The 113,991-nt window shown below is 62.5% G+C and carries 102 protein-coding genes and 2 tRNA genes (2 of these 104 running past the window's edge); 51 read left to right on the top strand and 53 right to left on the bottom strand.

Going from position 1 to position 113,991, the window contains the following annotated elements:
* Window positions 1-708 carry the 5' portion of a tyrosine-type recombinase/integrase gene (locus tag AC1D10_RS23600; RefSeq protein ID WP_477276099.1) on the bottom strand. 375 nt of this gene lie to the left of the window's left edge, so only the first 708 of its 1,083 coding nucleotides appear in the window; its start codon is at window positions 706-708; its stop codon lies beyond the left edge, outside the window.
* A 240-nt stretch (window positions 709-948) separates the two neighbouring features.
* Window positions 949-2,079, bottom strand: a complete 1,131-nt coding sequence (locus AC1D10_RS23595) for a porin (protein WP_477276097.1) — start codon at window positions 2,077-2,079, stop codon at window positions 949-951.
* A 450-nt stretch (window positions 2,080-2,529) separates the two neighbouring features.
* Between AC1D10_RS23595 and AC1D10_RS23590 the strand changes: the two genes are divergently transcribed.
* Together AC1D10_RS23590 and AC1D10_RS23585 are read left to right on the top strand one after the other, a co-directional pair.
* Window positions 2,530-2,620, top strand: a tRNA-Ser gene (locus AC1D10_RS23590).
* Between the two features lie 149 nt (window positions 2,621-2,769).
* Window positions 2,770-3,963 carry a porin gene (locus AC1D10_RS23585; protein ID WP_477276095.1) on the top strand — a complete coding sequence of 398 codons (1,194 nt, stop codon included), beginning with the start codon at window positions 2,770-2,772 and terminating at the stop codon, window positions 3,961-3,963.
* 283 nt (window positions 3,964-4,246) lie between these two features.
* On the opposite strand, the gene AC1D10_RS23580 is transcribed toward AC1D10_RS23585, so the two are convergent.
* Entirely contained in the window at window positions 4,247-5,914 is a 1,668-nt protein-coding gene (locus AC1D10_RS23580) for a tetratricopeptide repeat-containing sulfotransferase family protein (RefSeq protein WP_477276093.1), read from the bottom strand.
* A gap of 293 nt (window positions 5,915-6,207) precedes the next feature.
* Window positions 6,208-7,875, bottom strand: coding sequence for a tetratricopeptide repeat-containing sulfotransferase family protein (locus AC1D10_RS23575; protein ID WP_477276091.1), 1,668 nt, complete (start codon window positions 7,873-7,875; stop codon window positions 6,208-6,210).
* A gap of 118 nt (window positions 7,876-7,993) precedes the next feature.
* Between AC1D10_RS23575 and AC1D10_RS23570 the strand changes: the two genes are divergently transcribed.
* Entirely contained in the window at window positions 7,994-9,106 is a 1,113-nt protein-coding gene (locus AC1D10_RS23570; RefSeq protein ID WP_477276089.1) for a pyridoxal phosphate-dependent aminotransferase, read from the top strand.
* Window positions 9,107-9,235: 129 nt separating this feature from the next.
* Here the strand turns inward: AC1D10_RS23570 and AC1D10_RS23565 are convergent, their stop codons facing one another.
* On the bottom strand, window positions 9,236-10,228 hold the full coding sequence (locus AC1D10_RS23565) for a bifunctional helix-turn-helix transcriptional regulator/GNAT family N-acetyltransferase (RefSeq protein WP_477276087.1): 993 nt from the start codon (window positions 10,226-10,228) through the stop codon (window positions 9,236-9,238).
* Between the two features lie 167 nt (window positions 10,229-10,395).
* Between AC1D10_RS23565 and AC1D10_RS23560 the strand changes: the two genes are divergently transcribed.
* The 9 genes from AC1D10_RS23560 (at window position 10,396) to AC1D10_RS23520 (ending at window position 18,628) form a co-directional block, all read left to right on the top strand.
* Window positions 10,396-10,680, top strand: coding sequence for an acylphosphatase (locus AC1D10_RS23560; RefSeq protein WP_477276085.1), 285 nt, complete (start codon window positions 10,396-10,398; stop codon window positions 10,678-10,680).
* A 66-nt stretch (window positions 10,681-10,746) separates the two neighbouring features.
* Window positions 10,747-11,406 (top strand): TetR/AcrR family transcriptional regulator, encoded by a 660-nt coding sequence (locus AC1D10_RS23555; RefSeq protein ID WP_477276083.1) that lies wholly within the window; start codon window positions 10,747-10,749, stop codon window positions 11,404-11,406.
* A gap of 63 nt (window positions 11,407-11,469) precedes the next feature.
* Window positions 11,470-12,633, top strand: coding sequence for an isovaleryl-CoA dehydrogenase (locus AC1D10_RS23550; protein WP_477276081.1), 1,164 nt, complete (start codon window positions 11,470-11,472; stop codon window positions 12,631-12,633).
* Window positions 12,634-12,637: 4 nt separating this feature from the next.
* Complete coding sequence (locus AC1D10_RS23545; protein WP_477276079.1) at window positions 12,638-13,540, top strand: DUF1444 domain-containing protein; 903 nt, start codon at window positions 12,638-12,640, stop codon at window positions 13,538-13,540.
* Between the two features lie 11 nt (window positions 13,541-13,551).
* On the top strand, window positions 13,552-15,159 hold the full coding sequence (locus AC1D10_RS23540) for a carboxyl transferase domain-containing protein (RefSeq protein ID WP_477276077.1): 1,608 nt from the start codon (window positions 13,552-13,554) through the stop codon (window positions 15,157-15,159).
* A gap of 1 nt (window position 15,160) precedes the next feature.
* Window positions 15,161-15,688, top strand: a complete 528-nt coding sequence (locus AC1D10_RS23535; RefSeq protein ID WP_477276075.1) for an O-acetyl-ADP-ribose deacetylase — start codon at window positions 15,161-15,163, stop codon at window positions 15,686-15,688.
* Window positions 15,689-15,807: 119 nt separating this feature from the next.
* Window positions 15,808-16,179, top strand: coding sequence for a hypothetical protein (locus tag AC1D10_RS23530; protein ID WP_477276073.1), 372 nt, complete (start codon window positions 15,808-15,810; stop codon window positions 16,177-16,179).
* Window positions 16,180-16,224: 45 nt separating this feature from the next.
* Window positions 16,225-16,596, top strand: coding sequence for a hypothetical protein (locus AC1D10_RS23525; RefSeq protein ID WP_477276071.1), 372 nt, complete (start codon window positions 16,225-16,227; stop codon window positions 16,594-16,596).
* A 49-nt stretch (window positions 16,597-16,645) separates the two neighbouring features.
* A complete protein-coding gene (locus AC1D10_RS23520) occupies window positions 16,646-18,628 on the top strand; it encodes an acetyl/propionyl/methylcrotonyl-CoA carboxylase subunit alpha (RefSeq protein ID WP_477276069.1) in 1,983 nt (660 codons plus the stop codon).
* A gap of 88 nt (window positions 18,629-18,716) precedes the next feature.
* On the opposite strand, the gene AC1D10_RS23515 is transcribed toward AC1D10_RS23520, so the two are convergent.
* Window positions 18,717-19,838, bottom strand: coding sequence for an ABC transporter substrate-binding protein (locus AC1D10_RS23515; protein ID WP_477276067.1), 1,122 nt, complete (start codon window positions 19,836-19,838; stop codon window positions 18,717-18,719).
* A gap of 392 nt (window positions 19,839-20,230) precedes the next feature.
* Window positions 20,231-20,497, bottom strand: coding sequence for an SEL1-like repeat protein (locus tag AC1D10_RS23510; protein WP_010915070.1), 267 nt, complete (start codon window positions 20,495-20,497; stop codon window positions 20,231-20,233).
* Between the two features lie 451 nt (window positions 20,498-20,948).
* Between AC1D10_RS23510 and AC1D10_RS23505 the strand changes: the two genes are divergently transcribed.
* From AC1D10_RS23505 to AC1D10_RS23480, 6 genes are all read left to right on the top strand, one after another.
* The gene (locus AC1D10_RS23505; RefSeq protein ID WP_477276065.1) at window positions 20,949-21,290 is read left to right on the top strand and encodes a DUF2147 domain-containing protein; all 342 of its coding nucleotides are present in this window, start codon (window positions 20,949-20,951) and stop codon (window positions 21,288-21,290) included.
* A gap of 225 nt (window positions 21,291-21,515) precedes the next feature.
* Window positions 21,516-21,674 carry a hypothetical protein gene (locus tag AC1D10_RS23500; protein ID WP_292138494.1) on the top strand — a complete coding sequence of 53 codons (159 nt, stop codon included), beginning with the start codon at window positions 21,516-21,518 and terminating at the stop codon, window positions 21,672-21,674.
* Window positions 21,675-21,711: 37 nt separating this feature from the next.
* The gene (locus AC1D10_RS23495; protein ID WP_379106077.1) at window positions 21,712-21,906 is read left to right on the top strand and encodes a hypothetical protein; all 195 of its coding nucleotides are present in this window, start codon (window positions 21,712-21,714) and stop codon (window positions 21,904-21,906) included.
* A 116-nt stretch (window positions 21,907-22,022) separates the two neighbouring features.
* Window positions 22,023-23,486: an AMP nucleosidase gene (locus AC1D10_RS23490; protein WP_477276062.1), complete on the top strand. Its 1,464-nt coding sequence runs from the start codon at window positions 22,023-22,025 to the stop codon at window positions 23,484-23,486.
* A 217-nt stretch (window positions 23,487-23,703) separates the two neighbouring features.
* The gene (locus tag AC1D10_RS23485) at window positions 23,704-24,738 is read left to right on the top strand and encodes an endonuclease/exonuclease/phosphatase family protein (protein WP_477276060.1); all 1,035 of its coding nucleotides are present in this window, start codon (window positions 23,704-23,706) and stop codon (window positions 24,736-24,738) included.
* Between the two features lie 177 nt (window positions 24,739-24,915).
* Window positions 24,916-25,422, top strand: coding sequence for a GNAT family N-acetyltransferase (locus tag AC1D10_RS23480; protein ID WP_477276059.1), 507 nt, complete (start codon window positions 24,916-24,918; stop codon window positions 25,420-25,422).
* A gap of 66 nt (window positions 25,423-25,488) precedes the next feature.
* Here AC1D10_RS23480 and AC1D10_RS23475 read toward each other — a convergent pair whose 3' ends face one another.
* Window positions 25,489-26,088 carry a DUF922 domain-containing protein gene (locus AC1D10_RS23475; protein WP_477276057.1) on the bottom strand — a complete coding sequence of 200 codons (600 nt, stop codon included), beginning with the start codon at window positions 26,086-26,088 and terminating at the stop codon, window positions 25,489-25,491.
* Window positions 26,089-26,149: 61 nt separating this feature from the next.
* Window positions 26,150-27,829: an electron transfer flavoprotein-ubiquinone oxidoreductase gene (locus AC1D10_RS23470; RefSeq protein ID WP_477276056.1), complete on the bottom strand. Its 1,680-nt coding sequence runs from the start codon at window positions 27,827-27,829 to the stop codon at window positions 26,150-26,152.
* Between the two features lie 220 nt (window positions 27,830-28,049).
* Between AC1D10_RS23470 and AC1D10_RS23465 the strand changes: the two genes are divergently transcribed.
* The 3 genes from AC1D10_RS23465 to AC1D10_RS23455 are packed head-to-tail and all read left to right on the top strand — an operon-like array spanning window position 28,050 to window position 30,490.
* Window positions 28,050-28,694 (top strand): hypothetical protein, encoded by a 645-nt coding sequence (locus AC1D10_RS23465; protein ID WP_477276054.1) that lies wholly within the window; start codon window positions 28,050-28,052, stop codon window positions 28,692-28,694.
* A 50-nt stretch (window positions 28,695-28,744) separates the two neighbouring features.
* Window positions 28,745-29,623, top strand: coding sequence for a uracil-DNA glycosylase (locus AC1D10_RS23460; protein WP_477276052.1), 879 nt, complete (start codon window positions 28,745-28,747; stop codon window positions 29,621-29,623).
* A gap of 54 nt (window positions 29,624-29,677) precedes the next feature.
* Window positions 29,678-30,490, top strand: a complete 813-nt coding sequence (locus tag AC1D10_RS23455) for a helix-turn-helix domain-containing protein (protein WP_477276050.1) — start codon at window positions 29,678-29,680, stop codon at window positions 30,488-30,490.
* Here AC1D10_RS23455 and AC1D10_RS23450 read toward each other — a convergent pair whose 3' ends face one another.
* Together AC1D10_RS23450 and AC1D10_RS23445 are read right to left on the bottom strand one after the other, a co-directional pair.
* On the bottom strand, window positions 30,491-31,456 hold the full coding sequence (locus tag AC1D10_RS23450) for a DMT family transporter (RefSeq protein ID WP_477276048.1): 966 nt from the start codon (window positions 31,454-31,456) through the stop codon (window positions 30,491-30,493).
* Window positions 31,453-33,759: a xanthine dehydrogenase family protein molybdopterin-binding subunit gene (locus AC1D10_RS23445; protein ID WP_477276046.1), complete on the bottom strand. Its 2,307-nt coding sequence runs from the start codon at window positions 33,757-33,759 to the stop codon at window positions 31,453-31,455. Before AC1D10_RS23445 ends, AC1D10_RS23450 begins: the two co-directional genes overlap by 4 nt.
* 155 nt (window positions 33,760-33,914) lie before the next feature.
* On the opposite strand from AC1D10_RS23445, the gene pepN reads away from it, so the two are divergent.
* Together pepN and AC1D10_RS23435 are read left to right on the top strand one after the other, a co-directional pair.
* The gene (pepN, locus tag AC1D10_RS23440) at window positions 33,915-36,560 is read left to right on the top strand and encodes an aminopeptidase N (RefSeq protein ID WP_477276044.1); all 2,646 of its coding nucleotides are present in this window, start codon (window positions 33,915-33,917) and stop codon (window positions 36,558-36,560) included.
* 170 nt (window positions 36,561-36,730) lie between these two features.
* Window positions 36,731-39,052, top strand: a complete 2,322-nt coding sequence (locus tag AC1D10_RS23435; protein ID WP_477276042.1) for a PAS domain-containing sensor histidine kinase — start codon at window positions 36,731-36,733, stop codon at window positions 39,050-39,052.
* 45 nt (window positions 39,053-39,097) lie between these two features.
* Here the strand turns inward: AC1D10_RS23435 and AC1D10_RS23430 are convergent, their stop codons facing one another.
* From AC1D10_RS23430 to AC1D10_RS23365, 14 genes are all read right to left on the bottom strand, one after another.
* Window positions 39,098-39,580: an EF-hand domain-containing protein gene (locus AC1D10_RS23430; RefSeq protein ID WP_477276040.1), complete on the bottom strand. Its 483-nt coding sequence runs from the start codon at window positions 39,578-39,580 to the stop codon at window positions 39,098-39,100.
* Window positions 39,581-39,628: 48 nt separating this feature from the next.
* Entirely contained in the window at window positions 39,629-42,685 is a 3,057-nt protein-coding gene (locus AC1D10_RS23425) for a bifunctional [glutamine synthetase] adenylyltransferase/[glutamine synthetase]-adenylyl-L-tyrosine phosphorylase (protein ID WP_477276038.1), read from the bottom strand.
* Complete coding sequence (locus AC1D10_RS23420) at window positions 42,685-44,160, bottom strand: sensor histidine kinase (protein ID WP_477276036.1); 1,476 nt, start codon at window positions 44,158-44,160, stop codon at window positions 42,685-42,687. The genes AC1D10_RS23425 and AC1D10_RS23420 overlap by 1 nt, the downstream gene beginning before the upstream one ends.
* A 7-nt stretch (window positions 44,161-44,167) precedes the next feature.
* Complete coding sequence (locus AC1D10_RS23415; RefSeq protein WP_379106045.1) at window positions 44,168-44,842, bottom strand: response regulator transcription factor; 675 nt, start codon at window positions 44,840-44,842, stop codon at window positions 44,168-44,170.
* A 359-nt stretch (window positions 44,843-45,201) separates the two neighbouring features.
* Entirely contained in the window at window positions 45,202-46,755 is a 1,554-nt protein-coding gene (locus AC1D10_RS23410; RefSeq protein ID WP_477276034.1) for a Do family serine endopeptidase, read from the bottom strand.
* A gap of 130 nt (window positions 46,756-46,885) precedes the next feature.
* Entirely contained in the window at window positions 46,886-47,353 is a 468-nt protein-coding gene (locus AC1D10_RS23405) for a cytochrome c-type biogenesis protein (protein WP_477276032.1), read from the bottom strand.
* Window positions 47,350-49,341 carry a heme lyase CcmF/NrfE family subunit gene (locus tag AC1D10_RS23400; protein ID WP_477276030.1) on the bottom strand — a complete coding sequence of 664 codons (1,992 nt, stop codon included), beginning with the start codon at window positions 49,339-49,341 and terminating at the stop codon, window positions 47,350-47,352. Before AC1D10_RS23400 ends, AC1D10_RS23405 begins: the two co-directional genes overlap by 4 nt.
* 11 nt (window positions 49,342-49,352) lie before the next feature.
* Window positions 49,353-49,796, bottom strand: a complete 444-nt coding sequence (gene ccmE, locus AC1D10_RS23395; RefSeq protein WP_477276028.1) for a cytochrome c maturation protein CcmE — start codon at window positions 49,794-49,796, stop codon at window positions 49,353-49,355.
* Between the two features lie 8 nt (window positions 49,797-49,804).
* Window positions 49,805-50,944 (bottom strand): c-type cytochrome biogenesis protein CcmI, encoded by a 1,140-nt coding sequence (gene ccmI, locus AC1D10_RS23390; protein WP_477276026.1) that lies wholly within the window; start codon window positions 50,942-50,944, stop codon window positions 49,805-49,807.
* A gap of 127 nt (window positions 50,945-51,071) precedes the next feature.
* A complete protein-coding gene (locus AC1D10_RS23385) occupies window positions 51,072-51,509 on the bottom strand; it encodes a hypothetical protein (protein WP_477276024.1) in 438 nt (145 codons plus the stop codon).
* 188 nt (window positions 51,510-51,697) lie between these two features.
* Entirely contained in the window at window positions 51,698-53,074 is a 1,377-nt protein-coding gene (locus AC1D10_RS23380; RefSeq protein WP_477276625.1) for an ATP-binding protein, read from the bottom strand.
* Between the two features lie 40 nt (window positions 53,075-53,114).
* On the bottom strand, window positions 53,115-53,780 hold the full coding sequence (locus AC1D10_RS23375; protein ID WP_023812809.1) for a response regulator transcription factor: 666 nt from the start codon (window positions 53,778-53,780) through the stop codon (window positions 53,115-53,117).
* A gap of 90 nt (window positions 53,781-53,870) precedes the next feature.
* A complete protein-coding gene (locus AC1D10_RS23370; protein WP_477276022.1) occupies window positions 53,871-54,170 on the bottom strand; it encodes a hypothetical protein in 300 nt (99 codons plus the stop codon).
* 168 nt (window positions 54,171-54,338) lie between these two features.
* On the bottom strand, window positions 54,339-54,746 hold the full coding sequence (locus AC1D10_RS23365; RefSeq protein ID WP_477276020.1) for a DUF3168 domain-containing protein: 408 nt from the start codon (window positions 54,744-54,746) through the stop codon (window positions 54,339-54,341).
* Between the two features lie 285 nt (window positions 54,747-55,031).
* Between AC1D10_RS23365 and AC1D10_RS23360 the strand changes: the two genes are divergently transcribed.
* Window positions 55,032-55,820 carry a 2-keto-4-pentenoate hydratase gene (locus AC1D10_RS23360; protein ID WP_477276018.1) on the top strand — a complete coding sequence of 263 codons (789 nt, stop codon included), beginning with the start codon at window positions 55,032-55,034 and terminating at the stop codon, window positions 55,818-55,820.
* A 98-nt stretch (window positions 55,821-55,918) separates the two neighbouring features.
* Here AC1D10_RS23360 and AC1D10_RS23355 read toward each other — a convergent pair whose 3' ends face one another.
* The 5 genes from AC1D10_RS23355 to AC1D10_RS23335 form a co-directional block, all read right to left on the bottom strand.
* Entirely contained in the window at window positions 55,919-56,725 is an 807-nt protein-coding gene (locus AC1D10_RS23355; RefSeq protein ID WP_477276016.1) for an ABC transporter permease, read from the bottom strand.
* Entirely contained in the window at window positions 56,725-57,558 is an 834-nt protein-coding gene (locus tag AC1D10_RS23350) for an ABC transporter permease (protein ID WP_477276014.1), read from the bottom strand. Before AC1D10_RS23350 ends, AC1D10_RS23355 begins: the two co-directional genes overlap by 1 nt.
* A 24-nt stretch (window positions 57,559-57,582) precedes the next feature.
* Entirely contained in the window at window positions 57,583-58,698 is a 1,116-nt protein-coding gene (locus tag AC1D10_RS23345; protein WP_477276012.1) for an ABC transporter substrate-binding protein, read from the bottom strand.
* Between the two features lie 68 nt (window positions 58,699-58,766).
* Window positions 58,767-59,861 carry an ABC transporter ATP-binding protein gene (locus AC1D10_RS23340; RefSeq protein ID WP_477276010.1) on the bottom strand — a complete coding sequence of 365 codons (1,095 nt, stop codon included), beginning with the start codon at window positions 59,859-59,861 and terminating at the stop codon, window positions 58,767-58,769.
* A 90-nt stretch (window positions 59,862-59,951) separates the two neighbouring features.
* A complete protein-coding gene (locus AC1D10_RS23335) occupies window positions 59,952-60,878 on the bottom strand; it encodes a LysR substrate-binding domain-containing protein (RefSeq protein WP_477276008.1) in 927 nt (308 codons plus the stop codon).
* Between the two features lie 84 nt (window positions 60,879-60,962).
* Between AC1D10_RS23335 and AC1D10_RS23330 the strand changes: the two genes are divergently transcribed.
* Together AC1D10_RS23330 and AC1D10_RS23325 are read left to right on the top strand one after the other, a co-directional pair.
* On the top strand, window positions 60,963-62,561 hold the full coding sequence (locus tag AC1D10_RS23330; protein ID WP_477276006.1) for a zinc-binding metallopeptidase family protein: 1,599 nt from the start codon (window positions 60,963-60,965) through the stop codon (window positions 62,559-62,561).
* Window positions 62,562-62,591: 30 nt separating this feature from the next.
* Entirely contained in the window at window positions 62,592-63,524 is a 933-nt protein-coding gene (locus AC1D10_RS23325) for a dimethylarginine dimethylaminohydrolase family protein (protein WP_023760469.1), read from the top strand.
* Between the two features lie 61 nt (window positions 63,525-63,585).
* Here the strand turns inward: AC1D10_RS23325 and AC1D10_RS23320 are convergent, their stop codons facing one another.
* On the bottom strand, window positions 63,586-63,915 hold the full coding sequence (locus AC1D10_RS23320) for a hypothetical protein (RefSeq protein WP_477276004.1): 330 nt from the start codon (window positions 63,913-63,915) through the stop codon (window positions 63,586-63,588).
* 282 nt (window positions 63,916-64,197) lie between these two features.
* Here AC1D10_RS23320 and AC1D10_RS23315 point away from each other — a divergent pair, with 282 nt between their 5' ends.
* The 3 genes from AC1D10_RS23315 (at window position 64,198) to AC1D10_RS23305 (ending at window position 67,600) form a co-directional block, all read left to right on the top strand.
* Window positions 64,198-66,351 (top strand): transglycosylase domain-containing protein, encoded by a 2,154-nt coding sequence (locus AC1D10_RS23315; RefSeq protein WP_477276002.1) that lies wholly within the window; start codon window positions 64,198-64,200, stop codon window positions 66,349-66,351.
* A gap of 102 nt (window positions 66,352-66,453) precedes the next feature.
* On the top strand, window positions 66,454-67,038 hold the full coding sequence (locus tag AC1D10_RS23310) for a DUF1214 domain-containing protein (protein ID WP_477276000.1): 585 nt from the start codon (window positions 66,454-66,456) through the stop codon (window positions 67,036-67,038).
* Complete coding sequence (locus tag AC1D10_RS23305; RefSeq protein ID WP_477275998.1) at window positions 67,031-67,600, top strand: DUF1254 domain-containing protein; 570 nt, start codon at window positions 67,031-67,033, stop codon at window positions 67,598-67,600. Before AC1D10_RS23310 ends, AC1D10_RS23305 begins: the two co-directional genes overlap by 8 nt.
* A gap of 37 nt (window positions 67,601-67,637) precedes the next feature.
* Here AC1D10_RS23305 and AC1D10_RS23300 read toward each other — a convergent pair whose 3' ends face one another.
* Complete coding sequence (locus AC1D10_RS23300; protein ID WP_379106000.1) at window positions 67,638-67,826, bottom strand: hypothetical protein; 189 nt, start codon at window positions 67,824-67,826, stop codon at window positions 67,638-67,640.
* A 209-nt stretch (window positions 67,827-68,035) separates the two neighbouring features.
* On the opposite strand from AC1D10_RS23300, the gene AC1D10_RS23295 reads away from it, so the two are divergent.
* Window positions 68,036-69,073: a hypothetical protein gene (locus tag AC1D10_RS23295; RefSeq protein ID WP_477275996.1), complete on the top strand. Its 1,038-nt coding sequence runs from the start codon at window positions 68,036-68,038 to the stop codon at window positions 69,071-69,073.
* Here AC1D10_RS23295 and AC1D10_RS23290 read toward each other — a convergent pair.
* The 3 genes from AC1D10_RS23290 to AC1D10_RS23280 form a co-directional block, all read right to left on the bottom strand.
* Window positions 69,051-69,398 carry a DUF1491 family protein gene (locus AC1D10_RS23290; RefSeq protein WP_477275995.1) on the bottom strand — a complete coding sequence of 116 codons (348 nt, stop codon included), beginning with the start codon at window positions 69,396-69,398 and terminating at the stop codon, window positions 69,051-69,053. The two genes, AC1D10_RS23295 and AC1D10_RS23290, sit on opposite strands and share 23 nt — an antisense overlap.
* 171 nt (window positions 69,399-69,569) lie before the next feature.
* Entirely contained in the window at window positions 69,570-70,382 is an 813-nt protein-coding gene (locus AC1D10_RS23285; RefSeq protein ID WP_477275993.1) for a peptidoglycan-binding domain-containing protein, read from the bottom strand.
* The gene (locus tag AC1D10_RS23280; RefSeq protein ID WP_477275991.1) at window positions 70,357-72,090 is read right to left on the bottom strand and encodes a PAS domain-containing sensor histidine kinase; all 1,734 of its coding nucleotides are present in this window, start codon (window positions 72,088-72,090) and stop codon (window positions 70,357-70,359) included. Before AC1D10_RS23280 ends, AC1D10_RS23285 begins: the two co-directional genes overlap by 26 nt.
* A gap of 535 nt (window positions 72,091-72,625) precedes the next feature.
* Here AC1D10_RS23280 and AC1D10_RS23275 point away from each other — a divergent pair.
* Together AC1D10_RS23275 and AC1D10_RS23270 are read left to right on the top strand one after the other, a co-directional pair.
* Window positions 72,626-72,979, top strand: coding sequence for a DUF5330 domain-containing protein (locus AC1D10_RS23275; protein WP_477275989.1), 354 nt, complete (start codon window positions 72,626-72,628; stop codon window positions 72,977-72,979).
* 99 nt (window positions 72,980-73,078) lie between these two features.
* Window positions 73,079-73,507, top strand: a complete 429-nt coding sequence (locus tag AC1D10_RS23270; protein ID WP_477275987.1) for a SufE family protein — start codon at window positions 73,079-73,081, stop codon at window positions 73,505-73,507.
* A gap of 88 nt (window positions 73,508-73,595) precedes the next feature.
* Here AC1D10_RS23270 and AC1D10_RS23265 read toward each other — a convergent pair whose 3' ends face one another.
* Entirely contained in the window at window positions 73,596-74,021 is a 426-nt protein-coding gene (locus tag AC1D10_RS23265) for a Ros/MucR family transcriptional regulator (protein WP_379105985.1), read from the bottom strand.
* A 439-nt stretch (window positions 74,022-74,460) separates the two neighbouring features.
* Window positions 74,461-74,832: an SH3 domain-containing protein gene (locus AC1D10_RS23260; protein ID WP_477276623.1), complete on the bottom strand. Its 372-nt coding sequence runs from the start codon at window positions 74,830-74,832 to the stop codon at window positions 74,461-74,463.
* A 181-nt stretch (window positions 74,833-75,013) separates the two neighbouring features.
* Between AC1D10_RS23260 and AC1D10_RS23255 the strand changes: the two genes are divergently transcribed.
* The 3 genes from AC1D10_RS23255 to AC1D10_RS23245 all read left to right on the top strand — a co-directional run bounded on the left by AC1D10_RS23255 (window position 75,014) and on the right by AC1D10_RS23245 (window position 78,354).
* Window positions 75,014-77,137 (top strand): S9 family peptidase, encoded by a 2,124-nt coding sequence (locus tag AC1D10_RS23255; protein WP_477275985.1) that lies wholly within the window; start codon window positions 75,014-75,016, stop codon window positions 77,135-77,137.
* Window positions 77,134-77,760 (top strand): LysE family translocator, encoded by a 627-nt coding sequence (locus AC1D10_RS23250; protein ID WP_477275983.1) that lies wholly within the window; start codon window positions 77,134-77,136, stop codon window positions 77,758-77,760. The genes AC1D10_RS23255 and AC1D10_RS23250 overlap by 4 nt, the downstream gene beginning before the upstream one ends.
* A gap of 192 nt (window positions 77,761-77,952) precedes the next feature.
* Window positions 77,953-78,354, top strand: a complete 402-nt coding sequence (locus AC1D10_RS23245; RefSeq protein ID WP_477275981.1) for an SET domain-containing protein — start codon at window positions 77,953-77,955, stop codon at window positions 78,352-78,354.
* 16 nt (window positions 78,355-78,370) lie between these two features.
* Here AC1D10_RS23245 and AC1D10_RS23240 read toward each other — a convergent pair whose 3' ends face one another.
* The 4 genes from AC1D10_RS23240 to AC1D10_RS23225 form a co-directional block, all read right to left on the bottom strand.
* Window positions 78,371-79,321 (bottom strand): cytochrome c, encoded by a 951-nt coding sequence (locus AC1D10_RS23240; RefSeq protein ID WP_477275979.1) that lies wholly within the window; start codon window positions 79,319-79,321, stop codon window positions 78,371-78,373.
* A 9-nt stretch (window positions 79,322-79,330) separates the two neighbouring features.
* Window positions 79,331-79,768, bottom strand: coding sequence for a c-type cytochrome (locus AC1D10_RS23235; RefSeq protein WP_477275977.1), 438 nt, complete (start codon window positions 79,766-79,768; stop codon window positions 79,331-79,333).
* 307 nt (window positions 79,769-80,075) lie between these two features.
* On the bottom strand, window positions 80,076-80,672 hold the full coding sequence (locus AC1D10_RS23230; protein WP_056563640.1) for a superoxide dismutase: 597 nt from the start codon (window positions 80,670-80,672) through the stop codon (window positions 80,076-80,078).
* Between the two features lie 176 nt (window positions 80,673-80,848).
* Complete coding sequence (locus AC1D10_RS23225; protein ID WP_477276621.1) at window positions 80,849-81,727, bottom strand: branched-chain amino acid aminotransferase; 879 nt, start codon at window positions 81,725-81,727, stop codon at window positions 80,849-80,851.
* Between the two features lie 155 nt (window positions 81,728-81,882).
* On the opposite strand from AC1D10_RS23225, the gene AC1D10_RS23220 reads away from it, so the two are divergent.
* Entirely contained in the window at window positions 81,883-82,545 is a 663-nt protein-coding gene (locus AC1D10_RS23220; RefSeq protein WP_379105973.1) for a haloacid dehalogenase type II, read from the top strand.
* Between the two features lie 171 nt (window positions 82,546-82,716).
* On the top strand, window positions 82,717-83,544 hold the full coding sequence (locus AC1D10_RS23215) for a L,D-transpeptidase (protein ID WP_477275974.1): 828 nt from the start codon (window positions 82,717-82,719) through the stop codon (window positions 83,542-83,544).
* 35 nt (window positions 83,545-83,579) lie between these two features.
* Here the strand turns inward: AC1D10_RS23215 and AC1D10_RS23210 are convergent, their stop codons facing one another.
* Complete coding sequence (locus AC1D10_RS23210; protein WP_477275972.1) at window positions 83,580-85,127, bottom strand: helicase HerA-like C-terminal domain-containing protein; 1,548 nt, start codon at window positions 85,125-85,127, stop codon at window positions 83,580-83,582.
* 334 nt (window positions 85,128-85,461) lie between these two features.
* On the opposite strand from AC1D10_RS23210, the gene AC1D10_RS23205 reads away from it, so the two are divergent.
* The 4 genes from AC1D10_RS23205 to AC1D10_RS23190 all read left to right on the top strand — a co-directional run bounded on the left by AC1D10_RS23205 (window position 85,462) and on the right by AC1D10_RS23190 (window position 89,703).
* Window positions 85,462-86,904 carry a methylmalonyl-CoA mutase subunit beta gene (locus AC1D10_RS23205; RefSeq protein ID WP_477275970.1) on the top strand — a complete coding sequence of 481 codons (1,443 nt, stop codon included), beginning with the start codon at window positions 85,462-85,464 and terminating at the stop codon, window positions 86,902-86,904.
* A complete protein-coding gene (gene scpA, locus AC1D10_RS23200) occupies window positions 86,901-89,021 on the top strand; it encodes a methylmalonyl-CoA mutase (protein ID WP_477275968.1) in 2,121 nt (706 codons plus the stop codon). Before AC1D10_RS23205 ends, scpA begins: the two co-directional genes overlap by 4 nt.
* 74 nt (window positions 89,022-89,095) lie before the next feature.
* On the top strand, window positions 89,096-89,317 hold the full coding sequence (locus AC1D10_RS23195; RefSeq protein WP_477275967.1) for an AbrB/MazE/SpoVT family DNA-binding domain-containing protein: 222 nt from the start codon (window positions 89,096-89,098) through the stop codon (window positions 89,315-89,317).
* Window positions 89,314-89,703: a type II toxin-antitoxin system death-on-curing family toxin gene (locus AC1D10_RS23190; RefSeq protein ID WP_477275966.1), complete on the top strand. Its 390-nt coding sequence runs from the start codon at window positions 89,314-89,316 to the stop codon at window positions 89,701-89,703. Before AC1D10_RS23195 ends, AC1D10_RS23190 begins: the two co-directional genes overlap by 4 nt.
* Here the strand turns inward: AC1D10_RS23190 and greA are convergent.
* Window positions 89,700-90,173 carry a transcription elongation factor GreA gene (greA, locus tag AC1D10_RS23185; protein WP_477275964.1) on the bottom strand — a complete coding sequence of 158 codons (474 nt, stop codon included), beginning with the start codon at window positions 90,171-90,173 and terminating at the stop codon, window positions 89,700-89,702. The genes AC1D10_RS23190 and greA overlap by 4 nt on opposite strands.
* 121 nt (window positions 90,174-90,294) lie before the next feature.
* Here greA and AC1D10_RS23180 point away from each other — a divergent pair, with 121 nt between their 5' ends.
* Window positions 90,295-91,671, top strand: coding sequence for a TIGR03808 family TAT-translocated repetitive protein (locus AC1D10_RS23180; RefSeq protein ID WP_477275962.1), 1,377 nt, complete (start codon window positions 90,295-90,297; stop codon window positions 91,669-91,671).
* Here the strand turns inward: AC1D10_RS23180 and AC1D10_RS23175 are convergent.
* Together AC1D10_RS23175 and AC1D10_RS23170 are read right to left on the bottom strand one after the other, a co-directional pair.
* A complete protein-coding gene (locus AC1D10_RS23175; protein ID WP_477275960.1) occupies window positions 91,664-92,686 on the bottom strand; it encodes an asparaginase in 1,023 nt (340 codons plus the stop codon). The genes AC1D10_RS23180 and AC1D10_RS23175 overlap by 8 nt on opposite strands.
* Before the next feature lie 121 nt (window positions 92,687-92,807).
* Window positions 92,808-93,974 (bottom strand): acetyl-CoA acetyltransferase, encoded by a 1,167-nt coding sequence (locus AC1D10_RS23170; RefSeq protein WP_477275958.1) that lies wholly within the window; start codon window positions 93,972-93,974, stop codon window positions 92,808-92,810.
* Window positions 93,975-94,173: 199 nt separating this feature from the next.
* On the opposite strand from AC1D10_RS23170, the gene betI reads away from it, so the two are divergent.
* The 5 genes from betI to betB all read left to right on the top strand — a co-directional run bounded on the left by betI (window position 94,174) and on the right by betB (window position 100,475).
* The gene (gene betI, locus AC1D10_RS23165; RefSeq protein ID WP_477275956.1) at window positions 94,174-94,764 is read left to right on the top strand and encodes a choline-binding transcriptional repressor BetI; all 591 of its coding nucleotides are present in this window, start codon (window positions 94,174-94,176) and stop codon (window positions 94,762-94,764) included.
* Window positions 94,761-96,290, top strand: coding sequence for a choline-sulfatase (gene betC, locus AC1D10_RS23160; protein WP_477275954.1), 1,530 nt, complete (start codon window positions 94,761-94,763; stop codon window positions 96,288-96,290). The genes betI and betC overlap by 4 nt, the downstream gene beginning before the upstream one ends.
* Window positions 96,287-97,288 (top strand): threonine/serine dehydratase, encoded by a 1,002-nt coding sequence (locus AC1D10_RS23155; protein WP_477275952.1) that lies wholly within the window; start codon window positions 96,287-96,289, stop codon window positions 97,286-97,288. Before betC ends, AC1D10_RS23155 begins: the two co-directional genes overlap by 4 nt.
* Window positions 97,281-98,933, top strand: a complete 1,653-nt coding sequence (betA, locus tag AC1D10_RS23150) for a choline dehydrogenase (RefSeq protein WP_477275950.1) — start codon at window positions 97,281-97,283, stop codon at window positions 98,931-98,933. Before AC1D10_RS23155 ends, betA begins: the two co-directional genes overlap by 8 nt.
* Before the next feature lie 78 nt (window positions 98,934-99,011).
* On the top strand, window positions 99,012-100,475 hold the full coding sequence (betB, locus tag AC1D10_RS23145) for a betaine-aldehyde dehydrogenase (RefSeq protein ID WP_477275948.1): 1,464 nt from the start codon (window positions 99,012-99,014) through the stop codon (window positions 100,473-100,475).
* 8 nt (window positions 100,476-100,483) lie between these two features.
* On the opposite strand, the gene AC1D10_RS23140 is transcribed toward betB, so the two are convergent.
* Both AC1D10_RS23140 and AC1D10_RS23135 read right to left on the bottom strand, forming a co-directional pair.
* A complete protein-coding gene (locus AC1D10_RS23140; RefSeq protein WP_477275946.1) occupies window positions 100,484-102,724 on the bottom strand; it encodes a mannose-1-phosphate guanylyltransferase/mannose-6-phosphate isomerase in 2,241 nt (746 codons plus the stop codon).
* A gap of 48 nt (window positions 102,725-102,772) precedes the next feature.
* On the bottom strand, window positions 102,773-103,672 hold the full coding sequence (locus tag AC1D10_RS23135) for a LysR family transcriptional regulator (protein ID WP_477275944.1): 900 nt from the start codon (window positions 103,670-103,672) through the stop codon (window positions 102,773-102,775).
* Between the two features lie 98 nt (window positions 103,673-103,770).
* Here AC1D10_RS23135 and AC1D10_RS23130 point away from each other — a divergent pair, with 98 nt between their 5' ends.
* Complete coding sequence (locus tag AC1D10_RS23130; protein WP_477275942.1) at window positions 103,771-104,664, top strand: NmrA/HSCARG family protein; 894 nt, start codon at window positions 103,771-103,773, stop codon at window positions 104,662-104,664.
* A gap of 91 nt (window positions 104,665-104,755) precedes the next feature.
* Here the strand turns inward: AC1D10_RS23130 and AC1D10_RS23125 are convergent, their stop codons facing one another.
* Complete coding sequence (locus AC1D10_RS23125) at window positions 104,756-106,276, bottom strand: phosphomannomutase/phosphoglucomutase (protein WP_477275940.1); 1,521 nt, start codon at window positions 106,274-106,276, stop codon at window positions 104,756-104,758.
* Between the two features lie 197 nt (window positions 106,277-106,473).
* On the opposite strand from AC1D10_RS23125, the gene AC1D10_RS23120 reads away from it, so the two are divergent.
* Window positions 106,474-106,550 (top strand) — tRNA-Pro (locus AC1D10_RS23120).
* Window positions 106,551-107,192: 642 nt separating this feature from the next.
* On the opposite strand, the gene AC1D10_RS23115 is transcribed toward AC1D10_RS23120, so the two are convergent.
* Window positions 107,193-107,567 (bottom strand): hypothetical protein, encoded by a 375-nt coding sequence (locus AC1D10_RS23115; protein ID WP_477275938.1) that lies wholly within the window; start codon window positions 107,565-107,567, stop codon window positions 107,193-107,195.
* Here AC1D10_RS23115 and AC1D10_RS23110 point away from each other — a divergent pair.
* Both AC1D10_RS23110 and AC1D10_RS23105 read left to right on the top strand, forming a co-directional pair.
* Window positions 107,551-107,871: a hypothetical protein gene (locus tag AC1D10_RS23110; protein ID WP_477275936.1), complete on the top strand. Its 321-nt coding sequence runs from the start codon at window positions 107,551-107,553 to the stop codon at window positions 107,869-107,871. The two genes, AC1D10_RS23115 and AC1D10_RS23110, sit on opposite strands and share 17 nt — an antisense overlap.
* 355 nt (window positions 107,872-108,226) lie before the next feature.
* Window positions 108,227-108,571 (top strand): hypothetical protein, encoded by a 345-nt coding sequence (locus AC1D10_RS23105; RefSeq protein ID WP_477275934.1) that lies wholly within the window; start codon window positions 108,227-108,229, stop codon window positions 108,569-108,571.
* Between the two features lie 26 nt (window positions 108,572-108,597).
* Here the strand turns inward: AC1D10_RS23105 and AC1D10_RS23100 are convergent, their stop codons facing one another.
* The 4 genes from AC1D10_RS23100 to AC1D10_RS23085 form a co-directional block, all read right to left on the bottom strand.
* Window positions 108,598-110,217: an ABC transporter ATP-binding protein gene (locus AC1D10_RS23100; protein WP_477275932.1), complete on the bottom strand. Its 1,620-nt coding sequence runs from the start codon at window positions 110,215-110,217 to the stop codon at window positions 108,598-108,600.
* A 17-nt stretch (window positions 110,218-110,234) separates the two neighbouring features.
* On the bottom strand, window positions 110,235-111,356 hold the full coding sequence (locus AC1D10_RS23095; RefSeq protein WP_477275930.1) for an ABC transporter permease: 1,122 nt from the start codon (window positions 111,354-111,356) through the stop codon (window positions 110,235-110,237).
* The gene (locus AC1D10_RS23090) at window positions 111,349-112,272 is read right to left on the bottom strand and encodes an ABC transporter permease subunit (RefSeq protein ID WP_056580795.1); all 924 of its coding nucleotides are present in this window, start codon (window positions 112,270-112,272) and stop codon (window positions 111,349-111,351) included. Before AC1D10_RS23090 ends, AC1D10_RS23095 begins: the two co-directional genes overlap by 8 nt.
* A 164-nt stretch (window positions 112,273-112,436) precedes the next feature.
* Window positions 112,437-113,991, bottom strand: partial view of a peptide ABC transporter substrate-binding protein gene (locus AC1D10_RS23085; RefSeq protein WP_477275928.1) — the 3' portion only. Its footprint extends 38 nt past the window's final position; the window shows 1,555 of its 1,593 coding nt (coding positions 39-1,593); the start codon falls outside the window, past its right edge; the stop codon is at window positions 112,437-112,439.

The raw sequence follows: 113,991 nt of genomic DNA, 5'->3' as shown, positions 1-113,991 counted from the left end.
GTATTGTGCCTGGCTGAGCTTGGTGAACGGGCCTTTGGGCCGGCGGCCTTCAGTGGCTGGCAGCTTGATGACCTCCTTGACCCGCTCGGTCATCGGAATGGTGCGGCTGCGGCCGGATTTGGTGATCCAGAAACTGACGCGGTGTTCCTGGATGTCGTTCCAGATCAGCCCAAGCGCCTCACCGAGACGGCATCCGCTATCGACCAGGAAGACTGAAAGCCTGTAGGCATCCTCGCTACGGCTCCTTATGGCAGCAAACAGCCGTGCCTCTTCGTCCCTCTCCAGGAAACGAATCCGCCCCGCCCGCTCCTTCTGGCGGCGGAACTCGGGCAGGCTGTGGATATCTCCCATCTTATGAGCCTTGCGCAGCAGTTTGCTGAGGGCAGCCATCTTTCGATTGATGGTTGCGTTGCTGTTGCCGCGCTGGCGCAAGGTACCAATAAGGTTATCCAGGGTACTCTGGTCGAAGGCGCTGAATCGCTCCCCAAGGAGAAGCTCATCTATCTCGCCGATGAAAGAGCTGACATTGTATTTATGCCGCCCATCATCCCATAGTATGTCCCGGTACGCTAAAAAAAGCTCTCCGACCCGGTACGACTTTACTTCTCTGATCTTGTTGTAACTATATCGTATCTTGGAATTCTGAGAAGAAAACATCGAAAATTGATCGGAGGGCTCACCCTCTTGAATCGCTTCGGTCGTCATCATTTGCCACACCCCCGAGTGGGATAGATCAGCCCTATCCGCTTGGAGGCGTCCTTTCAAGAGATTTTAATCACGCGGTTGTGATTTCACCCGCCCATCAACGGATCCCACGAAATCGTCCCACGGACCTATTCAGCTACCGATTCCCCCTGTTCCTTCTGTTTGCCTTGACCCAGTCACGAAACAAAAACAGCCCGGGCGTTTGTGCGCCCGGGCTGGATTTCACCTCTAAGGAACCAGCCCTTAGAACGAGCGCTGGAAGCGCAGGATACCGCCGATGGCGTCGTCGTTGCCAGCCGGGATACCCGTCCAGTTGGAGTCGCCTTCATTGACGTAGTCGACTTCGGCCGTGACCGTGAGGCCCGGAACGATGTCGTAGGCGATGTTCGCCGCGACGCCGAGGTTCTTGTCCTCGTCATACGACACCTGAGCGTTGAGCGAGGTCTTCTCGTTGACCTTGTAGGTAGCACCGCCCCACACTGCCCAGTTGCCGCCCCACGGCTTGTACATGCCGCGACCGCCAGCCGGGAAATTCAAGCTCGCGTCGGTGAGGTTGTCATCGGTGCCGTAGCCGGCCATGATGAACAGCGAGATAGCGTCAGACGCGTTCACGTCCAAGCGAACCTTGCCCGAGACTTCTTCGTAGTTGCTGTCATAGGCGATGACGCCGGTGACAGCGCCCCAGCCCTGCGTCCACTTCACGCCGCCGACGACGTGCGGAACGTAGCTGTCGATCGTGTATTTTCCATAGCCTTCTTCGAGCGAGACGACGGCGGAGAAGCCGTTGCCAGCATCGAAGTAGTACTGGATGACGTTGGTGTCGAAGCCGCCGTAAGGAACGAGCGTATCCTGGATGACGTTGCCGGCATAACCGATGAACGTATCGTAAGCCGATTCGTCCTTACCGACGCGGAGACCACCGAGCTGGATCCAGGCGAAGTTCAGCGAAACAGCTTCGTTGCCGGCTTCGTTGAGATAGGGGCTCGTATCAGCGCCGTGGTTGCTGAAGTTGAAGCGCGTCTCGGTGAAGGTCTTCAAGGTGCCGAGTTCGGTTTCCTGGCCGGTCCAGGTCTTCAGCGTGAAGCGGGCCCGCTTGCGCCAGGTGTCGTTGCTGTCGAAGTCCATATGATCTGCGCTTCTCGCGCCATCGAACGAGCCGATGTCGCCGCCGCTGATGTCATAACGGATATAGCCGCCGATGCGCAGGCAGGTTTCGGTGCCGGGGATGTAGAAGTAGCCAGCGCCGTAGACGTCGCAGATCTTGACGTATTCAGCGGGTTCCGGCTCGGCGACGACGACGGCGTCGGCGGCGCGCGCACCGGAAACTGCGAGCAGAGCCGCAGCGGAGCCGAGGAGAAGGCTCTTAATGTTCATTTTCTGACCTCCAGTCAAAAGTTAAAAAACGGGTCTGGGTATTCTTTGCTGAAGGACAGCGTTCCCTGCCCCATCCCCACTACCGAAAAAGATGCGCACCGCGCCGCTCCTTCGAAATCGACATTACCCATGAGCCGGCGGCGTTCAACCACGATCGTACCGGCGAAAGGGCTGTTCGGCTGCTATCCCCTGGCGTTGTTGCACAAATGACACGATTTGGCCTCACTCAGAAAGCTCTCGTTAACCTTCGGCCCTTTGCAACCCCTTGTTTGCCGGCGAATCCGGCGATCGGCCGACGGAATCATGGCAAGGCCCCGAGTCGCCCGCCAGGAAACTGCCGCAGAACCGCCATATCGGGGAAAAGCCGCAGCTCGGTGCGTTGTTATTTTTCCATATAATGATGCGGGCTTGTTGATTGTGCCGGCGCTTTTCTTTATCCAGCGGCGCAACGGAGAGGTGGCCGAGTGGTCGAAGGCGCTCCCCTGCTAAGGGAGTAGAGGTCAAAAGCTTCTCGTGGGTTCGAATCCCATCCTCTCCGCCACTTTTGCCGGCTTCGAAGGCGGACTTCCAACAATTACCCCATAAAAACAGATAGATAGCCGGATATCTGGCTGGCGGCGTCGCGCGATTCGGCGCTAAAATGCACTGAGAACACCGATGTTTTGTTCGATTCTGACTGGAGGTCAGAAAATGAACATTAAGAGCCTTCTCCTCGGCTCCGCTGCGGCCCTGATCGCAGTTTCCGGTGCGCGCGCCGCCGACGCCGTCGTCGTCGCCGAGCCGGAACCCGCTGAATACGTCAAGATCTGCGACGTCTACGGCGCTGGCTACTTCTACATCCCCGGCACCGAAACCTGCCTGCGCATCGGCGGCTTTATCCGTGAGGACATCGGTGTGGGCGATGCCGGCTCGTTCGATGGCGTCAATCACGTCCCGGACCACATGAATGCCGGCGACGACCACTCGAGCTACTGGAAGCAGACCCGCTTCACGCTGAAGACCTGGACCGGCCAGGAAACCGAGCTCGGCACCTTGAAAACCTACACCGAGCTTCGCTTCAACTTCGGCAACAACTACGGCGACTTTGGCGATAATTCCGGGCCCGATGGTACGACGAATCCCAACCGCAACGGCAGCGGCTGGCAGGCGGGTAACAAATCCTATGCCTTGGAATTCGCCTATATCCAGCTTGGTGGCCTGCGCGTCGGTGCCGACGAATCGGCCTTCAATACGTTCATCGGCTACGCCGGCAACGTCATCAACGACACGATCGTCCCGTACGGCGGTTTCCAGTCCAACGTCATCCAGTACTACTTCGACGCCGGCAACGGTTTCTCGGCGGTGGCCTCTCTGGAAGAAGGCTCCGGTGAGGTTGGCACCATCGATAGCTATGTTCCGCATGTCGTCGGCGGCGTGAAGTACACGCAGGGCTGGGGTGGCATCTCCGGTGTCGTCGCTTATGACAGCAACTACGAAGAAGTCGCCGGCAAGGTCCGCCTGGACCTCAACGCCACCAGCGACCTGTCGTTCTTTGCCATGGCCGGCTACGGCTCGGATGACAACCTCAACGACCCGAACAACAACATCGATGCACGCGGCCGCGGCTTCTACAAGCAGTGGGGCGGCAACTGGGCGGTGTGGGGCGGTGGCACCTACAAGTTCAACCCGAAGACCTCGTTCAACCTCCAGGCGTCGTATGATGACTGGAAGGACATCGGCGTCGCTGCGAACGTCGCCTATGACATCGTTCCCGGCTTCACGGTCACGGCCGAAGTCGACTGGCAGCGCGTCGGTCAAGGCGCCATCGACAACAACTCGGTGTGGGTTGCCGCGACCAAGAAGGACAACGTTGGCGGTCTCCTCCGCTTCCAGCGCTCGTTCTAACAACGTTCGACTTGTCGAAATCGAAACCCGGCGGGCAACCGCCGGGTTTTTCTATTGAGTTGCCCGGGGAAATGCGTCTCCTGATGCGAGGCTGAGATCTTGGTGCCGGGATGAACAGCCGCACTGCCGCGTAGTTTCGCAAAATTGCAAAACCGCCGACAGAGCCCAGGTTTGTTGCCACAACGAGCCGCTCCCCGGCTGCAGCACCGGGAGCCAGGAATTTGTCAAAGCGGCCGGGGCACTCAACGCAATCTTGCCGGCGTCCAACGCAAGCGTGCCTGGGTCAGTTCCCAGCCAAATCACCCAAGGCATCGACCAGCGGCTGGATTGCGCTGCCATAGCTCTTCCAGCGATTGACGGACGAGGTGTAGATCGGTTGTCGAACCTGCCAGCGGCTGAATGTGTTCACCGAACCGCCCTTGTCAAAGAATCGCAAGCAGGCGTCGTCCCAAGGCAGACCCAAATGGTCTACCAACCGGCGCGATCGCCCTTCCTGGTCGGCGACCATGTCCTCATAGCGGTTCCGCAGGATTTGCCCGGGAAAAACCCTGTCCCAATGACGCATAAGCCGGTCGTACTCGCGATAATACAATCCGAGTGTATGGAGATCGGCGTTATAAACGTTGTCCTCATTGAAATTCAGAAAATAACACGAGAGGCAGTTGTCAACAGCATCGCGGCGACAATGAATGATACGTGCGTTGGGAAACAACACCCTTATGAGGCCAATAAGCTCGAAATTGTGGGGCAGCTTGTCGACGATCCGCCTAGCATCCGGGGATCTTTGCCTGATATGGGTGAGATATTCTTCGGCTAGCGATTTCGACTGATCGACCGTCATTTCCAGGATCGATCTTCGGAGTTCCTCCGGCGAGTGCGTTTTGGGGGCGAGCCTGTTTGTGATCCGACGAAGCTTTGTCAGCTCGCCAGCTCCATGGACATCGGGGTGACTTGCAAGAATTTGCTCGGTCAAAGTGGTACCCGAACGCGGCATGCCAAGCACGAAGACAGGCACTTGCGAAGAGCTTCCATGCCCCGCCTTGGCAGCCAACATCTCCGGGCTGAACAATTCAATCATGAAATCGACGCTGCGGCGGTAGGACTCTATGTCGAAGCGATATGTTGAAAGCTTTTTTGCCTGCTGGAAGTGATCCATCGCTTCGTCATAGCGCCTGACATCATTGAGGACCTTCCCCGCCGCATGATGGAGTTGCTGTATGCTTTTCCTATCGAGTGTGGCATTTTTCAACTCGGTCAGAATGGATTTCAGTTCCGCCGGCTCTTCGGCGAATTTTCGTATGCTAACAAGGCCGTTGTAGGCTGCTGCGATACCCAGGCGATGGCTGATCGCCTCATTCAAATACGTTGTCGCCTCATCCATGCGGCCGAGGCTTACAAGGGCATTGGCCAGCCCCATTCGGACAAGAGGATGGCTGCCATTGATTTTGAGCGCCTTCTCATAAAGCGGCACCGCGAGATCGGCCTTGCCGAATTCTGTGTAGGCGCGGCCAAGGGCACACAGCGCTTCGACCCAGTCCGCCTTCAGATCGCAAGCAAGCTCAAAATGTCTGATTGCATCCGAATGTTCACCGACTTTCAAATAGGTTTTGGCCAACGTCAGCTGATAGTGCGGATTTTGAGGTGCTTCCCTCACCGCCTGCAAAAAATGGCGAATCGCCTTCTCGTCATCCAAATCGAGCGCGAAGGTTCCCAGCAAATACAAAGCAAGGGAATGTCGAGGAGTATCAGCCAATACACGCTGACACAGCGCCTCCGCCTCCGGCAACCGATTCGCTTGCTGAAGTTCGAGTGCCTGCCTGAGCAGCGCGTCATCGGCCTGCGCGCGCGACAGCGGCTTCGCTTTCGACTGGACAATTTTCGGCTGCGGGATTTTCGGTCCAGAGGACGTTTTCAGATGTTTGGACCAGGCGGGAGGCAGTCGATTGTTCATCGTATCTGGCTAGCAAAAAGAGCCGAAGGAATCCAGCGCATCACGGATCCGCCTCGCTGCAACTCGCCTTGACCATGCGGTGCTGCAAGCTGCAGTCCTCTGTCTTGACTTTGATACAGCCTTGGCGCCGAGGTCGCAGACGCGTTGCGCTTTAGAGCGGCTCATCGTTTCACGGAAACCCAGAGCCACTCTTTCTCTTTTTCTTGACGCAATTCCGGATGGAAAACCGCTTCACATTCTTCCCGGAATTGCTCTAGCGCCCGCAAACCGCGTCTCCAAATTGGAGAATGGAATTATTTGTCCGCCAGGTCGCCCAATGCATCGATCAGAGGCTGGATCTCGCCTTCGTAGTTTTTCCAGCGCTTGACGGACGATTTGTAGATCGGTTGACGAACCTGCCAGCGGCTTGGCGTGTTGACCGAACCATCCCTGTCGAAAAAGCGCAGGCAGGCGTCGTCCCAGGGCAGCCCGAGATAATCTATAAGGCGACGGGACTGTGCCTCCTGATCCTCGACCAACGTTTCGTACTGATTTTCGAAGATCCGGCCCGGAAAAATCTCGTTCCAATGCTGCATCAGGCGGTCATATTCGCGATAGTACAGGCCGAGTGCCTTCAGGTCGGTGTTGTAACTGTGGCCCTCGCCGAATTTCAAGACAAAGCAAGAGACGCAATTGTCTATGGCGTCACGGCGGCAATGAATGATGCGCGCGTTGGGAAAGAGAACGGCGATAAGACCGATCAGTTCAAAATTATGAGGCATCTTGTCCACGATCCGAAGCGCGGAAGGTGCCCGCTCCCTCAGATAGGTCAGGTGCTCTTCGGCCAACGTCCTGGACAGGCCTTTTGTGATCGACGCCATAGCCTGGTTCAAACGTCCGGCCGATGACTTTTTGAGTTCGATCGCATTTGCGACTCGTCTAAGTTTGCTCAGTTCCCCTGCGCCATGCACATCGGGATGACTGGCGCAAATCTGTTCGGTGAGCGTCGTTCCCGAGCGAGGCATACCGACCACGAACACAGGAACTTCCGAAGGATTTCCGTAACCCACCCTGCCAGCCAGCATCTCGGGCGTGAAGGTCTCAATCAGCGAGTCTATCCAGCGACGGTATTGGTCGATGTCGAAGTTGCGGCCCGAGGCCTGTTTGGCCTTTTTGAAATGGCCGAACGCATCCTTGTAGCGCTTCAGGTCGTTCAGCACCTTGCCGGCCGCCAGATGGAGCTTCTCCAAGCCGTCCGGATCAAGCTTGGGACTGCCGAGTTCACGAAGGATGGATTGGAGTTCCTTTGGCTCTTCGGTGAACTTTTGCGTCTGTACAAGGTCGTTGTAGGCAGTCGGCACCGCGATGCGACGTTCGATTGCTTCCTTGAGATAGACGGCGGCCTCGTCCATGCGCCCCAGGCTGCTGAGCGCGCTGGCCAGCCCTGTCCGCACCTTGGGATGATCGCGATTGATCTTCAGCGCCTTTTCATACAGCGGCAAGGCCATCTCGGGTTTATCAAACTCGATATAAGCACTCCCCAATGCACAAAGCGCTTCTACGAGGTCCGGCTGCAACTCCAAGGCATACTGCATATGCTCGATTGCTGGTGAATATTCACTGACCTTCACATAGGCCGAGGCCAAGCCAAGGTGGTAGTAGGGGTTTTTTGGCTCCTCGCCCAGCGCTCGCGCGAAATATCGCAAGGCCGCCTCATCGTCGTAGCCTAGGCACACGGTCCCCAAAATATACAGGGCGAGTGGATGGTTGGGCGTGCGCGCCAGAACCTGGAGACATAGGTCCTGAGCTTCATCAAGCCGTTTGGCCTGCTGAAACTGATACGCCTGCTGCAGCAGCGCGTCGTCTGCCTGTGCTCGCGAAAGCGAATTCACCTTCGGCAGATTTGGCTGCGGGAATTTGGGTTTCGGCCCGGTTTGGACCTTCAGGTGCTTGGACCAGGCTGGCGGGAGACGATTGTTCATTGCGCCTCGCTAGCAAAAAGAGACGCAGGAATCCAGCATTACGGTTGCAGGCCGCGGCAACTTGCACCGACCATGCGGGCAGGCTAGCAAGAAGGCCCTTTTCAAATGAGCTTCCGTCATGCACCAACGCCCTCCCCTCACGCCGCTTGTCGCAGCGCTTCCCTCGACCGTGCCGTTTGTTGGCCCCGAAGCGCAGGAGCGCGAGCGCGGCCGCGCTTTTCGTGCGCGCATCGGCGCCAATGAGAGCAGCTTTGGCCCTTCGCCGCGCGTCATCGAGCGCATGGCCGGAATTGCCCGCGACATGTGGATGTATTGCGATCCCGACAATCACGACCTGAAGGTGGCGGCCGCCGCGCACCACGGCGTGAAGGTCGAAAACGTCGTGGTCGGCGAAGGCATAGATGGGTTGCTCGGCCTGGTGGCGCGCATGTATGTGGCGCCCGGCGATGCCGTGGTCACGTCACTCGGCGCCTATCCGACCTTCAACTTCCATATTGCCGGTGTCGGCGGGCGCCTGGTCACGGTTCCTTATGAGAACGACAGGGAAAGCCTGGACGGCCTGCTCACTGCCGTGCGCAAGGAGAAGGCGCCGCTGGTCTATCTGTCCAATCCGGACAACCCGATGGGCAGTTGGTGGGAGGCAAGCGAGCTCATCCGCTTCATCGAGGCGTTGCCGGAAACCACCATGCTGGTACTCGACGAGGCCTATGGCGAACTTGGACCGGCCTCGGCGCTGCCGCCGATCGATATCTCCAGGCCAAACGTCATCCGCATGCGCACCTTCTCGAAGGCTTATGGGCTGGCCGGCATACGCTGCGGCTATGCGGTGGCCGAGGCGCAGGTGATCCGCGATTTCGAGAAGATCCGCAACCATTACGGCGTCAGCCGCATGGCGCAGATCGCCGGCGTCGAGGCGCTTGCCGATCAGGATTATCTGCAAAGCGTGGTGACCAGAGTCGCGGCCGGCCGCCGACGCATCGCCAGCATTGCCGAGGCGAACGGGCTGAAGCCGCTGGCCTCGGCAACCAACTTCGTCACCATCGACTGCGGCGGCGATGGCGCCTTCGCGCTGAAGGTGCTGCAGGGCCTGCTGTCACGCGACATCTTCATCCGCAAGCCGATGGTGCCAGTGCTCGACCGTTGCATCCGCGTCAGCGTCGGCCTCGATCATGAGCTGGACATTTTCGCCGAGGAACTGCCCGGCGCGCTGGCGGCAGCGCGAGGGAATTAGAGCCTGTTCCATCCCGATGGAATCGGGATGGGGCTCCATTTTTTCGTTGAGCATGATGTCGGACAAACGGTTTCCGTTTGTCCGAGATCATCGGTACCCACTTTTCGGGACAATGCTCTCAGGCCCGACCTACAAATCCAGCTCCCAGGTCTGGCCGGTCAATTCCTTGCCGAAACTGCGGTGGTGCTCCTCCGAGACCAGCCTGAAGCCGGCACGCTCGTAGATCGCGCGCGCCGCGACGAGGATGTCGTTGGTCCACAGCACCAGCCTGATGTAGCCGCAGGCGCGGGCCTGGCTCACGCACTCCGCGACCAGGCGCTTGCCAATGCCCAGTCCGCGCGCCGCCGCCTCGACATGCAGCATCCTCAGCTTTGCCACCTTGTCGTCTAGGTGCACCAGGAACACCGCGCCAACCGGCTCGCTGCCGCGTTCGGCGATCCAGCAGAAATCGCGGCCGGGCACGAAATTGCGGATGAAATCGGCACCGATCTCGGCGAGCATGGCTTCGAACTCGATATTCCAGCCATATTCATCGGCGTAGAGCTGGGCCTGCCGCTGCACGACCCAGCCGACGTCGCCGACGCTGTGCGGCCGCAGCGTCACCGCGTCATTCTCGCTGGCGGGATCACCCAGCAATTCCCCAGCCTTGCGCAAGGCGCTGCCCAGTTCGTGCAGCCTGTCGTCGGGGACGCTTTCGATCAGCCGCGCCGTATCCCGATCAGCCGCCGCCTGAAGCCTCGCAAGAGCGGCCTCGCCCCTGGGCGTCAGTGATAAAACCCTTCGGCGCCGATCGGCCGGATCCGTTCGAGCCTCGGTCAGCCCCTCGCCGGCAAACTTGCGCAGGATTCGCGTCAGATAGGCGGCATCGACACGCAATTGTCTGGCGATTTCGGAAGCCGCCGGACCGCCCTCCAGCCGAAAAGCCCCGGCCAGGAAACCGCGTTCGCCGGAGATTTCGACCGAAGCAGGGTTGCTGTGGTGGCCCAGCTCAAACAGCACGCGCGCCTCGGTCAAGGTGAACGCGCTCTGCGTCAGGGTTTCGTCGAGAAGGCCGACGGTGCGGGTGTAGAATCGGTTGAAGTGGCGGATCTGCGCCACCAATGCGTTTCTTTCGTCCAACATCTGCATCCAACTCCCGACAAGGGCTGGTTCCAATTTCCAAAAATTAATGGACTGAGTCAATTAATTTTCAAAACCAGAAGCCCAGCTATTGCGTCGTGCATGCAGTTCTCAGGTTGCATTCCCTGCGCCATGCGCCAGATTCCAAGGAGACGGGCTAGGAGAGATTCATGGCTGGTCATCGCAGGGAAGTGCGGGCGCGCGTCTACGGCAATGTGCAAGGCGTCGGCTTCAGGATCTGGGCTCGGGGCGAGGCCACCAGCCTTGGCCTTGCGGGATGGGTCCGCAATGAAGCGGACGGGTCGGTGACGACCCAGATTGCAGGCCTCGACGAAGCGGTCTCGACAATGATCGGGCGCCTCTGGAAAGGGCCGTCCGAGGCTTCGGTTTCCAGGGTCGACGTCGAGGAGTTGGCACCCGGAAACACTTTTGTTGGCTTCAGGATTGTTGCATGACGATGGATTGGTTTGACTTGAATTAATTGAACGTTCGTTTTATTATCGTCCCGTGAAGGGGCTGACATGGCGCGCACGACCGGATCCGATGGCGAAAAGACCGAAGCAGCCGCCCGCGAGGCGGCCGTCAATCTGATCGCGCGTTTTGGCTACGAGGCGATGTCGATGCGTCAGCTCGCCGCCGAAGTCGGTGTCCAGGCAGCCGCGCTCTATCGCTATTTTCCGACCAAGGAAGAGCTTCTGTTCACGCTTATGCGCGAACACATGGAAGAGCTGACTGAAGCCTGGGAAACCGCCCGCCCTGCCAGCGCGGATCCCGTGCAGCGGCTCTCAGCCTATGTCGAAAACCACATTGCTTTTCATATCGAGCGTCGGCACGCCACGCATGTGTCGAACATGGAATTGCGCAGCCTGTCGCCCGACAGGCTGACACAGATCCTGCGGCTGCGCACAGCCTACGAAAAGGAGCTGCGCGCGATCCTGCGCGACGGCGCCGAGGCAGGCGTCTTCAACATCGACGACACCGGACTGACGGCCATGGCGCTGATCCAGATGATGACCGGCGTCATCGTCTGGTTTCGCCCCGGCGAGCGGCTTTCGATCGCAGAAGTGACGTCGACATATCTTTCGATGACAATGCGCCTGGTTGGAGCAGGAACCGACAGCGAGACGACCCATGGCACCGTGCGCGCCTTCGGACGCGCCAGAGACGCCGCGGCACCTTGATTTCGCGTATGTTCCTTCGAAGATCGAGAGGGATCTTCGAGGTCATGCGCCAGGAGGAAAAGCATGTACACGAACACGCTCAGCTTCGGGCATGACGAGGATATCGAGGCGCTGCGCGACATGGTGCGGCGCTTCGCCCAGGACAGGATCGCGCCGGTCGCCGCCGACATCGATCGCTCGAACGAATTCCCGGCGCATCTGTGGCGCGAACTCGGCGCGCTCGGACTGCTCGGCATCACCGCCGACCCCGATTTCGGTGGCAGCGGCATGGGCTATCTTGCGCATGTCATCGCGGTCGAGGAAATCTCGCGCGCCTCGGCATCGGTCGGCCTCTCCTACGGCGCCCATTCCAACCTCTGCGTCAACCAGATCAACCGCTGGGCGACCACGCCGCAGAAGGAGAAGTTCCTGCCGCCACTCTGTTCCGGCGAGCGCGTCGGCGCACTGGCGATGTCGGAATCCGGCGCCGGCTCGGACGTGGTCTCGCTCAAGCTGCGCGCCGAAAAGCGCAACGACCGCTATGTGCTCAACGGCACCAAGATGTGGATCACCAACGGGCCGGACGCCGAGACATTGGTCGTCTATGCCAAGACCGATCCGGAACGGAAATCGCGCGGCATCACCGCGTTCATCGTCGAGAAGGCGATGGCCGGGTTTTCCGTGGCGCAGAAACTCGACAAGCTCGGTATGCGCGGCTCCAACACCGGCGAACTTGTGTTCGAAAATGTCGAAGTGCCATTCGAAAACGTGCTGCACGAGGAAGGCCGCGGGGTCGAAGTGCTGATGTCGGGCCTCGACTACGAACGCACCGTGCTCGCCGGCGGGCCGATCGGCTTGATGGCAGCGTGTCTGGACGTGGCGATCCCCTATGTGCACGAACGCAAGCAGTTCGGCCAGGCAATCGGCGAGTTCCAGCTGGTGCAAGGCAAGCTTGCCGACATGTACACGACGCTGAACGCCGCGCGCGCCTACGTCTACGCCGTCGCCGCCGCCTGCGATCGCGGCCAGACCACCCGCAAGGATGCCGCCGGCTGCGTGCTGTTTGCCGCAGAAAAGGCAACGCTGATGGCCCTCGACGCCCTCCAGCTGCTGGGTGGCAATGGCTACATCAACGACTATCCGACCGGCCGGCTTTTGCGCGATGCCAAACTCTACGAGATCGGCGCCGGCACCAGCGAGATCCGCCGCTGGCTGATCGGGCGGGAAATCATGGCGGAGGGGGCGTGAGCGAATGCGGGGCCTGGCGAAATACCTTGGAACGCTGGCGCGAACCATGGTCGCGCTGGTTTCGCTGTCAGGATTGGCAGGGACGGCGCATTCCGAGGAGCTCAAATTCGAAGATGTTGCGGCGCTACGCGCTGAAGTCATTTCACGTCTAAAAGCGGACCATCGCATCAGGGAAGCAGTGCCCGATCCGAACGACCCGGCGCGCGTCAACGTGATCAGAGCAATCGCAGCTGAGAACAAGCCGGACATTCTTTTGGATGTCACAAATCTGCTTGGTCGAATACGCGGCCTTTCCGCAGCGGACACCAAGACTGAAATCCAGCGCTTTATCAACGCTCTTGTGTTTGCGAACACGGCAAGCAATTTTGACCCAGCGGACTTAATCGCAAATATTCGGCCGCGCGAATATGTCGACGCGCTCAACCAAATCCAGGGCGAGGACGATTCAGGACCGGTGTATGAAGAGTTCGTAGGCGATCTGGTGATTTTGTATCAAATCAATAGCAAGGATGCGCTTAGTTCTATGTTGTGGTCGAGCGTGGGAGGCCGCACCCTCGAAAAACTTCGTCAGATCGCTCTCGACAATATCAACAGAAAACTCAGTAACATTCGAGAAGACAGGCTATCTGACGGGGTATCTACATTTATCATGGAGGGCGACGAAGCGATTTCCCCGGCATTAATTCTCACTGAAAAATTCTGGTCTCGCGTAAATTTTCACTTTCCCGAAGGAGCATTTGTTGCAATCCCTCGCCGCGACTGCATTTTCGTTTTCGACAAAAGGCAACCAGACGCCACCCAGATCGCCCGCAAGGTAATCGATATGGCGTTCAAAGACGGAGCTGATCTTCTCTCCGAAGACATCTTCGAGCGGCAAAACGGCAAATTGCAAGTCGTGGCCGAGTAACAGGATCGCCAATGGCCACGCTTCAGTCCCAGATCTCCCCGTCCTCCGAGACCTTCCGCGCCAATGCCGAGCGCATGCGGGCCTTGGTCGCCGACATTGCGGACAAGGCGGCAAGCGTCGAGCGCGGCGGCTCGGACGAGGCGCGTGAGCGCCACGTTTCGCGCGGCAAGCTGTTGCCACGCGAACGCCTCGCCCAACTGCTCGACATCGGATCGCCCTTCCTCGAGATCGGCCAGTTCGCGGCATGGTCGATGTATGGCGAGGAGATCTCGTCGGCCGGCATGATCGCCGGCATCGGCCGCATCGAAGGCACCGAGGTGATGGTTGTCGTCAACGACGCCACGGTGAAGGGCGGCACTTATTATCCGCTGACCGTGAAGAAGCATCTGCGGGCGCAGGAGATCGCGCTGCAGAACAATTTGCCTTGCATCTATCTCGTCGACAGCGGCGGCGCCAATCTGCCCAACCAGGACGAAGTGTTTCCCGATCGCGAGCATTTCGGCCGCATCTTCTACAACCAGGCCAACATGTCGGCGGCCGGCATCCCGCAGATCGCCTGCGTCATGGGGTCCTGCACGGCGGGCGGCGCCTATGTACCGGCGATGTCCGACGAGACGATCATGGTGCGCAACCAGGCGACCATTTTCCTCGGCGGACCGCCGTTGGTGAAGGCGGCCACCGGTGAAGACGTCAGCGCCGAGGACCTCGGCGGCGCGGACGTACACACGCGGCTGTCCGGCGTTGCCGACCACTATGCGCTGGACGACGACCATGCCCTCGCCATCTGCCGCCGCATTGTCAAAAACCTGAATCGAAACAAGACCGTAAGCCTGAACTTACAGAGATCGATTCCGCCGCTTCATCCGGCGGATGAGCTTTATGGCATTGTGCCGACCGATCTGCGCCAGCCCTATGACGTGCGCGAGGTGATCGCGCGCATCGTCGACGGCTCGGAATTCGATGAGTTCAAGCAGAACTACGGCACCACGCTGATCACCGGATTCGCCCATCTCCATGGCATGCCAGTCGGCATCATCGCCAACAATGGCGTGCTGTTTTCCGAAAGCGCGTTGAAGGGCGCGCACTTCATCGAATTGTGCTGCCAGCGCAAGATCCCGCTGGTCTTCCTGCAGAACATCACCGGCTTCATGGTCGGCAGAAAATACGAAGCGGGCGGCATCGCCAAGGATGGCGCCAAGCTGGTGATGGCGGTTGCCACCGCCAGGGTGCCGAAGGTGACCGTCATCATCGGCGGCTCGTTCGGCGCCGGCAATTACGGCATGTGCGGCCGCGCCTATTCACCGCGGTTCCTGTGGATGTGGCCGAACGCCCGCATCTCGGTGATGGGCGGCGAACAGGCGGCGACGGTGCTGGCCATGGTCAAGCGCGAAGGCATCGAACGCAAAGGTGGCGAATGGAGCGCCGAGGAGGAGGCAAAATTCAAGAAGCCGATCCTGATGAAATACGAGCATGAGGGCCATCCGCTCTACTCGTCCGCCCGTCTTTGGGACGACGGCATCATCGACCCGGCCAAGACACGCGACGTGCTGGCGCTAAGCCTGTCCGCCGCGCTCAACGCCGAGATCGACGAGACGCGCTTCGGCGTGTTCAGGATGTGACATGAACGACCGTGCGCGGATTGAGGTTCACACCGGCGACATCACCAAACTGGCCGTCGATGCCATCGTCAACGCCGCCAACTCCTCGCTTCTCGGCGGTGGCGGGGTCGATGGCGCGATTCATCGCGCGGCCGGCCGCGAGCTCGAGTTCGAATGCCGCATCCTGAATGGATGCAAGGTCGGCGAAGCCAAGATCACCAAGGGCTATAAACTGCCTGCGCGATACATCATCCATACGGTCGGGCCGGTCTGGCAAGGCGGCAGCAAAGGCGAAGCCGAATTGCTGGCCTCCTGCTATACCAGTTCGCTCGAACTCGCCGCCGCCAATGACTGCCGCACGGTGGCGTTCCCGGCGATCTCGACTGGCGTTTACCGCTACCCGAAAGATGAGGCGACGCAGATCGCCGTCGACACGGTCAGCACGTTCATCGAGAAACGAACAATGCCGGAAACCATCACTTTTTGCTGCTTCGACGACCAAACGGCGGAACTATACCGGCAGGCCGTTGCTGCCCTGCGAAAAGGCTGAACTCATGGACCAACCGATTCATCAGCAAAGGCAAGCTCGAATCTCCGTCACCGAACTGGTGGTGGGGAAAAATATTCGCTACTGCTCATCCTGCTCAGTGCAACGGGGACAGGGTGGAAATGAAACTGAAATATTGCCTCAAGTCGGCCGCGTCGATACTTGCAGGATTTCTAATATTGACGGTAACCAACATCAGTTCGGCGGAATCGCTCGCGGGAAGCAAGGGCCATGTCCGCTTCCCGGTCTATCGAGCGCCGGGTTCGACAGGAGGCTGCGGCAAGAATTACAACGAATATATCGCAGCGCGCGGCCATTCCGCCTACGCAATGACGCCATTCAACTGGTCGACGGAATACACGATCTGCGGTGTCTCCCTGAACGCACCGTCGCAGCAAGCGGCGGAGGCCAAGGCATTGAAATCCTGCCAAGCGGGTCTGAAAAAGTGGAAGGTTTCCACAGCCGGAGCCTGCAGTGTCGCCGCATCAAAATAGGCGAATACCGGTCAGCTTTGGCATTTTCAAAATGGGTGGGACAAAATGAGATCCGCATACATCAAAGGAACAATCCTATCGCTGGTTGCAGGGCTGCTTCTGGGCACGGCACCCGGCGTCGGGGTGGCCGGGTCGCTGGCGGGAAGCAAGGGCGATACCCGCTATCCTGTTTACTTCCCGGCTGGCACAAAGGGGGACTGTGGGAAAGGCTACAATGCCTATGTCGCGGCCGGCGGTCATTCCGCCTACGCTTCCACCCCGATCGCCCGGATGACAGAGTTCTTCATCTGCGGCGTCCACCTGAATGCCAAGACCCAGAAGGCAGCGGAAGACCTGGCGTTGAGATCATGTCAGGGAGGTCTCAAGAAATACAAATTCCAGACCAGCGGCGCCTGCAGCGTCGCTGCTTCCAAATAGGCAGGCGCCCGCCAGACTGGCGCCGCCCGAGGCAAACCCGGGAGGCTCCATGTTCGCCAAGATCCTGATCGCCAATCGCGGCGAGATCGCCTGCCGGGTGATCCGCACGGCACGCAAGCTGGGCGTGCGCACCGTCGCCATCTATTCGGACGCCGATGCGAAATCCCTGCATGTCGAGATGGCCGACGAAGCCGTACACATCGGCGCCTCACCCGTTGGCGAAAGTTATCTGCGCGGCGACAAGATTGTCGCCGCGGCCTTGGCGACGGGGGCGCAAGCCATTCATCCCGGTTACGGCTTCCTGTCGGAGAATCCCGATTTCGTCGACCAGGTGGTGGCGGCAGGGCTCATCTTCATCGGCCCGTCGGCGGCCTCGATCCGTGCCATGGGGCTGAAGGACGCCGCCAAGCGGCTGATGGAAAAGGCCGGCGTGCCGGTGGTGCCGGGCTACCATGGCGAGGCGCAGGAGATCGTGCTGCTGGCCTCCAAGGCGCGCGAGATCGGCTATCCCGTGCTGATCAAGGCGCGCGCCGGCGGCGGCGGCAAGGGTATGCGCCGCGTCGAGCATCCCGACGAGTTTTCCGAAGCGCTGTCCAGCGCCCGGCGCGAGGCGAAAGCCGCTTTCGGCGACGATCGCGTGCTGGTCGAAAAATATGTCGACAAGCCGCGCCACATCGAAGTGCAGGTGTTCGGCGACAATTTCGGCAATGCGGTGCATCTCTATGAGCGCGACTGCTCGGCGCAGCGCCGCCACCAGAAGGTGATCGAGGAGGCCCCCGCCCCCGGCATGACGCCGGCACTGCGCAAGGCGATGACGGATGCGGCGGTGAAAGCCGCCAAGGCGATCAATTATTCCGGCGCCGGCACCATCGAGTTCATCGTCGATGCCTCGCAAGGCCTGAAGGCCGATCGCTTCTGGTTCATGGAAATGAACACCCGCCTGCAGGTCGAGCACCCGGTCACCGAGATGGTGACTGGCACAGACCTGGTCGAGTGGCAGTTGCGTGTCGCCAGCGGCGAAAAGCTGCCCAAGGCACAGAGCGAGATAACGCTTGCCGGCCATGCTTTCGAGGCGCGCATCTATGCCGAGGATGCGGCAAAGGGGTTCCTGCCGGCGACTGGCACCTTGCATCATCTGAAGTTTCCGGACGCAGCCCCTGAAGGCGCCACGATGCGCATCGAGACCGGCGTGCGGGCCGGCGATGCCATCTCGCCATATTACGACCCGATGATCGCCAAGCTGGTCGTCCATGCAAAGGACAGGCAGGCGGCACTAGAAGCGCTCGGCGCGGCGCTTTCGCAAACCGAGATCGCCGGCTCGACCGTCAACACCGCCTTTCTTGCTGCGCTGGCCGCCGATCCGGACTTTGTCGCGGGCGATGTCGACACCAGCCTGATCGCCAGGCATCAACCGGCACTGACCGAGGTCGCCCCGCCGAGTGGCGAAACCGTTGCGGCAGCCGCCCTTGCGGCCTCAGGTGCTGGAGCATTGCCGTCGTCGAACGACCCATGGTCGTCACTTGCCGGCTATGCGCATTTCCACGGCGTAGCACGGCGCACACGGCTGACGTTCGGCGAAGACGATATCGCGGCAAGGGTTTCGATGCGGCCGGACGGGCGGTTCCAGGTCGCGCTGGACAAGCCTTATGACAACACCAATTCGCATGATTTTCGTGCCACACCGCGCCTCGCCTGCTGGCCAGGCCACATCACCGTGTTCGAAGGCGCCGTTGGCTATACCTTCGCCGTGCAGGACCCGCTGGCGCGGGCGGATGAAGCGGCGGCAGGCGCCGGCAGCCTGCGCGCGCCGATGCCGGGACTGGTCAAGCTGGTGCGCGCGGCAAAAGGCGATGCCGTGATCAAGGGCCAGCCGCTGCTGATCCTCGAAGCGATGAAGATGGAGCACACCATTGCCGCGCCGCATGACGGGGTGATCGCCGAGATCGCCACCGAAGGAGCGCAGGTCACCGATGGGACGGTGCTGGTGCGGTTCGTCGAGGACCAGAGCGCCGCTACCGCGGCCGCAAGCTGACAGCCGAAACAGGCGACGGACTGCAAAAGAAATGGCCGGGACGAACCCGGCCATTTCTTTTGGTTGGTCGCCGGAGCGACGTCAGCGATTACTGCGCGATCGGCGCGTACTTGCCGTCATGCCACTGGTTGATGTCATAGCTGGCATTCTTGAGGTCGCCCTTTTCGTCGAAGGTGACGTCGCCGACAACGGTGCTGATCGGCGTGCCGTTCTTCAACGCTTCGGCAACCTTGGCCGGGTCGTCGCTGCCGGCGCGCTTGACGCCTTCGGCGAAGGCCTGGACCACCGCATAGGAGAACAGCGTGAAGCCTTCCGGTACGAAGCCGCCCGCCTTGATCTTCTCTACGGCTGCCTTGGCTTCAGGCTTTGCCTGCGGATCCGACGGGAAGACGAACATGGTGCCCTCGCCAGCCGGGCCGGCAACCTGCCAGAATTCCGGCGAGGCGATGGAGTCCGGCATGATCAGCTGGAACTTCAGGTTCTGCTCCGCCGACTGACGCAGGATCAGGCCGGCTTCAGGATGGTAGCCGCCGAAATAGACGACATCGGCCTTCAAATCCTTGAGCTTGGTGACGAGAGCCGAATAGTCCTTCTCGCCGGCATTGATGCCATCATAATACACTTCCTTGAGGCCGCCGGCATTCATGGTTGCCCTGACGGCGTCAGCCACGCCCTGTCCGTAGGCGCTCTTGTCGTGCAGGACGACGACGTTCTTGCCCGCGAACTTCTTGGCGATCCACGGGCCGATGAAGGCGCCCTGCGCATCGTCACGCGTGTAAAGGCGCATGATCGTCGGCCAGCCGGCCTTGGCCGCCGCGTCGGTCAGCACCGGGTTTGACGAGGCCGGGCTCATCATCAGGGCGCCGGCTTCGGCATAGACGGCAGAGGCCGGAATGCTCGAACCCGAACAGGCGTGGCCATCGATGAACTTGACGCCATCGGCGACGATACGGTTGGCGACCGACACGGCCTGCTTGGGATCGCACTGGTCATCTTGGATGCTCAGCTTGATCTGGCGACCGTCGACACCACCCGCCGCGTTGATCGCGTCAGCAGCGGCCTGTGCGCCCTGCTTGAACTGATCGCCGATGGTGGCGAGTTGTCCGGTCATCGGACCGACCACCGCAAAGGTGATGTCGTCGGCGAATGCGGCCGGCGCACTCATCATCAGGCCAAAAACGGCCGCGCTCAAAATACTGATTTTTTTCATGGTAATAGAACTCCTCCACTCACGCGCGGCCGCTCGGCCGCACTTCTTCCAGAGAGGCGGGACAATTTCATCCTTCACTGGACCTGTCTAGGCGCATCGGCAGCACTCGATTGGGCCTGCAAGACGCCTTCCAAGCAAAAAAGCCACGCCAGCCTTGTTTCGGCTGGTCGTGGCTTTTTGCTCGTCAAGCGGTCCCCAAGCGCCCCCGCGCCCCGAAATCCCGCTCGCCTTCCCCATGTCGTGCACGACTTAGCCTTAGCGGGCTGTCGCGTTCTTATTCTTTAGGTCGTCGACCGTCTTGCGCGGCCTTCTATTCCGCCGGGTCTGGCCATCTGTGCGGTCTTGACCCGGGCTTCCCTGTCTTCGATAGGCCTATCTGCGATTGGCAGAACTCAGTGCATGGTCATCCATTCGCGGGCTTCACGAAGCGCCTTGGCGATCTCGACCTTCGACATCGCTGCCGACAGTTCCGAGCGCAGTTCCGCAGCGCGGGCCGAGCCCTTGATCGCGGCAATGTTGAACCACTTGTGGGCGGCAACGACATCGGTCTCGCAATCGCGGCCGGTCGCATACATCATGCCCAGTTCGAAAAGAATGTCGGCCTGGGCAGTTGCCCCCATGGCGCCGAAGCCTGCTTCAAGCATTTCAAAACGTGCCATTTTCAATCCCCTGTTCTGGCCCTGTCCGGCTCCCGAGAGCTGCCTTCGTTTGTCCTTGCGGGCTGCTCTTCCGATGCTTTCGAGAATGCCGTGGAGGCTTGAATCCGCCGTTAAATGGCGTGCTTAATTTGAGGAAAACAAAGCTAAAACAAGAGGTAAACGCGGAAATTCGTTAAGGATACAAAACCAGCAATCGCGCTGGTTTTCGTCAAATTCGACGAAAATTTTCGCGGCGGGAATCAACACTCCGCTAACCACGGGAAACAAACACGATCCGCCGATGCTTTCTTTTCCTTGCCCGCACGGCCCGTATCGACGCGTTTCAAAATTCCCAAAGTCTTCCGCCGCGGCACCGCTTTTGTTTTGCCGGGAGCTGGATTAGCTTACGTTTGCGTAAGCGGCAGCCCGGCGAGGCGGAGCATTCAGCCGGACATCCAAAGGGAGGAAGAGCATGTTTCGAAAAGTGAGCCTGGCCCTGGCGGCCACATTGATCATGGCAGGCGCGGCGTGGGCCGATCCGATCGAAGGCAACTGGAAAACCCAGGCCGGCGACACCGCAGCGATCGCTGGCGGCGGCACGTTCTCCATCACGCTCAAGTCCGGCAAATATGCCGGCAAGACCATCGGCTCGCTCAAGGCGGCCGGCGACAACAAATATGCCGGCAACATCACCGACCCGGCAAACGACAAGACCTATTCGGGCAAGGCGACATTGTCGGGCACCTCGCTCAAGATGAGCGGCTGCGTGCTTGGCGGACTGATCTGCAAGAGCCAGACCTGGCACAAGCTCTGATCGATCGTATCCTTGCGACATGACAACGGGGCCTCGACGGGCCCCGTTTTCGTTTCATCGACACATCCCGCGCCGGTGATGCTCGATGCCCGCCAGCGGCTATCCAACCGACGCCGGCGCCGTCGAAACCCCGTCAACCAATTTGAACAGCAGATGAACGCCGGCATCAGAGCCGGTTCAGTCGCGCTCGGGCATTCTCCGCCGTGTTGAAGGAGACACGACCCAATGCTTGCTCGCCGCTTCACCATCGTCTGCCTGCTGCTGAGCCTGTTTGGAATGTTCTTCGCCATCCTCGTCGCCGAAGCGGGCCGTCCGGCCCGCGCCTGGGACGAGGCCAGTTCCAGAACCTGCCGCCTCGCCTGCCCGACCCATCTTCGCAATTGAACAGAAAACAAGACCTCGAAAAGAAAAGCAGAACACCATGGACCGCATCGCCGCCAACACTCTCAAGACCCTTCGGCTTCTGCCGCGGGCGGCGCTTATCCTGATGGTTCTGGCCGCTCCGGTTCTTGCCGTGCCGATGATGCGCGCCGATGCCGGCTCGACGATCGACGCGCCAGCCTTAAAGAAGTCAGGTGTCGGCTTCGTGCTCCTGGTCAGCCTGCAGCGCGGTTAAAGAAAAACGACGCTTTGGCCGCCTTCGGTCGCGACACCCCTCCCAAGTGCCGATCCAAGTCTCTATATTGAGCCATGGAAAAGCGAATCTACCCACAAGCCATCGAATCTGTCGTCATGCCCGAGCCTTTTGGCCGGCAAAGCTTCGATCGCGCCGAAAAAGCCGTCGCGGCACTGCAGGTGCTTTACGACCGCAACACCAAGTTCCTGCGCGACTCCTTTGCAGCGCTGGCGGCAGCGGGCGGCGACAACGGCAAGCGCTACCGCGCCTTCTACCCGGAGATCGGCGTCACCACCAATTCATTCACCCAGATCGACTCGCGCCAAGCCTACGGCCATATGCCGACGCCGGGTCATTTTTCGACCACGATCACCCAGCCGGGCCTGTTCGAAAGCTATCTTGTCGAGCAGCTGCGCCTGATCATGCGCAATCATGGGGTTGCGGTCACCGTTTCGGAATCGACCACCCCCATTCCGCTGCATTTCGCCTTCCTCGAAGGCACCCATGTCGACGGCTCGGCGGCTGAACGCATCAAGCGGCCGATCCGCGACCTGTTCGATGTCCCGGATCTCGACGGAACCGACGACCAGATCGCCAACGGCACTTTCGAAGTGGCCTTCGGCGAACCAAGGCCATTGGCGCCCTTCACGGCGCAGCGCATCGACTATTCGCTGCACCGCCTGTCGCACTATACGGCGACCACGCCGCAGCATTTCCAGAACTTCGTGCTGTTCACCAATTATCAGTTCTACATCGACGAGTTCGTCGCCCGTGCGCGCGACCTGATGGCCAATGGCGGCGGCGGATATACCGAGTTCGTCGAGCCGGGCAATGTCACCACCAAGGTTGGGCAAAGCGCGCCCAGCGAAGGGGTCGCACCGCCGCGCCTGCCACAGATGCCGGCCTATCATCTGAAGAAGCGGAACCATGGCGGCATCACCATGGTCAATATCGGCGTCGGGCCTTCCAACGCCAAGACGATCACCGACCATATCGCGGTGCTGAGGCCGCATGCCTGGGTGATGCTTGGCCACTGCGCCGGGCTGCGCAACACTCAGGCGCTCGGCGACTATGTGCTGGCGCATGCCTATGTGCGCGAGGATCACGTGCTTGACGACGATCTGCCGGTCTGGGTGCCGATCCCGCCGCTGGCCGAGATCCAGGTGGCGCTGCAGGAGGCGGTTGCCGAAGTCACCGGCCTTTCCGGCTATGACCTCAAGCGCATAATGCGCACCGGTACCGTCGCCACCATCGACAACCGCAACTGGGAACTGCGCGACCAGCGCGGACCGGTGCAACGTCTGTCGCAGTCACGCGCCATCGCACTCGACATGGAATCGGCGACGATCGCCGCCAACGGCTTTCGCTTCCGCGTGCCCTACGGCACGCTGCTGTGCGTTTCGGACAAACCACTGCACGGTGAGCTGAAGCTGCCCGGCATGGCGACCGAGTTCTACAAGCGCCAGGTGGCGCAACACCTGACCATCGGCATCAGGGCGATGGAGAAGCTTGCGGAAATGCCGATGGAGCGGCTGCATTCGCGCAAGCTCAGAAGTTTTTCGGAGACGGCGTTCCAGTAGGACGATCCGCGCATCGCCTAAAGCGTGTCGCGTTGAAACGGCGACCCGCTTTAGGTCTTTGTCTTTTGCATGTCGTTGCCCCAAAACCGCTGCGCACTTTTGGGCGACATGCATTGGGCATTTCGTCATCTTGATTGGGCCGCATTTTTGCCGATAACCGTGCCAGCACCACTTTGGCAACCCTTGCAGACCTGACCCGATGAGACGCAGTCGAGACATGGCGGCTTCACTGGCATTCATCGCGATGATGTTGTTCTCGGTTGCCCTGGTCGCCGGGTTCTTCGGCACCTTGCATCCGGCTTTCGATTCCTTCTCGCATTTCCGCGTCCATCTCGCCGTGCTGATGGCGCTTTGCGCGCTGCCGCTGCTGGCCACGCCGTTTCGCCTGCAAGCGGCCACGGCGCTGCTTTTTGCCGTGGCGGCGTTTGCCACCACCTCCAGCGCGCTGCCATTGTCTCGTTTGTGGCCGGTTCAGGCGGCCTATGAAGCCAAGAACGAAGACCGCGCGGTTTACAAGCTGCTGCAGATGAACCTGCGCTACGACAATCCGACGCCGAAGAAGGTGCTGTCGCTGATTGGCCGTACCAATCCCGACGTGATCACCCTGGACGAGGTGTCGGCGATGTGGACGACCGAACTTGGCTATATCACCAGCGCCTATCCATACCGGATCCTCTGTCCCTACCCCAACGGCATATTCGGCGTCGCACTGCTCTCGCGACGGCCCTTTGCCGCCGGCACCGAGCCGCATTGCGAGCGCCGTGGCGCCATGGCCACAGCGACCGTCGACTTCGGCGGCATCGGCGTCGATGTCGCCGCGATCCATCTCAGCTGGCCGTGGCCACGCGAGCAGCACTGGCAGATCGGCGAGCTTGCGGAATCGCTGTCCTCGCTCGGCGAGACGGCCATCATGGCGGGCGACTGCAACGCGGTGCCATGGAGTGCTGCCGTGCGCCGCGTCGCCGCGCTCGGCGGGCTGACCGTCATGCCATCCGCCGGACCAACCTGGATCTACATCAAGCTGCCCGACTTCCTGCGGCGCTTCGCCGGCCTGCCGATCGACCAGGTTTTCAGCAAGGGCGGAGTGACCATTCATTCAGCGACAAGGCTGGGGGAAACCGGGTCGGACCACCTGCCTGTGCTGGTGGAGTTCTCGCTCAGGCTGAACGAGCAAAAGCCGGCTGACGAACACGAGACCGCGACCGTGTCGCTGACATCGGCCGGAAAGACGCGAAACGGCTATCGCGGTTAGAGCCTGTTCGTTTGAACATGATCTTTCCGAAAAACCGGATTCCACTTTTCGGGATCATGCTCCAGGGTCAAAAACGCATCCCGCCCAATGACAGAGTTCGGACCCGTGGCGTGTTCTATTTGACATGGCCGGGTGGTCCACCGAAGATCGCCCCGCTCAACACACGGGGCGCTGTGCATGTCCCCGACCTTCACCGTCAGACGCGCCACGCCAGAGGACGAGTCTGGGGTAAGCGAGTTGCTTCTCGCTTCCTATCCCGGCCTGATGCGCACAGTATACGATCAGGCCATTCTTGAAGCCGCGCTGCCTTTGATCACCCGCGCGAACCCTGCACTGCTTTCTGCTGGCACATACTATCTCGCGGCAAATGAAAATGGCTTTCCTGTCGGCTGCGGCGGTTGGTCCCGCGAACGGCCGGGAAGTTCCGAGGTAACGCTTGAACTCGCGCACATCCGACATTTCGCCACTCGTCCCGAGTGGTTGGGCCGCGGGATCGGGCGCCAGCTTTACCGGCGTTGCGAAGAAGATGCACGGTCGTCAGGTGTGCGCCGTTTCGAATGCCAGGCCAGCCTTAACGCAGAGGGATTCTATGCGGCCTTGGGCTTCAGGTCGGTGGGGCGGATCGAAGTGCGCATCGGCCCTGGGCCGATGTTGCCCTCCGTCCTGATGGAACGGACCATTTGACTGTCAAGCCTGGCGCTCTGTGCTCGTTCCCGCCGACCGGGCAGCCCAATTTGATTGAGTTTTGCCCTAAGGCCGCTCCAAGGCCTCGACCAGATATTCTACGTGACCGCCTTCCCGGTGTTCGCGCGCGTCGAAGGCATTCTGCCTGGCCTCATAGTCGTCAAAAACCGCGTCGATCCGCCGCCGCGCCTCACGCCGTGCCTTGGAACACTGGGCGTCATTGGGGACCGTCAGGCCCCTGAGCGATTTCTCGGTTGCACTCATCATCTGCCTGGCAATGTCGCCATGGGTCGCCTCATGCGCGCGAACGCCAGCGAAGAACCGCGCCCAGCGCTTGTCGAGGGCCGGCGGGAGGGTAGACGCGACACGGGGGTAGGTAAAATTCAGGTTGAGCGTTCCGTTGACTTGCCCGATGCGGCAGGTGCCCTTGACCTCAATGAGGTCGAAGTTCCAAGCCTTTGTATAGCTGGTCTGTGCGATGGCGCGGGCCATGAAGCCATGCCTCGGCCCATTGCGGTCCATGGACTCGATCAGAGCCTCTCCGGTCTTGCCGGAGATGTCGTATGTCTGCGTCTTGACCAGGACTTTGACCCCCGCCGATGCGGCGGTCGCGGAGCTGCACAGGGTGCCGATGATCGCCAGACCTGAAAGCGTGAGCAAGCGCATATTCGGCTCCTTTCCAACGACGATGAGTGGACCGGCGGCAGAGTGCCGCCGGCGGTCCACTTCACATGCCCTGGTAGACCGGTCCCTCGCCGCCCTGCGGCGGGACCCAGTTGATGTTCTGGTTCGGATCCTTGATGTCGCAGGTCTTGCAGTGGACGCAGTTCTGCGCGTTGATGACGAAGCGCACGTCCTTCGCCGCCGGATCGGCAGCGGCGTTGCCGTCCTTGTCGACCCACTCATAGACGCCGGCCGGACAATAACGCGTCGAGGGTCCGGCGAAGACATCGTGCTCGGAGCGCTGCTGCAGGGCCATGTCGGCGACGAGCAGATGCACTGGCTCGTTTTCCTCATGATTGGTGTTGGACAGGAACACCGAGGACAAGCGATCGAAGGTGAGCACACCGTCGGGCTTCGGATAGGCGATCTTCTCGTGCTTGGCGGCCGGCTCAAGCGTCGCATAGTCGGCCTTGCCATGCTTCAGTGTGCCGAAGGGCGAGACGCCGAACAGCGTGTTCAGCCACATGTCGAGGCCGCCGAGACCGACGCCGACGATGGTGCCGAAGCGCGACCATAGCGGCTTGACGTTGCGCACCCTCTTCAGGTCCTTGCCAATATCGGTCGCCCGCCAGGCCGCCTCGTAGGAGGAAAGCTCGTCATTGGCGCGGCCAGCACCGATCGCCTCGGCGACATGTTCGGCCGCCAACATGCCGGACAGCACCGCGTTGTGCGAGCCCTTGATGCGCGGCACGTTGACGAAACCGGCCGCGCAGCCCATCAGCGCGCCACCTGGGAACGACAGTTTCGGCACCGACTGCCAGCCGCCTTCAGTGATGGCGCGCGCACCATAGCCGAGGCGCTTGGCACCCTCGAAGGTGCCTCTGATCGCGGGATGGGTCTTGAAACGCTGGAATTCCTCGAACGGCGACAGCCAGGGGTTCTTGTAATTGAGGTGGAGGACGAAGCCCACCGCCACCTGGTTGTCCTCGAGATGGTAGAGGAACGAGCCGCCGCCGGTCTTCATGTCGAGCGGCCAGCCGAAGGAATGCTGCACCAGGCCCGGCCGGTGGTTCTCCGGCTTGACTTGCCAGAGTTCCTTGAGGCCGATGCCGTATTTGCCGGGTTCGCGGCCATCGGAAAGCTTGTATTTGGCGATCAATTGCTTGGCGAGCGAGCCGCGCGCGCCCTCGCCGATCAGCACATATTTGCCCATCAGCGCCATGCCAGGCGCGAAGCCCGGGCCGTGCGTACCGTCCTTCTCGACGCCCATGTCGCCGGTGACGACGCCAGTGACGGCGCCTTCCTCACTGTAAAGCAGGCCGGCGGCGGCAAACCCCGGATAGATCTCGACGCCAAGCGCCTCGGCCTTGGTCGCCAGCCAGCGGCAGACATTGCCCAGCGAAACGATGTAGTTGCCGTGATTGTTCATCAGTGGCGGCATCAGGATATTGGGCAGGCGAAACGAGCCGGCCGGACCAAGTACCAGGAAATGATCATCGGTCACCGCCGTCTTGAACGGGTGGCCTTCCTCGTCGCGCCAGCCCGGCAGCAGCCGGTCGATGCCGATCGGATCGACGACGGCGCCAGAGAGGATATGGGCGCCGACCTCGCCGCCCTTTTCCAGGACGACGACCGAGAGCTCAGGATTGACCTGCTTGAGGCGGATCGCCGCGGCGAGGCCGGCCGGGCCGGCGCCGACGATAACCACGTCGAATTCCATGCTTTCGCGTTCGATGTCGCTCATCTACCCCTCCGCACTGGCTTATCCCATTCGGGCATCTTGCTGGCTCCTGCGCTGCATAGCGCATCAATTGGCGACAGGAAACCGGCGCATACGTGACAATGCCGTTTTGGCCAAAAAGTCGCGCACAGCGAGGCAGGACAACTGCTTTCGCCCCAATGTTGCTCGCAACGCGCACGTTTTTAATTGTTCGACGGCTTGCTTATCGGTCATACTTCCCGCCATGCGCATTCCTGGGCCAGCCGGCTTCTCATCGACGCGCTTTCCATCGACGCCCGGCAGGGCCTGCCGGGCGCTCCTTTTGGCCCTTCTGATGCTGGCACCGGATCACGCCACCGCCGACGAGGTGAAAGTCTGGGCGACGGGCGCCTACTCCTTCTCCGACGAGCTTGGCGGCTTCCACATCACCGGCGCTTCCGGCATCGGAACGAAGGACGACCCGCTGGTCATCACCGAAGAGCTGGATGCGTCAACGCCGGTGACGCTGACCATCCGCACGACGAAGCCGATCCAAGCTTTCGGCCCGGCCGGCGAATTCGCCAATGGCATTATGTATATGCGCATCGATGTGCTCAACAACAGCGGCCAGGCCTGGGTCGAATTCCAGTTCGAGCTGCAGGAGATCCTGAACCAGCCGAGCGTCTTCGGCGACGGACTTTCGTTCGACCAGCGCAACAAGACGCCCGACAATATCTGGTCCAGCAACTTCGCCGATTTCGATCGCGATTTCGAACCTTATGATCGCCTGCTGTTCAAGAACGGCAAGGTCGACCCGCTGAAAACCGCCAGGTTCGAATTCCTGATGACCGACTACACGCCGCGCTGGACCTTCTATCTGGTGCAGGATCCACGCATACCGACGGGTTAGAGCAAGCGGCCAGCCTTGCAAATTGCCGCCATGCGGACGAATGTGCCGCCATGACTGCCGCTTCCCCAAACAACAGACCCGACCTCGCCGACCTGCTGGCCTTTTACGCCAGCGCGGGCGTCGACGAGGCACTCGAAGATCAGCCGGTGAACCGGTTTGCCGAGGCGCCCAAACCGGCGGAGCGGGCGCCGACGGCAGCGCCTGTGGTCGACACCCTCGCTCCGCCTCGCTCGACGAGCGTGGCCCGCCCGGAGCCGGGCGACAGAACAAATGTGCCGCCCGTTGCGCGCCCACCGTCCACGACCGCTACGGTTCCCGACGAGGCGCAGGCGGCGCTGGCGCGCCAATTGGCAACGACGGCAACGACCCTGGACGAGCTTCGCCAGCACATGGCGTCCTTCGACGGCTGCAATCTCAAGGCCACCGCCAAGAACCTGGTGTTCGCCGACGGCAATCCGGAGGCCGCCGTGATGCTGGTTGGCGAAGCGCCCGGCCGCGACGAGGACATCGAGGGCCTGCCCTTTGTCGGCCGTTCCGGCCGGCTGCTCGACCGCATGCTGGCGGCGATCGGGCTCGACCGCACTTCGGTCTACATCGCCAATGTCATTCCCTGGCGGCCGCCGGGCAATCGCACGCCGACGCCGCACGAGACCGAGATCTGCCGGCCCTTCATTGAGCGACAGATCGAGTTGGTCAATCCGAAGGTGCTGATCAATCTCGGCGGCCCCTCGGCCAAGACCTTGCTCAACACCTCGGAAGGCATCTTGCGGCTGCGCGGCAACTGGCGCGTCCACACCACGGCATCCGGTATCGCCATCCCCGCCATGCCGACGCTGCATCCGGCCTATCTCCTGCGGACGCCCGCGCACAAGAAGCTGGCTTGGCGGGATTTTCTCGAAGTGAAGGCGAAGCTGCGGGCGCTCACCTAGCGATGACCTGGCAGGTAATTGAAATACGCCTCTCTCCGCCCTAGTCATTTGCTCATGACAACAGCCCAAAATTCCGCCGGCAGTCTTATTCGCGAATGGCGCACACGCCGCCGCATGAGCCAGCTCGACCTCGCCATGGAAGCCGAGATCTCGCAGCGGCATCTGAGCTTCGTCGAGAGCGGCCGTGCCACGCCGTCGCGCGACATGGTGCTGCATCTGGCCGAACAGCTGTCGATCCCGCTCCGGCAACGCAACCAGTTGCTGCTCGCCGCGGGCTTTGCGCCGAGCTTCAGCGAACGGTCGCTCTCCGACACGACGCTGGCACCGGCGATGGCGGCGGTCGAGATCGTGCTCAAGGGACACGAGCCCTTCCCGGCGCTGGCTGTCGACCGGCACTGGAACCTGATTTCGGCGAATGCCGCGATTGCTCCCTTCCTTGCCGATGTCGGCGAGGCTTCGCTGCTGGCGCCACCGGTCAACGTGCTTCGCCTCAGCCTGCATCCGGGCGGCATTGCGCCACGCATCGTCAACCTGCAGGAATGGCGCACGCACCTGCTGGAGCGGCTGAAGCATCAGAACGACGCCAGCGGCGATCCGGTGTTGGTCGACCTGGAGCGCGAGCTGCGAACCTATCCATCAGGGATGAAGGGCAGCCGACCAACACCCGTCGAGCCGAATGCCATCGTGCATCCGCTGAGGCTTGCCCATGGGGATCAGGTGCTGTCGTTCATCAGCACGATCACCGTGTTCGGCACGCCGCTCGACGTGACGTTGTCGGAACTGGCGATCGAATCCTTCTTCCCGGCGGATGAGCAGACAAGGGCTGTGCTGGTGCGGCTGGCGAAGGAGCGGAGCGAACGATCCTGATCAGCCTTGCGGCAGCGCAGCCTTGCGCGTCCGCGTCCTCTCCAGGCCAAGCTGGCGCTCGCGCCAGATGATGAAGATGCCGGCGGCAACGACGATCACGCCGCCGACCAGCGTGCTGAGCGAAGTCACGTCGCCGAAAACGAGATAGCCGACGACGACGCCGAGGATCATCGAGGTGTATTCGAACGGCGCCACCACCGACGCCTCGGCATGGCGATAGGCCGAGGTCATCAAGATCTGGCCGAGGCCGCCGCAGAAGCCGGCCATGATGAGTAGCGCGGCTTGCGCTGGCATCAGTGCTTGCCAGCCGAAAGGCAGCGTCAGCAGCGAGAGCACGCTCGCCGTCACCGAAAACCACAACACGATGGTCGCCGTCTTCTCCGTCTGCACGAGATTGCGCACCAACAGCATGGCGACAGCCGAGATCGCCGCGGCCACCAGCGCGGCCATGACGCCCAGGACCTCCTGGTCGTCGAGCGCTTCATCCGAATTAAGCAACGTCAGTTCCGGCCAGGAAATGATGAGCACGCCGATCAGACCGACCGCGACAGCGCTCCAGCGGTAGACGCGGATCGTCTCGCCAAGGAAAACGGAGGAGAACACCACGACCAGCAGTGGCTGCGCATAGTTCAGGGTGATCGCCTCCGGCAGCGGCAGCCTGGTGAGCGCGAAGAAGCCAAGCCCCATGGCGCCGACGCCGACGACGCCGCGCGCGACGTGGTTGAAGGGACGTTTGGTGACGAATGCCGTCGACAGCTGGCCCTTCAATGCCAGGAGGGCAATGATCGGAAAGATGGCGAAGAAGGAGCGGAAGAAGACGATCTGCCCGGCCGGCACGTCGCCGGCCGCCTTGATGCAGGTCTGCATGCCGACAAAAACCGCCACGGAGACGATCTTCAGGGCGATGCCCCTCAGCGTATCGTGGCCGCCCGTCGTTTCTGGTTGCGCCCCCGCTCCTGATGTCACGTTGGTGATGCGTCCCTGATCGCGGCCCAGATGCGCGCCGGTGTTGCCGGCATGTCGATATGCCGGATGCCGTAGGCGCGCCACAGCGCGTCCGTCACCGCATTGAGCGCCGCCGGCGTCGAGCCGATGGTGCCGGCTTCGCCCGCTCCCTTGATGCCGAGCGCATTGGTGGTCGAAGGCACATTGCGGGTCTCGAAATGGAAGAACGGAAAATTGTCGGCGCGCGGCATGGCGTAGTCCATGAAACTCGCCGTCAGGAGCTGTCCGTCTTCGCCATAGATGGTGTCCTCGGTCAGCGCCTGGCCAATGCCTTGCACGACGCCACCATGCACCTGACCGGCGAGCAGGATCGGATTCACGGTGACGCCGAAATCGTCGACGATGGTGTAGCGGACGATATCGGTGACGCCGGTGTCGGGATCGATCTCGACCTCGCAGATATGGGTACCGTTGGGATAGGTGCACTCGTCCTGGACGAACTCGCCGAACCCCTTGAGATCGTCCGGCGTCCTGGCGGCCTTGGCGATGGCGGAAAAATCGATCGTGCGATCGGTGCCGACTATGCGGGCAACGCCATCAGACAGTTCGATATCGCCGGCCGAAGCCTCCAGCTCGTCGGCGGCGATGCGCTTGATCTTGTTGGCCAGGTCCTCACCGGCGCGTGACGCGGAAACACCGCCGAGCGGAATGGAGCGTGAGCCGCCGGTGCCGCCGCCAGCCTTCAATTCGTCGGTGTCGCCCTGGCGGACGTGGATCTTGTCGATATCCAGATTGAGTTTTTCGGACAGGAACTGCGCATAGGCGGTGGCGTGCCCCTGGCCGTTGGTCTGGGTGCCGATCTTCAGCGTCACCGTGCCGTCGCCGTTGAGTTCAACGAAGGCTGGTTCGGAACCCGGGAAGGCGCAGGCCTCGATATAAGTCGCCATGCCGAGGCCGCGGATCTTTCCGGTGGCCTTCGACTGCGACAGCCGCTGCGGAAACGCCTTCCATTCGGACTGTTCAATGGCGCGGTCCATATGCCCTTCGAACTCGCCATTGTCGTAGAGGCGGCCGGTTTGGGTGCGGTAAGGAAACTGCTCGGGCCGAATGAAATTGCGGCGGCGGATCTCTTCGACGGGCAGGCCAAGATCGTGGGCGCAGGCGTCGACAAGCTTTTCCAGCAGGAACGCCGCTTCCGGCCGGCCAGCGCCGCGATAGGCATCGACGGGACAGGTGTTGGTGTAGAGGCCGGTGACCGATACATCGAGCGCCTGGATATCGTAGACGCCGGTCGACATGGTGACGCCGATATAGGGGATATAGGGACCGTATTGCGAGACATAGGCGCCCATATTGGCCAGCAGGTCCACCTTCATGCCAAGGAAGCGGCCGCCCTTGTCCAGCGCCATCTCGGCCTTGACGACATTGTCGCGGCCTTGCGCGTCGGTCAGGAAATGTTCGGTGCGGTCGCCAGCCCATTTCACCGGACGGCCAAGCCGCTTCGCCGCTTCGAGCACCAGCGGGTATTCACGGTAGACGAAGCTCTTCGGCCCGAAACCGCCACCGACATCCGGGGTGATGACGCGCAGTTGGTCCTTCTTGATCTTGAACAGGCTGGCCAGGATGTACTGCATGGAATGCACGCCCTGCGACCCCGTGGTCAGCACGAAGCGGTTCTCCTCAACGTTCCATTCGCCGATCGCCGAGCGCGGCTCCATGTAGTTGCAGACCAGCCGGTTGTTGACGAATTCGATGCGGGTGACATGGGCGGCCCTGGCGAAAGCCGCGTCGGTCTTCTTCTTGTCGCCCATGTGATAGCTGAAGGCCCGGTTGGAGCCGAGTTCCGGCCAGACCAGCGTCGTTCCTTCGGCAAGCGCCGTCGCCGTTCCGGACGCCGCATCTTCGCCGTCATAATCGACGTCGATCAGTTCGGCGGCATCCTGCGCCAAAGCGCGGCTGTCGGCGACGACGAAGGCAACGGCGTCGCCGACATAGTTGACGCGGTCACGGCACAGGATCGGAATGTCGCGGGTCGGCGCCCTGGTGCCGTCCGGCTGTTGCTGCATGACGCCGGACCTGAGATCGCCGAGATGGGCAAGGTCCTTGCCGGTCAGCACCAGATGCACACCGGGCGCTGCCTTGGCCGCCTCCGTCGAACCGATGGTGAAGCTGGCCTTGGCGACCGGCGAGCGCAGGACATAACCATGCAGGACGCCGGCAGGCTGGATGTCGTCGGTATAGCGGCCCTGCCCCTGGATGAAGGCAGCATCCTCGCGCCGCAGCACAGATGCGCCCATCCCGAATTTCGGCGTGACGACGGTCATGGATGCCTCGTGATGATGACTGGAGGAGGAACGCCTGAAATAGGCATTGCCTCAGTTTTGTCGAGGGGCCGTTTCGTGTAAAGAGCGCGGACTTCAAACTTCTTGGACCAGCGGAAACATCCGCCACCAACGCGATCGACAGGAAAACCCACGGAATGCGCACGGACACCGGCCAGGTCTTCAAGCTCGAGGACTACCGCCCCAACGACTACCTCATTCCGCAAACCGACCTGACCTTCCGCCTTTCGCCAGATGCAACGCGCGTCACCGCCGTGCTCACGGTCGAGCGCCGTGACGGCGTATCCGCGTCGGCTCCGTTGGTGCTCGACGGGGACGGGCTGACGCTCAAGCGCATCGAGATCGGCGGCAAGAAAGCGAAACCGGCCGATATTGTGGTGACATCGGACCAGCTGACCATCCTCAAGCCGCCGGCGGCGCGTCGCTTCCAGCTGGTCATCGAGACCGAGCTGGCGCCGGCGGGCAACGAAGCCCTGATGGGCCTTTATCGCTCGAACGATGTCTACTGCACGCAGTGCGAGGCCGAGGGCTTTCGCCGCATCACCTATTTCCTCGATCGGCCCGACATCCTGTCCGTTTACACGGTGCGGATCGAGGCCCTGCGCGAGGAGGCGCCGCTGCTTCTGTCCAACGGCAACCCGGTCGACAAGGGCGACCTCGGCGATGGCTGGCACTATGCCAGATGGCACGACCCCTTCCCCAAGCCGTCCTACCTGTTCGCGCTGGTGGCCGGCAACCTCGGCCGGCTCGCCGACAGTTTCGTTACCCTATCCGGCCGCACGGTCGAGCTCGGCATCTATGTCGAGCCCGGCAAGGAGACGCTGGCCGGCTATGCGATGGACGCCCTGAAGCGGTCGATGAAATGGGACGAGGAGGCGTTTGGCCGCGAATACGATCTTGACGTCTTCAACATCGTCGCCGTGTCCGACTTCAACATGGGTGCGATGGAGAACAAGGGCCTCAACATCTTCAACGACAAATATGTGCTGGCCGATCAGGAGACCGCGACGGATGCCGATTTCGCCAATATCGAGGCGATCATCGCGCATGAGTATTTCCACAATTGGACAGGCAACAGAATCACTTGCCGCGACTGGTTCCAGCTCTGCCTGAAGGAAGGCCTGACGGTTTTCCGCGACCATGAATTTTCCGCCGACCAGCGCTCGCGCGCGGTCAAGCGCATCGCCGAAGTGCGCACGCTGCGCGCCCACCAGTTTCCCGAAGACCAGGGCCCGCTGGCGCATCCGGTGCGGCCGCGCCGCTACCGCGAGATCAACAATTTCTATACGGCAACGGTCTACGAAAAGGGCTCCGAAGTGGTGCGCATGATCCGTACCATTCTCGGGCCCGATGCCTTTCGCGCCGGCATGGATCTCTATTTCGAACGGCACGACGGTGACGCGGCGACGATCGAGGATTTCATCAAGGTGTTCGAGGATGCGTCCGGCCGCGACCTGTCGCAGTTCGCGCTCTGGTACCATCAGGCCGGCACGCCCAACCTGACCATCAGTTCGACGCACAATCCGGCGTCGCAGGAATTCACACTCGAAATCGAGCAGTCGGTGCCGCCGACGCCCTCCGAAAGCCGCAAGCGGCTGATGCACATCCCGCTCGCCTTCGGCCTGATCGGCGCCGGTGGCAAGCCGGTCGACTATACCAGTGTCGAGGGCGCCATCGTCGAGGACGGCGTCATCCATGTCCGCAAGCGCCGCCACATGGTGCGGTTTTCGGGTGTTGCCGAACGCCCGGCGGTGTCGCTCAACCGCGGCTTTTCGGCACCGGTGACACTGTCCGTCGAGCAGAAGGCCGACGACCAGTTCTTCCTCGCCCGCCATGACAGCGACGCCTTCTCGCGCTGGCAGGCCTTCAACACGCTCTTGACCGATGCGCTGATCGCCGCCTTCCGCGAGATCCGCGGCGGCAAGCAGCCGGTTTTCGCGGCGCGGCTGACGGCACTCGCCGGCAGCATCGCCGGCGATGAAGCGCTGGAACCGGCCTACCGGGCGCTGGCGCTGGCGCTGCCCGGCGAAGCCGACATCGCCCGCGACATCGGCAGGAACATCGACCCCGACGCCATCTATGCTGCCCGCGAGGCGCTTGCCCTGGCGATCGCCACGGCCAACCGGGATATTTTTGCCGGCCCCTACGACCGCCTTGCCGACAAGGCCGCGTTCAGCCCGGACGCGGCGAGCGCCGGACGACGCGCCTTGCGCAACACCCTTCTGGACTATCTCTCGCTGCAGCCGGGCGGAGCGGCACTGGCCGTCAGGCATTTCCAGTCCGCGACCAACATGACCGACCGCGCGGCAGCACTTGCCGTGCTCGCCTATCGCCATCACGGTTCGCCCGAGGCCATCCAGGCGCTGGCGGCTTTCGAGACGACTTTTGGGGCCGACCCGCTGGTCATGGACAAATGGTTCCAGATCCAAGCCGGCGTGCCCGGGCCGCGGACCGTGGATGCGGTGCGCGCGCTGACCGGCCATCCGGCCTTCTCGATGGGCAATCCCAACCGGGTGCGCTCGCTGATCGGCACCTTCTGCAGCGCCAACCAGACCGGCTTCCACCGTGCCGACGGCGAGGGCTACCAGTTCTTCTCGCAGACCGTGCTCGAGGTCGAAAAGCGCAACCCGCAAGTGGCGGCAAGGCTGGCAACGGCGCTCAGATCGTGGCGTTCGCTCGAACCTGGCCGGCAAGCCAAGGCCCGGGAAGCGCTGCTTTCGATCGCCAATGCCGAGAACCTGTCGGCGGATCTGAGGGATATTGTCGAGCGCACACTGGCGTAAGCGTGCACTCTTGTCCGGGAACGGCCGTTTCAGCGTTATTTTAGTCGATTTTTAATCTTTTTTCGCTCGCCCACTGGACAAGGCGAATCACCTTTGATTCTTTACTGACGATTCGGATGTGCGGCGTTTGCCGGATCAAGCAGCTTAGGCAAAATCGGGGAGTGCCATTTATGGCGAAGGCGGACGCGTGGGGCGCGCCCGGAGGGAAGGCTTTTGCGCATCGCGAGACGCGAAGCGATGGCCTTGCCGGCAATGCGCGGCTCATCGCCGAGCCGGCCTACCGGCGGCTTCTGGCCGCCGAGCCGCTGCTGCGCCGATCGATACCGGCCCTCATCATCACCTTCCTGATCGTCATCGCCGCGCTGCGGATCCTGTCGCTGATGAACGAGCGCGACGATGTAGAGCGCAACGCCAAGGCTATCCTCACGCTGGCGGCGGGTCAGCTGGCGAGTTCGCTCGCCACCACTTCGGACACGGTGCCGGGCGCCGTCCAGGATCTGCTGGAGACCACCAGCCGCCAGGGCGCGATGGGCCGCAGCCATGTGCTCGTCATCACCGACAGCGCCTTCAAGATCGTCGCGGTAACGCCGCGCTCGGTGCCATGGCAAGGCCGTTTGCTCGACGGCCTCGTCGAGGGCGGGCAGCCCCTGTTCATGTTCGGCGATCGCGCCGGCGTCATGGAGGTCAACATCGGCGGACAGGACTGGTATGCGGCGGTCAGCCTGGCGAATGGGCGAAAGGGTGCCGCGGCGGCCCTGGTACCGCAGGACGCGGTTTTCGACGCCTGGCGCAAGACCGTCTCGCTGAACGTCACCCTGTTCGTGCTGACAGCCAGCGTGCTGATCATCATCCTCTACGCCTATTTCGGCCAGGCGGCACGGGCGCAGGCTGCCGATCGCATCTATCTCGAAGCCCATCAGCGCATCGACATGGCGCTGGTTCGCGGTCGCTGCGGCCTGTGGGACTGGGACATGGTGCGCGGCAAGATGTACTGGTCGCGCTCGATGTACGACATGCTGGGCTACAAGCCCTGCGACACGATGCTGTCCTTCGGCGAGGTCGACGAGATCATCCATCCAGAGGACGGCGACCTGTTCCAGCTCGCAAACAGGATCGTTGCCCGCGAGATCGACCATATCGACCAGGTGTTCCGCATGCGGCATGCCGATGGCCAATGGGTGTGGATGCGTGCCCGGGCCCAGGTCATCGATCCGGAAGCGCCGGAGATCCAGCTGATCGGCATCGCCGTCGACGTCACCGAACAGCGCCATCTGGCGCTGCGTTCCGAGGCGGCCGACCTTCGCCTCAGAACGGCGATCGAGAACATCAACGAATCCTTCGTGCTGTGGGATTCGGCCCAACGCCTGATCATGTGCAATTCCAAATACCAGCAAGACAACGGGCTTTCGGACCGCGACGTGATGCCGGGCACCGCGCGCGCGGTGCTGGAAGAACGGATGCTGGCCTTTGCTTCCGAACGGCGGCTTGCCCACACCAGCGGACTGCAGGGCGGCGCCACCTTCGAGCGGCAGCTGGCCGACGGCCGCTGGCTGCAGGTCAACGAACTGACGACCAGGGACGGCGGCATCGTCTCGGTCGGATCCGACATCACCCAGATCAAGTTGCACCAGGAGAAGCTGGTCGACAGCGAGCGCCGGCTGATGGCGACGATCCATGATCTGAGCCTCGCCCGCCGGGCAGAAGAGGAGCGGTCGCGCGAACTGGTCGACCTGAACCGCAAATACATGAAGGAAACCGAACGCGCCGAAGCGGCGAACCGGGCGAAGTCCGAATTCCTGGCCAACATGTCACACGAATTGCGCACGCCGCTGAACGCCATCATCGGCTTTTCCGAACTGATGGAACAGGGCCTGTTCGGTCCGTTGGGGTCGGAGCGCTACGAGGAATATGCCACCGACATCAACAGCAGCGGCAAATATCTGCTGGGCGTCATCAACGACATTCTCGACATGTCGAAGATCGAGGCTGGCCAGTTCTCGCTCGACCAGGAACAGATCGACCTCGGCCCGCTGATCAGCGAGACGGTTCGCGTCGTCTCGCTGCAGGCGGCGCAGAAGGCGATCACCGTGGAAACGCGCATCGCCGACGCGCTGACGCTGTTCGCCGATCGCCGTGCGATCAAGCAGATCGTCATCAATCTCTTGTCCAACGCGGTGAAATTCACCGGTCAGGGAGGCCACATATCGGTCAGGGCCCGCAACACCTCCGGCGCGTTGGTGCTGACCATCGAGGACAATGGCTGCGGCATCCCGAAAGACGCGCTCGGCAAGCTCGGCCGTCCCTTCGAACAGGTGCAGAACCAGTTCTCCAAGAGCCATGCGGGATCGGGCCTTGGCCTCGCCATCTCGCGCTCGCTGGCGGAGCTCCAGGGTGGCGCGCTGAAGATCCGTTCGACCGAAGGCGTCGGCACGATCGTGTCGGTGCGCATTCCGGTCAAGAAAGCCGCACCGGCGATCAAGGTCGCGGCTTAGCAACCACAGGCTCCGGCTGAGTCGCCGGAACCTGCGTCGACAACCTCACTGCATGTCTTCGCCGTCGTTGTCGTCACCACCCCATTGGTGATGACGACCAAATCGGCCGCCCTTCGGCAGTTCGCTCTTCTCGATCTTGCCGTCATTGTTCCTGTCGAGCATGGCGAAGACCTTCTTCTGGCGACTGGTGATGTCGTCTGATGTCAGCGTGCCATCGTCCCTGGTGTCGTAGCGGGCGATGATGCGCTTGGCCATCTGCTCAAAACGCGCCTTCTCCAGCGCGTCGGCGAGTTGGGCAACGGTCAGCTTGCCGCCATTGTCGGCGACGAGCTTCTTCAGCCGCGCGTTCATGGCGCCGGAAAACTGATCGAAGGTGATGGTGCCGTTGGAATCGCGGATTGCCTTGCTGAGGCGCATCATCGTGCCCTCGCGCATCTTTTCGCTGGCATTGTTTTCGGCGTAGGCCGTGGTGCCGACGGCGCCGGCCAAGGCGACGAAGGCAAGGGCAAGTTTGGTCGTCGTTCTCATGGTCTTCTCCTGTTGCATCGTCACCCCCGATGCGGCCGGACAACGGATTCACGATCGTCCGGCACGAAGCAAAAGGTCAAAATCCTTTCTGACCTTTTGCGACGTCTCCTTGAGGTGTGCTTCCAGCACACCGAAATCCGGCAGGTCGGTCACCGCCAGAAGCAGATCCGAAAGCCCCGGCGGGACATCGTCGCGCTCGAAGGCTCCGGTGAGGCACAGCCGCGTCATCTGGGTCAGCGCCAGATAGAGCGCATAGGCATCGCCAAGCTCCTGCCTGACGCCGGCATCGGCGAAGCCCGGCGCCAGGCGCGACAGGATCTCGGCCGTGCCGGTGGCACGTGCAATTGGCACGGCCGGGGCACGTGCAATTGGCACGGCCGGGGCACGTGCAATTGGCACGGCCGGGGCACGTGCAATTGGCACGGCCGGGGCACGCGGCCCGGCTTCGACATGCGCGGTGAGCACGGCCACCTGGGCGATGAATTCGAGATCGATCAGGCCGCCGGGGATCAGCTTGATGTCCCACAGGTCGCGCGGCGGCTTTTCCTTTGCGATCATGGCGCGCATATCCGAGGCCTCGGCCATCACTTTTGCCGCCTCGCGCGGCTGGCCAAGCACTGCCGCCACTTCCGCCTCAACCTCGCTGCACAGGCCGGCGTCGCCGGCAATGGCGCGGGCCCGCACCAGCGCCATGTGCTCCCACGTCCAGGCCTCCTGGCGCTGGTACTTCTTGAAGGCATCGACGTGGGTGGCGACCGGGCCCTTGTTGCCGGATGGCCGCAGGCGCAGGTCGAGTTCGTAGAGCACGCCTTCCGCCGTCGGTGCGGACACCGCCGCGATCAGCCGCTGCGTCATGCGGGTGTAGTAATGCGAAGGCGCCAGCGGCTTGTCGCCATCGGATTCCTCGGCATCCGGCGCGTGATCGTAAAGCAGGATCAGGTCGACGTCCGATCCGGCGGTCAGCTCCCGGCTGCCGAGCTTGCCCATGCCGAGCAGCGAAACCACGCCGCCGGCAATCGTGCCGTGGCGTGCCGCGAATTCGGCGGTCACCGCCTGCAACGCCGCCTCGATGGTGAGATCCGCCAGATCGGAAAAGGCGCGGCCCGCCCGAGCCGGATCGATCGAGCCGGCCAGCAGCCGGACGCCGATCAGGAACTTTTGCTCGGAGGCGAAGATGCGCAGCCGGTCGAGTACGTCCTCGTAAAGCCGATCACCCTCGACAAAGGCGGAAAGCCGCGCCGACAGATAGGCGCGGTCCGGCAGTTCGGTCAGCAGGGCCGGGTCGAGCAAACCATCGAAGACATGCGGCCGGCGCGTGATGATCGCCGCCAGCCGGGGTGCCGCCCCCATGATCGTCGCCAGGAGCTTCAGCAGGGCCGGATTGGACTGCAGCAAGGAAAACAACTGGATGCCGGCCGGCAGGCCGGCGAGAAACTCGTCGAAGCGCAGCAGGGCTTCATCTGCCCGGCGCGTCTGGCCGAAGGACCGCAGCAGCGCCGGCGTCAGTTCCGTCAGCCGCTCGCGTGCTTCCGCCGACTGGGTGACGCGATAGCGGCCGAAATGCCAGCCGCGGATGACGCGGCAGATGTCGCTCGGCCGCTGAAAGCCGAGGCCGTGCAATGTCTGCAACGTATCGGGATCGTCGACATCACCGGTGAAGACCAGATTGCCGATGCCCGTCGACAGTTCCGGCGCGGTTTCGAACAGTGCTGCGTAGTGGCGTTCGACCTGTTGCAGCGAGGCGCGGAACGCCTGGGAAAAGGCAGCCGCGTCGGCAAAGCCGAGCATGCGGGCGATACGCTCCAGCCCTTCATCGTCTTCCGGCAGCGTATGCGTCTGCTCGTCGGCAACCATCTGCACGGCATGTTCGACACGCCGCAGGAACCAGTATTGAAGGGCCAGCGCGTCGCGCGCGTCTGACGTGATCCATCTGCGCGCCGCAAGCTGGCCGAGCATCGGCACGGTCTCGCGTCCGCGCAGTTCCGGGAATCGGCCGCCGGCGATGAGCTGCTGGGTCTGGACGAAGAACTCGATCTCGCGGATGCCGCCACGCCCGAGCTTGACGTTGTGACCCTTCACGGCGATCTCGCCATGGCCTTTGTGGGCGTGGATCTGGCGCTTGATCGAATGGACGTCGGCAATCGCCGCGTAGTCCATGTATTTGCGCCAGATATAGGGCTGGAGCTCCTTGAGAAAGGCCGTACCCGCGGCGAGATCACCGGCCACCGGACGCGCCTTGATCATCGCGGCGCGCTCCCAGTTCTGGCCACGCGCCTCATAGTAGCGCAACGCGGCCTCGACCGGGATCGCCAGCGGTGTCGAACCGGGATCGGGGCGCAACCTCAGATCAGTGCGGAAGACATAACCGTGTTCGGTGCGGTCCTGCAGGATACGCACCAGGCGGCGCGTCAGGCGTGAAAACAGCTCTGTGGCATCAAGCGGATCGATGACGGCGGGCGCTTCCGGATCGAAAAAGACGACAAGATCGATGTCGGAGGAGAAATTCAGTTCGTACGCGCCAAGCTTGCCCATGCCGAGCAGGATCCAACCCGATTGCTTCGACGGATTGTCGAGATCCGGCAGCTTGAGCTTGCCCTGGCCATGCGCGTCGCGCAGCAGGAAGTCGACGGCAGCACGGGCGCAAGCGTCGGCGAGATCGCTCAACCGCCGTACCGTCAGCGCCGTTTCGGCTTCGCCGGCAAGATCGGCCAGCGCGATCAGGAAATGCGCCTCGGCCTTCCACTGGCGCAGGTCCATCATGAGGCCGGATTCCGAGACCGCCTCGGCTAAATGCGCCTGGTCGATGGCGTCGCCGATCGCTTTCAGCCGCGCCTCGACCGTCTGCTCGAACAGGCCATCCAGAATCTGCGGCCGGCGACGTGCCGTATGGCGCAGGAACGGCGACAGATCGAAGACGGCCGCCAGGAAATCCCGGCCCGGCCCCTTGCCGGCCAGGAATTTGGCCAGCCGCGCCAGCCCTTCTTCCCGCGCCGCGGAAGCGATCTCGGTCAGCTCTTGCTGCGCCCGGTTTTCGTCCAGCGGAGCAAGCCTGGCGACCGGCTTCAGCAGCCAATCCGTCTCCACCTCCTTCGCGGCCGCGCTCATCAGTGATCCTCCCGTAAGGGGAAACTCATGACCACGGATAATCCGGGATTGCCAGGCAAGAGATCAAGCCGGCCATTGTGGAATGTCATGACCGCCTTGGCGAGGCTCAAGCCAAGACCGGAACCCGGCTGCGAACGGCTCTTTTCCAGCCGCACGAAACGCTCCGTCGCGCGGGCACGGTCGCCATCGTCGGGAATGCCGTGGCCATTGTCGACGACCGACAGCCGCACGTCCGCACCGACGCGCTCGACAGCCACGCGCACGGCCGGCTGGGCGCAGGCGTCGGTCGAATATTTGATGGCGTTGTCGACGATGTTCGACAGTGCCTGGCCGATCAATTCGCGGTTGCCGTTGACGAAGGCCGCCTCCCGCACGTCTGTCTGCAGCGAGACGCCCGCCTCCTCCGCCACCGGTTCGTAGAGTTCAACGACATCGTGCACGGCTTCAGCAAGATCGACGCGGTTGGTGTTCTCGGAGGAGTAGCCTGCCTCCAGCCGGGAGATCATCAGGATGGCGTTGAAGGTTTTTATGAGCTGGTCGGACTCGGCAATGGTGCCTTCCAGCGCCTGGCGGTAATCCGTGGGCTTGTGCTTGCCCGAAAGCGTCGCTTCGGCCCGGTTGCGCAGCCGGGTCAACGGCGTCTTCAAATCATGCGCGATGTTGTCGGAAACCTGTTTCAGGCCTTCGTTGAGCGTGGCGATCCTGGCCAGCATGGCATTGAGATTTTCGGAGAGCCGGTCGAACTCGTCCCCGGCGCCGGTGACCGGCAACCGGCCGGACAGATCGCCGCCCATGATGCGGCGGCTTGCTTCCGACACGCTGTCGATGCGCTTCAGCGCGGCGCGGCCGACAAAGAACCAGATCAGCAGTCCTCCAAGCCCCATCATGCCGAGCGCCAGCATCAGGGCGCGGCGAATGACGGCGCGGAACCGCTCCGGCTCGCCGAGGTCACGGCCGACAAGCATGATCATCTGGTTCGGCAGCCGAAGCACCAACGCAATGGCGTTGTGGCCCTTTTCGCCTTGCGCCTGCGGTTCGTTCTGGTCGGATTGGGTGGTGCCCTGGTCCGCCGGCAGATTGCGTTGCCGCTCAAGCTCCCCCTCGCCAAAGCGCTGATAGGAGAACGGGTTGTTGGTCCAGCCTTCGGTTTCGAGGACGCCCGGCTCCAGGCTCTGCACATTGCCGGTCAGGATCTGGCCGTTGGCATCGGCGATCAGATAGAGGTTTGCACCGGGCTGGCGCGAGCGCGCCTCGACAACACGGACCAGCACCGGCAGGCCACCGCGCTGATAGGCGCGAGCAAGGCCGAGCACCTCGTCGTTGATGGTCTCCTGCGTCTGTGCGGTCAGCATGCGCGCCGACAGCGAGGTCATGTAGAAGACGAGCGCCACGGCGCAAAGCGCGAAGAGCAGGAGGTAGAGCGCCGAAAGCCGCGCTGCCGTCGTCTTCATGATGGCTGGCACGGAAAGAGCCATGCTGCTGCTAGCCGCTCTTCAGCATATAGCCAGCGCCGCGAACCGTGTGCAGGATGGACTTGTCGAAGCCCTTCTCGATCTTGCCGCGCAGCCGCGAAACATGGACGTCGATGACATTGGTCTGCGGATCGAAATGGTAGTCCCAGACATTTTCCAGCAGCATGGTGCGCGTCACCACCTGGCCGGCATGGCGCATCAGATACTCCAGCAGGCGGAATTCACGCGGCTGCAGCGTGATCTCGCGCGCCGCGCGGCGGACCGAATGCGACAGCCTGTCGAGTTCGAGATCGCCGACGCGGTAGACGGTTTCCGCTTCCTTGGCGCTGGCGCGCCGGTTCAGCACCTCGACCCGAGCCAAAAGTTCGGAGAAGGCATAAGGCTTGGTCAGATAATCGTCGCCACCGGCGCGCAGGCCGGTGACCCGGTCGTCGACCTCGCCGAGGGCCGACAGGATCAGCACCGGCGTCGTGTTGCCCCTGGACCTGAGACCAGCGATCACCGACAGGCCGTCGCGGCGCGGCATCATCCGGTCGATGACCATCACGTCGTAATCGCCGGCATCGGCGAGCGCGAAGCCGGTTTCGCCGTCACCGGCGACATGCGCGGTGTGGCCGGCCTCGGTGAAGGCTTTCTGCAAGTAATCCGCAGCCTCGCGGTCGTCTTCTATGACGAGAATCTTCATAGGACTGTTATACGCGATTTCGCTGGAAGGTTGAGTGGCAGACATCTGCATTGTGGCCTTTGCCAAAGCGCATCGCGGTCAAGATCATCCGAAAGCGTGCGCGATAAAGTCCTTGTCCCCGATGTCGTTGCGCCAAGACCGCTCAAACGCTGTTTGATGACATGCCTGCGTGTGCGGCAGCGGGCGATGGGAAGCCCGCTGCCGCCGGGGGAGAGCACGATGACTGACTAACGCGCGCTCCTCCTTGCTTTCCCGTGCGGCGGCTCGGGGGTGTTTGAAATCGCCGCACTGGAAAAGTCGAACCTGCCGCCGGAGCGTCCCGTCCGCCTGGAGAGGCAAGAACGCTCCGGAGCCGTACCTCAGCCCTTGGCGACGGGCAGCGCGACGAAACGATTGTTGTCGTCGCGGGTGATCTGCATCAGCACCGCCTTGCGTCCGGCCTTCACCGCTTCCGTCATCGCCTTGGTGACGTCGTCGGTGCCGTTCACTTCGGCCGAATTGACGGCGGTGATGACATCGCCCGGCTGGATGCCGCGGTCGGCGGCATCGCTGTCGGGATCGACATCGGTCACAACCAGCCCCTTGCCGTTTTCCGACTTGGTGACGGTCAGGCCGAGATCGGCCAGCGAGTCGGGCTTGGCCGGAGCGGCGGGCTGCTGCTGGTCGACTGATGCCTGCTTGTCGCTCGAGGGAAGTTTGCCGAGATCGACCTTGACCGCCTGGCTCTTGCCGTCGCGCCACACGGTGACGTCGACCGACTTGCCAGGCGAGTAGGCGCCGATCAGCCGGGCCAGTTCCTTCGGCGAAGCAACATCCTTGCCATCGACCTGAGTGATCACGTCACCAGCGGTAATGCCGGCCTTCTTTCCCGGACCATCGTCCTGGGCGCTCGAAACCAGAGCCCCATTCTGCGACTTCAGACCCAGCGATTCGGCGATGTCGGAGGTAACCGGCTGGATTTCGACACCGAGCCAGCCGCGCTGTACGGAACCGCTCTTCATCAGATCCTGCACCACCTGCTTGGCGGTCGAAGCGGGAATGTCGAAGGCGATGCCGACGCTGCCGCCGGAAGGCGAGAAGATCGCGGTGTTGATGCCGACGACCTGACCGTTGAGATTGAAGGTCGGGCCACCCGAATTGCCGCGATTGACCGAGGCGTCGATCTGGATGAAGTCGTCATAGGGGCCAGCGCCAATGTCGCGGCCACGGGCCGAGACGATGCCTGCCGTGACCGTGCCACCAAGGCCGAACGGATTGCCGACGGCCACCACCCAGTCGCCGACGCGGACCTTGGAGTCATCCGCGAAATCGACATAGGTGAACTTGCCGACGCCGTCGACCTTGAGCACGGCGAGATCGGTGCGCGGGTCGGTGCCAATCAGCTTGGCGTCGAGTTCCTTGCCGTCATTCATCACCACCGTGAAAGCCGAGCCTTCCTCGACGACGTGGTTGTTGGTGACGAGATAGCCGTCATCGGAGATGAAGAAGCCTGAACCCTGCGCCACCGGCCGCGGCTGGTCGTTGTTGTGGTCGCGGTGGCTGAAGCGGCGATTACCGCCGCCCTGGCCGTTCTGGTCACCAAAGCCACGGAATTCCTTGAAGAAGCGCCGCAGCTGCGGATTGTCGGGCAGGTTGTTCATGCCGTCCGGATCGTCGGACTGGTCGGAACCGTCGTCCGCCGCCGGGCTGATCTTGGCCTTGACCTTGACGCTGACGACGGCGGGAGAAACGCGCTCGACGACATCGGCGAAGCCCGGCACCTGCGGTGCCTCGACACGCACGGCATCGGCCAGAACAGGCCCTGTTCCTGTCGTCAGCGCGCCAACGCCGATCGCACCGGCAACTGCGATGGACGCGACGGCAGCCATGAGACGCTTGCGGGTGACGGAATATGAATTGGGGGCAATATTCATCGATCTCTTATCCTCTTTCAAATGGACGCGTTTAGTCGGCATCCTCGGGAAAAGAGAATTAGAGAGGCGCACATTACGGCGCCATTTCCGACACATGAAACTTTGGTAATGTTTGGGGTGACTGTCGCCGTCAGTCGCGGCGCAAAATGGCGTCCAACGATGCCTGTTCTTCGGCGGACAGGGATTTTGTTGCCAGGGTGCGGCGCGATCGCGCGGTCATCACAATGAAAATCCCGCCAACGAGCAGCAGGACGACAGGTGTGCCCCACAGCAAGGCGTTGCGCAGCTCGAAGCGCGGCTTCAACAGCACGAACTCGCCGTAACGCGACACGACATAATCCATCACCTGCTGATCGGTATCGCCGGCAACGAGGCGTTGGCGCACAAGGATGCGCAGGTCGCGGGCGAGATCGGCGTCGGATTCGTCGATCGACTGATTCTGGCAGACCATGCAGCGCAGGCCTTCCGACAGCGCCCGGGCCCTCGCCTCGAGCGCCGGATCGGCCAGCATCTCGTCGGGCTTCACGGCGTGTGCCGCGCCGGCGATGAGCAGCGCCAGCAGCAGTACGATCGAGGTCAGCGAAAGCCGTGCGCTCATGGCAGGCCCGCGGACTGCACGGCGCTCGCCTGCTTGCGCCGGCGCGACGGCGCGCCGACACGCAGGCGCCTGTCCATCAACGACATGGCCGCGCCCGCCATCATCATCAGGCCGCCGCCCCATATCAACGTCACCAGCGGCTTCCACCACAGACGCACCACGACCGATCCATCATTGCCCTCGTCGCCGAGCGAGATGTAGAGCTGGGAGAGGCCGATCGTCCTGATGCCGGACTCCGTCGTCGTCATCTGCCGCACCGGATAGAAACGCTTGGCGGAGTCGATTTCGCCAATAGCGCTGCCGCTGACGCCGATCAACTCGAAGCGGCCACGGTCCTCGCTGTAGTTCGGACCCTGGGCAGGATAGAGCCCGACGAAACGCAGCGTGTGGCCGGACAGTTCGACGGTCTCGCCGGCGTGCATCGACAGGATCTTTTCGGTGCCGAAGCAAAGCGTGCCGACGATGCCGAGCGTGGTCAGACCGAGGCCAAGGTGAGCGAAGGCAGTGCCGAAAACCGAGCGCGGCAAGCCGAGCAAGCGCCTGACCATGGTCCCGGCCGCAACGTTGCCGAAGCCTGACTTGACCGCGAGATCGGTGACCGCGCCAAGCATCAGCCAGACGGCGAGGCCAACCCCCAAGGCCGCGAACACCGAGGCGCCGTCGATGAACAAAGCGGTGACCAGCGTCGCCAGAAGGGCGGCGGCGAACGCCACCATGAGGCGCTGCGCAACGGCGAAGACATCGCCGCGCTTCCAGGCCAGCAGTGGCCCGAACGGAACCATCACCAGCAGCGGCACCATCAGCGGTCCGAACGTCAGGTTGAAGAATGGCGCGCCGACCGAAATCTTGTCGGCGGAAAAGGCTTCGACGGCAAGCGGATAGAGCGTGCCGACGAGCACGGTCGCGGTCGCGGTGGTCAGGAACAGATTGTTGAGAACGAGCGCGCCTTCGCGCGAAATCGGATGGAACAGGCCACCGGCCGTCAGCCGGGAAGCGCGCAGCGCAAACAGCGTCAGGGAGCCGCCGATGAACAGCGTCAGGATGCATAGGATGAAGACGCCGCGCGTCGGGTCGGTGGCGAAGGCGTGGACGGAGGTCAACACGCCGGAGCGCACCAGGAAGGTGCCGAGCAGCGACAGCGAAAAGGTCAGGATGGCGAGCAGCAGCGTCCAGATCTTCAGCGCCGAGCGCTTTTCCATGACGATGGCCGAATGCAGCAGTGCGGTGCCCGCCAGCCACGGCATGAAGGAGGCGTTTTCGACCGGGTCCCAGAACCAGAAACCGCCCCAGCCGAGCTCGTAATAGGCCCAGTACGATCCCATGGCGATGCCGCCGGTCAGGAACATCCAGGCGACCAGTGTCCACGGCCGCACCCAGCGCGCCCAGGACGCATCGATGCGCCCTTCGATGAGGGCCGCGACCGAAAAGGAAAAACAGATCGAGAAGCCGACATAGCCGAGATAGAGAAACGGCGGGTGAATGGCGAGGCCGAGGTCCTGCAGGATCGGGTTGAGATCACGGCCTTCGATCGGCGCCGGATTGAGCCGGATGAACGGATTGGACGTCGCCAGGATGAACAGGAAGAAGGCGGCGCCGATCGCGCCTTGCACGGCAAGCACATTGGCGCGCAGCGTTGCCGGCAGGTTCGACCCGAAAGCGGCGACAAGCGCACCGAAGAAGGTCAGGATCAGCACCCAGAGCAGCATCGAGCCTTCGTGATTGCCCCAGGTTCCGGTGATCTTGTAGATCAACGGTTGCAGCGAATGCGAGTTTTCCCACACACTCGCCACCGAGAAGTCGGAGCTTGCATAGGCGCTCGCAAGTGCTGCGAAGGACAGCGCGGTCAAGGCAAAGCCGGTCACCGCGACCGGGCCGCCGACCGCCATCAGGCGCTGGTTGTTCAGGCGCGCGCCAAACAGCGGCACGATTGTCTGCACCAGCGAAAGCGCAAACGCCAGGACCAGGGCAAAATGTCCGGTTTCAACCACGGTTGCGCCCCTTATTCACTCTTGCTCTCCTGCCAGACGCCCTTGGCCTTCAATCCGTCGGCCACCTCCTTGGGCATGTAGCGCTCATCATGCTTGGCCAGCACACTGTCGGCAACGAAGGTGCCGTCCGGGCCAAAGGTGCCTTCGGTGATGACGCCCTGCTCTTCGCGGAAAAGGTCCGGCAGGATGCCGGTATAGGTGACCTTGATCGATTTGTGCGTGTCGGTGACCGAAAAGGCGACTGTCGTCCCCTGCCCGCGCTGGATGGTGCCTTTTTCGACCAGTCCGCCCAGCCTGATGCGCTGGCCGGGCTGGACGCTGGCGGTGGTGAGGTCGGCCGGCATGTAGAAATAGGACGCCTTCTGGCCGAGCGCGTAAAAGGTCAGCCCGGTGGCGGCGCCCAGGAAGGCCAGACCGCCCGCGATCACCGACAGTCGTTTCTGCTTGCGCGTCATATCAAGGTCTACTCCGTCGCCGTCAGGCCAAGCGAGGCGGCAAAGGCGGTGAATTTCTTGGCTTCGTCACTGTCGGCTCCAAAGACGGCTATAGCGCGACCCAGCGCGTCCCGCGCCTGGTCGGCCTTGCCCAGCACGAGATAGGAACGAACGAGCCGCATCCATCCTTCCGGGTCGCGCGGATTTTGCCGCAATTTGTCGTCGAGGCCGGCGACCATGGTGTTGATCATGGCCTCCCTGTCCGTGGGAGACATCGAGGATGCGGCGTCGACATCGCCGGCACCGGGACCGTTGGTGGCGCTGCCGGAAGCGACTTCGGGGCTGCCGGATTTGGCCAGCGCCTGCTCGACCGCTCCGCGCCATGGCGAATCCGGCGGCAGCTTGCCCTGCATCGCCTGCCAGGCCGCGACCGCATCCTTGGCGCGGCCTTCCTGCGCCAGCGCCATGGCCAGGTAGAAGCTGGCTTTGGCATTGGCCGGATCGAGCTTCAAGGCCGCCTCGAAAGCATCCTGGGCATCGGCCGAGACAATGCCGCCTGCCGCATTGGCGATCGCCTCGCCAAGACCGGCCCGGCGGATCGCGCTGTCGCCATCGAGGCGAATGGCATTGCGATAGGCCGCTGCCGCATCGGAAAAGCGCTGCATGCGCAGATAGACGGGTGCGAGCACATCCCATCCCCTGCCGTCGGAAGGATTGGCGGCAAGATGGGCTTCGGCCCGCGCCACCAATTCGTCCACCGAACTGTCGGCCGGATTCCTGGCCAGCCGCTCACTGAGCGGCTGCGACGGCAGCTCGGGAGAGCCGAGCTGGCTGTAGAGACCCCAGCTGACAAGCGGTACCGCGAGCACGGCCGCGGTTGCCACCAGCCTTGCCGCGACCGACGCCTGTCTGACGGAGGCCTTGCCGGCCGCTGCCGCATTGTCGAGGCGAAGGATACGACGAGCGATCTCGGCGCGGGCCTCGGTCGCTTCCGCCGGCTGGATCAAGCCACGTGCGGCGTCGCGGTCGAGTTCGGACAACTGATCGCGATAGACTTCCAGATCGTGATCGCCAGCCGACGACGCACTCTTCGAGCTGGCGGCCAGCGGCAGCAGCACCGCCAGGCTTGCACCCAGCGTGAGAATTGCGGCTATAACCCAGAACAGCATGGTTCTTCCAATAACGGCAGAGCCCTGCCGTGCCAACACAAGTGTCCTGCGACGCTTTGACGGCAGGCGCGCCGCATGTCCTTGATCGACATCAACCGGCCGGATACCGGCCGAACCCGGTCGATTGTCAGGTCAGCGGCGTCCAGCTGCCGTCGCCGTTGCGGCAGGCGGTTCCGCGCGCCGTCACTCCGGCTCCGCCTGTAAACACCGTCTGCGTATATTGGCGGCAGTCCTGCGAGCCGACGCGGTAGGGCTGGCCCGGAACCACCTCGCCATAATGCGAAGCCTGCTCGCCCTTCCATGCCACCTTCTGGCCACTGGTCGTGTATTCGAGCGCCTTGTATTCCGCCTCGAGCGCACTGCGCTTCTCGGTCTCGCTCAGGCCGTTGCCGATCGAGCCGCCGACCAAGCCGCCGTCCATCGCCGAGATGATCGTCGTCGTGACCTTGCCGCTCGAAGGAGGCGTCGAGGCCGGTGTCGGGGCGACGGTGGGACCCTTGCTGCTCAAGGTGGTGCAGCCGGAGACGGCCAGCAATGCGGAAACAAGTGCGACGCGAATCTTCATGCCAACAACCGGTTTTCTTGAGTTGGAGCCTGCCATGGATGAGCCGGGGGCCGCGTCATCGGAGAAGTGGGTGTGGCCATAGTATTGATATTTGTCGGAAATTTGGCCGCAGCCGGCCGATCCATGACCAATCGACATGCCGCCATAACATGCCCCGTCCATCGATGTCGATTGGCCCCCGGAAAGCATCATTGAAGGCTCCGCAATCGCACCACCGCCTTCAATCCGCCCATGCCGGACCGTTCGAGTGCCAGGACGCCTCCATACTCGTTGACGAGGTCGGCGACAATGGCCAGCCCCAGACCTGTTCCGGGCTTCGTCTCGTCCAGCCGCCGCCCGCGCTTCATCGCCTCGCGCGCCTTGTCCTCAGGAATGCCCGGGCCGTCATCCTCGATGCTGATCTCAAACAGGCTGGACGTGTCGTCCTTGCCGGTCAAAGGCACGACCGACACCAGCACCGCGCTCCTGGCCCATTTCATCGCGTTTTCGAGCAGATTGCCCAGCAACTCCTCGAGATCTTCGCGCTCGCCGGCGAAGACGACCTCGGTGGCCGGCAGGGTCAGCGACAGGTTGGTCTGCGGGTTGAGCTTCTGCAAAACCCGCACCATGCGTTGCACCAGCGGCGTCACCGGCGTGCGGTAGACGACGCTGTCGCGTTGCGCCGCGACACGGGCGCGCTGCAGATAGTGCTCGACCTGCTTCTGCATGGAAGCGGCCTGTTCGGCAATCAGCTGCCCTTTGGCGCCGCCAAGCGCCCGGCCCTCGTTGAGCAGCACCGCCAGCGGCGTCTTCAGCGAATGGGCGAGATTGCCGACCTGGGTTCGCGACCGCTCGACGATGCGCCGGTTGTTTTCGATCAACGCATTGGTTTCGTTGGCAAGCGGTTCGATCTCGGCCGGGAACCGACCATCGAGCCTGTGCGCGGTGCCCTCGCGCACCATGGCAAGTGCGTTCCTGACCCGGCGCAGCGGCTGCAGGCCGAGCAGGATGGCGATCGCGTTGATGGCGATCATGCCGACGCCGAACAGGCTGAGATAAGTCACCAGCCGGCGCTGGAAGGTCGAGATTTCCTGTTCGAGTTCGCTCTGGTTGCCCATGACGCGGAAGCGCGCGGCGCGGTTCTTGGAGTCGAGAACGAATTCGCTCTCGAACACTTCGAGCTGCTCGCCGTCAATGCCTACGGTCGGATAGCTGCGCTGGAAGCTGGAGTTGAAAGGCACATCGGCAACGCTCGGCGACGGGATCGTCTTGGTCATCGACGACGAATGAAGATCTCCGTGCACGTCTTCCGAGGCGGGCTCAACCGACCAATACCAGCCCGAATTCGGCTCCGAGAACCGGAGGTCGCCGAGATCGGGAGCACCCGTGAGCGCACCGCTGTCGGAAATGCCGATGGAGCCGATCAGGTTGAACAGATGCGCCGAAAGCAGGCTGTCGAAGCCGCGCTCGCTGGCCTGGCGGTAGAGCGTGGTGATCAGTGTGAAGATGATGACAAGGGTCACGATCGCCCACACCGTGGAAAAGGCGATCACGCGGAACGTCAGCGAACGCGGCCACAAACGCAGCGACAGCGGCGTCCTTGCGGTTTGTTTGAGCGGTTCCGAGTTACGCCTCCGGCTCGCGCATGCGGTAGCCCATGCCGCGCACGGTTTCGATCATGTCGATGCCCATTTTCTTGCGCAGCCGCCCGACAAAGACCTCGATGGTGTTGGAATCGCGGTCGAAATCCTGATCGTAGAGATGTTCGACCAGTTCGGTCCGCGAGACGACCTCGCCCATATGGTGCATCAGATAGGCCAGCAGGCGGAATTCGTGCGAGGTCAGCTTGAGCGGCACGCCGTCGACATCGGCCTTCGAGGCCTTGGTGTCGAGGCGCAGCGGCCCGCAGGTCAGCTCGGACGAGGCATGGCCGGCGGCACGCCGGATCAGGGCCCTGAGCCTCGCCAGCACCTCCTCGATGTGGAACGGCTTGGTGACATAGTCGTCGGCGCCGGCGTCGATGCCGGAGACCTTGTCGCTCCAGCGGTCGCGCGCCGTCAGGATCAGCACCGGCATCTTGCGGCCGCCGCGACGCCAGCGCTCGACGACGCTGATACCGTCCATCTGCGGCAGGCCGATGTCGAGCACGACGGCGTCGTAGGGTTCGGTGTCGCCGAGGAAATGGCCCTCCTCGCCATCGAAGGCGCGGTCGACGACATAGCCGGCGTCGACCAGCGCGTCCGATATCTGCCGGTTGAGATCCTTGTCATCCTCGACGACGAGTACGCGCATGCGGAGATCGATACCTGTTGAAGAGCTGGGGCAGATATAGGCCGATTCCGGCGGCCTGGGAAACGAAGGCCTTTAAGATGAAAGATTGGGTCAGTTCTGCGGAACGATGATTTCGGAACGGCGCGGACGCTGCCCATCCTTGCCCGGCACGAGCACGACGATGACGCAAACCGGCTGGCCTCCGCGCGTCGATTGCGAGGCCTTGGCCAGCGTTCCGCCATTCTGCTCGGCCACCTGCTGGCCGATGGCGTAGCAATCGGACGCCACCAATACGACCGGGCGGGCCTGGTCCGGGGCAATGACCGGTGTCGCCATCGCCTGCGACGCAAACAGGCCGGCAGCACAGAGCGCCAGTGTCGCGGTTCGGAAGTGGGAGCGAAGCGTTTTCATGCTCGGCGTTGTAACGCATCGGTGCTGAACGTGAAATGAACAGTGAACGCCGCCAAGACCATGTCCGCTACCCCTGTAACGCGAGACAACCGATCGGATTTCGCCGCCCACACGGCGAAATCCCGGAAGCATCAGTCTAGACCCCGTTTGGACCATATTGAAAGCGCATCAGTCATTTTCCTGCGTTATGGCGCGAAACCGCAGCAAGCCGTGATGCACGAGCAGGTCCTCGTCATAGCGAGCCTCGGCGAATTCCAGCACGAGGCGTGTCTGTCCACGCGGGCCGATGATCAGCACCGAGTCGGCGAGGCGCGCCTTGATGCTGTCCATGATGGCACGCGTTTCGGCCTCGTCATGGGTCTTCGACCAGACATGCAGCGTGACCAGCTGATCGGCATCGTTCTGGACCCCGGTGTCCCAGTCGAAGGCGCTGGTCTGGCCGCAGGTTACGTGGGGAAAGGCGGCATTGTCGGCCGCATGTTCGAGCAGCCCAGCGCCGCCCAGCAGCGCCGACAGCGATGCATCGCTTCTCAATCGCAGGAACAATGCCTGCAGCAAGTCGCCGGATGCGGTCATATGTCGTTCCCTCGCCTGCCACGCCTCGAACAGCATCTTGCGCACTATAATTCGCTCGCAGCGTATCCGCACGAAGCTGCGCAACGCAAGCGCCGGCGCCAAGGTGATGACGCACGGCGATCTGAGAGAGGACGGGCTGGCCAGATGCCTGGCAAGCCGAGTGTGAACGTGGACTTTCGATTCCCGCTCACCTAACCTTGCCTCCGTATGGACGGGGTTCCTTGCCCGCTTTTGCTCCACGCGGCGCCAAGCAGCGGGGCGTTTTCCTTGATTTCCGGAGTAATGATGCTCGATCCAGAAAAGGCCAGGGCCGCGTCGCGTTTGTTGGTAAGCCATTGGGACAACGGCACTCGTCTCGACGCCATACCCCAAGAATTGCGGCCACAAACGCGGACCGAAGGTTACGCCATCCAGTCGCATGTGATGGATCGTTCGGTGGCTCCGCTCTTCGGCTGGAAGATTGCCGCAACCAGTCTGGCCGGACAAAGGCACATCAATGTCGACGGCCCGATGGCCGGGCGTCTCCTCGCCGAAAAAGCGGTCGAGGTTGGCGGGGCCGTTTCGCTGGCGACGAGCAAGATGCGTGTGGCCGAGATCGAATTCGCTTTCCGCTTCGGCCGCCGATTGCCGCCTCGCCCGGAACCCTATGCAATCGGTGACGTGATGGATGCCGTAGAGACCTTGCACCCCGCGATCGAAATACCGGACTCGCGATATGACGATTTCTGCGCGGTAGGCGCGCCGCAGCTCATAGCCGACAATGCCTGCGCCAACCTGTATGTCATCGGTGAGGCCGCAAAAGATGATTGGCGCGACGTGGACCTCGCCAAGCACCCGGTTGTCGCCTTTGTTTCTGGAAAGTCGCAGCATGACGGAACCGGGGCAGCCGTGTTGGGCGATCCGCGCATTGCGCTCGCCTGGATCGTCAACGAACTGTCGGGCCTCGGCATAGCAGTCCAGCCGGGACAGGTGGTGATAACCGGCACCTGCGTAACGCCGATAAGTGTCGAGGCAGGTGACGAAGTCACCGGCGATCTGGGCAGGTTTGGCCGCGTCTCGGTCAGGTTTGTCTAGAGCGGCCCACCGTTTCCCGGAAACGGCGAACCGCTCTATCTCTTTGTTTTGACACAATTCCCGACGGAAAACCGTTTCACACTTTTCCTGGAATTGCTCTAATTCGCCTGGCGCAGCCTGACCACGAAACTGCGCAGCGCCAGCACCAGCACCGTGATGATGATCAGGATCACCGAGAGCGCCGCAATCGCCGGGTCGATGTTGTCGCGCAGGCCCATCCACATCAGCCTGGGCAGCGTGATGGCGTTGACGCTTGTAATGAACAGCGTGACGCCGATTTCTTCCCAGGACAGGACAAAGGAGAGAAGTGCCGCGGTGATGATGCCGAACTTGATATTGGGCATGATGATCCGGGTGGCGCGCTCCCAGACAGTTGCGCCCAGACCGCGCGCGGCAAGGTCGATGCGCCGGTCGAGCTGGCTGAGCGAGACCAGCATCAGCACGGTGGCGAAGGGCACCGTCATCACCGAATGCGCCATGGCAACGCCAAGCCAGGTGTCATAGCCGAAGAACGAGCTGAAACCCGAGATCGAGGTCAAAAGGAAGTAGAGCGTGATGGCCGAAACCACCGGCGGCACCACCATCGGCAGCAGAACGAAGCCGACGAGTGCCGCGGTGAAGCGCGGCTGGAACATCCACACACCGAGGCTGAAGCACAGCGCCAGCACGGTGGAAAAGGCGCTGCTGACGATGCCGATGCGGATCGAGAGCAGGATCGAATCGATCCAGCGCGGATCCTCGATCAGCGCCCGGTAATGGCGCAGCGACAGTTCGCCGGATGGCATCGCCAGCATGCGGCTCGGTGTCAGCGACACCGGGATCACGGCGAGCAGCGGCATCAGCAGGAACAGCGCCACGAAGGCGGCGATGATCAGCGAGACGGGACCAGGGCGGTAGGTCGGCATCAGATCAACTGCTTCGGTCTGACATAACGGAACAAGAGCGCCATCAGCGCGCCGACGAACAGCACCAGCACGACGCTGATCGCCGCGCCCAGCCCCCAGTCCGGGCTCTGGAATATCCTGAGATAGATCAGCTCGGCGACCATGACGCTGCGGCCGCCGCCGAGGATCGCCGGCGTCACGAAGAAGCCCAGCGAAAACACGAAGACGATGAGCGCCGCGCCGATGATGCCGGAGCTGGTCATCGGCACGAAGACCGACCAGAAGGTGCGCATGCGGGTGGAGCCGAGCCCGCGCGCGGCCAGCAGCACGCGGTCGTCGAGGCTGCGCATGGCGGACGCCAGCGGAAAGACGGCGAAGGGAATGAGGAAATGCGTCATGCCGACGATGACGCCGAACTCGTTACGCACCAGCGCCAGCGGTTCGGAAATGAAACCGATCGCCTGCAGCCAGGTGTTGATCAGACCGCGATTGGACAGCAGCGCCACCCAGCCGAAGGCACGGGTCAGCACCGAGATCCAGAAGGGAACGAGAATGCAGAACTCGGCAACCATGCGCTGTGCCGGGGTTCCACGCACCCAGACGACGGTGATGGCATAGGCAGCGGCCACCGAAACCACGGTGACCACCGCCGCGATGCGCAGTGTCCGGATGAACACCGACTGCACCAGATCGTCGGTGAGCAGCGCATCATACTGGCCGAGCCCCGGCGTCGGCAGCGTAAAACTCCACTTGACGACGCCGAGGAACGGCCAGGCATAGGCCAGGGCAAGAAACAGGAGCAGCGGCGCCATCAACAGCGCCGCGCCCATCCTGTCGGAGAGATATGCTCTCATGTCGACCCGGTCATCCGGCCTTGATCAGGCGGAGATGATCTTGGTGTATTCGTCGAGCGCTGGCCCGTAGTTCTTGGCGTACCAGTCCATATCGAGCGCGATCTGCTTTTTCATGTTCTCGGGGTCGACCGGATTGATGCGCTTCTTGTCGGCGGGGATCAGCGCGTCGGCGGCCGGGTTTGCAGGGCCCTGGCCGAGCTTGTCGAACATGACCAGCTGCTTTTGCGGGTCCTGGGCGCTGGCGATGAACTTCATCGCCGCGTCCTTGCCGCCGGGATTGCCCTTGAGCACGGCGAGCGCACCGGGCGAGATCAGGCCCTGGTCCCAGATGAACTTGATCTTGCCGCCGGAATCCTGCTCGATCAGCGAGGCACGGGTCGACCAGACGATGGCCATCGAGGCCTCGCCATTGAGCAGCACGCTCTGGCTTTCGGCACCGCCGCCCCAATAGGCGACGACGTTCTCCTTGAAGGCGGCGATCTTGTCATGCGCGCGCTTCAGATCGAGCGGGTAGAGCGAGGCGGGCGCGATGCCGTCGGCCAGCAGCGCGGCCTCCCAGCTCGACACGCCCCATTTGTAGAGCGAGCGCTTGCCGGGGAATTTCTTCACATCGAAGAAATCGGCCATGCCGGTCGGCGCATCCTTGCCGTATTTTTCGGAATCGTAGGCGATGACATAGGAGAAGAAATAGGTCGAAGCGGCATATTCCCAGCCAAAGCCTTCGCGCATCTTCTTCTTGTCGACGACCGCATAGTCGATCGGCTCGAGTGCGCCCTGCGCGCCGAGCGTGATGGCCGAGAACGGGTCGACGTCGACGAGGTCCCAGGTCGGCGCGCCGCTCTTGAACTGCGCGGCGATGGCGCCTTCGGTCGGGCCCGAGCCGTCCATCTTGACGGTGATGCCGGTTTCCTTGGTGAATGCCTGGCCATAGGCGGCATCATAGGCGGTGATGGCGTCGCCGCCCCAGTTCACCAGCACCAGTTCCTTCGCCGCTGCAAAGGCTCCGGTCGAGCGCAGCAGCATCGGCGTGCCGGCCAGCACCATTGCTGCCAGCTGCGTGAATTGCCGGCGCGAGATCTCGCCGCGACCTGCCCTGGCGGACAGGCTCTCGATGGCTTGTTTCTTGGTCTCATTTGTCATGGCAGTTCCCCTTTTTTGTCGTTGAGAGTACCGGAAAGCGGTGGCGCGAAGTCTCGCCACACCGTTCGTCATTGTCCTCCATCCGGAAGGAGGAAACCCTTTTCCGCCGGCCAGGTGAGCCAGACGGAGTTTCCCTTGCTCAGCGCGGCGGCAGCTATCTCGTTCGGCACCGAGACCGTGACCTTCGCGCCTTGCCGCGTCGTCAGGTCAAGCCGCGTTGCCGCGCCGAGATAGGTGGAGTTGGTCGCGGTCGCGGCGATGCCGTTCTCGCCGGCTACTGCCTCGCCTGATATCGACATGTATTCAGGCCGGATCGCCAGGATCGCATCGCCGCGCACCGCCTCAGCCCTGCAGCGCATGGAGACCGCTCGGTCTTCGCAGAGGCCGGTCGAGCCATTGTCGGCCGGGCGCACCCCCTTCAGCGGCAGCATGTTGATCTCGCCAAGGAACTCGGCGACGAAGCGGTTGTCCGGCCGGTCATAGACCTCGTCGGGCGCTCCGACCTGCAGCAGTTTGCCATGATTGAAGATGGCGACGCGCGACGACAGCGCCAGTGCCTCGCTCTGGTCGTGGGTAACGAAGACGAAGGTGGTGCCGGTCTCCTGGTGCAGCCGCTTCATCTCGGCCTGCATCTGACCGCGCAGGCCCTTGTCGAGTGCGGAAAACGGCTCGTCGAGCAAAAGCACGCCCGGCTCGAACACCAGCGCACGGGCGAGCGCGACGCGCTGCTGCTGACCGCCTGAAAGTTGCGCCGGCAGTTTTTTCTCGTGGCCCTTGAGGCCGACGCGTTCGATCATCTCGCCGACAAGGCGCTTGATGTCGGCCGCCGATTTCTTGCGCACCTTGAGTGGGAAGGCGATGTTGGCTTCGACGGTCATATGCGGAAACAGCGCGTAGCCCTGGAAAACCATGCCGGCTGCGCGCTGTTCGGCCGGTCGTTCGGTGATGTCGACGCCATCGCTGAAAAGCCGGCCCTCGGTCGGTTGCACGAAGCCAGCAAGGATCATCAGGAAGGTGGTCTTGCCCGAACCGGACGGCCCGAGCAGGGTCAGGAACTCGCCGCGGCCGATATCGAGCGTCAGATTGTCCAGCGCACGGAACGAGCCGAAGCTCTTGCCGATCCCGATTGCCTTGATCTCTGCGGCCCGGCCGGGTTGCTGCATCCTGTCTGTTTCCTCAACTCCAAGAGAAATCGTAGGCAGCGCGCGGCCTCACCGCAACCGAATAGTTTTCGCCGGATCGGCAAATTCCATTCATCTGTCCAATCTGTGGCGCCCGTGGTCGGCCATGCCCTTGGCATTGCTCTCCGCGAGCTTCGATCGCAGCCATCCGGCAAATGCGTCAAGCACCGGGTGCGTCGCCTTGGCGTGTTCGGAAACGAGGAAGTAGGAGCGCGGCGATTTGATCGCAATGTCGAAGGGACGCACGAGCCTGCCCTCGGCCAGGGCCTTGCCGCTGGTCAGTTCGTCGCCCATGGCCATGCCCTGGCCCGCTATTGCGGCCGAGAAGACAAGATTCATGTCGGAAAAAAAGATACCGCCTTCCGGGTCGGGGTTCTCGACCCTGGACAGCGCCAGCCAGCGCGCCCAATCCTCGGTGTCACCGAGATGCAGGAGATTGGCGCGCAACACATCGGCGGGCTTGGAGAACCCGCCGACCTTGTTGAGGAGCGTCGGGCTACAGAGCGGCGTAAAGGAAATCTCGCACAACAGTTCGGCGGCCCGGTTCGGCCAATTGCCAACGCCGAAGGCGATGAAGGCGTCGGCGTCGGCGTTGCTGACATCATCCAGCCGTCGCGGCGTCAGGATGCGAAGCGCCACATCGGGGTACATCTGCCTGAACTCGCCGATATGGGTACACAGGAACAGCGAGGCAAAGCCCGGCGTGCAGCTGACGCTGAACGAGCCGCCAACGCCGGTGCCGGCATGGCGGGTGACCGCATCGCCCAGCACGGTCAGCGCCTTGCGCACGTCGCTGGCGTAACGCTGGCCGCGCGGCGTCAGGGCCACGCCCTTGCCGATGCGCTCGAGCAGATCGAAGCCAAGGTCGCGTTCAAGCAGGCGAAGCTGATGGCTCACGGCGCTGCGGGTCAGATGCAATTCGTCGGCGGCGCGCCAGACGCTGCCGTGGCGGGCAAAGCTGTCGAGCGCGCGCAGCGCCTGGGTGGATGGTATGCGCAAGAGGCCTCAGGTGAACCGAATTTGCATGAGCCGGGAAAACATATCACTTTTTGGCGAACCGCTTCACTGCTTTCTTCTCATCCCATGGAGAAACCGCTGGCCACCTCGGCGCAAGCAACCGCCCTTGCCTGTCTCGACGACATCCAGCCGTTGCTGTCGGCGTGGACGCGCACTATCTTCGACTTCGGTGAAACCGCGTGGCGGGAATATCAGTCGGCTGCCTGGTATGTGGAGCGGCTGAAGCGCGAAGGCTTCTCCGTCGAGGAAGGATCCGGCGGCATGCCGACGGCCTTCTGCGCCCACTGGACCAATGGCCCCGGCCCGACCATCGGCATGTACGCCGAATATGACGCGGTACCAGGCAATTGCCAGGATGCCGCGACGGTCAAGCGTCCGCGCCCAGGCCTCTCGGAACATGCTGGTGGTCATACCGACCCGCATTCCGGGTTGGGCATTTCAAGCCTCGGCGGGCTGCTGGCGACCAAGGCGGCGATGCAGCGCCACGGCATTTCAGGCACGCTGCGCTTCACCGGCGAGCCAGCCGAGAAGGTTCGCGGGTCAAAGCCGATCCATGCCGCCAAGGGCTATTATGACGGTCTCGCCGGCATGATCTCGTTCCACCCGTTCTACATGCTGCCGCTCTGCAACACCGCGCGCTGGGACACGCATTGCGGGGCAGCTTACGCAATGATCTACCGCTTCATCTGCGACCAACCGGAGCGCTGGGCACGAGCGGCGGGCGGCGCAGCGCCCATTCCGCAGGCGCATTCGGCGGTGCGCGCGCCGGGCGCCAACGACGCGCTCATGATGATGTACATGGCGTCCAAGGCACTGCGCGATTCCATGCTGCCGCACCAGGGCGGCTGGTCGATCAGCGAGGCGATCCTGACAGCCGGCCAGGCGACCGCCGACAACCTGCCGGCGGGGCTGGCCGAGATCCAGTACATGATCCGCGTGCCGACGCTGGCGATGGCCGAGCAGATCACCGCCGTGCTCGACCGCAACGCCGAGGCCGCTGCCAGCATGAGCGGCTGCCGCCACGAGCGGCATTGGGTGTCGAAGTCGCGGCCGGGGCTGGCCAATCACGCCATGGCCGAAGTCGCCTATGAAGCGCTGTCGACCGTCGGGCCGCCGCTCTGGGACGAGGACGCCAAGGCGGTTGCGCGCGACATGCAGGTCAATGCCGGGCGCATGGCGAGTGACGAGCCGTTCATCGAAGAACTGGAGCGCCTGATCGAGCCACAGGCGGCGGAAGCGATCCTGCGCCGCGATCTGCCGCCCTCGCAGGTGAATTCGACCTCCGACGACTACACCGATATGAGCTGGCATACGCCGACTGCGCGCTTCTACATCGCCCGCCCGGCGCTGCGCTCGGAAACCGGCTACCCCTATCCGTCATGGGTAATGAATGCGCTGGGCGGCATTCCCGCCACCATCGATCCGATGGTCATCTGCGCGGCGAAGACCATCGCGCTCGCCGCCCTTCGCCTGCTGGAAGACCAGACCGCCCGCGAGGCGGCGATGAATGAATTCGTTGCCCGCACCGGCGGCGGCGTCGGCGGCTCGAACTGGATCGCGCCGCTCTGCGACTACGAACCGCCGATTGGATTTCGCTGGCCGGAATATGTCACCACCCCGCGCGGACCGGACTGGTGGATACCGAACAATCCCAAAGCCACATGATCAACCAAGTTGCCTCACGAGGAGAACCCCATGACCGTTCATGACCGCATCGTCGCCGAGCCGTTTTCGCTGCAGCGCCGCAACCCGGCCGGCGGCACCAAGCCGCTGACCGCCTGGGGTTTTGCCAACGAGACCGATGTCCTGACCGACGTGTTGCTCGGCTCGCCCAATTTCCTGCGCCATCTGTCGACCAGCTCGCTGTCGCGCAAGCATCTGCGCGAAGCGCCTTGCAACGTCCAGATCGCGCAGGCGCAGCACAAGGACCTTGTCGCCGCCTACGAGCATTTCGGCGTCAACATCCACTGGCACGAGCCGACACCGGAACTGCCGATGCAGGTCTATTCCCGCGATTCCAGTGTCATGACGCCTTACGGCGCGGTCATCACCGCGATGGCCAACTGGTGGCGGCGCGGCGAGAATTATGCCGCCATCCGCACCTACGAAAAACTCGGCATCCCGATCTACGACATGGTCACGGCAGGCACGTTCGAGGGCGGCGACTTCAATGTCATCGAGGACGGCGTCGTGTTGATCGGCTGCGGCGGCGCCCGCACGCAGGAAGAAGGCGCCCGCCAAGTGCAGGCGTGGTTCGACAAGGAGGGCTGGGAAACCCGCATCGCCTTCATCGACGAGTACTATGTCCATATCGACCTGATGGTGGTGCCCATCGCCGAAAAACTGACCGCCGTCTGCCTCGCCTGCACCGAGCCGGGCATCGTCGACTGGCTGAAGGGCAAGGGCCACGAGATCATCGACGTGCCGTTCCAGGATACGATGGCGCTCGGCTGCAACTTCATGTCGTTGGGCAAGGACCGGGTGATCGCGCCCACCTCCAGCCAGACACTGATCGGCCAGCTCAAGGCGCGCGGCTTCGAGGTCGCGGCGGTCGACATGAGCGAGATCTCCAAGACCGGCGGCGGCATCCACTGCATGGCCCAGGCGTTGAAGCGCGAGCCGGCCTGAGAGGCAGCGGTTGGCGGGGCACCAACTATCCCACCTTGACCGACAAAATCGGCGCGCGGCTTTACGCTGCGCCCGTCATCTCAGCGTATCGTCTGAGCCCCATCCCGGCGAAAAAGATGACCATCAGGATGGTGAAGACGATGAGCAGGCCGATGCGGAAGAACTTCGCTAGCGGCGAGAGCTTGACGTTTGCAAGCTGCTTGAACGGAACGCCACTCGGTTTCGTCGCCGCCAGGCCAAGCCAGAAAATGCAGGTGATGACAACGAGCACGCCAATGTAAGAATCCATCCAGTCCGGCACTCTCATCAATCCGAAATTGAACGCGAATGCTCGGCGCACGGACAGGAACAGCAAGGAGGATATGGAGCAGATAAAAATCAGGCGTTTCATACTACTTTCTTTCGCTGCAATTTTTATCTCACCAAACATATAATTTGCCTTGATTGAAGAAACGTTATGTCTGCTTGCCTTCAACAATTTACCTTCTCTGGGCGCGCGACAGAGTTGCCCCTGACGCTTGCCCCCTGCCCTTGCGCCAACAAACCTTGCGGCTGTGTCCTCGGCGCCCTTGTGAGCGCCGGCAAAATGGATGAATAGTCAGGACAGGGCGCCGCCCTGAAATTGCCGGCTTGCGGTTTTCAGGTCACGCCCACAGCCGAGCCGGATTTCCGAATGGCCAGTCCTGAACCGCGCAAGAGAAGAGGTCCGATCGCCGCCTGGCTGCTGGCGCTCGATGCATGGCTCGATTCCTCGCTCTACGAGATCGGTTTCAAGGCGCGCCAGTTCTGGGAAGCCGCGACGATCTTCTCACGGCGCTTCCGCGTCAACGGCTGGCGCCGTGGGATCATTGAACTGTTGAGCGAAGGTTTTACCCTGGGCGCGGGCGGCATTGTGGTGATGCTGGCGCTGGCCATCCCGGCTTTCCAGGATACGGCCGGCGACTGGCGCGCGCAGGGCGACTTCGCCGTCACCTTCCTCGACCGCTACGGGAACGAGATCGGCCAGCGCGGCATCATCCAGCGCGATTCGGTGCCGGTCGACGAAATGCCTGATCACGTCATCAAAGCGGTGCTCGCGACCGAGGATCGCCGCTTCTTCGATCACTACGGCATCGATGTGCTTGGCCTTTCACGCGCGATCTTCGAGAATGTGCGGGCCAACTCGGTGGTCCAGGGCGGCTCGAGCATTACCCAGCAGCTGGCCAAGAACCTGTTTCTCACCAATGAGCGCACGCTGGAGCGCAAGATCAAGGAAGCCTTCCTGTCGCTGTGGCTCGAGGCCAATCTGTCGAAGAAGGAAATCCTGCAGCTCTATCTCGACCGCGCCTATATGGGCGGCGGCACGTTCGGCATCGAGGCGGCCGCCGATTTCTATTTCGGCAAGAGCGTCAAGGACCTGAACCTCGCCGAGGCGGCAATGCTGGCCGGCCTGTTCAAGGCGCCGACCAAATATGCGCCGCACATCAACCTGCCCGCGGCGCGCGCGCGCGCCAACGTGGTGCTGTCCAACCTTGTCGACGCCGGCTTCATGACCGAGGGTCAGGTCCTGCAGGCAAGGCTGCACCCTGCCGATGTCGTCGATCGCGGCGAACAGAAAAGCCCGGATTATTACCTCGACTGGGCGTTCGACGAGGTCAAGAAGATCGCCAAGCCGGGTCAGCACTCGCTGGTCGCCCACACCACTTTCGACGCCAACATCCAAAAGGCGGCGGAAGAATCGGTGGAGTTCCATCTGCGCCAGTTCGGCAAAGAGTATAACGTCACCGAAGGCGCTGTTGTCGTCATCGAGACCAACGGCGCCGTCAGGGCCATCGTCGGCGGCCGCGACTATGGCGCCAGCCAGTTCAACCGCGCCACCAAGGCGCTGCGCCAGACCGGCTCATCGTTCAAGCCCTACGTCTATGCAACGGCGATGGAGCACGGCTTCACGCCCAACTCCATCATTTCCGGCGGTCCGATCAGCTGGGGCACCTGGTCGCCACACAATTACAGCGGCGAATCGGCCGGCAACATCACGCTGATCATGGCAATGGCCAAGTCGATCAACACAGTGCCGGTGCGGCTGGCCAAGGACTATCTCGGCATCCCACCGATCAAGGCGATGGCCGAGGCGATGGGTGTGGAGTCGCCGCTCGAAGCGCACAAGACGATGGTGCTCGGCACCTCGGGCATGACCGTGATGGATCAGGCGACGGGCTACAGCGTGTTCGCCCAGAACGGCTTCGTCGGCTCCCGGCACGGCATCTCCCAGCTCGTCACCCGCACCGGCGAGGTGGTCTACGACTTCGCCAAGGATGCGCCACCGCCGCACCGGGTGCTGTCCGAGCAGGCGCTGAAATCGATGAACACCATGCTGGCGGCGGTGCCGGTGATGGGCACGGCGCGGCGGGCCCAGATTCCCAACATCGTCGTCGCCGGCAAGACCGGCACGACGCAATCCTACCGCGACGCCTGGTTCGTCGGCTTCACCGGCAACTACACGGCGGCCGTGTGGCTGGGCAACGACGACTTTACGCCGACCAAGAACATGACGGGCGGCTCACTGCCGGCGATGGTTTGGCAGCGTCTCATGGTCTATGCCCACCAGAACATCGACCTCAAGCCGATCCCCGGCATCGACAAGCCTTTCGTCGACGAGGAGGTCGCAGCCAAGGCCGAGGAAGCGCAGAAGAAGAGCGACGAACAGGCGGCGGCCGATGCCGCAGCCGAACGGCCGCCCGTTCTATCCAGCCGGACCACGCAGACGTTGCGGGACATGACCAAGCTGTTCCAGTCGGCGCCCGCCCTCGCCGCGCCTCAACCGCCGGAAACGTTGTCGGCACTGTGAGTCTTTCCGACTGGCTTGGGCGGCAAATCCATCGGCCCGCTTGCCACAGGGCCCCACGCCGCGATATCCCCGAGCGGCAACTCTTCGTGTCCCCGGCCCTTCATGCTCAAGAATGTATTCCTGGCGCTGCTTTCGCTTGTCATAGCCATCGGTGGCGGTGGCGGCAGCGTCTGGTATGCACTGAAGGTCCAGGATGGTGTCGGCGCCATCCGGATCGGCCAATGGACGGCCTTTCCCGATATCGGCACGGCATCCGCCGACCCCTATTCGAAGGCCCGCGTGGCGCGCGAGGGCGTGCTTGCGCTCGGCCGTGCCGAAGGGCTTTCCTTCGTCGCCGAGCACGACGCCGGCGGCAACGAACTCAGGCGCGAATGCACCTACGCGATCGAGGGTGGATTTCCGACGGCACGGTTCTGGACGCTCTATGCCGCCGATCAGTCGCTCGGCGTGGTCGAAACCGGCAAACCACGGCTTGCGGCGCTGCAATCCTACGGGGTGGTACGACAACCCGATAATTCGGTCGTCATTTCCGCCAGCCATCACCCGATGCCGGGCAACTGGCTGCTGACCGACGGCTTCGGCAGGATGTATTTCGTGCTGACATTCTACGACACGCCGATCGCCAGCAGCACCGGCCTGTCGGACGTTTCGCTGCCGCGGATCGTGAGGGTCGGCTGCGATGCGTAACTCTTACGCGACGATGCGCAAGCTTCTGCATGTGGTCCTGCTCGGCCTGCTCGGCGCCGGCATCGTGCACATCGTCGTGCTGCTTCTGGTGCCTGAATTTTCCGAACGCGACGCCTGGTCGCGGCTGTCGATGGCCTCGGACCTCTACAGGATGACCCGGCTCGATGCCGAAGCCGGTGGCGCGCCAGTGGTGAAATCCGTCGATCCGCTGTTTTACGCATCGGCATGCCGGTTCGACCTGGGCGAAGGAATGGTCCGCATCAAGGCGCCGGGACATGTCCCGTTCTGGTCGGTGTCGGTCTACGACCGCAGCGGGCACAACATCTATTCCTTCAACGACCACACCGCGACCGGCGGCGTGCTGGATGCGGTCGTGCTGACACCGGCGCAGATGATCGACGTGCGCAAGGACCTTCCCGAGGACCTTCAGGGAGCGATCTTTGTCGAAGCGCCGATCGAGGAAGGCATCTTCGTCATCCGCGCCTTCGTGCCCGACGACAGCTGGAAGCCGATCGTTTCGCGCTTTTTCGAGCAGAGCTCCTGCGAACTGCAGGACTTCTAGACATGATCCCGGACCAATGCTCGGTGGCTGCCGAAACTCAGTGGTGCGGAACCGGCTTCGTCCGTGGCGATCCCGGCTTGTCGGGATCGACCGGCCGCACTTCGCCGGCCTGAGACCGCTCGTAGCGGATGCCTGGAAAGATGATCACCGCCGCCGGCATTTCGGCGGTTTGCTTCGTCCGATTGCTTGGTGCCGTACGCGGCACGAAAGACAGTACCATGCCCATGATTCGCGCATTCCTCTCGGTTTCCCCGGAGCACAACGCAACGCCTCCAAATATCATTAAGGACGCCAGAGGGTTAACGGAGCGCTAACGGATCGCCGCTAACTTGATCTTTGTTCGAGGTCAGGACATCCTGACCCGAGGCAAACGCGAAACCGACACAGTCCCGGTCGAGCGTGGTCGAGATTGTGTCGAGTACGGGCGTATCCTTCGTGTCATCTTCGGACTTCAGGCAAATCGCGGTGCGAACCGATTCGGGAAGGGCTGAAAGGCTGTTCCGCGCCGCGGTGTCGGCTTTCTGCTCGCTCACCCGCCCGTCACGCCGCGAGATCGGCCAGCTCGAAGACCTGACGCTGCCGCTGTTCGACAATGTGTCCGTCGAATCCCGCCGTTACGTGGCAGCCGCCCTTTCCGAATGCGAATACGCCCCCGCCGCATTGGTGCGCCGCCTTTGCGAGGAACCGGTCGACATTGCCGCGCCGCTGCTCATCCGCTCACGCGCGGTCAGCGACATCGACCTCATCGCGCTGATCGGGCGGCACGGCCTGCCGCATGCACGCGCCATTGCGCGCCGCAAGGGCTTGAACCCGACCATCGCCGATCTGATCAGGGCGCTCGAAAGGCCAACCCTGGTCCGGGTGCGGGAGCCGGACGCGAACGCCAATTCAGCGGACAAGATAGCACCGGTAAGCACGGAAGCCGCCGCCGAAGAGCCCACAAGAGAACTGGCGCCCGGCATTGCCGCCGAAAATGCAAGGCGCAGGCTGCGCTCGATGATGCGCACCGGCGACGAGGCAGCGGCGACGAACGCGGATCCTTTCGCGGGCGCGGACACGTATGTTAAATTGCGCGAGACGGCGCTGACGGGAAACGCTGCGTTCTTCCACACCGCGCTCGCCGATGCGCTCGATATCGATTTCTCGATCGCGCGATCGCTCACCGCCAACCAGAATTATGCCTCATTGCTTGCAGCACTGCGCTCGCTCGACCTCAGCGAGGACAGGGCATTCCTGATCACGGTCGCGGTCTATCCCAGCCAGTTCCCGCATCCGCAGGCGATCCGCATCTTCCTCGACCGCTACCGCCTGCTGCATCGCGATGCGGCCGTGGACAAGGTGCGGCTGTGGAAAGCCGAGACCCTTTCAAGGGTGGTTCGCGACACCGCCCCTGGAAACAGCGATACCCGCACGGCGTCGAACAGCGACGATGCGGTGGTTTCGTCCGGCCTCAGGGCGTCTTCACGGAAATAAGCTCCTCGACGGGGACGGCACCAGCCTCGATCTCGACCACCCAGATGTCGGGATCGAATTTCTTTTCCCGTTCCAGCCGCGCCTCGAGCACGGTGGCATCATCGCCGGCACCGAGAAGGCTGAAGAAGCGATCGTCGGGCTTTGCCGAATCGTAGCTTGTCTGCGGTGCCGGTCCGAACAGGGCAATCTCCCCCGCCCTGCCGCGCGCCAGGACGAAAACAGCGCCGGCTTCGGTGGCACCGCGCTTGACCACGGCAGCAAATCCGCCGGCGCCGAAAACCCGGCGCAGCAGGGCCGAGACCCACAGATCCGATGTGACGCGCATGAGAAACTCCGCTGATGCATGTCGCCCGAAAGTGGCCCCGGTTGTGGGACAGCGACATGCATGAAAACAAAGGCTTCAAGCGCGGCGCATGAAGCTGTTTCGGGCGCGACGCGCTTTAAGCGTGCGGGCTATCTATCGATATTTCCGCCGCTCGGCGAGCCATTTCAGCCGTCAGTTGGTCAGGCCGATCTCGCGCATCTTGACGTAGACGATCTCATCGGGCTCGCCCGTCTGCGGCAGCCCGAACAGCGACTGGAATTCCTTGATCGCCGCCTTGGTACGCGTACCGACGACGCCGTCCAACTGCATGTCGTCATTGCCGAACGCCTTGAGTCCGGCCTGGATCTTGACGATGCGGGCATCGGGTCCCTGCGCCGCGGCATTCGTCTGGTCGGCATTCGTCTGCCCGGAATTCGTCTGCCCAGAATTCGTCTGCAAAGACACCGGAACGGCGGCCGGCATATCCGGGCGCGGCTGCGGTTTCGGTATGACGGCCGCTGTTTTCGGCGATGCGCCCAGTTGATCCAGCAGAAGCGCGTCGATCTCGCCGGACGCGTTGAGCCCGACCTTCTGCTGGTAGGCCTGGATGGCCTTGCGCGTGTTGGGCCCGGAAATGCCATCGACCGTTCCGGAGTAGAAATCGAGATCCTTCAGTATGCCTTGCACCTGTTCGACCACCGGATCGCCCTTGATCGGCGCCGGCGTGCCGGATGGACGCACGATGTTGAACGTCGTCTCCGGCTCGTCGGACGCCGTGCGCGGAAAGCCCTGGATGCTGCGGGTCGCGAAGAACGCGCCGGCGTGCGGGAAAGGCTGGTACCACAAAGCATTGGCGGAAACGTAGAACAGCGTCACCAGGAATGCCGTCGACCCGCCGACAAGGACGGGATTGCGCGAGATCATGCCGCCAACGGCGACGGCACCGTCCTGAAAGGCACTGCTGCGGCGCTTGACCGCCTTAGGCTGTCTTGCGGAGCGAGCCATTTCTGTCCCCTTTCCCCATGGCCATCGGCATCGTCAGCACGCCGGCCTTCTCCGCCTGATGTACCTTCGGTCCGTTCACCGGCAGGCTGATGGTCACCGTGGTGCCCTCGCCCGGCATGCTTTCGATGGACATCGTGCCGTCGTGCAGCGCGACCAGTCCCTTGACCAGCGAAAGGCCGAGACCCGTCCCCTCGAAACGGCGGGTATAGTCGTTCTGGATCTGCATGAAGGGCTTGCCGAGATTGGCAAAATCCTCCTCGGCGATGCCGATGCCGGTATCCCTGACCCAGAAATGCAGGCGCGAACCGATCCGCTTGGCGCCGACGACGACATCGCCGCCATCGGGGGTGAACTTGATCGCATTGGAGACCAAGTTGATGAGCATCTGCTGCACGGCACGCCGATCGGCATTGATGTCGCCGGCGTCGGGTGCGATCTGCGCCTGCAGATCGATGTTCTTCGCCTGCGCCTGCAGCCGCAGCATGGACTGGCACATGTCGACCGCTTCCATGAACCGGAACGGCTCAGGTTCGGTCGCATAGACGCCCGAGTCGATCCTGGACACGTCGAGTATCGAGGTCACGACGGCAAGCAGATGCTGGCCCGAATCCCTCACCAGGCCGACATATTCCTTCTGGCGCGGATCCTTGAAAGCGCCGAACATCTCGTGCAGCAGCATGTCCGAGAAGCCGATGATGGCATTCAGCGGGGTGCGCAGTTCATGGCTGACCACCGCCAGGAAGCGTCCCTTGGCCACCTCGGCGGACGCGGCCGCCTCATTGGCCGCCGCGAGATCTTCGCGCAGCCGGGCAATCTCGTCATTCTCGCGCAGGACAAGCGTGAAGACGTCGCCCTGTTCCTCACTCCGTACCAGGTCGAGCGCGAACGGCCGGTAATTGTCGGCTGTCAGGCCGTTGCCGTTCTGAGGCAGCCTGATGCGCAATTCGAGCCGGCGCGACAGCGCGCCATCGCGCATGTCGGCCAACGCGCTGAGATAGGTGACGCGATCCGACAGATGAATGCGATCAAAAAGGCCGTTTCCGGAAAGCAGTTCAGGCGGCAGCTTCAAATGCGTGCGCGCCTTGGGCGAAGCGTCCAGAACTTCGCCATGGCGAGCAATGCGCAGGACCACCGCATCGATGATGTCTTCGAGCCGGTCGGCGGTGTCGACGACATCGGCCGCACCGGTCGTGTTTTGAAACGCCGACGCGCGCGGGATCAGGGTGAGCGCCCAGGCCAATGGTACCAGCCAGTGCCACGCGGCAATCTGAGTTCCGGCAAATGGGAGCAGAATTCCAGCCAGAGGCTGAGCCAGGATGGCGACAGCTGCCGACACGGCTCCCCAGAATGCCGCACGCCGCGAGGCGCCGATCCACCAGGCTTCGAACGGCAGCGCCACGACAAGCATGGCGACAGGCGAGCTCAGCCCGCCGGCAGCGGCGATGAGACTGCCGAGAGCAATGCCCGCCATCGCCAGCGCAACCTGAGCGGCGATAGCCATCTTGCCGGTCGCCGCCACCAGCAAAGCGACAAACCAGCACAGACCAAAGGCCGCGAAGATGGCGGCCACGGTGACGGCGGCGCCCATGCCCGAAGTGACCAGCGTGACCGCGGCACCGGCGGCAAAGAAAGGAGCCGCCAACATGACGCCGATGAAGCGGCGCTGGCGGTCGCGGTCGCTTCGCCCAAGGATGGACGGATGGACCATACGTTCGCAACCAGCGGCCATCGCGCCAGGCAATTCAACGGATCTGGCCTTGATCGAACTCAACTCAACGCACCCGTACTCGTCGTGGACAGCTCTGCTTTGCAGATTGTTTTGGTTGGCTCCGAAAGTCGCATCCAGCGTTTAAGGAATGGATAAGGCAGGGCCGACCAGGACCCGGCCTGCGGCAAATATCGGGATGCCGGCAGCCGAAAGCCCGGGCAAATGCAGCCATAGTAAACGGAGGGTTATCCGACGGTGGCGCCTCTCGGCTGCATGCACGGGGCGCCCGGACTCCCGGATTTCAGAAAAAATACAATAAAAGCAGCCAGATAGATGGTTATCTGGCATTAAGGAAAATCGTTCGGATTTGAAACAAACTGATTTCACAATGGTTCGTTTCGAATTTGCCTAAAATTTGAGGAAAATTTTCGGCGAACCCGCAAGCCGTCCTTTGCGCCTGTGTGCCAACATCCAGCCATAAAAGAGGTCATGCCATATGGATGCATGATCCGGTTACGACGAGAGGGTTAGGGAAATGGTCTTCCTGATAAGAATGGCTTTCTGGTTCTCGCTGGTGCTGCTGGCGCTGCCGCTGGGCGTCGGCCCCGACGAATCGGGCCGCGAAAGCGTCGGGCCGATCCAGGCCCTGTTTGCGGCGCGCGAGGCGGTAGGCGACATCGCCGGCATTTGCGAACGCAAGCCCGATGTCTGCGAAACCGGCAAATCGGCGATGCACACCATCACCGCCCGCGCTAAGGAGACTGCCAAGATCGCGGCAGCGATGCTCGACGACAAGTCCGCCGCGGGACCCGACACATCGACGATGACCGGCAGCGTGCCGGAGGAAATCGTCTTGCCCGAGACAGTCACACTGCCGGCGCAGAATTAAGCCGTCTCGACGGCGCACCGCGGGCTGTCTGCCTCTCGACGCCCGCGGTGTCCTTGTTTTTTCCGTGACGCGGCGCCGCCGCGTGATTATATCCGGGCCATGACGACCACGATCCAGACGATCCGCGACGATTTTTCGTTCCTCGAGGAATGGGAAGACCGCTATCGCTACGTCATCGAGCTCGGCGAGGCGCTGCCGCCATTTCCGGACGATGAGCGCAACGCGGTCAACAAGGTGCCAGGCTGCGTCAGCCAGGTCTGGCTGACCACCGAACAGGGGCCGGGAGCCGATCCGGTCATCACCTTCACCGGCGATTCGGACGCCCATATCGTGCGCGGGCTGGTCGCGATCATGCTGGCGCTGTTTTCCGGCAGGACCGCCAGCGAGATCCAGAAGACCGATGCGGAAGCGACATTGAAAGAGCTCGGCCTCGACGAACATCTTTCGCCGCAGCGCGCCAACGGCCTTCGCTCGATGGTCAAGCGCATCAAGCGCGATGCCGAGGCGGCGCTGAAGCAGACCGCCTGACGACCGTCGGTCGACCAACGATCCTGCACCGCAAAATAAAACGGCGCCCGAAGGCGCCGCTGATATCGAACGATCTGGCGAGCGGCTATCAACGCGCCTTGCGCTTGCGGCCGAGACCCATCTTCTTGGCGAGCTGGGACCGCGCAGCCGCATAGTTAGGAGCAACCATCGGATAGGTCGGGTCGAGGTTCCACTTTTCGCGATACTGGTCGGGCGTCAGGTCATAGTGGGTCATCAGGTGGCGCTTCAGCGACTTGAACTTCTTGCCGTCTTCGAGGCAAACGATGTAGTCGTCATGAACCGAGCGCTTCGGGTTGACCGCCGGCTTCTGCTTGTCGGCAGGCGGTAGTTCGGCGGTGCCGCCCACGCGCCCGAGCGCGGCATGGACATCGGCTATCAGGTTCGGCAATTCGCCGACCGGCACGGGATTGTTGCTGACATAGGCGGCCACCACGTCGGCCGTCAACTCGATCAGCGCGTCGCTGTTTCTGGAAGGTGTTTCGACAATATCCATGGTTATCAGGCCCCAACAAGAGTTACGTCGGTGTGCGCCCTTTTTTACAGGCAGGGCATAGCACGAAATTTTGTGCAGGTAGAGCTTCTGCGATTCGTGTCGCGGGCACATCAATGAGCCTGCGACCCAAGTAAGTCAATTCGACCTTGCGCTATATTGAACGATGTTGATCAATTATTCCCGGATCAGCTTCAATCTTTCGTGCGTTGTGTAATTTTTCGATATTTCGCCCGCCAACCAGCAAAGGCTGACGCAGCGTCAGTTAACCGTTACATTCGCGATAACTCACAAAGCAGGTTTCAATGCTTAATTTTGCTTGGCCGCCGAACGGGCAAGCTTGGTTGCTTGCATCTATCCACAAAACCACAGGTTGCCCCCCAAGCAATCAGGCGGCATGCCCGTCATCCGGCCGGTTCGGGATCAATCGCTGCCAGGTCGATCAATGCGGCGCGATGTACTTGCCGTAAGCCCAGCCGGTGACGAAGTTGCCGTTTTGGGCCGGGTCATGCCAGACTTCGCACCAGCGATAGCGAACCGTCTGTTCCTGCTTCCAGGCCGGCTGATTGGCGATGTCGAGCAGGTTTATCCCGCCGGTGCATCGTCCGGTCATCTGCAGAACGGTCCCGTTCGGGTATGCGGCCTGCTTCTGGGATGTGCCTGAAGGGTATTTGCGCACATTGAGCGTGTCGCCGAACGGCACATTGGCCACTTGCCAAGCCGCGAATACGGTCGCATGAGACTGGCCGATAAAAGCCAGAGTTAGCGAAGCAACGGCGAAAGCCGCACCAGTCCGAGAATACATATTCATCATCTCTCCTCCCGGCTCATCTCCTGGAGCCGCCACATCCCTTGAGCTGCGGCTCTTGAACCCGCCCTGATCGGCATGTTCATTCGCCATTCAAGATACTTCCCCATTCAAGATACCGGCCCATTCAAGATACTGGCCCATTCAAGATACTGGCCACTCAAGGATACCGGCAAAGTGAGACGCAATGACCAAGACTTCAGCCTTTCCGCACGTCAGCCCGCCAACGCCCGAGAAACGGCCGGTTTCCGACACGCATCACGGCATCACGCGAACCGACGACTATGCGTGGCTGCGGGCCGACAACTGGCAAGAGATGTTCCGGGACCCGTCATTGCTCGATGCGGGGATTCGCGCAGAGCTCGAGGCCGAGAATGCCTATCAGTCGAAGCTGATGGCCGACACGGCCGAGTTGCGTAAGCAGCTTTTCAAGGAAATGAAGGGCCGCATCAAGGAAGACGATTCCTCCGTGCCGATGAAGGATGGACCCTTTGCCTATGGCTCGTCCTTCAAGCTTGGCGGCGAGCAGCCGCGTTATTTCCGCATGCCGCGCGACGGCGGCGCCGAGCATATCCTGCTCGACGGTGACGCGGAGGCAGCGGGCAAGGCCTATTTCCGTCTTGGCGGCGTCGATCATTCGGCCGACCATCGCAAGCTCCTGTGGGCATTCGACGACAAGGGTTCCGAATTCTACACGCTTCGCGTGCGCGACCTCGACGATGGCAAGGAGCTCGCCGACCAGATCCCCGACACCGGCGGGTCGGGCGTCTGGAACGCCGGCGATGACGGCTTCTTCTACACCCGTCTCGATCCCAACCACCGCCCGTCCAAGGTGCTGTTCCATGCGCTTGGGCAAAGTCCGGAAAGTGATCGGCTGATCTATGAGGAAACCGATCCCGGCTTCTTCATGGATGTCGGCGGCACCCGCAACAACGAATGGATCATGATCGGCATCAACGATCACGAAACTTCGGAATATCGCCTGATGCGCGCCAGCGATCCATTTGCCGAACCGAAACTGGTCTCGCCGCGCGAGATTGGCCTTCAGTATGATCTGGAAGAAGGCGGCGACATCTTCTTCATCCTGACCAATGCCGACGGCGCCAAGGATTTCAAGATCATGACCGCGCCGGCGAACGATCCGGTGCGCGCCAACTGGCAGGAACTGGTGCCGCATGAACCTGGCCGGCTGATCCTGTCGGTGATCGGCTTCAGGGACCATCTGGTCCGGCTCGAACGCAAGGAAGGCCTGCCTCGCATCATCGTGCGCGACCGCAGCAGCGGCGAGGAGCATCTTTTGTCCCTCGACGAAGAGGCCTTCTCGCTCGGCTTGTCGGGCTCCTATGAGTACGACACCGAGATCATGCGCTTTTCCTACTCCTCGATGACGACGCCGGCCCAGGTGTTCGACTACAATATGCGCACCCGCGAGCGGGTGCTGCTCAAGACCCAGGAAGTGCCCTCGGGCCATGACGCGGGTCACTACGTCACCAGGCGGCTGATGGCGCCCGCTGCCGACGGCGAACTGGTGCCGATCTCGCTCCTGCACCACCGTGACACGCCGCTGGATGGATCCGCACCTTGCCTGCTTTACGGCTACGGCTCCTATGGCATCACGGTGCCGGCCGCATTCAACACCAACTGGTTCTCATTGGTCGACCGCGGTTTTGTCTTTGCCATCGCTCATGTCCGCGGCGGCAAGGACAAGGGCTATGGCTGGTACGATGACGGCAAGCGGGCGCACAAGATGAACACGTTCACGGATTTCATCGCCTGTGCGCGCCACCTTGTTGCCGAGCGCTACACGGCGCATGACCGCATCGTCGCGCAAGGCGGCTCGGCCGGCGGTATGCTGATGGGCGCCATCGCCAACATGGCGCCGGAGTGTTTTGGCGGCATCGTCGCCGAGGTGCCCTTCGTCGATGTGCTCACCACCATGCTCGACGCCAGCCTGCCGCTGACGCCGCCGGAATGGCCGGAATGGGGCAACCCGATCGCGTCCGCCGACGATTATCGAACCATCGCCGCCTATTCGCCCTATGACAATGTCGCCGCGCTCGACTATCCGCCGATCCTGGCGCTGGCCGGTCTCACCGATCCTCGCGTCACCTATTGGGAACCGGCCAAATGGGTGGCACGCCTGCGCGACCGCAAGAGCGGCGACAATCCAGTGCTGTTCAAGATCAACATGGATTCCGGCCACGCCGGTGCTTCCGGCCGGTTTTCGCGACTGGAGGAGATTGCCTATACTTATTCCTTCGCGCTGAAGGTGATGGGCAGGGCGCAGCTTACAGGAGACGTCAGCCAATGATCGATCTGTCAACATTGACAGCCTACATCGCGGTTGTGCTCGGTTTTGTCTTCATTCCAGGCCCAGCCACCCTCCTTACCGTCGCGCGGGCAACGAGTTCCGGGACGAAGGTGGGCATTGCGACTGGTGCCGGGATCGCGGCCGGCGACGTGGTTCACACCGTCATGACCATGGTCGGCATATCGGCGATCATCGCCACTTCGGCGGCGCTGTTCAGCATCGTAAAGTACATCGGCGCCGCCTACCTGGTTTATCTCGGTATTCGCGCCATCATCGAAAAAACACCGGCCAACCCGGCTGCCGGCGCGCTTGCCATCTCCGCCGGCAAGGCGTTTCGACAGGCTATCCTGACCGAAGTGCTCAACCCCAAGACCGCGCTTTTCTTCCTTGCATTCCTGCCTCAGTTCGTGCGGCCTGAAAACGGGTCGGTGATGCTTCAGTTGACCATACTAGGGGTCATCTTCGTCATGCTGGGTCTTCTCAGTACCGTCGTCTTTGCCGTGAGCGCCGGTCGGCTTGGCACTTTCCTGCGCCGAAATCCGAGGGTGCTCAAGTGGCAAGGCAAAATTGTCGGCGGCATCTACTGTGCTTTGGGCGTCCGTCTGGCATTGCAGCAGCGCTGACCCGAAGCGAGTGTCGGCACTGCGCCGCCGGTCGCCCACGATCATCACTTTTTGATTTGCGCATGGTCCCTTCCGACGCTTCTGTTCTAGCTATGTGAAGTGGATTTTCCGCTCGCAATTGCAATGGCTGCGCGCTACCCAGTGCGCGGCTTCTGAGAGGCCACCACAGTCCCAATCGCGTAAAGGTCCACTATGCTGCTCGTCGACGTCTATCTCGACAAATCGCCCATCCAGGGCATCGGCGTCTTTGCCAAGAACTACATTCCCCGCGGCACGCTGATCTGGAAGCTGGATCCAAGGTTCGACCGGCTCATCAATGTCGAGACCTATGAGGGCGAGACCGGACCGGTGAAGAGCTATCTCGACCGTTACTCCTATCCCGACCGCCGTGACCCGAACTACATCGTCTTCGAAGCCGACGATGCCCGCTACATGAACCACGCCGACGAGCCGAATTGCGACATCTCCTCACCCGAGGAGACCTTTGCGCTGCGCGACATCGCACCCGGCGAAGAGCTGACCTGCGACTACAACCATTTCTTCGAGACGGGATTCGACTTCCTGGGCGACCGCCATCCGCCATCCGACAACTAGAGCGCGTCTCGCCTGACTAGTTCGCCGTCTTCTTGCGCGCCGGATAGCCGTTTGGATGCGGCGGTACCGCCTTGAGATAGGCCGCGATCGCCGCGCGATCCCCTGCTGTCAGTTCGGCCATGTTCCTCTGCACGTCGACCATCGCGCCGCCGACGGAATCGAAATCGGGCGTGAAGCCGGTTTCGAGGTAATTGGCGATGTCGGCTTCAGACCAGTTGCCAAGGCCGCCCTCGCCCGATGTGATGTTCGGCACGATGCCGCTGCCTTCGGCGGCCACGGCACCCGCCAGCCACACGCTCTTCTTCGCACCTCCCGCAAAGTCGCGCGGCGTGTGGCATTCGCCGCAGTGACCCGGACCTTCGACCAGATAGCGGCCGGCGATCACCGGGTCAGCCGTCCCTTCGGCGAGCGACACAACCGGCTGATCGCTGAGATAGAGCAGTTTCCAAAGACCGATGCCGCGGCGGATGTTGAACGGGAACGTCAGTGAATTGCCAGGCGCCTTGCCGGCGACGGCCGGCAGCGTCTTCAGGAAGGCATAGAGATCGGCAATGTCGGCCGGTTTCATGCGTGCGTAGGACGCATAGGGAAATGCAGGATAAAAATGCTCGCCGGAGGGCGACACCCCCTTCAGCATGGCGTTGGCGAGGTCCTCGACCGACCATGCGCCAATGCCGTCCTTGGGGTCTTGCGAAATGTTGGGCGGCACGAAGGTACCGAACGGCGTCTTGAGCTGGAGGCCGCCGACAAGCGCGAGCCGCGCCTCGCCCTGCGAACCCGGCTTTGCATGGCAGGAGGTGCAGCCGCCGGCATAGAAAATACGCTTGCCCCTGGCCGCGTCGCCAGGGCCGAGCTTGGCCAGGGTTTCACTGTCGAGCTTTACCGGCGCTGACAGGACCCACCCGGCAACCGCGCCGACGCCGCCCAGAACGACGAGGGCGACGACGAGTTTTTTCAGCCAAGGCATTGCCCGCTATCAGCCTTTCTTCACCCGGTAGGTCTGGTGGCAGGTGCCGCAATTGGACGCGATGGCGCCAAATTGCGTCTTCAACGTATCGATGTCCGCGGGAGCGGCAGCAGTCGCTGCCTTGACGTCGGCGAGATATTTGGCGTTGGCCGCCTTGAAGCCGGCCATGTCTTCCCAGATCTTCGGCGACGCCGTGGTATCGCCCGTGTCGCTGCCCGCCGGGAACAACGCGTCGACGTCGATTTTCTCGGCATTCGCCTGCAATGCCTGCAGAGCGGTGAGCACAGCGGCGGCATCAAAGGGGTCCTCGCCCTTGACCACTTTCGACAGGCCGCCGACGATCTTTCCACGCTCCTTCATCAGAGCCTGCCGATCGAGGATAGGGTCGGCAAAAGCCGCCGAACCAGCGAGTGCGAGCATTGAGATGGCGATGACAAGCTTTCTCATTCATTTGGCTCCATGAAGGCATTTGGGGGGATGAAGGCATTTGGGGGATGAACGCATTTCGGGACTGGACGTTAACGGATGCGGCGGGGGGAATATTCCTTTCTCCCCGGAAGAATTTTCCGGACTTTCACCGGTACGAGGCCCCGACGCGGAATAAGAAAAAACCCCGGGGATGCCGGGGCTTTCTGCAGATCGATCAGGACATCAAACGCGTCGTGTCCAAACGGACTCGAACGACGCGGTTTGAGTCTTTGTTTTCGTGCATGTCGTCGTCCCAAAACTGCTGCGCACTTTTGGGCGACATGCATCAGGCCTTTTCGTACAATTCGAGAACGTGATCCCAGTTGATCAGGCTGTCGACGAAAGCCTCGAGATATTTCGGCCGGGCGTTGCGATAGTCGATGTAATAGGAGTGCTCCCAGACGTCGACGCCAAGGATCGGCGACGCGCCATGGACGAGCGGGTTCTCGCCATTCGGCGTCTTCGAGATCGCCAGCTTGCCATCCTTGACCGAGACCCAGGCCCAGCCGGAGCCGAACTGCGTCGTGCCGGCGGCGATGAAATCGGCCTTGAACTTGTCGTAGCCGCCGAGATCGCTGTCGAACGCCTTCTGCAGGGCGCCCGGCAACTTGTTGCCGCCGCCGCCCTTCTTCATCCACTTCCAGAAATGGATGTGGTTGTAGTGCTGGGCAGCGTTGTTGAAGAGGCCGGCATTCTTGCCGAACGACTGCTTGACCACCTCTTCGACCGACAGATCGCCCAAGCCAGCCTCGGCGGCCAGCTTGTTGCCGTTGTCGACATAGGCCTTGTGGTGCTTGTCGTGGTGATATTCCAGCGTCTCTTTCGACATGTAAGGCTGCAAGGCCTCATAGTCGTAAGGCAGAGCGGGCAATTCAAAAGCCATGGGTAGTACTCCCTCGTGGAAAATCCGGTGTCGATACCGGATTAAGATAGGTCTGGATTGAGCTGGAACAACTCCGGAATGAAGCGCCAGTTCCCTTTCTAAGCGGGTTGCGGAAAACTGTCACACGGTTTTCCGGCAACGACCCTTGCAGCGACAAAAGGCCAATGGGGGGCGCGTCAGCCGGCCGACGTCGAATGCGCCCAATCCCAATAGAGCTCGCGTGCCTTCTTGGCCACCGGCCCTGGTTGCAGATTGCGATCCTCGATGCGCGTGATCGGCACCACCTTGGAATGGTTTCCGGTCGAAAAGATCTCGTCCGCTTCGAGGAAATCCCGTATCGACAGCGTCTTTTCGGTGGTTTTGAAGCCATACTCACCCAGCAGCGTCATGGTGCGCGAGCGGGTGATGCCGGACAGGAAAGTGCCGTTTGGCGCGGGCGTCATCACATGGCCATCCTTGACCAGGAAGATGTTCGACGTTCCGGTCTCGGCGACGTTGCCCAGCATGTCGAGCACCAGCGCGTTGTCGAACCCGCGCATCTTGGCTTCGAGAATGGCGCGGCCGTTGTTGGGGTAAAGGCAGCCGGCCTTGGCGTTGGTCGGCATGGTTTCGATGGTCGGGCGCCGGAACGGCGACACGGTCACCGAAAAACCGGTCGGCGGGATCATCGGCGATTCATAGAGGCAAAGGCAAAAACGGGTCGACGCGGGATCGGCCGGCACGCCCATATAGCCGCCATGCTCGGCCCAATACATCGGCCTGATGTAGACGGCGGTCTTGCCGTCGAACTTCTTCAACCCGTCCCAGGTCAGCCCGACGATCTTGTCGGCGGTCATCGACGGCTTGAGGCCGAGCGCAATCGCCGAAGAATTCACCCTGGCGGCATGAAGAGCGAGGTCGGGTGCGACGCCTTCGAACCAGCGGCCGCCGTCGAACACGCTGGTGCCAAGCCACATGGCGTGGCTGCGCGGCCCCAAAATGGCGACATTGCCCTCGTGCCAGTCACCATCGACGAAAGTCCATGTCGCGGATAGTGCCGCAGCCGCCAGTGTCATCGCGTTGTCCCGTTTCAATCGATCTCGTGTCACGGCATTGGAAGATGCTTTGGCGGGCGCCGTCAACCGGCATCGAGGAGTTTTGTTGAGGCCAGCGGCGAGTGCGGTGCAATCAAAGCTTGCACCTTGTTGCGCCTCGCCTCAAAACTGTTGCCATGCAATACGCCGCCTATGTTTTCGACGCCTATGGCACGTTGTTCGACGTGCATGCCGCCGTGCGCCGTCATGCCGATCAGATCGGGCCGGACGGCCAATTGCTGTCCGAAATCTGGCGCGCCAAACAGCTCGAATATTCGTGGGTGCGCACGCTGATGGGCGCCTATGCCGATTTCTGGCAACTGACCGAACAGGCGCTCGATTTCGCCTTGCGCAAGGTGCCCTCGGCCGATCCCGGCCTCAAGGCGAAATTGCTGGACGCATATTGGCGGCTGGATTGCTATCCGGAAGTGCCAGCTGTGCTCAAGGCGCTCAAGGCTTCGGGAGCGAAACTGGCGATCCTGTCCAACGGTTCGCCCGAAATGCTGCAGGCAGCGGTCAAATCCGCCGCGCTCGACCAGGTTCTGGACGACATCTATTCCGTCGATACGGTGCGGCGCTTCAAGACCGATCCGGCGGTCTACGACATGGCCACAACTGGGTGGCGCCTCTACCCCAGTGCGGTTTCCTTCCAGTCCTCCAATCGCTGGGACATTGCCGGTGCGACCAAATTCGGCTTCCGCACGGTCTGGATCAACCGTGCCAACCAGCCAGAAGAGTACCGGGACTTCCCCCCGGCCCTGATCCTGCCGTCGCTCGAAGCACTGGTGCCCGGCAGCTAGGTTGCACCTGTGTCTCTGGCGCCACAGTGGCCGCGCAGTCACAGCTTCGCCTTTGTTTGTCCACGTTCGAGCCAGAATCGGAACCGCCTATCGCGCCGGGTGTTGTCAGACATCCACGCGGCGGTCGGCGTTTCACGCTTTGTTGCGATTTGAGACCTAAAGAAGGCAACCATGTCCATAACCGAAATCGAATCCTATCGCCTGAGCCGTCGCGGCTTTCTCAACGCCGCTGCATTGGGCGCCGCTTCGATTGCGGTTTCCGCGTGTGCCACCACCGGACCGGAACCGGTCGAGCCGCCGCCGCCAACCTATGTCGAGCCGCCCCTGCCCGACTATGCGACCATGTACGCGGCCGTCAGCGATGGCGGCTTCGACCTTCCGGCCATACCGTTCGAGAAGATCGATCCGCAGTTCCTGCGCCAGATCGTTCCCGATCCGACGGGCCAGAAGCCCGGCACCCTCGTCGTCGATACGACGGGGCACCACCTCTATCTCGTGCGCCAGGGCGGCCAGGCCATCCGCTACGGCGTCGGCCTCGGCCGCGCCGGCTTCGAATGGTCCGGCGACGCCGTCGTCCAGTGGAAGCAGAAGTGGCCGAAGTGGACGCCGCCGGATGAAATGGTCGCCCGGCAGCCGGAACTGAAGCCATACAGCGCCGACAATGGCGGCATGCCCGGCGGACTGAAGAACCCCCTCGGCGCGCGCGCTCTCTATTTGTTCCAGGGCAATGTGGACACGCTCTACCGCTTGCACGGTTCGCCGGAATGGCAGTCGATCGGCAAGTCGGTCTCGTCGGGCTGTGTTCGCTTCATGAACCAGGACATCATCGATCTCTATGATCGGGTGCCCTCGAAAAGCCCGGTCATCGTTACCGCCGATATCAATCAGCCGATGGTGGCGGCGACGGCCAATCGCCGGGCTATCCCGATCGACGCCGGCGTGCCGGACGGATCGATCCTGCTCGGGCCGTTGAACGAGGTCACCAACTCGATCTTCTGATCTGCGAGGCCGCGGCAGCGCCGCTGCCTCCAGCCTTACCGCCCTCTCGACAGACTGCCGAGAATACCGCGCACGATGGCGCGGCCGACCGACGAGCCGACCGATCGAACCACCGACTTGATCGCCGCCTCGGCCACCGTCTGGCGATTGGACGGGCGCGGTGCCGGCGCACGCCTGCCACCTGGTTGCGGTGCCGGATCGTCATTGCCGAAGCCGGGAATGGTCCAGCGCGAGCCGCCACTGCCCGCCTGCTGCGCCTGTTCTTCGGCGTCCTGCGCCTCCCTGGCCTTTTTCTGCAGCATCTCGAAAGCCGATTCGCGATCGACGACCTGATCGTACTGGCCGGCGACCGGGCTTTCCTGGATCAGCTTGCGGCGCTCGTCAGGCGTGATCGGCCCGAGGCGCGAGGATGGCGGGCGGATCAGCGTCCGCTGCACCATGGACGGCACACCCTTGGTTTCGAGCGTGGAGACCAGTGCCTCACCGGTGCCCAGCTGGGTGATGGCGGTGGCGCAATCGAAGTCGGGATTCGGCCTGAAGGTTTCGGCCGCGGTCTTCACCGCCTTCTGCTCGCGCGGCGTATAGGCGCGCAACGCGTGCTGCACCCGGTTGCCGAGCTGGGCGAGAACGGTTTCGGGAACATCCAGCGGGTTTTGCGTGACGAAATAGACGCCGACGCCCTTTGAACGGATCAGGCGGACAACCTGCTCGACGCGGTCGATCAGCACCTTCGGCGCGTCCTCGAACAGCAGATGCGCCTCATCGAAGAAGAACACCAGCTTCGGCTTGTCGGGATCGCCGACTTCCGGCAGCACCTCGAACAGCTCCGACATAAGCCACAACAGGAAGGTCGCGTAGAGCCGCGGATTCATCATCAGCTTGTCGGCGGCAAGCACGCTGATGGCGCCTCGCCCGTCACGGGTGGTGCGCATGATGTCGGCGATGCGCAGCGCCGGCTCGCCGAAGAAATGCGCCGCACCTTGCTGCTCCAAAACCAGCAGCGTGCGCTGGATGGCTCCCACGGACGGTTTCGTCACATTGCCATAGCGCGAGCCCAACTCGTCGGCGCGCTCGGCGATGTTGGACAGCAGCGCCTGCAGGTCCTTCATGTCGAGCAGCAGCAGGCCTTCCTCGTCCGCCAGGCGGAAGGCGATGTTCATGATCCCTTCCTGGGCCTCGGTCAGGTTCATCAGACGCGACAAAAGCAACGGTCCCATTTCGGAAACGGTGGCGCGGATCGGATGGCCCTGCTCGCCGAACAGATCCCAGAAGATGACCGGGAATTCCTGGAAGTCGTAGGGGTCGAGCTTGACCTGTTCGGCCCGCTTGACCAGGAAATCCTGCGCCGTGCCCATCATGGCGATGCCGGACAGATCGCCCTTGATGTCGGCGCAGAACACCGGCACGCCGGCGTTGGAAAAACCTTCGGCCAGAATCTGCAAGCTGACGGTCTTGCCGGTGCCGGTGGCGCCGGTCACCAGTCCGTGACGATTGCCATATTGCAGCAACAGGTGCTCGGCACGCTGATAGCTGTCGTCCGGCTTGCGGCTGGCGCCGATGAAAATACTGGTTTCGTCAGCCATATGTCCGGTCTCCGCAAACTGATGTGTTTAAAGCCAGTGGCCTTGCCGCAGGTATAGTGAGGCCGTTGCACAGCGACAATGCAATTGTCCAAAACGGGGCCAATCGTCCAAAACGGGGCCAATCGTTCAGATCGGGCCAATCGTCAAAATCGGTTTTTTGGAACTTGCGGATTTTGCCGGTGTTTGGCAATCGTTCATGGTTCGTCCATGCAGGCTACCTATATCTGATGGATTGAATTCCGACCCTGAAAGCGCATTGCATTGCGATATCGGACCGGGAACCGTAGACTGAACTGCTCCAGGCTGGTGCGGTCGCATGAAACGAGGAAGACGGATGGGCGCCGGAGCCTTGATCCAGGACGTTGAACCAGAGAATGCCGAGCGCCAGCGATGGCTGGCCCTGGCGGAAAAGGCGTTGGCCGGCGCATCCTTCGAGGAAAAGCTGGTCTCCCATACCGACGACAACATCCGAATCGAACCGCTTTACGAGCGCAGCATCGCAGCCGAACCGACGGTGCGCGCAAACCCGAAATCGCCCTGGATTGTCAGTCAGCGCATCGATGATCCAGATATCGACCGCGCCAGGGCCCAGGCCCTGGAGGACGTGGCGCAAGGAGCGACGGGATTGTCGCTTGTCTTCGAAGGAGCGCCAAACGCATTCGGCTACGGCCTGCCGAGGACGGCGCAGGCGCTGGAGACGGTGCTGGACGGTGTGCCGCTCAACCGTATCCAGGTCCGTATCGACGCCCATCCCTGGAGCCGCGCCGTGGCTGACTGGCTGGTGGCGTTCCTGAGCAAGCGCCGTTCGGACCCGGCGAAGCTCAACCTCTCCTTCGGCATCGATCCGGCGGCGATCTTCGCCGGAACCGGCCGGCTGCGCATGTCGATCGAGGCACTGCAGGCGTCGATGCCGCAGTCGTTGGCGCATTTCTTCTCGATGGGCGTTCCGGGCGTGCTGCTGGAGGCTGACGGCCGCGTGTTCCACAACGCCGGCGCCACGGAAGCGCAGGAGCTCGGCATCATGCTGGCCTCGGCTGTCTCCTATCTCAGAATGTTCGAGACGGCGCGGCAGCCGCTCGTCTATGCCGCACCGCATATCGGCTTCGCGCTCAGCGTCGACCAGGACCAGTTCCTGTCGGTAGCCAAGGTCAGGGCGCTGCGCAGGCTCTGGGCACGGCTGCAGGAGGCCTGCTCGATCCCCAATACCACGGCCAATATCCATGCCGAGACGTCGTTTCGCATGATGACGGCCATGGACCCGGAGACCAACATTCTGCGCACCACAATTGCCTGCTTTGCCGCGGCATCTGGCGGCGCCGATTCGATCTCCATCCTGCCGCATACGATCGCACATGGCTTGCCGGCGGGTTTTGCGCGTCGCGTTGCCCGCAATGCGCAGCTGATCATGGCCCATGAAAGCCATATCGATCATGTCGCCGATCCTGCCTATGGGTCCGGCGCGGTCGAAGCGCTGACCGCGGAACTGTGCGAGATGGCCTGGGTGGAATTGCAGACAATCGAGGCCGAGGGCGGCGTCTTGTCCAGCCTTCGCGACGGACACATCCAGCAGCGCGTTCAGGCCGCGGCGGCTCGGCGCCACGCAACCTACCAGGCTGGCGAACGGACCATCATCGGCACCACGCTCTACCCGTCGAAGAGCGAACGCCCGGTCGAGACGCTGGCAGCGGAACGGCGGCCTGCCTTCACCGAAGGCGTTGCCGTCTGCGAACCCCTGTTTCCGGTCCGCATCGACCAATCGATCGGAGCCGCCTCTTGATCCCTGATTTCAGCCAGATCGGCTGGGTGCCGCCACGCCGCACTTCGGTCGAGGTCAAAGGCCAGCGGACGACGCCGGAAGGGCTTGTCGCCAAGCATCTTTACAATCAAAGCGACCTCAAGGGGTTGCCGTATCTCGACACCTATCCGGGCCTGCCGCCTTTCGTGCGCGGCCCGTACCCGACCATGTATGTCCAGCAGCCCTGGACGATCCGGCAATATGCCGGCTTCTCGACGGCCGAGGAGTCCAACGCTTTCTACCGGCGCAATCTTGCCGCGGGCCAGAAGGGGCTGTCGGTCGCCTTCGATCTCGCCACGCATCGCGGCTATGACAGCGACCATCCGCGCGTCGCCGGCGACGTCGGCATGGCGGGCGTCGCCATCGATTCCATCCTCGACATGCGGCAGCTGTTCGACGGCATTCCGCTCGGCGACATGACGGTGTCGATGACGATGAACGGGGCGGTGCTGCCGATCATGGCGCTTTACATCGTCGCGGCGGAAGAACAGGGCGTTGCGCAGAAGGATCTCGCCGGGACCATTCAGAACGACATTCTGAAGGAGTTCATGGTCCGCAACACCTACATCTATCCGCCGAAGCCCTCGATGCGGATCGTCTCGGACATCTTCTCCTACACGTCGAAGAACATGCCGAAGTTCAATTCGATATCGATCTCCGGCTACCACATGCAGGAGGCCGGTGCGACGGCCGACCTGGAGCTCGCCTATACGATCGCCGACGGCATCGAATATGCCCGCGCCGGCGTTGCGGCGGGCCTCGATATCGACCGCTTCGCGCCGCGCCTCTCCTTCTTCTGGGCGATCGGCATGAACTTCTTCATGGAAGTCGCCAAACTGAGAGCCGCGCGCCTGTTGTGGGCGACCCTGATGAAAAAGAATTTTTCGCCCAAGGACGAGCGCTCGCTGTCGCTGCGCACCCATTGTCAGACCTCGGGCTGGTCGCTGACGGCGCAGGACCCCTACAACAACATCATCCGCACCATGATCGAGGCGATGGCGGCGACGCAGGGCCACACGCAGTCGCTGCACACCAATTCCTTCGACGAGGCGATGGCGCTGCCGACCGACCATTCGGCGCGTATCGCCCGCAACACGCAGTTGATCCTGCAGAAGGAATCCGGCACCACGCGCATCATCGACCCGTGGGGCGGTTCGGCCTATCTCGAGCGGCTGACGCATGATCTGGCGGCGCGCGCCCTTGCCCATATCGAGGAGATCGAGGCGCTCGGCGGCATGGCCGCCGCGACCGAGCAAGGCATTCCCAAGCTGCGCATCGAGGAAGCCGCTGCCCGCACGCAGGCGCGGATCGATTCCGGCGAACAGATGCTGGTCGGCGTCAATGCGCATCGCCCCGGGACCGACATCGAAGTCGACGTGCTGAAGATCGACAATGCCGAAGTCAGGGCGCGGCAATTGTCGAAGCTGCAACGCCTGAAAGGCACACGAGACGTCGGCGCGGTCGAGAGCGCACTCGATGCGCTGACCCGTGCCGCGCAGGGCAATGAAAACCTGCTGGAGTTCGCCATCCGTGCCGCGCGCGCCAATGCCACGGTCGGCGAGATCTCGTTCGCGTTGGAAAGAACCTTTGGTCGCCATGTCGCGACGGTTCAGACCATTTCCGGCGTCTATCGAAAGGCACTTGGCGACAATTCCGTGGTCGACGGACTGCAGGACAAGCTCGAAGCCTTTGAGAGGAAATCCGGCGGCAAACCGCGCATTCTCGTTGCCAAGATGGGACAGGACGGCCACGACCGTGGCCAGAAAGTCATCGCCACGGCCTTCGCCGATCTCGGCTTCGACGTCACCGTCGGAGCAATGTTCCAGACACCGGACGAAATCGCCAGGCTGGCGGTCGCGCAGGACGTCCATGTCATCGGTGCCTCGTCATTGGCGGCGGGGCACCTGACGCTCATTCCCGAGCTGCGCGACGCGCTGAAAAAGCTCGGCCACGGCGATATGCTGATCGTCGTCGGCGGCGTCATCCCGCCACAGGACTATGACGCGGTGCTGCAAGCAGGTGCGGCGGAAATCTTCCCGCCGGGCACCGTCATTCCGGAAGCAGCGGATCGCTTGCTGGACCGGCTGCTATCGGCCTGACAAGCCTCTGTTATAATATCTGTTGCAACGAACGCTGATTGCGTTATAATCAGCGTTGCAACAGGATTCCCGTCATGAACACCACCATACGCAAGATCGGGAATTCCGAAGGTGTGATCCTGCCCAAGGATCTCCTTGACCGTCTGAACATGAAGACAGGCGATCGACTCCAGATTATCGAAACGGACAAGGGTATTGCTCTTGAGCCGGTAGACGACAGTTTCGAGCGGCAGATGGAAGCTGCTCGTAAGGTCATGGACAAGTACAAGGTCGCACTTCAGAAACTCGCCGAATGAGCTGGGAGTTTCTGTCACGTCGCGTGGTCGAGGCGATGCATGCGGAGCAACTGCGCAGGCATGGCGGAGCACAAGGTTTGAGAGATGAAAACGCCCTCGAACCGGCGCTCGCGCGCGCTGAAAACAAGGCGAACTATGGAGACCCATCGGTCGAGGATTTCGCCGCCGCCTATGTCTTTGGCATTGCCAGAAATCATGCCTTCGTTGACGGTAACAAGCGCACTGCCATCGTGGCGGCCGGCGCATTTTTGATTGTGAACGGCCATGTCCTGACAGCCGACAACGGCACGCTTTATGAATTCGTCATGGCGGTCGCTTCAGGCCAAATCGATGAAGCCGGAGCCGCAGCTTTCTTCCGCGACCATGTCGCCAAGCTCGAAGATTAGCTGTCCGACAGCTTGACGATTTCCCATTCCTTGCCGTTGACCACCGCTACGTCGCCGACCTTCTTGCCGAACAGGGCGACGGCCATCGGCGACACGTGGGAAATCGTGCCCTTGGCCGGATCGGCCTCATCCTCGCCGACGATTTTCCAGTGCACCTTCCTGCCGTCATCGGCCTCAAGCGTAGCGCCCATGCCGAAGCGCACAAGGTCGCTGCCCGGTTCCGGCACCGACAACTCGGCGCTTTCGCGCCGGGCGGTCCAATAGCGCAGGTCGCGCGACACCACCGCGATGCGCTCGCGGTCCGCCTTCCTTTCGGCTTTGGCCAGTATATCGCGCAGATCGGCCAGATTCTCCTCGATCATCGCCAGGCCGCGCTCCGTCACTAGGTTGCGGTGGTGGCTGATCGGCCGCTCGCCGACGCCGGCAATGGCGTTTTCGCTGTCTTCCTCGCGGGTGAAAGCTCTGCTCATTTCTTGAACTTAGGCGCGGAGAGGCTGCTCGACAAGCCATTGTCGCTGCGCCGGTGAGGAGCGCCAGTACGTCTGGCACGATTCCTGCGGTGTCGGGGTTGAACGCCAGGACCCTGTGCCGATGTTGAACAGACGAACGCTGCTAACCGGAACCGCCGGCTTTGCCGTCATGGGCCTTTCGCTTGGCAGAGCGGCGGCCGCCAGCCTGACCGGCATCGAGAAAGCCTCGATGCGGGGTTCGATCAACGCGACCGAACTTGGCGTGTCACCTGGCACCTTTGATGATCAGAGCAAGGCCTTCGCCAAGCTGCTGCGCGGCGCAAACGACCGCGACATGCCGGTGTTTCTGCCACCAGGCACCTATGTGGTGTCCAACCTCTCGCTGCCTGGCCGCGTGCGTCTTTCCGGCGTGCCGGGCGCCACGCGGATCGTCTATGGCGGTGATGGCCACCTGTTCATGGCCGAACAGGCCGACCATATCGAACTGAGCGGGCTGGTCTTCGACGGCAGCAACCGCTCGATGGGCGACTACGCGCAAGGGCTGCTCGATCTGCGTCGGGTCGCGCACCTCGTCGTCGACAATTGCCAGATAACCGGCAGCGGCAAGAACGGATTGGCGCTGGAACACGCGGCGGGTCGGGTCGAGCGCTCGGAGATATCGGGGGCTGCCGATGCTGGCATCTATTCGGTCGAGGCCGGCGGGCTGGCGATCACGGGCAATACTATTTCAGACTGCGCCAATGGCGGCATTCTGGTGCACCGATGGCAGGCGGCGGAAGACGGCACCATGGTCACCGGCAACCGCGTCGAGCGCATCCAGGCGCGCAGTGGCGGAACCGGGCAGAACGGCAACGGCATCAACGCCTTCCGGGCCGGCAATGTCGTTATCTCGGGCAACATCGTGTCCGATTGCGCCTTTTCGGCGATCCGCGCCAACAGCGCCAGCAATCTGCAGATATCAGGCAACACCTGCTCACGCTCGGGTGAGACCGCGGTCTATTCCGAATTCTCCTTCGAAGGCGCGGTCATCAGCAACAACATCGTTGACGGCGCCGCCAACGGCATCTCGATCGTCAACTTCAACGAAGGCGGCCGCATGGGTGTCTGCTCGGGCAACATCGTCCGCAATCTGTCGACCAGCGGCCCCTACCCCGCCGACCCGCCCGGCTTTGGCGTCGGCATCGGCGTCGAGGCCGACACGACCGTTTCAAACAATGTCATTGAGAACGCGCCGCTCTATGGCATGCAGATCGGCTGGGGGCCGTACCTGCGCAATGTCGTGGCCGCGGGCAACATCATCCGCAAGGCTGGAACCGGCATCGTCGTCAGCGTGGTCGAGGGCGCCGGTACGGCCGTCATATCAGACAACGTCATCGACGGCGCGCTCAACGGCGCCGTCGTCGGCCAACGCTGGGCCGAGCCGGCGACAGGCGACCTGTCATCGTCGGACAAGAGCGGCTATGCCCATCTGACTGTCGAGCGCAATCACGTCAGTTGAGTGCCGGACTTCTAGTTAAAGCCACGGTGGGCCTGAGCGCCCCGACCTTGGCGCCGTTCCGGCTTTCAATCGGAGCGTTGGCCAGTTCGAGCAGCTTCGCCGCCAAGGCCTCGTCGGCGTGCAGCAGCCTGGCAATGACGGCGGCGACCATGGTTTCGCCAGCGCGGGGGGCACCGTCATCGCATTTCAGCGCAATGCCGAGGCCAAGCTCCGGCAGCGCCGCGCAATAGACGCCTTCGGCGCCGCCCTTCGCAAAAATCCGCCCGGGTGCAGCCTCCATCAAGGCGACATCGGCGCGGCCGGTACCGGCGACGAAGAACGGTTCTGCCATGCAAGCGGCCAGCAACTGCCTCGCGGCCTTGGCCCGCTCGGGACCAAAACCATTTGTCGTGGCCATGCGGGCAAAGCCGAGGGCGAAGCTCCTGAGCGGCACCGCGTAGGTCGGGATCGAGCAGCCATCGGTTGCCCGTTCGTCGGCACCATGGACAGCGCCCGTGACCGCCTGCATGGCGTCGCGTACCATCTCCTGCAAGGCGTGCTCCGGCCGAACATATCCACGGTGTGCAATGCCCGCGTGGACGCAGGTGCAGAGGAAGCCGGAATGCTTGCCGGAGCAATTGTTGTGCAACGCGTTCGGCGAACCGCCGGCGCGGGCAAGCGAAATTTCCGCGTCGTGATTGGAGGGCCAATGCCCGCCGCATTCGAGTGCTGAGCCGTCTAGCCCGGCCTTGGCCAGCATGGCCCGCGCCAGTTCGACATGCGCCGGCTCGCTCGAATGGGACGCACAGGCAAGCGCCAGTTCGCGATTGCCAAATCCATAGGCATCCGCCGTGCCGCTTTCGACCAGCGGCAATGCCTGGATGGCCTTGACCGCCGAGCGCGGGAACACCGGCCTCGACGTGTCGCCGATTTCCCAGACCGGCTTGCCGTCGGCATCGAAGACCGCGACAGCGCCACGGTGCGCGCTCTCGACGATCGCGCCGCGCAAGACTTCGATCAGAACCGGATTTGTCATGTCACCTCCCTAGCGCATGACCTCGAAGAATCGGTCTTCGAAAAGGATCATGCGCAAAATCAAAGTGTTACAGCGTCCTTTGCGCGCCTCAAAAGGCGCGCGGCGCTGCAATGCGGGCGGTTTATCTGATCCGGTCGAGAATGGAAACGTAGTTGGCGACGGCCGCGCCACCCATGTTGAAGATGCCGCCGAGTTTCGCACCCGGCACCTGGATGCCGCCGCCTTCGCCGACAAGCTGCATGGCGGTCAAAACATGCATCGATACGCCGGTGGCACCGATCGGGTGGCCCTTGGACTTCAGCCCTCCGGACGGATTGACCGGCAGCCGGCCATCCCTGGCGGTCTCGCCGCTCATGGCGAGCTTCGCCCCCTCGCCCGGCCTGGCCAGACCCATCGCCTCGTATTCGATCAGTTCGGCGATGGTGAAGCAGTCATGCGTCTCGACAAAGGACAGATCGTCCAGCGTCACGCCGGCCGATTTCAGCGCCCGGGTCCAGGCCTGTTCGCAGCCTTCGAAGGTCAGGATGTCGCGCTTCGACATCGGCAGGAAATCCTGCACATGCTCGTTGGCACGGAAGGCTACGGCGCGGCGCATCTTGAGTGCCGTCGCGGTGTCGGCAAGGACAAGGGCGGCGGCGCCATCGGAGACCAGCGAGCAGTCGGTGCGCTTCAGCGGACCGGCAACAAAGGGGTTCTTTTCGCTTTCCTGGCGGCAGAACTCATAGCCGAAATCCTTGCGCATCTGCGCATAGGGATTGTCGACGCCGTTCTTGTGGTTCTTGGCGGCGATCATCGCCAGCGCGTCCGACTGGTCGCCATAGCGCTGGAAATAGGCCTGGGCGATCTTGCCGAAGACGCCGGCGAAGCCCGCCGGGGTGTCGCCATCCTCGGGCAGATAGGAGGCCTTGAGCAGGTTCTTGCCGATCTCTGGGCCGGGCGTCGTCGTCATCTGCTCGGCGCCGACCACCAGCACGATGCGGGCGGCATTGGCGTCAATGGCACGGATGCCCTGCCTGACTGCTGCCGACCCCGTGGCGCAAGCGTTCTCGACGCGCGTCGCCGGCTTGAAGCGCAGCCGGTCGTCAGCCTGCAGCACCAGGCTGGCGGTGAAATCCTGCGCCGAAAAGCCGGCGTTGAAGTGGCCGAGCACGATCTCGTCGACCTCGTCCGGACCGATGCCGGTATGGTCGAGCGCGTCCGTTGCCACCTTGACGATCAGGTTTTCAAGCGTCTCGCCCTCAAGCTTGCCGAAACGCGAATGCGCCCAGCCAACGATGCATGCGGTCATGGCGGTCTCCATCCTTGGCGCCAGCCTATCATGTGGCTCATGGCGCACTTCGCCTTTATTGTTCAAATATAAACAATCATCCCCGCTCCGGGAAGAGCCGGAACCAGACAATCGCTTGGCACAGGCCGAGCCGGTGTCGATTTTTTTGTTGATTGACCCGTCAATAAAAAATAATCCTGCTTCAAAGGACAGTAGCGAGATGCCGAAAGTCGGAATGGAACCCCTGCGCCGCAAGGCGCTCATCGATGCGACGATCTCGGCGATCGGCGAGCGCGGTTCGCTCGACGTGACCATGTCCGAGATCGCCGGACGCGCGGGCGTGTCCTCGGCCCTTGCCCATCATTACTTCGGCGCCAAGGACGAACTGCTGCTGGCGACGATGCGCCACATCCTGGCCGAACTCACCATCGACATGCGGCGCGCGCTTGGTGCAGCCAGCAGCCCGCGCAAGCGCGTTTCGGCGGTCGTAGCTGTCAACTTTTCCGACCTCCAGTTCCAGCCGGAAACCATTGCCGCATGGCTCGCCTTCTATGTCGAGGCGCAGAAATCGGCGGCGCTGCGCCGGCTGCTCAAGGTCTATGCGCGGCGCCTGCACTCCAACCTGTTGAGCGGGCTGACCGGCATCTTGCCGAGAGCCGAAGCCGATCGCGTCGCCGAAGCGACCGCAGCGCTGATCGACGGGCTCTACATCAGGCGCGCGCTGAAGGACGGCGTGCCCGACGCCGCGACCGCGATCGCGCTGGTCGAGGACTATCTCGAAACCAAACTCGGCGAGCGGCGCAAACAGTGACAACGAAGCGATCCAACTTCCTGATCGTCATGGTCGATCAGCTCAACGGGACCCTGTTTCCGGACGGGCCGGCCGCGTTTCTCCATGCACCGCATCTGAAAGCGTTGGCCGCACGTTCGGCACGGTTTGCCAACAACTACACCGCCTCGCCGCTCTGCGCGCCGGGCCGCGCCTCGTTCATGAGCGGGCAGTTGCCGTCGCGCACCGGTGTTTATGACAATGCGGCCGAATTCGTCTCGTCGATCCCGACTTTCGCGCACCATCTGCGCGCCGCCGGCTACTACACCTGCCTGTCAGGCAAGATGCATTTCGTCGGACCGGACCAATTGCACGGTTTCGAGGAGCGGCTGACCACCGACATCTATCCGGCCGATTTCGGTTGGACGCCAGACTATCGCAAGCCCGGCGAGCGCATCGAATGGTGGTATCACAATCTGGGCTCGGTGACCGGCGCCGGCATCGCCGAGACCACCAACCAGATGGAGTATGATGACGAGGTCGTCTTCCTGGCCACGCAGAAGCTCTATCAGCTTTCGCGCGAGCAGGACGATACGAGCCATCGGCCCTGGTGTCTCACCGTCTCGCTCTCGCACCCGCACGATCCCTATGTCGCGCGCAAGCAGTATTGGGATCTCTATGAGCATTGCCAGGCGCTCGACCCGGAAACCGGGTTCATCGCGCATGACGAGCAGGATACGCATTCCCAGCGGCTGTACCACGCCAGCGACTATGCCTCTTTCGAGATCACCGCTGAGCAGGTGCGTCGTTCCCGGCGCGGCTATTTCGCCAACATCTCCTATGTCGACGACAAGCTCGGCGAGCTTCTGGACGTTTTGCGGCGAACGCGCATGCTCGACGACACCGTCATCCTGTTCTGCTCGGACCACGGCGACATGCTCGGCGAGCGCGGCCTGTGGTTCAAGATGAGCTTCTTCGAGGGTTCGGCACGGGTGCCGCTGATGGTTGCCGGCAAAGGCGTTCGCGCGGGGCTGATCGAGGCGCCGGTCTCCAATCTCGATGTGACGCCGACGCTTTGCGACCTCGCCGGCATCGACATCGGGGCGATAGCCCCGTGGACCGACGGCCAGTCGCTGCTGCCGCTCATCGAGGGCAGTGAGCGCACCGCGCCTGTGTTGATGGAATATGCAGCGGAAGGCTCCTGCGCGCCACTCGTTGCAATCCGCGACGGCAGATACAAATTCGTCCATTGCGAGCTCGACCCGCCGCAACTGTTCGATCTCGAAGCCGATCCGCTCGAGCGACACAATTTGGCCGACGACCCCGTCAATGCGAGCCTGGTGGCGGCATTCATGGGCAAGGTCCGGGCGCGCTGGGACATGGCCGGCTTCGACGCCGCGGTGCGCGAAAGCCAGGCGCGGCGCTGGGTCGTCTACCCGGCGCTGCGCAACGGCGCCTATTACCCTTGGGATTTCCAGCCCCTGCAGAAGGCGTCCGAGCGCTATATGCGCAACCACATGAACCTCGACAATCTCGAAGAGAGCAAAAGGTATCCGCGCGGCGAATGATGATGACCCTCGTCCCCACCCTCGACCATCTCAAGCAGGCCTATGCCGTCACCGCCAAGGCGACGCAGATCACGCCGCTGCTGGAATCGGAAGCTCTGGCCAGGGAGACCGGCGCTGCCCGCGTTTTCATCAAGCCGGAATCGCTGCAATGGGCCGGATCCTTCAAGATACGCGGCGCCTATTGGCGGCTGAAGCAGCTTTCGGCCGACGAGGCGAAGAAGGGCGTTGTCGCCTATTCCTCAGGCAATTTCGCGCAAGGGCTGGCGGCGGCCGGCCAGGCGCTCGGCATTCCGGTGACCATCGTCATGCCGATCGACGCACCGGCTGCCAAGCGCGACGCCACGGCGGGCTATGGCGCCCGCGTCGTGCTGACCGATCATGGCGAGCGTGCGCGTGAGGAAGTCGCCGCCGCCAAGGCGCGCGACATCGCCGAGACCGAGGGGCTGGCTTTGCTGCATCCGTTCGACGATCCGGAGATCGTCGCCGGCCAGGCGGGCGCCGGCCTCGAAGCGCTCGACCAGCTTGCCGCCAAGGACGCCAGCGCCGATCTCTTGTTCTGCTCGGTCGGCGGCGGTGGACTGATCGGCGGCGTTTCGCTCGCTTTCCACTATCTGTCGCCCGCCACCGAGATCATCGGCGTCGAGCCGGAAGGCTTCAATGGCATGGGCTCGTCGCTGGCGCATGGCAGCATCGAGACGATGCCGATCGGCCCGAAGTCGATCTGCGACGGGCTGATGTCGCGACGGCCGGGCGACGCACCGTTCGCGGCGGTCAAGGCCGCCGGCGTTCGCGGCATCACCGTCGACGATCAATCGGTGCGGCGCGCCATGCGGATCGCCTTCGAGCGCATGAAGCTGGTGCTCGAACCGTCGGGGGCCGCCTCGCTGGCGGCACTGCTCGGCAGCAAGGTGGATGTGCAGGGCAAGACCGTGCTCGTGATGGCAACTGGCGGCAACGTTTCGCTCGCCGATTTCATGGCGCATATGAACCATGCTTGAAGCGGATTTCGTCATCATCGGCTCCGGCTCGGCCGGCTCGGCCATGGCCTATCGCCTGTCCGAGGACGGCAAGCATTCGGTCATCGTCATCGAATTCGGCGGCACCGATATCGGGCCGCTGATCCAGATGCCGTCGGCCCTTTCCATCCCGCTCAACATGAGCCTCTACGACTGGGGCTTTGCCAGCGAGCCGGAACCGCATCTGGGCGGCCGAGTGCTGGCGACGCCGCGCGGCAAGGTCATCGGCGGTTCGTCTTCGATCAACGGCATGGTCTATGTGCGCGGCCACGCCCGCGACTTCGACCATTGGGCCGAAGAAGGGGCTACCGGCTGGGGCTTTGCCGACGTGCTGCCCTACTTCAAGCGCATGGAGAACAATGACGGCGGCGAGGATGGCTGGCGCGGCCACGGTGGCCCGTTGCATGTACAGCGCGGCTCGCGGCGCAATCCGCTCTACGGCGCCTTCGTCGATGCCGGCCGCCAGGCCGGGTTCGAACTGACCGACGATTACAATGGCTCCAAGCAGGAAGGCTTCGGGCCGATGGAGCAGACCATCCGCGGCGGCCGCCGCTGGTCGGCGGCGAGCGCCTATCTCAAACCGGCGCTCGGGCGGAAAAATGTGAGTCTGGTCAAGGGCTTTGCACGGCGGGTGATCATCGAGAATCAACGCGCCATCGGCGTCGAGATCGAAGCTCACAAACAGATTCAGGTCGTTAAGGCACGACGCGAGGTGATCGTCGCCGCCTCGTCGATCAACTCGCCCAAGATCCTGATGCTGTCGGGCATCGGTCCGGCCGAGCATCTGCGGGAAAACGGCATAGAAGTGGTGGCCGACAGGTCCGGCGTCGGCCGCAATTTGCAAGACCATATGGAGCTCTACATCCAGCAGGAATCATTGCTGCCGATCACGCTCAACTCGGTGCTCAACCCGTTCTCGAAGGCGCTGATCGGGGCGCAGTGGCTGTTCTTCAAGACGGGGCTTGGCGCCACCAACCATTTCGAGGCAGCCGCCTTCGTGCGCTCGCGCGCCGGCGTCGACTACCCCGATATCCAGTACCACTTCATCCCGGCGGCGGTCCGCTATGACGGCAAGGCGGCGGCAAAGTCGCACGGCTTCCAGGCGCATGTCGGGCCGATGCGGTCGAAGTCGCGCGGCTCGGTGACGCTGCGCTCGCCGGACCCGAAATCGAAGCCGGTTATCCGCTTCAACTATATGTCGCATCCGGACGACTGGACGGAGTTCCGCCACTGCATCCGGCTGACCCGCGAGATCTTCGGTCAGTCGGCATTCGACCCCTATCGCGGCAAGGAAATCTCGCCGGGTTCGCACGTCCAGTCGGACGACGATCTCGATGTCTTCATCAGGGATCACGCCGAGAGCGCCTACCATCCTTGTGGCACCTGCAAGATGGGCCGCGCCGACGACATGATGAGCGTCGTCGATCCGGAATGCCGGGTCATCGGCGTCGACGGCTTGCGGGTCGCCGATTCCTCGATCTTCCCGCGCGTCACCAACGGCAACCTCAATGCGCCGTCGATCATGACCGGCGAGAAGGCTTCCGACCATATTCTCGGCCGCACGCCGCTGGCGCCGTCCAACCAGGAACCATGGATCAATCCGCTCTGGCAGGCGTCGGACAGATAGAGCATGATCCGCCCAACAGATTGAGCCGTCCGATAGATTGAGCCGCCCGCCTGGGCGAAGACGATTTGGAGACCTCCCATGCGCGCCCAGCCCACGGCATCGCACTATGTCAACGGACGCTACATCGACGATGAGCAAGGCGCGCCGCTGCCGGTCATCTATCCGGCAACCGGCGAGACCATCGCCACGCTGCGTTCGGCGACGCCGAACGTGCTGGAGCTCGCCGTCGAGGCCGCACGTGCCGCGCAGCCTGCCTGGGCACGGCTGAAGCCGGTCGAGCGCGGACGCATCCTGCGCCGTGCCGCCGACATCTTGCGCGCCCGCAACGCCGATCTCGCCCGCATCGAGACGCTCGACACCGGCAAGGCGATCCAGGAAACGCTGGTGGCGGACGCGCCGTCCGCCGCGGATTGCCTGGAATATTTCGGCGGCGCGGTCGCCGCCTATAATGGCGAGTCCATCGACCTCGGCGGGCCCTTCGCCTACACCCGGCGCGAAGCGCTCGGCGTCTGTGTCGGCATCGGCGCCTGGAACTATCCGATCCAGATCGCCGGCTGGAAATCAGCGCCTGCCCTCGCCATGGGCAACGCAATGGTGTTCAAGCCCTCGGAAAACACGCCGCTTTCGGCGCTGGCGCTGGCCGAAATCTACAGCGAAGCCGGCCTGCCCGATGGGCTGTTCAACGTCGTGCAGGGCTACGGCGATGTCGGCGCCGGGCTCGTCGGCCACGATGTCGTCGCCAAGGTTTCGGTGACGGGCTCGGTGCCGACCGGGCGCAAGGTGCTGTCGCTTGCCGGTTCGAAGATGAAGCACGCGACGATGGAGCTTGGCGGCAAGTCGCCGCTGATCGTCTTCGACGATGCAGATCTCGAAAATGCCATTGGCGGCGCCATGCTCGGCAATTTCTATTCGACCGGCCAGATCTGCTCCAACGGCACGCGGGTCTTCGTGCAGAGCGGCATCCACGACCGCTTCGTCGATCGTTTGATCGAGCGGACGAAGAAGATCCGCATCGGCGACCCGCTCGACCCCGAAACCCAGATGGGGCCTCTGGTCTCCAAGGCGCAGCACGAGAAGGTGGTCGGCTATATCGAGGTCGGCAAGCAGGATGGTGCTGTTCTCGCCTGCGGGGGCAACGTGCCCTCGCTGCAGGGCTTTGACGGCGGTTTCTTCGTCGAGCCGACGGTCTTCACCGGCGTCACCGACACGATGCGCATCGCGCGCGAAGAGATTTTCGGGCCGGTGATGAGCGTGCTGAAATTCGACAGCGAGGACGAGGTGATCGACCGCGCCAACGACACAGAGTTCGGCCTTGCGGCGGGCGTCTTCACGCGCGACCTGCCGCGTGCCCATCGCGTCATCGCCGAGTTGCAGGCCGGCACCTGCTGGATCAACGCCTACAATCTGACGCCGGTCGAGATTCCGTTCGGCGGCTTCAAGCAGTCCGGCATCGGACGCGAGAATTCGCTGGCGGCGCTGGCGCTCTATTCGCAGCTGAAGTCGATTTATGTCGAGACCGGGGATGTGGCCAGTCCCTACTGAGCCCGCCCTCAGCCGCCCTTCTCAGCCGTGCTGTCCAGATACTGCGTCAACGCGCAGACCAGATGATAGAAAATGCTGGCCGGCACATCGGTGGCCAACGAGCGGCCACGTTCGTCGATGCGGTCGATCCACAGGCCGAGCGGCGCCGGGTCGATGTGCCAGCGGAACAGCCTGCCGACGCGTGCCTCGATCTCCGGCTTGAGATCCGGCCCGCCTGAACCATCCAGCGCAATCGCTGCCTTGACCGCTTCGGCCTGCGGCCAGCTGCGTGAGACAAGGTCGAGCGGGAGGCCTTGGCGTGAGACGGCGCCATAGGCAAGGCCGGTGGCGCGGTTGAGGCCATTGGCGATGGCCGAGGCATAAAGTTTCCTGGCAAAGCCGCTCAGCTCGGCCTGGCCGCTGCGCCCGGCGAAATCGACCAGCAGCGAGGCCCATTCGAAGTGATGGCCGGGCTCGGTCCAGGAGCCTTTCTCCCCGGCGGACGGTTTCCACTCGGCATCGAAATACTCGCCCAGAGTCCAGCTTTCGGCGTCGAAGAAATGGCTGCGGAACAGGTCGATGATGCGCGCCGCGCGGCGCAGATGGGCACGCTCGCCGGTCGCCTGGTGCCAGGCTATGAAGGCTTCGAGCAGATGCATATGCGGGTTGGAGCGCCGCTCGCCCTCCCCGTCCGACGTCTCGAGGAAGCCGGTCATACGGCTGTCCTCGAGATGCGCATCGAGAAAGGCGAAGGTCTCCTCGCCGAGCCGCAAGGCGTCGGGATTGCCCGACATATGCGCATGCGCCAACGCCAGCAGCACACAGGAATGATCGTAGGCATCCTCGGTGGCATCGGCGACGCTGCCGTCGACATTCAGCGTGCGCACCCAGCCACCTTTGTCGGTGCGGCCCTTCCCGGCCATGAAGTCGATGCCGTGGCCGATCAGCCGGTCGGCCGGACCGTCCCAGCCGCGCGCCTTGGCGACGGCGAAGGCATAGACCTGCCTTGCCATGGTGCGCATGCGCTTGGGCTTCATCAGCGGCGAGGCATCGAGGCCGAGCGCTTCGTGAAACCCGCCATGGCGCTCGTCGACGCCTGATGTCGACCATAGCGGCAAGGTCTCCTGAAACAGCCAGTGATGCACGCGCCGCCGCCAGGCACCACTTTCGATGACGCGGTCATGCGCCGGCGTGAACCGGGTTTCCAGCCGGCCCGATTTTTCGAGCTGCTCGACGATCTTCTTGACGTGCTGGCTGTGGCTGACCGGGGCGACGAAGGTGGCGTCTGACGTCGAGACGATGGCGACATCTTTCATGCCGATCGCCGACAGCAGGCGGCCCTCGCCGCGGATGTAGGAGTTCTCGCAGTCGATGGCGACGACATCGCCGATGACAACATTGCCCTGGTCGTCAGCAGGGCCGACATCGAGCAGCGACTGCCAGGAGCCGAGATCGTTCCAGCGGAAGCCAGCCGGCACCATGGCGATGTCTTTTGCCCGTTCCATGATGGCGTAGTCGATCGAATTCGACGGGATGGCGGCGTAGAGTTCCAGCGGCATGTAGAGGCCGGACAGATCCGATGTTGCCGCCTTGTAGGCCGCCTCGGTGGCCTGCCAGATATCAGGCTGGAACGCCGCGAAGGCGTCGCGCATGGCGCCGGCGCGAAACAGGAAGATGCCGGTGTTCCAATAGAAATTTCCGGCCTGGAGATAGTTCTGCGCAGTCGCAAGGTCCGGCTTTTCGACGAAACGCGACACGTCGAAGGTCCCGCCGCTTTCGGCTGCGACTTCGATGTAGCCATAGCCGGTCTCGGGCTGTGTCGGCTTGACGCCGAACACCACCAGCCGGCCGGCGCGCGACGCCTCGGTGCCGGCTTCGACACTCTGCCAGAATTGGTGCGGGGTTGATATCTCATGGTCGGACGGCACCACCAGCACCAGGCTGTCGCCGAACTCGGACAGCGTGCGCAGCGTCGCCAGCGCGACGGCGGCGGCGGTGTTGCGGCCGGCCGGCTCGAACAGCGGCCCGCCGCCGGCGAGATCGAGGCCGGCGAGATCGGCACGGACGCGTTCGGCATGGCGTTCCGAGGCGATCAGGAAGATCGGGGTTTCGCCTTCCGGCCTCGCCGTCAGCCGGCGCAAGGTCTTGGCCAGCATCGAGCCGTCACCCGACAGATCGTGGAACTGCTTAGGATTGTCCTCACGCGACAGCGGCCACAGCCGCGAGCCGATGCCGCCGCTCATGACAAAACTAACGATCCGCTCGGTCATTCACGTCTCACGCTCAGAAGGTAATGGCCGGTTGCTATCACACAAGCCTTAAGCGGTGTTAATCCCATTGGAAATGCGCTCGGATGCAAGCTCGATGAATGCCCGGACGAGGGGCGAAAGGTGGCGGCTGCTCGGATAGAGCACATGCAGGCCGCCGGCCGGTGTCCTGTAGTCCCCAAGAACGCGCCGCAGCCGCCCGTCATTGATCAGCCCTTCGGCGATCGCCTGCGGCACTTGCGCGATGCCGAAGCCGGCGAGCGCGGCAGCAACGACCGCCTGCATTTCATTGGCGGCAAAGCGCCCGGCCACCATGACCGTTTCCTCGCCGTGCGGCCCGTCCAGCACCCAATGAGCCAATGAGGCCGAAGGGCCCGCGATGGCGCATTGGTGGTTTGTCAGGTCCGCGGGGCTTTCCGGCATGCCGTGCCGAGCGAGATAGTCCGGGCTGGCGCAGAGCAGCCTGTGCGTGGAGCCGAGCTTGCGGGCGATCAGGGTCGAATCCTGAAGGATCCCGGTGCGAAAAGCGAGGTCTATGCCCTCTTCGACCAGGTTGAGCCTGTCGTCTGTGAGACGCAGCTCGACATTGGTTTTTGGATACAGTGCCAGAAAGTCGACCACGGCGCGGATAAGGAAATGACCGCCAAAGCCAACCGGGGCAGAAATGCGTATTGTGCCCGACGGCTCCGCCCTCGCCTCCGCGAGGCGCAGATTAGCTTCCTCGATGGCCCGCAGCCCCTGGCTGCTCTGCTCATAGTAGAGGCGCCCGGCAGCCGTCATGCTGAGGCTACGTGTCGTGCGCTGCAGCAGCCGGACGCCGACCTCGCGCTCGAGCACCGCGATGCGGCGGCTGACCGTCGTCTTGGGCATGGCGAGCAGGCGCGCGGCTGCGGTGAAGCTGCCGGCTTCGACGACGCGAGCAAACACGACGATATCATTGAGGTCGATCATTGTATCCAACATTGGGACGACGTTTTCCGATTATAGTCAATTATGCATCAATATAAAAGCTCCTAACTTTGCTGCAGAGAAACAAGGAGCAGACACCCATGACCAGCAAACGAAGCATTCTGGTGACCGGCGCTACGGGCCAGCAGGGCGGCGCAGTTGCGCGCGCGCTGTTGTCGAGGGGACACCGCGTCAAGGCTTTGACGCGCAAACCGGACAGCGAGGCGGCACGGCAACTGGCATCAGCGGGCGCCGATCTCGTGGCCGGCGATCTCGCTGACGCAGGCTCCGTCGTGACGGCCGCAAAAGGCGTCGACACCATGTTCCTCATGGGCAACAGCTATGAAGCCGGCCTGCAGGAGGAAACCCGCCAGGGCATCATCGCCGCCGATGCGGCGAAGGCTGCCGGCGTCGGACATCTGATCTATTCATCCGTTGCCGATGCCGACAAGATGACCGGCATCCCGCATTTCGAAAGCAAATATCTCGTCGAGAAACATGTCGTCGGGCTGGGCATCCCCTACACAATCAGCGCGCCCGTCGCGTTCATGGAGAATATCGTCGCGCCATGGTCGATCGGCGCGCTCAGCCAGGGCACCCTTGCCTTCGCTATGCCTCCCAAGCGCGTCCTCCAGCTGGTCTCCCTTGCAGACATTGGCGGCTTCGTCGCCGCCTTGGCCGAGCGGCGAGAACAGGTGTTCGGCAAGCGCTTCGATTTCGCCGGGGACGAAGTGTCCGGCGAAGAGCAGGCGAAAATCCTGTCCGAGGCCATCGGCCGCCCGATTGGCTATCAGGAAATCCCGATCGCCGTGGCCCGCCAGCAAAGCGAGGATGCGGCACTGATGTTCGAATGGTTCGACCGCGTCGGCTACGATGTCGATATCGCCGGCTTGCGCAGGGATTTTCCTGAGGTCCGCTGGCACGGTTTTGCCGACTGGGCGCGAGCGTTCAACTGGAGCGCCCTGAAACAAACAGCTTCGGCGGGCGACCGCTGAAGCGAGAGCCTGCGCCATCCCGATGGAATTGGGATGGGGTCCTATCTATTGTTCAAGCATGATCTTTTCCGAAACCGTTTTTCGGGATGCTCTAGAACGTCTGGTTGTAGGTGCCGACTTCGGGACTGCGGCGCAGGACCGCATCGACGGCGTCAAACATCTGCCGGCGGCGCTCCGACGACACCGGGCTTTCGACGACGACGACAAGCTCCGGCTTGTTCGACGAGGCGCGCACCAGCCCCCAGGTGCCGTCCTCGGCGACGACGCGCACGCCATTGACGGTGATCAGATCGATGATCTTCTGGCCGGCGAAGCTTGCGCCGTCCCGCTTCATCGCCTGAAAATCGGCGACCACCCGCTCGACCACACCATACTTCACATCGTCGGCACAATGCGGCGACATCGTTGGCGTGCCGAAAGTCAGCGGCAGCGCCCGGTAGAGATCGGCCATCGAGCTGCCGGGACTGCGATCCAGCATCTGGCAGATGGCGATGGCGGTGACCAGACCGTCGTCATAGCCGCGCCCGATCGGCGGGTTGAAGAAGAAATGGCCTGACTTTTCGAAACCGGCGACGGCGCCAAGCTCGGCGACGCGGCGCTTGATGTAGGAGTGGCCGGTCTTCCAGTAGTCGGTGACGGCGCCGTTGGCGCGCAGCACTGCGTCGGTGTTGAACAGGCCGGTCGACTTGACGTCGACGACGAAGGTCGAGCCGGGATGCAGCAGCGAAATATCGCGCGCGAGCATGACACCGACCTTGTCGGCGAAGATTTCGTTGCCTTCATTGTCGACAACGCCGCAACGGTCGCCATCGCCGTCGAAGCCGAGCCCGACATCGGCCCCGGTTTCCAGCACCTTGTCCCTGATGGCATGCAGCATCCGCATGTCCTCGGGGTTGGGATTGTAGCGCGGAAAGGTATGGTCGAGCTCGACATCGAGCGGGATCACCTCGCAACCGATGCGCTGCAGCGCTTCCGGGGCAAAGGCGCCGGCGGTGCCGTTGCCGCAAGCGGCGACCACTTTCAGCTTTCGCGTGATGCGCTTTTCCCGGGTCAGGTCGTCGAGATAGGTAGCGCGAAAATCGCGGACGAAATCATAGGAACCGCCGCCGGCCAGATCGAAGTCGCCGGCAAGCACGATCGCCTTCAAGGCGCTCATCTCTTCCGGACCAAAGGTCAGCGGCCGCGCCGCGCCCATCTTGACGCCGGTCCAGCCATTCTCGTTGTGCGAGGCGGTGACCATGGCGACTGACGGCGTATCCAGCGCGAACTGGGCGAAGTAGGCCATCGGCGACAGCGCCAGGCCGATATCCCTAACTCGCGCGCCGACCGCCATCAGCCCGGACACCAGCGCCAGCTTGATCGACAGCGAATAGGAACGGAAGTCATGTCCGGTGACGATATCCGGCCCAACGCCAAGGCGGCGGATCAGCGTGCCGAGCCCCATGCCGAGCGCCTGGACGCCGATCAGGTTGAGTTCGGGTGGTATCTCCGAGCCCGGATGGCCGAACCACCAGCGCGCATCATATTCGCGGAACCCGGACTGTTTGATCAGCGCCGAGGTTTCAAACTCGAAGCTGTTGGGTCGGGCCTCGCCAACGATCCTGGGGGTCAAGACTGAAAACTCCAAGCGGCTGGAACACGGTTTGTCGGAATGGTGGTTACCACACAAGCCTTTAAGTCGTGTTTATCCCTAAAGAAAATCCGGCCGCCGGCAAGGCGCGCGGCGAAAGCTGATGAAATGCGACAGAAGTGCTGCCATTGCCGCTTGCAGGAACGAAGTACGGCGGCTATAAGCCCGCGGTCTGGTCACGGAGTGTAGCGCAGCCTGGTAGCGCACCTCGTTCGGGACGAGGGGGTCGCAGGTTCAAATCCTGCCACTCCGACCAGAAAAAACAATGTGTTAGCGCATCCCGACTTTGGCGCCCCGACCTGAAACAATCGTGAGATGACTTTCCCGGTGACACAGACCTAGCCGTTGTCTTGTGACGCACATATCCGTTGCCGACGAGCTTGAGAACGCTACGCATTGCCACAGCAGCAGTGATCTTCCTGCCACCGTGTCCATCTTCGGCCGACAGCCCGCGGCGCTTTCGTGGTGTCGCTTCGGGTCAGAGTTCGCGTCGCGCTTATCGGAGTCCGAAAAAGCTCAATATCGCTATCACGATGACCACCGCGCCAACAAGCCAAATGATATTGTTCATGATCTATCTCCTGTTGCCTTGAGAAAGCCCGCGCCTCCGGCGGAGAATGCGAGCCCGACCAGCCTTTGCCGGCTGATCTTCAGCGGACATCAAGCCATGATGTCGCCTGTGAGGAATAGAACCGTTAGGCAGGCCTAATGTTCCACGGGTTGGCGAGATCAAGAGATGGCCTGGTGATTTGCCTTTGTATTAGCTGCGGCGCATGCTTATGCCGACGGCGGTAACAGGAATGCCGGCCACGCCCGGAGCATCATGCATAAATTGGTTCTCACAACAGCAGTTGCGCTTGCCTGCACCTGCGCGCCCTCCCAGGCGGACGACGAGCGTTCATGCAAAATAGTGGCGGCGGCAGCGCAGCTCTCTGGAAAGACCAACTGTAGCGAAGGCGATGTCGCTGCTATCTCTGGCATGAGCAGCAAAGAACTGCCGGATGCAGTAGCCAGATATTGCGATTTTTGGGGGCAGATCGTTGTGCTGCCTGATGTGAGCGAGAACGATGCGTCTAGACGCATCGTTCTTTGCAAATACCACAAGCGAGAGGCAGCCCCTGCCCAGCCCTAGGCGGTGCGATCGCGCGTTCTTCGACTTGCGAAAAGTGTTCTGGCTGGCCATGGGAGGACCGGAACCAAAGTGACCAGAGGCAGTTATCCAGACGAAGGGCAAATTGAGAAATGGAGAAACTGCAATGAAAACAATGGTCATGTGCGCGTTGGCGCTTTCCATGGGATTGCCGGCCATGGCTTCGGCCGCCGAAGCCGATGTGGTCATCAGAACCCACCATCGACACCACAACAACGTCAAGATCATCAACGAGGACGGCCAGCGCTTGCACCACCGCCGCCACGGCGCAATTGCGTTCTATGACCATGGGCGCCGGCATCATCGTCAAGACACCGTCGTCGTAAGCCGGCATCATCGCCGAGACACCGTCGTCGTGACAGGCTCCGTTTCCACTCATCGTTACCACCGCCACCACCCCGTGGTGATCGAAAACGACGGTTACTGATCGCCGACCGCCGGCCCGGCTCCTGGGAGTCGGGCCTCGTGGACCAGCAGACCGCGGCGGACCACTGAACGACCTTCTCCAAGTCGCAGACCAGCAAAGGAAAAGCCCGCCCCGGCGTCAGCTGAGACGGGCTCTCTCCGTTTGCCAGTGGTTGATTTGAAGCACTCGACGGACACTAACTACGAATGATCGAGAGCGTTCCCGCTGGGCAGGAAACCCGGCGTCAGTTGATGCGACCATGGGCTCGTCTCATGGGTTCCGGAGCGATCGGAAACTTTGACGAAGGTGGCCGTCGGCTCTAGGTAGGTCGATGCATATGATAGAGCCAGTGAAACGGCGATGCCGGAGTGTGGACATGAATTTGAATTCAACGGCAGCCTCGCTACCGGCTCTTGTGATCGCGCTGTTTCTCGTCGCCGGCTGTTCATCGATCGGCAGAACCGTTGATCCGGCCAAATACGACAGCATGAGCTGCACCGAGCTCAACAGCGCGCTGGGAGACATCGCCCGTAACATTTCGCAAACCGCGATCACCCGCGGCAAGGTCGCGAGCACCAACGTACCGCGCTGGCTGCTAGGCGGCTCGCGCGTGAAGGGCGCGGTCACCGACCGTGAAACGGCCAGGATCGAGCGGCTGAAACAGCAGGAAGAGGCTATTGCCAGCACAAGAGCGCGCAGATGCACGTCGCTGTCGCAATGAGCCTCATCTCAACCCGATAGAGGCGCTCAGGCGCTCAGGCGAAAACGCGTGACGTCGATCGCAGCGGCCATCAGCGTCTGTGTGTAGGCGTGCTGCGGGTTGCTGAAAATCGCTTCGGTCGGCCCCTCCTCGACGATCTTGCCTTGCTTCATGACGATGATGTAGTCGGCCATGGCGCGCACGACCGACAGATCGTGGCTGATGAACAGGTAGGACAGTTCGTGGTCGGCCTGCAGCTTGCGCAGCAATTCGACGATCTGTTTCTGCACCGAGCGGTCGAGCGCGGAGGTCGGCTCATCCAGCACCACCAGCTTGGGCTTCAGGATCATGGCCCGTGCAATGGCGATGCGCTGCCGTTGCCCGCCGGAAAATTCGTGCGGGTAGCGGTTGCGTGCGTTGGGATCGAGGCCGACTTCGTTCAAGGCCTCGACCGCGCGTTGATCGCGCTGCTTGCCCGAAAGGTTCGGCTCATGCACCAAAAGCCCTTCGGTAATGACCTGGCCGACGGTCATGCGCGGCGACAGCGAGCCGAACGGGTCCTGGAAGACGAGCTGCATCTGGCGCCGCAGCGGCCTCATCGCCTGTCGGTCGGCCTGGGAAATGTCGCGATCACCAAAACGAATGAGCCCGTCACTCGGCAACAGCCGCAACAAAGCGCGGCCGAGCGTCGATTTGCCCGAGCCGGATTCACCGACAATGCCGATGGTCTGGTTGCGTTGCAGCCTGATCGAAATGTGGTCGACGGCGCGCAGCACCAGCGGCTCGCCAGCGAGAAACCCGCCGCCGATCCTGAATGTCACTTCGACATTCTTGCCTTCGAGCAGAACAGGGGCATTGGCAGGCGGTGGCGCCTTGCTGCCGGTCGGCTCGGCCGCCAGCAGCATTTTCGTATAGGCGTGCTGCGGGTTGACGAAGATGGATTCCGCCTCTCCCTCTTCGACAACCTCGCCCTGGCGCATGACATAGACGCGGTCGGCGAAACGCCGGACAATGCCGAGATCGTGGGTAATGAACACGATCGCCATGCCGAGCTTGCGTTGCAGTTCGGCCAACAGCATCAGAATCTGCGCCTGGATGGTGACGTCGAGCGCCGTCGTCGGCTCGTCGGCGATCAATATGTCGGGGTCGTTGGCGAGCGCCATGGCGATCATGACGCGCTGCCGCTGGCCGCCCGACATTTCGTGCGGATAGGATTTCATCCGCCGCTCGGGATCGGGGATATGCACGAGGCGCAGCAGCTTGAGCGCCTCTTCGTGCGCCGCGGCGGCATTCAAGCCTTGATGCCGGCGGATCGGTTCGATCAACTGGTTGCCGATCGAATAGAGCGGATCGAGCGAGGTCATCGGCTCCTGGAAGATCATGCTGATCTTGGCGCCACGGACCTTGTTCAAGTCGGATTTGCTCAATGTCAGGAGGTTGCGGCCGCGATAGTCGACACTGCCGGTGGCTTCACCATTCGATGCCAGCAGGCTCATCGCCGCCATCATGGTCTGGCTCTTGCCGGACCCGGATTCGCCGACGACGGCGACGGTCTCGCCCGCGTTGACGTGGATGTTGATGCCTTTCACCGCCTCGACTGCGCCGTCGAGCGTGCGGAAGCGGACGCGCAGGTCCTTGACGCTGAGGATCGTTTCGGAAGCAGCCATCTTAGCGATTCCCATCTTTATCGATCTCTCGGGTCGAGCGCGTCGCGCAGGCCGTCGCCAACGAAATTCAGGGCGAACAGCGTCGAGACGAGGAAGAAGGCGGGGAACAGCAGCAGCCAGTTGGCGGTGCCGATGTTCTTGGCGCCGACCGAGATCAGCACACCCCAGCTGGTCATCGGCTCCTGCACGCCCAGCCCGAGGAACGACAGGAAACTCTCGAGGATGATGACCTGCGGCACCAGCAGCGTCATGTAGATCACCACCGGGCCGAGCAGGTTGGGAATGACGTGGCGCAGCAGGATGCCGCGCTGGCCGACACCCATGGCTTCCGCCGCCTGGACATATTCCTGGCGGCGGATCGACAGCGCCTGGCCGCGCACGATGCGCGCCATGTCGAGCCACAGCACGGCGCCGACGGCCAGGAACATCAGCACGAAGTTGCGGCCGAAGAACACCACCAACATGATGACGAAGAAGATGAAGGGCAAGGAATAGAGCACGTCGACGATGCGCATCATCACCTCGTCGATCTTGCCTCCAGAAAAGCCGGCGGCGGCGCCATAGACCACGCCGATGACCACCGCCACGACGCCGGCAAGCAGGCCGATGGCCAGTGAGATGCGCCCGGCCATCAACGTGCGCGAGAGCAGATCACGGCCGGTGTTGTCGGTGCCGAACAGAAAATACTGCTGCTTGACCGAAGCGCTCATCGTCACTTCGAGGCCGTCGGGCGACTTGCTCTCGATCTTGGTGTCGTCGAAGGCGTCGGAACGGTCGAGATAGCGTATGTTGCGGTCGTCGATCGGTTTGGTCGACTTGACGGTGACGAAGACCTGATTGCCTTCCTGCCGCCACTCCTTGATGTCGACCCGCATGCGCTTGATCGCTTCGGTGAGCGCCGTCTCGATCATGTCGGGTTTTGGGTATGCCGAAAAGCTTGGCGGCATGCGCACATAATCTGCATAGATGGTCGTGTATTGATGCGGCACGAACCATGGCCCGAACACGCTGACGATACCGATCAGGGCGAGGTAATAGAGGCTGAACATGGCGGCGCGGTTGGCCTTGAGGCGCGCCCAGGCATCACCCCAGAGCGAGCGGCCGACGACGGCGGGAGCTGTGGCTGCAATGTCAGTCATAGCGCACCCTCGGGTCGACGACCGCGTACATGACGTCGACGATCAGGTTGAAGACGATGGTGAAGATGGCGATCACCACCACCGTTCCCATCACCAGCGTGTAGTCGCGGTTGAGCGCGGCATCGACGAAATAGCGGCCGACGCCAGGTATGGAGAAGATGGTCTCGACGATGACCGAGCCGGTCAGCAGTGCCGCCGCCGCCGGGCCGGTGAAGGAGACGATCGGCAGGATGGCGCCGCGCAACGCGTGCTTGACCACCACCGACCAGTCGGAGAGGCCGAGTGCGCGTGCCGTGCGGATATGGTGGGATCGCAAGGATTCGATCATCGAGCCACGCATCAGCCGGGCGACGATGGCGATCTGCGGCAAGGCAAGCGTCAGCACCGGACCGACCTTGTTGATGAAGGCGCCATCACCCCAGCCACCGATCGGCAACAGTTTCCAGGTCAGCCCGAACAGGAGCTGGATCACCGGCGCGATCACGAAGGTGGGGATGGTGCTGCCGGCGGTCGCCAGCGCAATCACCGTATAGTCGCCCAGCTTGTTCTGGTTGAGCGCGGCTATGGTGCCGAGCACGGAACCGAGCAGAAGTGCAAGGACGAGTGCCGAGGCGCCGAGCTGGACCGAAATGGGCAGGCCCTTGGCGAACAGTTCGGTGACGGTGAAATCCGGCATGTTGTAGCTCGGACCGAAATTGCCGCGCAGCAGATTGCCGAGATAGTGAACGAATTGCAGCCAGAGCGGGTCGTTGAGCCCGAACTGGGCTTCGAGATTGGCCCTGATCTCGGGACTCAGCCCCCGCTCCTGGTTGAATGGGCCGCCTGGCGCGACGCGCATCAGGAAAAACGCCATGGTCACGATGACGAACAGCGTCGGAATGGCGGTCAGAAGCCGCCTTAATACATATCGCAGCATCGGTGCCCCGCTTGATCCAGAGCAGCGCGCGTCCAGCTGGACGATTGCGCTCTAGCCTTCAAATCTTCGCACCGAACTTTCCGAAAATCGATTCCGCTTCCCGGGCCGATGCGATGGCAAACCAGCGCCGCCGCGCACTCAGTGCGCGGCGGCTTGGCCAGGGATCAGTCCTTGCTGACGAAGCGCGACGGATGCACGTCCATCACATTGTCGACGAAGCCATGCAGCTTCGAGGAAACGATATCGTGGTAGCTGTAGTAGAGAAGCGGGATCTGGCCGACATCGTCGACGAGAATGCGCTCGGCCTCGGCGAGCTCCTTCATGCGCTCTTCGGGCTTGCCGCCGGCGGCGGCAGCCTTGTCCATGGCCGCTTCGTATTTCGGGCTGTTGTAGTCCGAATAGTTGTTGCCGCTGGCCTTGCGGGAGATGCCGAGGAAGGTCTCGGGATCCTTGTAGTCGGCGATCCAGGCGGCACGCGCCACGTCATAGTCGCCCTTCTGCTCGAGGAAGGAATAGTGGGTCTTGGTGTCGGTGTTGAGCAAGGTGACGTCGACGCCGAGCGGCTTCAACTGTTCCTGGATGGCCACGGCGGTGTTCTTGTGGTTTTCCGAGGTGTTGTAGCGGATCTCCATCTTCAAAGGATGCTCGGGCGTATAGCCGAGTTTCTCGAGGATCTTCTTGGCTGCGTCCTCGCGGTCGATCTGCGGCATGTCGGCATATTTGGCCAGTGCCGGCGTGTAGCCTTCGATGCCGGGAGGCACCATCGAATAGCCGGGCAGCATCGAATTCTGCCAGACTTTTTCGGCCAGGAAGTCGCGATCGATCGCCATTGAGATGGCATTGCGCAGCTCGACATTATCCCAAGGGGCCTTGTCGGTCTTGATCGCATAATAGTAGGTGCCGAGATACGGTCCGACGTGGATCTGATCGCCGAACTTGGTCTTGAGGTCGGCGAGCTGTTCCGTCGGGAGATCGTCATAGCTGTCGAGTTCGCCGGCCTCGAAGCGCTTCATCGCCGATGAGCGATCTTCGGTCGGAATGTAGTTGACCACGTCGAACTTGACGCTCGCGGCGTCCCAGAATTTCGGATTCTTGACCAGTTTCATGTGGTCGTTGGGGACCCACTCGGCGAGCGTATAGGCGCCGTTGGAGACCAGTTTGCCGGGCTTGATCCAGTCGGCGCCAAGCTTTTCGATGGAGGCCTTGTTGACCGGATAGGTCGCCTGGTGGGTCAGCATCTCCAGGAAGTAAGGCGTCGGTGCCTTCAGCGTGACTTCGAGAGTATTTGCGTCAATCGCCTTGACGCCCATATCCTCCGGCTTGCCCTTCTTGGTGTTGACTTCCTCGGCGTTCTTCACGGGATAGAGCATGGAGGCGTATTCGGCACCGGTCGCCGGATCTTCCAGTCGGTGGAATGCGTAGACGAAGTCTTCTGCCGTCACCGGGCTGCCATCCGACCACACGCCGTCCTTGCGCAGCTTGAACGTATAGACGGTGCCATCATCCGATACTGTCCAGCTCTCGGCGGCACCTGGAATGAGGTTGGCTTTCTCATCCTGCATGACCAGGCCCTGGAACAGGTCGCGCAAGACATTGGCTTCGTAGACCGTCGAGGTCTTGTGCGGATCGACGGACTCCGATTCGGCGGCGGTGCCACGGTTGTAGACGGTCTCGGCGAAAGCCTGCGTGTAGAACGTGCCGGCGGCCAGCGTCATGGTG

This window comes from Mesorhizobium sp. P2_A8, assembly GCF_056404935.1.
This window is presented reverse-complemented; position numbering and strand designations above follow the sequence as displayed.

Excerpts from the sequence above, each read along its gene's own strand:
- AC1D10_RS23220 (WP_379105973.1), top strand. The coding sequence starts at position 81,883 with ATGCAATACGCCGCCTATGTTTTCGACGCCTATGGCACGTTGTTCGAC.
- ccmI (WP_477276026.1), bottom strand. The coding sequence starts at position 50,944 with ATGCTGTTCTGGGTTATAGCCGCAATTCTCACGCTGGGTGCAAGCCTG.
- AC1D10_RS23370 (WP_477276022.1), bottom strand. The coding sequence starts at position 54,170 with ATGAAAACGCTTCGCTCCCACTTCCGAACCGCGACACTGGCGCTCTGT.
- AC1D10_RS23565 (WP_477276087.1), bottom strand. The coding sequence starts at position 10,228 with ATGTTGGACGAAAGAAACGCATTGGTGGCGCAGATCCGCCACTTCAAC.
- AC1D10_RS23155 (WP_477275952.1), top strand. The coding sequence starts at position 96,287 with ATGATGATGACCCTCGTCCCCACCCTCGACCATCTCAAGCAGGCCTAT.
- AC1D10_RS23575 (WP_477276091.1), bottom strand. The coding sequence starts at position 7,875 with ATGAACAATCGTCTCCCGCCAGCCTGGTCCAAGCACCTGAAGGTCCAA.
- AC1D10_RS23595 (WP_477276097.1), bottom strand. The coding sequence starts at position 2,079 with ATGAACATTAAGAGCCTTCTCCTCGGCTCCGCTGCGGCTCTGCTCGCA.
- AC1D10_RS23525 (WP_477276071.1), top strand. The coding sequence starts at position 16,225 with ATGAGATCCGCATACATCAAAGGAACAATCCTATCGCTGGTTGCAGGG.
- AC1D10_RS23405 (WP_477276032.1), bottom strand. The coding sequence starts at position 47,353 with ATGAGCGCACGGCTTTCGCTGACCTCGATCGTACTGCTGCTGGCGCTG.
- AC1D10_RS23305 (WP_477275998.1), top strand. The coding sequence starts at position 67,031 with ATGCGTAACTCTTACGCGACGATGCGCAAGCTTCTGCATGTGGTCCTG.
- AC1D10_RS23195 (WP_477275967.1), top strand. The coding sequence starts at position 89,096 with ATGAACACCACCATACGCAAGATCGGGAATTCCGAAGGTGTGATCCTG.
- AC1D10_RS23310 (WP_477276000.1), top strand. The coding sequence starts at position 66,454 with ATGCTCAAGAATGTATTCCTGGCGCTGCTTTCGCTTGTCATAGCCATC.
- AC1D10_RS23105 (WP_477275934.1), top strand. The coding sequence starts at position 108,227 with ATGAATTTGAATTCAACGGCAGCCTCGCTACCGGCTCTTGTGATCGCG.
- AC1D10_RS23465 (WP_477276054.1), top strand. The coding sequence starts at position 28,050 with ATGCGCATTCCTGGGCCAGCCGGCTTCTCATCGACGCGCTTTCCATCG.
- AC1D10_RS23360 (WP_477276018.1), top strand. The coding sequence starts at position 55,032 with ATGCTCGATCCAGAAAAGGCCAGGGCCGCGTCGCGTTTGTTGGTAAGC.
- AC1D10_RS23485 (WP_477276060.1), top strand. The coding sequence starts at position 23,704 with ATGGCGGCTTCACTGGCATTCATCGCGATGATGTTGTTCTCGGTTGCC.
- AC1D10_RS23550 (WP_477276081.1), top strand. The coding sequence starts at position 11,470 with ATGTACACGAACACGCTCAGCTTCGGGCATGACGAGGATATCGAGGCG.
- AC1D10_RS23425 (WP_477276038.1), bottom strand. The coding sequence starts at position 42,685 with ATGAGCGCGGCCGCGAAGGAGGTGGAGACGGATTGGCTGCTGAAGCCG.
- AC1D10_RS23515 (WP_477276067.1), bottom strand. The coding sequence starts at position 19,838 with ATGAAAAAAATCAGTATTTTGAGCGCGGCCGTTTTTGGCCTGATGATG.
- AC1D10_RS23245 (WP_477275981.1), top strand. The coding sequence starts at position 77,953 with ATGCTGCTCGTCGACGTCTATCTCGACAAATCGCCCATCCAGGGCATC.
- AC1D10_RS23470 (WP_477276056.1), bottom strand. The coding sequence starts at position 27,829 with ATGAGCGACATCGAACGCGAAAGCATGGAATTCGACGTGGTTATCGTC.
- AC1D10_RS23385 (WP_477276024.1), bottom strand. The coding sequence starts at position 51,509 with ATGAAGATTCGCGTCGCACTTGTTTCCGCATTGCTGGCCGTCTCCGGC.
- AC1D10_RS23240 (WP_477275979.1), bottom strand. The coding sequence starts at position 79,321 with ATGCCTTGGCTGAAAAAACTCGTCGTCGCCCTCGTCGTTCTGGGCGGC.
- AC1D10_RS23365 (WP_477276020.1), bottom strand. The coding sequence starts at position 54,746 with ATGACCGCATCCGGCGACTTGCTGCAGGCATTGTTCCTGCGATTGAGA.
- AC1D10_RS23285 (WP_477275993.1), bottom strand. The coding sequence starts at position 70,382 with ATGGCTCGCTCCGCAAGACAGCCTAAGGCGGTCAAGCGCCGCAGCAGT.
- AC1D10_RS23480 (WP_477276059.1), top strand. The coding sequence starts at position 24,916 with ATGTCCCCGACCTTCACCGTCAGACGCGCCACGCCAGAGGACGAGTCT.
- AC1D10_RS23355 (WP_477276016.1), bottom strand. The coding sequence starts at position 56,725 with ATGCCGACCTACCGCCCTGGTCCCGTCTCGCTGATCATCGCCGCCTTC.
- AC1D10_RS23530 (WP_477276073.1), top strand. The coding sequence starts at position 15,808 with ATGAAACTGAAATATTGCCTCAAGTCGGCCGCGTCGATACTTGCAGGA.
- AC1D10_RS23275 (WP_477275989.1), top strand. The coding sequence starts at position 72,626 with ATGGTCTTCCTGATAAGAATGGCTTTCTGGTTCTCGCTGGTGCTGCTG.
- AC1D10_RS23535 (WP_477276075.1), top strand. The coding sequence starts at position 15,161 with ATGAACGACCGTGCGCGGATTGAGGTTCACACCGGCGACATCACCAAA.
- AC1D10_RS23330 (WP_477276006.1), top strand. The coding sequence starts at position 60,963 with ATGGAGAAACCGCTGGCCACCTCGGCGCAAGCAACCGCCCTTGCCTGT.
- AC1D10_RS23555 (WP_477276083.1), top strand. The coding sequence starts at position 10,747 with ATGGCGCGCACGACCGGATCCGATGGCGAAAAGACCGAAGCAGCCGCC.
- AC1D10_RS23270 (WP_477275987.1), top strand. The coding sequence starts at position 73,079 with ATGACGACCACGATCCAGACGATCCGCGACGATTTTTCGTTCCTCGAG.
- AC1D10_RS23115 (WP_477275938.1), bottom strand. The coding sequence starts at position 107,567 with ATGACCATTGTTTTCATTGCAGTTTCTCCATTTCTCAATTTGCCCTTC.
- betA (WP_477275950.1), top strand. The coding sequence starts at position 97,281 with ATGCTTGAAGCGGATTTCGTCATCATCGGCTCCGGCTCGGCCGGCTCG.
- AC1D10_RS23280 (WP_477275991.1), bottom strand. The coding sequence starts at position 72,090 with ATGGTCCATCCGTCCATCCTTGGGCGAAGCGACCGCGACCGCCAGCGC.
- AC1D10_RS23300 (WP_379106000.1), bottom strand. The coding sequence starts at position 67,826 with ATGGGCATGGTACTGTCTTTCGTGCCGCGTACGGCACCAAGCAATCGG.
- AC1D10_RS23410 (WP_477276034.1), bottom strand. The coding sequence starts at position 46,755 with ATGAATATTGCCCCCAATTCATATTCCGTCACCCGCAAGCGTCTCATG.
- AC1D10_RS23215 (WP_477275974.1), top strand. The coding sequence starts at position 82,717 with ATGTCCATAACCGAAATCGAATCCTATCGCCTGAGCCGTCGCGGCTTT.
- AC1D10_RS23290 (WP_477275995.1), bottom strand. The coding sequence starts at position 69,398 with ATGCGCGTCACATCGGATCTGTGGGTCTCGGCCCTGCTGCGCCGGGTT.
- AC1D10_RS23235 (WP_477275977.1), bottom strand. The coding sequence starts at position 79,768 with ATGAGAAAGCTTGTCATCGCCATCTCAATGCTCGCACTCGCTGGTTCG.
- AC1D10_RS23460 (WP_477276052.1), top strand. The coding sequence starts at position 28,745 with ATGACTGCCGCTTCCCCAAACAACAGACCCGACCTCGCCGACCTGCTG.
- AC1D10_RS23510 (WP_010915070.1), bottom strand. The coding sequence starts at position 20,497 with ATGGCACGTTTTGAAATGCTTGAAGCAGGCTTCGGCGCCATGGGGGCA.
- AC1D10_RS23420 (WP_477276036.1), bottom strand. The coding sequence starts at position 44,160 with ATGGCTCTTTCCGTGCCAGCCATCATGAAGACGACGGCAGCGCGGCTT.
- AC1D10_RS23265 (WP_379105985.1), bottom strand. The coding sequence starts at position 74,021 with ATGGATATTGTCGAAACACCTTCCAGAAACAGCGACGCGCTGATCGAG.
- AC1D10_RS23260 (WP_477276623.1), bottom strand. The coding sequence starts at position 74,832 with ATGATGAATATGTATTCTCGGACTGGTGCGGCTTTCGCCGTTGCTTCG.
- AC1D10_RS23230 (WP_056563640.1), bottom strand. The coding sequence starts at position 80,672 with ATGGCTTTTGAATTGCCCGCTCTGCCTTACGACTATGAGGCCTTGCAG.
- AC1D10_RS23135 (WP_477275944.1), bottom strand. The coding sequence starts at position 103,672 with ATGATCGACCTCAATGATATCGTCGTGTTTGCTCGCGTCGTCGAAGCC.
- AC1D10_RS23340 (WP_477276010.1), bottom strand. The coding sequence starts at position 59,861 with ATGCAGCAACCCGGCCGGGCCGCAGAGATCAAGGCAATCGGGATCGGC.
- AC1D10_RS23325 (WP_023760469.1), top strand. The coding sequence starts at position 62,592 with ATGACCGTTCATGACCGCATCGTCGCCGAGCCGTTTTCGCTGCAGCGC.
- AC1D10_RS23375 (WP_023812809.1), bottom strand. The coding sequence starts at position 53,780 with ATGCGCGTACTCGTCGTCGAGGATGACAAGGATCTCAACCGGCAGATA.
- AC1D10_RS23095 (WP_477275930.1), bottom strand. The coding sequence starts at position 111,356 with ATGACTGACATTGCAGCCACAGCTCCCGCCGTCGTCGGCCGCTCGCTC.
- AC1D10_RS23495 (WP_379106077.1), top strand. The coding sequence starts at position 21,712 with ATGGACCGCATCGCCGCCAACACTCTCAAGACCCTTCGGCTTCTGCCG.
- AC1D10_RS23500 (WP_292138494.1), top strand. The coding sequence starts at position 21,516 with ATGCTTGCTCGCCGCTTCACCATCGTCTGCCTGCTGCTGAGCCTGTTT.
- AC1D10_RS23445 (WP_477276046.1), bottom strand. The coding sequence starts at position 33,759 with ATGACCGTCGTCACGCCGAAATTCGGGATGGGCGCATCTGTGCTGCGG.
- AC1D10_RS23175 (WP_477275960.1), bottom strand. The coding sequence starts at position 92,686 with ATGACAAATCCGGTTCTGATCGAAGTCTTGCGCGGCGCGATCGTCGAG.
- AC1D10_RS23110 (WP_477275936.1), top strand. The coding sequence starts at position 107,551 with ATGAAAACAATGGTCATGTGCGCGTTGGCGCTTTCCATGGGATTGCCG.
- AC1D10_RS23180 (WP_477275962.1), top strand. The coding sequence starts at position 90,295 with ATGTTGAACAGACGAACGCTGCTAACCGGAACCGCCGGCTTTGCCGTC.
- AC1D10_RS23170 (WP_477275958.1), bottom strand. The coding sequence starts at position 93,974 with ATGACCGCATGCATCGTTGGCTGGGCGCATTCGCGTTTCGGCAAGCTT.
- AC1D10_RS23225 (WP_477276621.1), bottom strand. The coding sequence starts at position 81,727 with ATGACACTGGCGGCTGCGGCACTATCCGCGACATGGACTTTCGTCGAT.
- AC1D10_RS23545 (WP_477276079.1), top strand. The coding sequence starts at position 12,638 with ATGCGGGGCCTGGCGAAATACCTTGGAACGCTGGCGCGAACCATGGTC.
- AC1D10_RS23130 (WP_477275942.1), top strand. The coding sequence starts at position 103,771 with ATGACCAGCAAACGAAGCATTCTGGTGACCGGCGCTACGGGCCAGCAG.
- AC1D10_RS23315 (WP_477276002.1), top strand. The coding sequence starts at position 64,198 with ATGGCCAGTCCTGAACCGCGCAAGAGAAGAGGTCCGATCGCCGCCTGG.
- AC1D10_RS23560 (WP_477276085.1), top strand. The coding sequence starts at position 10,396 with ATGGCTGGTCATCGCAGGGAAGTGCGGGCGCGCGTCTACGGCAATGTG.
- AC1D10_RS23350 (WP_477276014.1), bottom strand. The coding sequence starts at position 57,558 with ATGAGAGCATATCTCTCCGACAGGATGGGCGCGGCGCTGTTGATGGCG.
- betB (WP_477275948.1), top strand. The coding sequence starts at position 99,012 with ATGCGCGCCCAGCCCACGGCATCGCACTATGTCAACGGACGCTACATC.
- AC1D10_RS23205 (WP_477275970.1), top strand. The coding sequence starts at position 85,462 with ATGGGCGCCGGAGCCTTGATCCAGGACGTTGAACCAGAGAATGCCGAG.
- AC1D10_RS23490 (WP_477276062.1), top strand. The coding sequence starts at position 22,023 with ATGCCCGAGCCTTTTGGCCGGCAAAGCTTCGATCGCGCCGAAAAAGCC.
- AC1D10_RS23320 (WP_477276004.1), bottom strand. The coding sequence starts at position 63,915 with ATGAAACGCCTGATTTTTATCTGCTCCATATCCTCCTTGCTGTTCCTG.
- AC1D10_RS23140 (WP_477275946.1), bottom strand. The coding sequence starts at position 102,724 with ATGACCGAGCGGATCGTTAGTTTTGTCATGAGCGGCGGCATCGGCTCG.
- AC1D10_RS23540 (WP_477276077.1), top strand. The coding sequence starts at position 13,552 with ATGGCCACGCTTCAGTCCCAGATCTCCCCGTCCTCCGAGACCTTCCGC.
- greA (WP_477275964.1), bottom strand. The coding sequence starts at position 90,173 with ATGAGCAGAGCTTTCACCCGCGAGGAAGACAGCGAAAACGCCATTGCC.
- betI (WP_477275956.1), top strand. The coding sequence starts at position 94,174 with ATGCCGAAAGTCGGAATGGAACCCCTGCGCCGCAAGGCGCTCATCGAT.
- AC1D10_RS23345 (WP_477276012.1), bottom strand. The coding sequence starts at position 58,698 with ATGACAAATGAGACCAAGAAACAAGCCATCGAGAGCCTGTCCGCCAGG.
- AC1D10_RS23585 (WP_477276095.1), top strand. The coding sequence starts at position 2,770 with ATGAACATTAAGAGCCTTCTCCTCGGCTCCGCTGCGGCCCTGATCGCA.
- AC1D10_RS23100 (WP_477275932.1), bottom strand. The coding sequence starts at position 110,217 with ATGGCTGCTTCCGAAACGATCCTCAGCGTCAAGGACCTGCGCGTCCGC.
- AC1D10_RS23455 (WP_477276050.1), top strand. The coding sequence starts at position 29,678 with ATGACAACAGCCCAAAATTCCGCCGGCAGTCTTATTCGCGAATGGCGC.
- AC1D10_RS23580 (WP_477276093.1), bottom strand. The coding sequence starts at position 5,914 with ATGAACAATCGACTGCCTCCCGCCTGGTCCAAACATCTGAAAACGTCC.
- AC1D10_RS23505 (WP_477276065.1), top strand. The coding sequence starts at position 20,949 with ATGTTTCGAAAAGTGAGCCTGGCCCTGGCGGCCACATTGATCATGGCA.
- AC1D10_RS23255 (WP_477275985.1), top strand. The coding sequence starts at position 75,014 with ATGACCAAGACTTCAGCCTTTCCGCACGTCAGCCCGCCAACGCCCGAG.
- AC1D10_RS23415 (WP_379106045.1), bottom strand. The coding sequence starts at position 44,842 with ATGAAGATTCTCGTCATAGAAGACGACCGCGAGGCTGCGGATTACTTG.
- AC1D10_RS23430 (WP_477276040.1), bottom strand. The coding sequence starts at position 39,580 with ATGAGAACGACGACCAAACTTGCCCTTGCCTTCGTCGCCTTGGCCGGC.
- AC1D10_RS23570 (WP_477276089.1), top strand. The coding sequence starts at position 7,994 with ATGCACCAACGCCCTCCCCTCACGCCGCTTGTCGCAGCGCTTCCCTCG.
- AC1D10_RS23190 (WP_477275966.1), top strand. The coding sequence starts at position 89,314 with ATGAGCTGGGAGTTTCTGTCACGTCGCGTGGTCGAGGCGATGCATGCG.
- AC1D10_RS23435 (WP_477276042.1), top strand. The coding sequence starts at position 36,731 with ATGGCGAAGGCGGACGCGTGGGGCGCGCCCGGAGGGAAGGCTTTTGCG.
- AC1D10_RS23090 (WP_056580795.1), bottom strand. The coding sequence starts at position 112,272 with ATGCTGCGATATGTATTAAGGCGGCTTCTGACCGCCATTCCGACGCTG.
- AC1D10_RS23520 (WP_477276069.1), top strand. The coding sequence starts at position 16,646 with ATGTTCGCCAAGATCCTGATCGCCAATCGCGGCGAGATCGCCTGCCGG.
- AC1D10_RS23475 (WP_477276057.1), bottom strand. The coding sequence starts at position 26,088 with ATGCGCTTGCTCACGCTTTCAGGTCTGGCGATCATCGGCACCCTGTGC.
- pepN (WP_477276044.1), top strand. The coding sequence starts at position 33,915 with ATGCGCACGGACACCGGCCAGGTCTTCAAGCTCGAGGACTACCGCCCC.
- AC1D10_RS23210 (WP_477275972.1), bottom strand. The coding sequence starts at position 85,127 with ATGGCTGACGAAACCAGTATTTTCATCGGCGCCAGCCGCAAGCCGGAC.
- AC1D10_RS23250 (WP_477275983.1), top strand. The coding sequence starts at position 77,134 with ATGATCGATCTGTCAACATTGACAGCCTACATCGCGGTTGTGCTCGGT.
- ccmE (WP_477276028.1), bottom strand. The coding sequence starts at position 49,796 with ATGACGCGCAAGCAGAAACGACTGTCGGTGATCGCGGGCGGTCTGGCC.